The 98,219-nt window shown below is 73.1% G+C and carries 89 protein-coding genes, 1 pseudogene and 1 riboswitch; of the genes and pseudogenes, 39 read left to right on the plus strand and 51 right to left on the minus strand.

The window, feature by feature from the left end; genetic code table 11:
- Positions 1–105: 105 nt before the first annotated feature.
- From ACIQNG_RS34710 to ACIQNG_RS34730, 5 genes are all read right to left on the minus strand, one after another.
- Positions 106–1,095 carry a zinc-dependent alcohol dehydrogenase family protein gene (locus ACIQNG_RS34710; RefSeq protein ID WP_401490687.1) on the minus strand — a complete coding sequence of 330 codons (990 nt, stop codon included), beginning with the start codon at positions 1,093–1,095 and terminating at the stop codon, positions 106–108.
- The gene (locus ACIQNG_RS34715) at positions 1,092–1,937 is read right to left on the minus strand and encodes a carbohydrate ABC transporter permease (protein ID WP_401490689.1); all 846 of its coding nucleotides are present in this window, start codon (positions 1,935–1,937) and stop codon (positions 1,092–1,094) included. Before ACIQNG_RS34715 ends, ACIQNG_RS34710 begins: the two co-directional genes overlap by 4 nt.
- Complete coding sequence (locus ACIQNG_RS34720) at positions 1,934–2,875, minus strand: carbohydrate ABC transporter permease (RefSeq protein WP_401427547.1); 942 nt, start codon at positions 2,873–2,875, stop codon at positions 1,934–1,936. The genes ACIQNG_RS34715 and ACIQNG_RS34720 overlap by 4 nt, the downstream gene beginning before the upstream one ends.
- Complete coding sequence (locus tag ACIQNG_RS34725; RefSeq protein ID WP_401490691.1) at positions 2,872–4,239, minus strand: ABC transporter substrate-binding protein; 1,368 nt, start codon at positions 4,237–4,239, stop codon at positions 2,872–2,874. The genes ACIQNG_RS34720 and ACIQNG_RS34725 overlap by 4 nt, the downstream gene beginning before the upstream one ends.
- Positions 4,240–4,478: 239 nt before the next feature.
- Positions 4,479–5,249, minus strand: a complete 771-nt coding sequence (locus ACIQNG_RS34730; protein WP_401427551.1) for a DeoR/GlpR family DNA-binding transcription regulator — start codon at positions 5,247–5,249, stop codon at positions 4,479–4,481.
- 316 nt (positions 5,250–5,565) lie between these two features.
- On the opposite strand from ACIQNG_RS34730, the pseudogene ACIQNG_RS34735 reads away from it, so the two are divergent.
- Positions 5,566–6,204 (plus strand): annotated as a pseudogene (locus ACIQNG_RS34735) (hypothetical protein); the annotation flags it as partial.
- On the opposite strand, the gene ACIQNG_RS34740 reads toward ACIQNG_RS34735, so the two are convergent.
- The gene (locus ACIQNG_RS34740) at positions 6,153–7,364 is read right to left on the minus strand and encodes an MFS transporter (protein ID WP_401490694.1); all 1,212 of its coding nucleotides are present in this window, start codon (positions 7,362–7,364) and stop codon (positions 6,153–6,155) included. The pseudogene ACIQNG_RS34735 and the gene ACIQNG_RS34740 overlap by 52 nt on opposite strands.
- 330 nt (positions 7,365–7,694) lie before the next feature.
- On the opposite strand from ACIQNG_RS34740, the gene ACIQNG_RS34745 reads away from it, so the two are divergent.
- Positions 7,695–8,285, plus strand: coding sequence for a TIGR03086 family metal-binding protein (locus ACIQNG_RS34745; RefSeq protein ID WP_401490696.1), 591 nt, complete (start codon positions 7,695–7,697; stop codon positions 8,283–8,285).
- A gap of 118 nt (positions 8,286–8,403) precedes the next feature.
- Here the strand turns inward: ACIQNG_RS34745 and ACIQNG_RS34750 are convergent, their stop codons facing one another.
- From ACIQNG_RS34750 to ACIQNG_RS34760, 3 genes are all read right to left on the minus strand, one after another.
- Positions 8,404–9,855, minus strand: a complete 1,452-nt coding sequence (locus ACIQNG_RS34750) for a peptidoglycan D,D-transpeptidase FtsI family protein (protein WP_401490697.1) — start codon at positions 9,853–9,855, stop codon at positions 8,404–8,406.
- Between the two features lie 104 nt (positions 9,856–9,959).
- Positions 9,960–10,487 (minus strand): GNAT family N-acetyltransferase, encoded by a 528-nt coding sequence (locus tag ACIQNG_RS34755; RefSeq protein WP_401490805.1) that lies wholly within the window; start codon positions 10,485–10,487, stop codon positions 9,960–9,962.
- 138 nt (positions 10,488–10,625) lie between these two features.
- Positions 10,626–11,399 carry an IclR family transcriptional regulator gene (locus tag ACIQNG_RS34760; protein ID WP_401427559.1) on the minus strand — a complete coding sequence of 258 codons (774 nt, stop codon included), beginning with the start codon at positions 11,397–11,399 and terminating at the stop codon, positions 10,626–10,628.
- Between the two features lie 108 nt (positions 11,400–11,507).
- Between ACIQNG_RS34760 and ACIQNG_RS34765 the strand changes: the two genes are divergently transcribed.
- The 4 genes from ACIQNG_RS34765 to ACIQNG_RS34780 all read left to right on the plus strand — a co-directional run bounded on the left by ACIQNG_RS34765 (position 11,508) and on the right by ACIQNG_RS34780 (position 15,850).
- Positions 11,508–13,037 (plus strand): aldehyde dehydrogenase (NADP(+)), encoded by a 1,530-nt coding sequence (locus ACIQNG_RS34765; protein WP_401490699.1) that lies wholly within the window; start codon positions 11,508–11,510, stop codon positions 13,035–13,037.
- Between the two features lie 105 nt (positions 13,038–13,142).
- The gene (locus tag ACIQNG_RS34770) at positions 13,143–13,751 is read left to right on the plus strand and encodes a DUF1349 domain-containing protein (protein WP_401427564.1); all 609 of its coding nucleotides are present in this window, start codon (positions 13,143–13,145) and stop codon (positions 13,749–13,751) included.
- 153 nt (positions 13,752–13,904) lie between these two features.
- On the plus strand, positions 13,905–14,621 hold the full coding sequence (locus ACIQNG_RS34775) for a DsbA family oxidoreductase (RefSeq protein WP_401490701.1): 717 nt from the start codon (positions 13,905–13,907) through the stop codon (positions 14,619–14,621).
- Between the two features lie 176 nt (positions 14,622–14,797).
- The gene (locus ACIQNG_RS34780) at positions 14,798–15,850 is read left to right on the plus strand and encodes an aminotransferase class V-fold PLP-dependent enzyme (RefSeq protein ID WP_401490703.1); all 1,053 of its coding nucleotides are present in this window, start codon (positions 14,798–14,800) and stop codon (positions 15,848–15,850) included.
- A 65-nt stretch (positions 15,851–15,915) separates the two neighbouring features.
- Here ACIQNG_RS34780 and thpD read toward each other — a convergent pair whose 3' ends face one another.
- From thpD to ACIQNG_RS34805, 5 genes are all read right to left on the minus strand, one after another.
- Positions 15,916–16,803, minus strand: coding sequence for an ectoine hydroxylase (gene thpD, locus ACIQNG_RS34785; RefSeq protein WP_401427570.1), 888 nt, complete (start codon positions 16,801–16,803; stop codon positions 15,916–15,918).
- Positions 16,804–16,807: 4 nt separating this feature from the next.
- Positions 16,808–17,224: an ectoine synthase gene (locus ACIQNG_RS34790; protein ID WP_401490705.1), complete on the minus strand. Its 417-nt coding sequence runs from the start codon at positions 17,222–17,224 to the stop codon at positions 16,808–16,810.
- 71 nt (positions 17,225–17,295) lie between these two features.
- Positions 17,296–18,567 (minus strand): diaminobutyrate--2-oxoglutarate transaminase, encoded by a 1,272-nt coding sequence (gene ectB / locus ACIQNG_RS34795; protein WP_401427575.1) that lies wholly within the window; start codon positions 18,565–18,567, stop codon positions 17,296–17,298.
- Positions 18,568–18,633: 66 nt separating this feature from the next.
- Entirely contained in the window at positions 18,634–19,149 is a 516-nt protein-coding gene (gene ectA, locus ACIQNG_RS34800; protein ID WP_401427577.1) for a diaminobutyrate acetyltransferase, read from the minus strand.
- Positions 19,150–19,534: 385 nt separating this feature from the next.
- A complete protein-coding gene (locus ACIQNG_RS34805; protein ID WP_401490707.1) occupies positions 19,535–20,647 on the minus strand; it encodes a pyridoxal-phosphate-dependent aminotransferase family protein in 1,113 nt (370 codons plus the stop codon).
- A 602-nt stretch (positions 20,648–21,249) separates the two neighbouring features.
- Between ACIQNG_RS34805 and ACIQNG_RS34810 the strand changes: the two genes are divergently transcribed.
- The 5 genes from ACIQNG_RS34810 (at position 21,250) to ACIQNG_RS34830 (ending at position 26,039) form a co-directional block, all read left to right on the plus strand.
- A complete protein-coding gene (locus ACIQNG_RS34810; protein WP_401490709.1) occupies positions 21,250–22,095 on the plus strand; it encodes a transporter substrate-binding domain-containing protein in 846 nt (281 codons plus the stop codon).
- Positions 22,092–22,916 carry an amino acid ABC transporter permease gene (locus ACIQNG_RS34815; protein ID WP_401427585.1) on the plus strand — a complete coding sequence of 275 codons (825 nt, stop codon included), beginning with the start codon at positions 22,092–22,094 and terminating at the stop codon, positions 22,914–22,916. Before ACIQNG_RS34810 ends, ACIQNG_RS34815 begins: the two co-directional genes overlap by 4 nt.
- Complete coding sequence (locus tag ACIQNG_RS34820; RefSeq protein WP_401427588.1) at positions 22,913–23,722, plus strand: amino acid ABC transporter ATP-binding protein; 810 nt, start codon at positions 22,913–22,915, stop codon at positions 23,720–23,722. Before ACIQNG_RS34815 ends, ACIQNG_RS34820 begins: the two co-directional genes overlap by 4 nt.
- Before the next feature lie 39 nt (positions 23,723–23,761).
- Positions 23,762–24,847 carry an amidohydrolase family protein gene (locus ACIQNG_RS34825; RefSeq protein WP_401490711.1) on the plus strand — a complete coding sequence of 362 codons (1,086 nt, stop codon included), beginning with the start codon at positions 23,762–23,764 and terminating at the stop codon, positions 24,845–24,847.
- 277 nt (positions 24,848–25,124) lie between these two features.
- On the plus strand, positions 25,125–26,039 hold the full coding sequence (locus tag ACIQNG_RS34830) for an SCO1860 family LAETG-anchored protein (protein ID WP_401490713.1): 915 nt from the start codon (positions 25,125–25,127) through the stop codon (positions 26,037–26,039).
- A 21-nt stretch (positions 26,040–26,060) separates the two neighbouring features.
- Here the strand turns inward: ACIQNG_RS34830 and cobC are convergent, their stop codons facing one another.
- From cobC to cobM, 6 genes are all read right to left on the minus strand, one after another.
- Positions 26,061–27,110, minus strand: coding sequence for an Rv2231c family pyridoxal phosphate-dependent protein CobC (cobC, locus tag ACIQNG_RS34835; RefSeq protein WP_401490715.1), 1,050 nt, complete (start codon positions 27,108–27,110; stop codon positions 26,061–26,063).
- Positions 27,100–28,032: a sirohydrochlorin chelatase gene (locus ACIQNG_RS34840; RefSeq protein ID WP_401427597.1), complete on the minus strand. Its 933-nt coding sequence runs from the start codon at positions 28,030–28,032 to the stop codon at positions 27,100–27,102. Before ACIQNG_RS34840 ends, cobC begins: the two co-directional genes overlap by 11 nt.
- 94 nt (positions 28,033–28,126) lie before the next feature.
- Positions 28,127–28,768, minus strand: a complete 642-nt coding sequence (locus ACIQNG_RS34845) for a precorrin-8X methylmutase (RefSeq protein ID WP_401490716.1) — start codon at positions 28,766–28,768, stop codon at positions 28,127–28,129.
- Entirely contained in the window at positions 28,765–30,447 is a 1,683-nt protein-coding gene (cobJ, locus tag ACIQNG_RS34850; RefSeq protein WP_401490718.1) for a precorrin-3B C(17)-methyltransferase, read from the minus strand. The genes ACIQNG_RS34845 and cobJ overlap by 4 nt, the downstream gene beginning before the upstream one ends.
- Positions 30,444–31,922 (minus strand): precorrin-6y C5,15-methyltransferase (decarboxylating) subunit CbiE, encoded by a 1,479-nt coding sequence (cbiE, locus tag ACIQNG_RS34855; RefSeq protein ID WP_401490720.1) that lies wholly within the window; start codon positions 31,920–31,922, stop codon positions 30,444–30,446. Before cbiE ends, cobJ begins: the two co-directional genes overlap by 4 nt.
- Positions 31,919–32,743, minus strand: coding sequence for a precorrin-4 C(11)-methyltransferase (cobM, locus tag ACIQNG_RS34860; RefSeq protein ID WP_401490722.1), 825 nt, complete (start codon positions 32,741–32,743; stop codon positions 31,919–31,921). The genes cbiE and cobM overlap by 4 nt, the downstream gene beginning before the upstream one ends.
- A 132-nt stretch (positions 32,744–32,875) precedes the next feature.
- On the opposite strand from cobM, the gene ACIQNG_RS34865 reads away from it, so the two are divergent.
- Positions 32,876–33,595: a ZIP family metal transporter gene (locus ACIQNG_RS34865; protein WP_401490724.1), complete on the plus strand. Its 720-nt coding sequence runs from the start codon at positions 32,876–32,878 to the stop codon at positions 33,593–33,595.
- A 26-nt stretch (positions 33,596–33,621) separates the two neighbouring features.
- On the opposite strand, the gene cobI is transcribed toward ACIQNG_RS34865, so the two are convergent.
- The 10 genes from cobI to ACIQNG_RS34915 all read right to left on the minus strand — a co-directional run bounded on the left by cobI (position 33,622) and on the right by ACIQNG_RS34915 (position 47,677).
- A complete protein-coding gene (gene cobI, locus ACIQNG_RS34870; RefSeq protein ID WP_401427609.1) occupies positions 33,622–34,353 on the minus strand; it encodes a precorrin-2 C(20)-methyltransferase in 732 nt (243 codons plus the stop codon).
- Complete coding sequence (locus tag ACIQNG_RS34875; RefSeq protein ID WP_401490807.1) at positions 34,350–35,792, minus strand: cobyrinate a,c-diamide synthase; 1,443 nt, start codon at positions 35,790–35,792, stop codon at positions 34,350–34,352. Before ACIQNG_RS34875 ends, cobI begins: the two co-directional genes overlap by 4 nt.
- Positions 35,792–36,400, minus strand: a complete 609-nt coding sequence (gene cobO, locus ACIQNG_RS34880; RefSeq protein ID WP_401490726.1) for a cob(I)yrinic acid a,c-diamide adenosyltransferase — start codon at positions 36,398–36,400, stop codon at positions 35,792–35,794. The genes ACIQNG_RS34875 and cobO overlap by 1 nt, the downstream gene beginning before the upstream one ends.
- Positions 36,400–38,409: a putative cobaltochelatase gene (locus ACIQNG_RS34885; RefSeq protein WP_401490728.1), complete on the minus strand. Its 2,010-nt coding sequence runs from the start codon at positions 38,407–38,409 to the stop codon at positions 36,400–36,402. The genes cobO and ACIQNG_RS34885 overlap by 1 nt, the downstream gene beginning before the upstream one ends.
- Positions 38,406–42,056, minus strand: coding sequence for a cobaltochelatase subunit CobN (gene cobN, locus ACIQNG_RS34890; protein ID WP_401490809.1), 3,651 nt, complete (start codon positions 42,054–42,056; stop codon positions 38,406–38,408). Before cobN ends, ACIQNG_RS34885 begins: the two co-directional genes overlap by 4 nt.
- A 122-nt stretch (positions 42,057–42,178) precedes the next feature.
- Positions 42,179–43,690 (minus strand): cobyric acid synthase, encoded by a 1,512-nt coding sequence (locus ACIQNG_RS34895; protein ID WP_401427621.1) that lies wholly within the window; start codon positions 43,688–43,690, stop codon positions 42,179–42,181.
- The gene (locus tag ACIQNG_RS34900; RefSeq protein ID WP_401490730.1) at positions 43,687–44,718 is read right to left on the minus strand and encodes a cobalamin biosynthesis protein; all 1,032 of its coding nucleotides are present in this window, start codon (positions 44,716–44,718) and stop codon (positions 43,687–43,689) included. Before ACIQNG_RS34900 ends, ACIQNG_RS34895 begins: the two co-directional genes overlap by 4 nt.
- Before the next feature lie 112 nt (positions 44,719–44,830).
- Positions 44,831–44,962, minus strand: a riboswitch (cobalamin riboswitch).
- Positions 44,963–45,139: 177 nt separating this feature from the next.
- Positions 45,140–45,361, minus strand: a complete 222-nt coding sequence (locus ACIQNG_RS34905) for a hypothetical protein (RefSeq protein ID WP_401427625.1) — start codon at positions 45,359–45,361, stop codon at positions 45,140–45,142.
- Between the two features lie 111 nt (positions 45,362–45,472).
- On the minus strand, positions 45,473–46,777 hold the full coding sequence (locus tag ACIQNG_RS34910) for an anion permease (RefSeq protein WP_401427628.1): 1,305 nt from the start codon (positions 46,775–46,777) through the stop codon (positions 45,473–45,475).
- A gap of 114 nt (positions 46,778–46,891) precedes the next feature.
- Positions 46,892–47,677, minus strand: a complete 786-nt coding sequence (locus ACIQNG_RS34915; RefSeq protein ID WP_401490732.1) for a lysozyme — start codon at positions 47,675–47,677, stop codon at positions 46,892–46,894.
- Between the two features lie 188 nt (positions 47,678–47,865).
- On the opposite strand from ACIQNG_RS34915, the gene ACIQNG_RS34920 reads away from it, so the two are divergent.
- From ACIQNG_RS34920 to ACIQNG_RS34930, 3 genes are all read left to right on the plus strand, one after another.
- Positions 47,866–48,687 (plus strand): class II aldolase/adducin family protein, encoded by an 822-nt coding sequence (locus ACIQNG_RS34920; protein WP_401490734.1) that lies wholly within the window; start codon positions 47,866–47,868, stop codon positions 48,685–48,687.
- A 47-nt stretch (positions 48,688–48,734) separates the two neighbouring features.
- Positions 48,735–49,865 (plus strand): alpha/beta hydrolase, encoded by a 1,131-nt coding sequence (locus ACIQNG_RS34925; protein ID WP_401427634.1) that lies wholly within the window; start codon positions 48,735–48,737, stop codon positions 49,863–49,865.
- A 194-nt stretch (positions 49,866–50,059) separates the two neighbouring features.
- Entirely contained in the window at positions 50,060–51,454 is a 1,395-nt protein-coding gene (locus tag ACIQNG_RS34930) for a hypothetical protein (RefSeq protein ID WP_401490736.1), read from the plus strand.
- A gap of 16 nt (positions 51,455–51,470) precedes the next feature.
- Here the strand turns inward: ACIQNG_RS34930 and ACIQNG_RS34935 are convergent, their stop codons facing one another.
- Entirely contained in the window at positions 51,471–51,884 is a 414-nt protein-coding gene (locus tag ACIQNG_RS34935) for a VOC family protein (protein ID WP_401490738.1), read from the minus strand.
- A 438-nt stretch (positions 51,885–52,322) separates the two neighbouring features.
- On the opposite strand from ACIQNG_RS34935, the gene ACIQNG_RS34940 reads away from it, so the two are divergent.
- From ACIQNG_RS34940 to ACIQNG_RS34955, 4 genes are all read left to right on the plus strand, one after another.
- A complete protein-coding gene (locus tag ACIQNG_RS34940) occupies positions 52,323–53,126 on the plus strand; it encodes a PQQ-binding-like beta-propeller repeat protein (protein ID WP_401490740.1) in 804 nt (267 codons plus the stop codon).
- A 93-nt stretch (positions 53,127–53,219) separates the two neighbouring features.
- On the plus strand, positions 53,220–54,818 hold the full coding sequence (locus ACIQNG_RS34945; protein WP_401427644.1) for an ABC-F family ATP-binding cassette domain-containing protein: 1,599 nt from the start codon (positions 53,220–53,222) through the stop codon (positions 54,816–54,818).
- A gap of 335 nt (positions 54,819–55,153) precedes the next feature.
- Positions 55,154–55,369 (plus strand): helix-turn-helix domain-containing protein, encoded by a 216-nt coding sequence (locus ACIQNG_RS34950; RefSeq protein ID WP_401427646.1) that lies wholly within the window; start codon positions 55,154–55,156, stop codon positions 55,367–55,369.
- Positions 55,370–55,507: 138 nt separating this feature from the next.
- Positions 55,508–56,404, plus strand: coding sequence for an enoyl-CoA hydratase/isomerase family protein (locus ACIQNG_RS34955; protein ID WP_401490742.1), 897 nt, complete (start codon positions 55,508–55,510; stop codon positions 56,402–56,404).
- A gap of 8 nt (positions 56,405–56,412) precedes the next feature.
- Here the strand turns inward: ACIQNG_RS34955 and ACIQNG_RS34960 are convergent, their stop codons facing one another.
- The gene (locus tag ACIQNG_RS34960) at positions 56,413–57,231 is read right to left on the minus strand and encodes a nucleopolyhedrovirus P10 family protein (RefSeq protein ID WP_401490744.1); all 819 of its coding nucleotides are present in this window, start codon (positions 57,229–57,231) and stop codon (positions 56,413–56,415) included.
- 104 nt (positions 57,232–57,335) lie between these two features.
- Between ACIQNG_RS34960 and ACIQNG_RS34965 the strand changes: the two genes are divergently transcribed.
- The 5 genes from ACIQNG_RS34965 to amaP are packed head-to-tail and all read left to right on the plus strand — an operon-like array spanning position 57,336 to position 59,781.
- The gene (locus tag ACIQNG_RS34965; protein WP_401427654.1) at positions 57,336–57,821 is read left to right on the plus strand and encodes an Asp23/Gls24 family envelope stress response protein; all 486 of its coding nucleotides are present in this window, start codon (positions 57,336–57,338) and stop codon (positions 57,819–57,821) included.
- A gap of 43 nt (positions 57,822–57,864) precedes the next feature.
- Positions 57,865–58,050: a hypothetical protein gene (locus tag ACIQNG_RS34970; protein ID WP_401427656.1), complete on the plus strand. Its 186-nt coding sequence runs from the start codon at positions 57,865–57,867 to the stop codon at positions 58,048–58,050.
- Positions 58,047–58,505, plus strand: coding sequence for an Asp23/Gls24 family envelope stress response protein (locus tag ACIQNG_RS34975; protein WP_401427658.1), 459 nt, complete (start codon positions 58,047–58,049; stop codon positions 58,503–58,505). The genes ACIQNG_RS34970 and ACIQNG_RS34975 overlap by 4 nt, the downstream gene beginning before the upstream one ends.
- Entirely contained in the window at positions 58,502–59,197 is a 696-nt protein-coding gene (locus ACIQNG_RS34980) for a DUF6286 domain-containing protein (RefSeq protein WP_401490746.1), read from the plus strand. Before ACIQNG_RS34975 ends, ACIQNG_RS34980 begins: the two co-directional genes overlap by 4 nt.
- 5 nt (positions 59,198–59,202) lie before the next feature.
- The gene (amaP, locus tag ACIQNG_RS34985) at positions 59,203–59,781 is read left to right on the plus strand and encodes an alkaline shock response membrane anchor protein AmaP (RefSeq protein WP_401490748.1); all 579 of its coding nucleotides are present in this window, start codon (positions 59,203–59,205) and stop codon (positions 59,779–59,781) included.
- 55 nt (positions 59,782–59,836) lie between these two features.
- On the opposite strand, the gene ACIQNG_RS34990 is transcribed toward amaP, so the two are convergent.
- The 5 genes from ACIQNG_RS34990 to ACIQNG_RS35010 all read right to left on the minus strand — a co-directional run bounded on the left by ACIQNG_RS34990 (position 59,837) and on the right by ACIQNG_RS35010 (position 64,895).
- Entirely contained in the window at positions 59,837–60,592 is a 756-nt protein-coding gene (locus ACIQNG_RS34990) for an SDR family oxidoreductase (RefSeq protein WP_401427666.1), read from the minus strand.
- Positions 60,593–60,597: 5 nt separating this feature from the next.
- The gene (locus tag ACIQNG_RS34995) at positions 60,598–62,439 is read right to left on the minus strand and encodes a glycoside hydrolase family 15 protein (protein ID WP_401490750.1); all 1,842 of its coding nucleotides are present in this window, start codon (positions 62,437–62,439) and stop codon (positions 60,598–60,600) included.
- Between the two features lie 128 nt (positions 62,440–62,567).
- Entirely contained in the window at positions 62,568–63,458 is an 891-nt protein-coding gene (locus tag ACIQNG_RS35000; protein ID WP_401490752.1) for an SURF1 family protein, read from the minus strand.
- A 60-nt stretch (positions 63,459–63,518) separates the two neighbouring features.
- Positions 63,519–63,752 carry a hypothetical protein gene (locus ACIQNG_RS35005; RefSeq protein ID WP_376732898.1) on the minus strand — a complete coding sequence of 78 codons (234 nt, stop codon included), beginning with the start codon at positions 63,750–63,752 and terminating at the stop codon, positions 63,519–63,521.
- Between the two features lie 111 nt (positions 63,753–63,863).
- On the minus strand, positions 63,864–64,895 hold the full coding sequence (locus tag ACIQNG_RS35010; protein ID WP_401490753.1) for a DEDDh family exonuclease: 1,032 nt from the start codon (positions 64,893–64,895) through the stop codon (positions 63,864–63,866).
- A gap of 245 nt (positions 64,896–65,140) precedes the next feature.
- Here ACIQNG_RS35010 and ACIQNG_RS35015 point away from each other — a divergent pair, with 245 nt between their 5' ends.
- The 3 genes from ACIQNG_RS35015 to ACIQNG_RS35025 all read left to right on the plus strand — a co-directional run bounded on the left by ACIQNG_RS35015 (position 65,141) and on the right by ACIQNG_RS35025 (position 67,665).
- Positions 65,141–65,851 (plus strand): VIT family protein, encoded by a 711-nt coding sequence (locus ACIQNG_RS35015; protein ID WP_401490755.1) that lies wholly within the window; start codon positions 65,141–65,143, stop codon positions 65,849–65,851.
- Between the two features lie 123 nt (positions 65,852–65,974).
- Positions 65,975–66,892 carry a sterol desaturase family protein gene (locus ACIQNG_RS35020; protein WP_401490757.1) on the plus strand — a complete coding sequence of 306 codons (918 nt, stop codon included), beginning with the start codon at positions 65,975–65,977 and terminating at the stop codon, positions 66,890–66,892.
- Complete coding sequence (locus tag ACIQNG_RS35025; RefSeq protein WP_401490760.1) at positions 66,889–67,665, plus strand: lysoplasmalogenase; 777 nt, start codon at positions 66,889–66,891, stop codon at positions 67,663–67,665. The genes ACIQNG_RS35020 and ACIQNG_RS35025 overlap by 4 nt, the downstream gene beginning before the upstream one ends.
- A 7-nt stretch (positions 67,666–67,672) precedes the next feature.
- On the opposite strand, the gene ACIQNG_RS35030 is transcribed toward ACIQNG_RS35025, so the two are convergent.
- The 3 genes from ACIQNG_RS35030 to ACIQNG_RS35040 form a co-directional block, all read right to left on the minus strand.
- Positions 67,673–68,692 carry a CopD family protein gene (locus ACIQNG_RS35030; RefSeq protein ID WP_401490761.1) on the minus strand — a complete coding sequence of 340 codons (1,020 nt, stop codon included), beginning with the start codon at positions 68,690–68,692 and terminating at the stop codon, positions 67,673–67,675.
- A gap of 246 nt (positions 68,693–68,938) precedes the next feature.
- A complete protein-coding gene (locus tag ACIQNG_RS35035; protein WP_401490763.1) occupies positions 68,939–70,468 on the minus strand; it encodes a S8 family peptidase in 1,530 nt (509 codons plus the stop codon).
- A 115-nt stretch (positions 70,469–70,583) separates the two neighbouring features.
- On the minus strand, positions 70,584–72,110 hold the full coding sequence (locus tag ACIQNG_RS35040; RefSeq protein WP_401490765.1) for a S8 family peptidase: 1,527 nt from the start codon (positions 72,108–72,110) through the stop codon (positions 70,584–70,586).
- A 367-nt stretch (positions 72,111–72,477) separates the two neighbouring features.
- On the opposite strand from ACIQNG_RS35040, the gene ACIQNG_RS35045 reads away from it, so the two are divergent.
- The 3 genes from ACIQNG_RS35045 to moaA all read left to right on the plus strand — a co-directional run bounded on the left by ACIQNG_RS35045 (position 72,478) and on the right by moaA (position 75,629).
- Complete coding sequence (locus ACIQNG_RS35045; RefSeq protein WP_401427689.1) at positions 72,478–72,834, plus strand: DUF485 domain-containing protein; 357 nt, start codon at positions 72,478–72,480, stop codon at positions 72,832–72,834.
- Positions 72,831–74,450 (plus strand): cation acetate symporter, encoded by a 1,620-nt coding sequence (locus tag ACIQNG_RS35050; RefSeq protein ID WP_401427691.1) that lies wholly within the window; start codon positions 72,831–72,833, stop codon positions 74,448–74,450. Before ACIQNG_RS35045 ends, ACIQNG_RS35050 begins: the two co-directional genes overlap by 4 nt.
- Positions 74,451–74,639: 189 nt before the next feature.
- Positions 74,640–75,629 carry a GTP 3',8-cyclase MoaA gene (moaA, locus tag ACIQNG_RS35055; protein ID WP_401490767.1) on the plus strand — a complete coding sequence of 330 codons (990 nt, stop codon included), beginning with the start codon at positions 74,640–74,642 and terminating at the stop codon, positions 75,627–75,629.
- A 13-nt stretch (positions 75,630–75,642) separates the two neighbouring features.
- Here the strand turns inward: moaA and ACIQNG_RS35060 are convergent, their stop codons facing one another.
- A complete protein-coding gene (locus ACIQNG_RS35060; RefSeq protein ID WP_401427695.1) occupies positions 75,643–75,876 on the minus strand; it encodes a hypothetical protein in 234 nt (77 codons plus the stop codon).
- 273 nt (positions 75,877–76,149) lie between these two features.
- On the minus strand, positions 76,150–76,632 hold the full coding sequence (locus tag ACIQNG_RS35065) for a DUF3099 domain-containing protein (protein ID WP_401490769.1): 483 nt from the start codon (positions 76,630–76,632) through the stop codon (positions 76,150–76,152).
- 247 nt (positions 76,633–76,879) lie between these two features.
- Here ACIQNG_RS35065 and ACIQNG_RS35070 point away from each other — a divergent pair, with 247 nt between their 5' ends.
- Positions 76,880–77,170, plus strand: coding sequence for a GlsB/YeaQ/YmgE family stress response membrane protein (locus tag ACIQNG_RS35070; protein ID WP_401427850.1), 291 nt, complete (start codon positions 76,880–76,882; stop codon positions 77,168–77,170).
- 80 nt (positions 77,171–77,250) lie between these two features.
- Here ACIQNG_RS35070 and tyrS read toward each other — a convergent pair whose 3' ends face one another.
- From tyrS to ACIQNG_RS35085, 3 genes are all read right to left on the minus strand, one after another.
- Positions 77,251–78,522 carry a tyrosine--tRNA ligase gene (tyrS, locus tag ACIQNG_RS35075; protein WP_401427697.1) on the minus strand — a complete coding sequence of 424 codons (1,272 nt, stop codon included), beginning with the start codon at positions 78,520–78,522 and terminating at the stop codon, positions 77,251–77,253.
- A 91-nt stretch (positions 78,523–78,613) separates the two neighbouring features.
- Complete coding sequence (locus ACIQNG_RS35080; protein ID WP_401490772.1) at positions 78,614–80,005, minus strand: metallopeptidase TldD-related protein; 1,392 nt, start codon at positions 80,003–80,005, stop codon at positions 78,614–78,616.
- Positions 80,002–81,525, minus strand: coding sequence for a TldD/PmbA family protein (locus tag ACIQNG_RS35085; protein WP_401490774.1), 1,524 nt, complete (start codon positions 81,523–81,525; stop codon positions 80,002–80,004). Before ACIQNG_RS35085 ends, ACIQNG_RS35080 begins: the two co-directional genes overlap by 4 nt.
- 238 nt (positions 81,526–81,763) lie before the next feature.
- Here ACIQNG_RS35085 and fabG point away from each other — a divergent pair, with 238 nt between their 5' ends.
- The 3 genes from fabG (at position 81,764) to ACIQNG_RS35100 (ending at position 83,823) form a co-directional block, all read left to right on the plus strand.
- Positions 81,764–82,468: a 3-oxoacyl-[acyl-carrier-protein] reductase gene (gene fabG, locus ACIQNG_RS35090; protein WP_401490776.1), complete on the plus strand. Its 705-nt coding sequence runs from the start codon at positions 81,764–81,766 to the stop codon at positions 82,466–82,468.
- Positions 82,469–82,473: 5 nt separating this feature from the next.
- A complete protein-coding gene (gene fabI, locus ACIQNG_RS35095) occupies positions 82,474–83,241 on the plus strand; it encodes an enoyl-ACP reductase FabI (RefSeq protein ID WP_401427708.1) in 768 nt (255 codons plus the stop codon).
- A gap of 231 nt (positions 83,242–83,472) precedes the next feature.
- Positions 83,473–83,823, plus strand: coding sequence for a hypothetical protein (locus ACIQNG_RS35100; RefSeq protein ID WP_401490778.1), 351 nt, complete (start codon positions 83,473–83,475; stop codon positions 83,821–83,823).
- Here ACIQNG_RS35100 and ACIQNG_RS35105 read toward each other — a convergent pair.
- Entirely contained in the window at positions 83,798–84,493 is a 696-nt protein-coding gene (locus tag ACIQNG_RS35105) for a FadR/GntR family transcriptional regulator (RefSeq protein ID WP_401490780.1), read from the minus strand. The two genes, ACIQNG_RS35100 and ACIQNG_RS35105, sit on opposite strands and share 26 nt — an antisense overlap.
- A gap of 116 nt (positions 84,494–84,609) precedes the next feature.
- Between ACIQNG_RS35105 and ACIQNG_RS35110 the strand changes: the two genes are divergently transcribed.
- The 4 genes from ACIQNG_RS35110 (at position 84,610) to ACIQNG_RS35125 (ending at position 88,336) form a co-directional block, all read left to right on the plus strand.
- Entirely contained in the window at positions 84,610–85,920 is a 1,311-nt protein-coding gene (locus ACIQNG_RS35110) for a CynX/NimT family MFS transporter (RefSeq protein ID WP_401490782.1), read from the plus strand.
- A gap of 1,215 nt (positions 85,921–87,135) precedes the next feature.
- Positions 87,136–87,252 carry an SGM_5486 family transporter-associated protein gene (locus ACIQNG_RS35115; protein WP_401427718.1) on the plus strand — a complete coding sequence of 39 codons (117 nt, stop codon included), beginning with the start codon at positions 87,136–87,138 and terminating at the stop codon, positions 87,250–87,252.
- Between the two features lie 243 nt (positions 87,253–87,495).
- Positions 87,496–87,702 carry a hypothetical protein gene (locus ACIQNG_RS35120; RefSeq protein ID WP_401490784.1) on the plus strand — a complete coding sequence of 69 codons (207 nt, stop codon included), beginning with the start codon at positions 87,496–87,498 and terminating at the stop codon, positions 87,700–87,702.
- A 115-nt stretch (positions 87,703–87,817) separates the two neighbouring features.
- A complete protein-coding gene (locus tag ACIQNG_RS35125; RefSeq protein ID WP_401490785.1) occupies positions 87,818–88,336 on the plus strand; it encodes a SixA phosphatase family protein in 519 nt (172 codons plus the stop codon).
- Between the two features lie 167 nt (positions 88,337–88,503).
- On the opposite strand, the gene serB is transcribed toward ACIQNG_RS35125, so the two are convergent.
- Positions 88,504–89,712 (minus strand): phosphoserine phosphatase SerB, encoded by a 1,209-nt coding sequence (serB, locus tag ACIQNG_RS35130; RefSeq protein WP_401490787.1) that lies wholly within the window; start codon positions 89,710–89,712, stop codon positions 88,504–88,506.
- Between the two features lie 476 nt (positions 89,713–90,188).
- On the minus strand, positions 90,189–91,943 hold the full coding sequence (locus ACIQNG_RS35135; RefSeq protein ID WP_401490789.1) for a streptophobe family protein: 1,755 nt from the start codon (positions 91,941–91,943) through the stop codon (positions 90,189–90,191).
- Positions 91,944–92,184: 241 nt separating this feature from the next.
- Here ACIQNG_RS35135 and ACIQNG_RS35140 point away from each other — a divergent pair, with 241 nt between their 5' ends.
- Positions 92,185–94,914 carry an FHA domain-containing protein gene (locus ACIQNG_RS35140; protein WP_401490811.1) on the plus strand — a complete coding sequence of 910 codons (2,730 nt, stop codon included), beginning with the start codon at positions 92,185–92,187 and terminating at the stop codon, positions 94,912–94,914.
- A gap of 140 nt (positions 94,915–95,054) precedes the next feature.
- Here the strand turns inward: ACIQNG_RS35140 and ACIQNG_RS35145 are convergent, their stop codons facing one another.
- From ACIQNG_RS35145 to ACIQNG_RS35155, 3 genes are all read right to left on the minus strand, one after another.
- A complete protein-coding gene (locus ACIQNG_RS35145) occupies positions 95,055–95,855 on the minus strand; it encodes a transglycosylase SLT domain-containing protein (protein WP_401490791.1) in 801 nt (266 codons plus the stop codon).
- 294 nt (positions 95,856–96,149) lie between these two features.
- On the minus strand, positions 96,150–97,316 hold the full coding sequence (locus ACIQNG_RS35150) for an S-adenosylmethionine:tRNA ribosyltransferase-isomerase (RefSeq protein ID WP_401490793.1): 1,167 nt from the start codon (positions 97,314–97,316) through the stop codon (positions 96,150–96,152).
- Entirely contained in the window at positions 97,313–98,011 is a 699-nt protein-coding gene (locus ACIQNG_RS35155) for an SDR family NAD(P)-dependent oxidoreductase (RefSeq protein ID WP_401490795.1), read from the minus strand. The genes ACIQNG_RS35150 and ACIQNG_RS35155 overlap by 4 nt, the downstream gene beginning before the upstream one ends.
- Positions 98,012–98,219: the final 208 nt, after the last annotated feature.

The following is a 98,219-nucleotide window of genomic DNA, read 5'->3' on the forward strand; positions in this document are numbered from 1 at the left end:
CCCGCGGACGTCGAGCTCGCCGCATGACCCCAGCCAGCCCGAATCACCCCAAACCCCACAGAGACGCCTTGACGAAGGACATAGAGGCACCCCCCGCCCACCGGCCTACGGGGTTACCACGATCTTTCGGCCGATTCCGGAGGCGAACTGGTTCAGTGCCTGGGGGTACTGCTCCAGCGGCAGCCGGTCGCTGATGAAGACGTCCGGGTCCAGGACGCCGCTCGCGAACAGTTCGGCCGCCCGCTCGTAGCTGTGCAGGACGGCCATGGAGCCGGTGATGGTGATCTCCTGGTTGTAGATCCGGTACGGGTCGATGGAGACCCGGGTCGCGTAGTCGGCGACCCCGAACTGGAGGAACGTACCGGCCTTGGCCACCCGGTCCAGGCCGTCCTGGATGGCCGCCGCGTTGCCGGTCGCGTCGATGACGACGTCCCAGCCCTGCGGCCGGTCCAGTTCGTCGGCGCCGGCCGCCGCCGCGGAGACCCCCAGTTGCCGGGCGGTCTCCAGCCGGCCGGGGTTGAGGTCCACGACGTCCACGCTCGCCGCGCCCGTGCGCTTGGCCAGCTCCAGCATCATCAGGCCCATGGTGCCGGAGCCGTAGATCAGGACATGGGCGCCGAGGCGGTTCTGGAGGATGTCGTAGCCGCGCACCGCGCAGGACAGCGGTTCCACGAGGGCCGCGTCGGCGGTGCGGACGTGCTCGGGGAGCTTCACACAGTTCGCCACCGGGGCCAGGGCGTACTGGGCGGCGCCGCCGGCCGCGGTCACCCCGATCGCCGCCCAGCGTTCGCACAGGTTGTTGTGGCCGTTGCGGCAGTAGCGGCACTCGTAGCAGTACAGGGAGGGGTCCACGGCGACCTGGTCGCCCGGCGCGACCTCGGTGACCTGGGTGCCGACGGCCACCACCTCGCCCGCGAACTCGTGCCCCGGCACGATCGGCAGCTCGGGCGCGAACTCGCCCTGGAGGATGTGCAGGTCCGTGCCGCACAGACCGCACGCGGCGACCTCCACGACCACCTCGCGCGGTCCCGGCGTCGGGTCCGGGACCTCGGCGACGACGGCCCGGCCCACGGACTCGATGACGGCGGCCTTCATTTCACGGCTCCCAACGACAGGCCCTGGACCAGTTTGTCCTGGGCGGCGAACCCCGCGGCGAGCACCGGCAGGGAGATGACCAGCGACGCGGCGCACACCTTGGCCAGGAACAGTCCCTGGCTGGTGATGAAGCCGGTCAGGAAGACGGGCGCGGTCTCGGCGACGACACCGGTGAGCACCCGTGCGAACAGCAGCTCGTTCCAGCTGAAGATGAAGCAGATCAGGGCGGTCGCGGCGATCCCCGGCAGGGCGATCGGGGCGACCACCCGCGCCAGGATCGTCGGCAGCCGCGCCCCGTCCACCCGCGCGGCCTCGATGATCGCGACCGGCACCTCGGACAGGAAGGAGTGCATCATCCACACCGCGATCGGCAGATTCATCGAGGTGTAGAGGACGACGAGCAGCCAGACGTTGTCCAGCAGATCGGTGTTCCGGGCGAACAGATAGATCGGCAGCAGCCCCGCGACGACCGGCAGCATCTTGGTCGACAGGAAGAAGAACAGCACGTCCGTCCACTTGCGCACCGGCCGGATCGACAGCGCGTACGCGGCCGGAAGGGCCAGCAGCAGCACGAGCAGCGTCGAGGAGAGCGAGGCGACGGTCGAGTTGATCAGCGAGGGCCAGGGGCTCGCGCCGCCTCCCGTGCCGAAGAACTCGCGGTAGCCGTCCAGGGTGAGGGCGGCGCCGAGCGCGGGCGGGTTCTTCGCCGCGTCCTGTTCCGAGTGGAACGAGGTGAGCGCCATCCAGGCGATCGGCAGGAAGAAGACGATGCCGGCCAGCCAGGCCACCAGACCCAGGCCGGCTCCCTTGCGCTTGCGGACGCGTACGGCGGCGGTGCTCATGCGCGGCCCACCTCCTCGCGGAACAGGGACGACACCACGCGCAGGGCGAAGGTCGCGATGATGATCGAACCGATGACGACCAGCACCCCGGCGGCCGAGGCGAGCCCGTTCTCGTGCGCCTGGTAGAAGGTCTGGTAGACGGTGTACGGCAGGTTGGCGGTGCCGAGACCGCCCGAGGTGATGGTGAACACGGCGTCGAAGTTCTGGACGATGTAGATCGAGCCGAGCAGCGCGCCCAGTTCGAGGTAGCGCCGCAGATGCGGCAGCGTGAGATGGCGGAAGATCTGCCAGTCGCTGGCGCCGTCCACCCGCGCGGCCTCGATCTGCTGCTGGTCGCGGCTCTGGAGGCCCGCCAGCAGGATCAGCATCATGAACGGCGTCCACTGCCACACCAGGGCTGCCTCCACGGCCAGCAGCGGGGTGCTGGAGATCCAGTCGGGCTGGGGGCCGCCGACGTAGCTGAGCAGGCCGTTGAGCAGGCCGTACTCCGGGTTGTACAGGACGTGCTTCCACAGCAGCGCCGCCGCCACCGGGACGATCAGGAACGGGGCGATCAGCAGGGTGCGGACGATGCCCCGGCCCTTGAACCTGCGGTCCAGGAGCAGGGCGAGGAGCAGCCCGAGCACCAGACTGGCCAGCACCACCGCGACGGTCAGCAGGATGGTGGTCCACACCGAGCGGCGCAGGTCGGCGTCGGTGAGCACCTCGGAGTAGTTGGCGAACCCGGCGAAGCTGCGGGCGTCCGGGTAGAGGGAGTTCCAGTCGAAGAAGGAGATCACCAGCGTGGCGACGAAGGGGAGCTGGGTCACCGCGATCAGGAAGACCAGGGCGGGCAGCAGCGGGGCGCGGGTGGCCCAGGCCCGGAGCCGGGGCGACGGCTGGGGGCGCTGCCGCGGGGCGGAGGATGTGGCCACGGGGGCCGTGGTGGTGGCGCTCATCGTCCCTCGTACTCCTCGGAGATCTCTTCGGCGAGTTGCTGGGACCGGTCGAGGGCCGCGTCGACGGACTGGCGTCCGGCGATGGCCGCGCTGATCTCCTGGGAGACCTTCGTCCCGAGATCGGTGAACTCGGGGATGCCGACGAACTGGATGCCGGGCGCCGGGCGCGGCTGCACCCCGGGGTCGTCGGGCCGGGCGCCCGCGATGGCCTCCCTGGTCATCTCCTGGAAGGCGGCGGCCTCCGCGCGGTAGTCGGGGTTCTCGTACGTCGAGGCGCGCTTGCCCGCGGGGACGTCCGACCAGCCGACCCGGTCGCCGACGAGCTGTTCGTACTCCTTGCCGGACGCCCAGGACACGAACTGCCATGCCTTGTCGGGGTTGCGGGAGGTGTTCTGGATGCCCCAGGCCCAGGTGTAGAGCCAGCCGGAGGACTCGGTCTTCTCCACGGGCGCGGGCGCGTAGCCGACCTTGCCCTTGACCGGGGAGTCGGCGGACTCCAGGGAGCCGGCCGCGGAGGTGGCGTCATACCACATGGCGACCTTGCCCTGGGTCATGTTGTTGAGGCACTCGGCGAACCCGGACTGGGCGGCGCCGGACTGGCCGTGCTCACGCACCAGGTCGACATAGAACTTCGTCGCCTTCTCCCACTCGGGGGAGTCCAGGCGGGCCGTCCAGTCCTGGTCGAACCAGGTGCCGCCGAAGGTGTTCACGACCGTGGTGAGCGGGGCCATGACCTCGCCCCAGCCGGGCAGTCCGCGCAGGCAGATGCCCTTCATCCCGGCCTCGGCGCCATCGATGCGCGCGGCGAGGTCGGCGATCTGGGTCCAGGTGGGGTCGGCGGGCATCGTCAGGCCCGCCTGCTCGAAGACGTCCTTGCGGTACATCAGGAAGGACGACTCGCCGTAGAAGGGCTGGCCGTAGAGCTTGTCGTCGTCGCCGGTGAGCGACTGGCGCATGGGGGCGAGGACGTCCCGCTCGTCGTAGCCGGGGTCGTCGGCGACGTAGGAGTCCATCTCCTTGAGCCAGCCGTTGCGGGCGTAGATCGGAATCTCGTAGTTGGACAGCGTGGCCACGTCGTACTGGCCTGCCTGGTTGGCGAAGTCCTGGCTGATCTTGTCGCGGACGTCGTTCTCCGGCAGCACGGTGAAGTTCACCTTGATGCCGGTCTCCTCGGTGAAGTGCTCGGCCGTGAGCCGCTGCAACTCGACCATCTGCGGGTTGTTGACCATCAGGACGTTGAGGGCGTCGCCGCCGGAGGACCCGCCCGCACCGACCCAGCAGCCGGAGAGCAGCGGGGCGAGCAGCGTCCCTGCGGCGGCCGTGGCGAGTGCGGCTCGCGGCCTCCGTCGGCTCGGGGTTCGCATGGTTCGCTCCTGAAGATATAGGGATATAAGGGGCACCTTGGGGCACCTTGGGGGAGTGGGGTGCGGGTGCCTCTCGGGGCGGTACTCGGGTCGTGGACCGGGCCCCGGTCCGGGTCCAGGTCCGGGTCCGGGTCCGGGTCCAGGTCCGGGGCCGGGTTCGGGTCCGTGGAGAAAACCAGGGCCGGACCCAGGCTCAGGTCCTGGGATCCTCAGACCTCAGGTCCTGGGATCCTCAGACCTCAGACCCGGATGACCTGGGGGCCGAGCAGTGAGTAGCGGTGGGCCTCCGTCGTCGGGAGCAGGGTGCTGGTGACGATCGCCTCCAGCGCGCCGATCTCCGCGAACCGGCAGAAGCTGACCGCCCCGAACTTGGTGTGCACACCGGCGAAGACGGTACGCCGGGCGGCCCGTACGGCCTGTGCCTTGACCTCGCTGACGGCCGGGTCGGGGGTGGTCAGACCGTGCTCGCGGGAGATGCCGTTCGCGCCGATGAAGGCGAGGTCGAGCACGAACCCGGCGAGCATCTTGGTCGTCCAGTGGTCGACCGTCGCCAGCGTGCCGGAGCGCACCCGGCCGCCGAGCAGCAGCACCGAGAACCCGTCGGCCTCGGCGAGCGCGCCCGCCACCGGCAGGGACGCGGTGACCACGGTCAGCGGCCGGTCCCTCGGCAGGGCCTCCGCGATGAGCTGGGGGGTGAAGCCCTCGTCGATGAAGACGGTCTCGGCGTCCCCGAGGAGTTCGGCCGCCGCGGTGGCGATCCGGCGCTTCTCGGGCACATGGCTGGTGGCACGGAAGGCGAGGGTCGTCTCGAAGCCGGCGCTCTCCACCGGGTAGGCGCCGCCGTGGGTGCGGCGGACCAGCCCGTGGTCCTCCAGGGCGCGCAGATCCCGTCGTACGGTCTCCTTGGCGACGCCCAGTTCCTCGGCGAGCGCGTTGACGTCGACCGAGCCCGTGCGTCGGGCCGCGAGGACGATCTCGCGCTGGCGCTCCTCCGCCGTCCTCGACGTCATCGCCGACACCTGCCTCTGATCGAACCGTGCGATCGGATCGTGTGACCGAACCGTTGGGGTGGACCGTCCGAGTGAACCGTAGGGGTGAACCACATGGGTGAACACTCTGCCCGTTCGGGCCCGGTGGGACCCATGGGGGATGTTCTACAGCCGCCGTGCGGCACTCACCAGGTCTGTCGGTCGCCCGATACTGCCCGGGTCTGACCGATCGCCGCCGCGGGTGCCCGTCGCGGACCAGCGCGGTTGTCCACCGGCGTGTGGGATCGGGCGACGCGCACGCCCGGGTCGGGGGCGGACCGGGCCCGTTCGCCGCCCGTACGGCACCGGACCGGGATCCCTCGGCCGGTACGGGCTCGCCCCTCTCCACGCCCACGACAGGACCGGCGGGACCCCGACCGGCTCGCGGACGCCGTACGCACCGCCCTGGGAACGCCCTGGGAACGCCCTGGGACCGGTCTGGGACCGGTCTGGCGCGGCGCCCCCTCCGGCGGCGGCTGGGCCTGGCGTCGAGCGGCTGCTGGGAGAGACCCGGGCGACAGCAACGCGCGCGGGGCGGGACCGTACGGCCCGCTGCCTCCAGGACGCGGCCGTCACCGCGGTCCGCGCCGCCGCGCCCGACGGCTTCCGGATCCTGCTGCCCGCCCGTCCCGAGTCGTACCACTGCGGCGCCGGCGCCGGCGCCGACGCCGGCGTGGCCCCGCCCCCTCCTCACCGTCGCGGACGGCGTGGTCGTGCCCTGCGCGGCCGGTACGGATCTCGCGGCGCCGTTCGCCCGGCACGCGTGCGAGGGCATCGGGCTCGCCGCCCACCTCACCGTCGTCTCCGGCCTGGGCGGCAGCCCCGCCCCCTCGCCGCCGACACGGCACGCGCGCGGGAACGGGGCGTCACCGAACTGCGCCTACATCACGCCGGGTTGGCGTCCGACGCCGACCTCGCGGCGCCGCGCCCCAGCTGAACCGCGGTCAGCAGCAGCGCCGGACCCACGATCAGCAGCAGCGGCGCGTACGGCACCGAGTCGGCCAGCGCGGCCCCCACCGCCAGCCCGATCACGTTCGGCGTGAACATCAGCGTGCTCGCGGTGGCCGCCGTACGGCCCAGCACCGCGTCCGGCACCGTGCGCTGCACGGCCGTCAGCGCGGCGATCAGCACACAGGGCAGTCCCGCCCCGATCGCCACCCCCGACACCAGCGCCGCCCCGTCGTGCGGCACCGCCCGCAGCGCCACCGCCGCACCGGTCAGCGCGATCCCGGCCGCCGCGAACCACGCCTCCCCGAGCCCGCGCAGCGCCGGACCCGAGACCAGCCCCACCAGCACCGACCCGGCGCCCTGCACGGCCGCCAGCACCCCCGCGTACGCCGGGGGCCGGTCCAGGCCCTCGACCACGGCGTACACCAGCGCCCCGTTCAGCCCCGCGCACAGCATCGTCAGGGCGCCCGCGAACACCAGCGGGCGCAGCACCGGGTGCGCCCTCAGCCCGCGCGCCCCCTCCACGGTCCGCTCCCACCAGCCCGCCGACGTCCGTTCGGGCGCCCGCTCGTCGACCCGTACCCGCGCGATCAGGGCCGCCGCGAGGACGAACGTCACCGCGTCCAGCAGCGCCACGCTCGCCCCGCCGTACGCCGCGTACAGGCCCGCGCCCGCGAGCGGGGCCGTCAGCTTCATGCCCTCGGTGGCGGTCATCCGCAGCCCGTTGAAATCGCCGAGCAGCTTCGGCCCGACCACGCTCGGCATCAGCGCCGCCTCGGCCGCGTCACCGAGGACGCCGACGGCGCCGTACACCAGCAGCACGGCGAGGACGAGCCACACACCGGCCGCCGAGTCGACGGTGACCAGGACCGGCACCAGCAGGGCCATCGCCAGGTTCAGGCCGATCAGCAGCGGTCTGCGGCGCACCCGGTCGGCGACCGTGCCCAGCACCGGTCCCACGAGCGTCGGCGCCCACATCGCCAGCAGACACAGCGCCGCGAGCCCGTCGGAACCGGTCAGCTCCTTCACCCACACCCCGCTCGCCAGCCACAGCGCGTTGGTGCCGAAGCCGTTCACCAGGACCGCGCCGAGATATCTGCGCGCGTTGCCGTCCGCCAGCACCCGCGCGACCGTGAAAGTCGTCGTCATGCCTGGTCATCGTGGTGCTAAGGCGGGGGTGCGGGGATCGGGCGGATGCCCTACGTGGGTGGCGTCGGGGGCGCCGGGAAGCGGTCCGGGGTGAGGGGGTGCGCGAGGGGCGGGCGCGACCGATGAGTTCCGGGGCCCGGAACGGTCTCCCTTCCTGAGCGACCCGCTCAGGTCCGGTCCGACCCCCTGAGCGAACGCTCAAGTCCGACCGTTGAAGTCCGACCCGTTCAAGTACCGACCCGTTCAAGTACCGACCGCCGACCTGGGCCGGCACATCCCTTCCGTGCCCGCGCAGGCGCCGTCAGAGTTGTCACCACAGGAGGAACAGCCATGGCAGAGCCCACCCTCGACCTCGGGCCGCAGACCAGGATCGTGGCGCGACTGGCGGCCGGTGTGCGCGACGACCAACTCGGCGACGCCACCCCCTGCCCCGATCTCGCCGTACGCCATCTGCTCGGCCATCTGCTGGGGCTGTCCATCGCCTTCCGGGACGCCGGACGCAAGGATCTCGGCGTCACCACCGACACCGCCCCCGACTCCAGCACCCCCGACATCGGCCCCGGCTGGCGCGAGGAGCTGCCGGTCGTCCTCGAAGAGCTGGCCGAGACCTGGCGGTCGCCCGCCGCCTGGGACGGGATGACCCGGGCGGGCAACGTCGATCTGCCGGGGGAGATCGCCGGGCTGGTCGCGGTCGACGAGCTGGTGATCCACGCCTGGGACCTGGCGCGCGCCACCGCCCTGCCCTACGAGCCCGACCCGGCCGCGCTCCAGGCGACCCACGCCTTCCTGACCGCGTCCGCCGAGGAGAGCGGGGGCCGGGGCAACGAGATCTTCGGGCCGGTCGTCCCGGTCCCGGACGACGCGCCCCTCCTCGACCGCGCGGTGGGCCTCAGCGGGCGCGACCCGCACTGGAAGCCGTAGCGGAGGCCCGACCGGGGCGCAGGGCCCGACCTGGGGTCACGTCACAGCGCCCCGGCCGGAGGCTGTACCGACCCCCGGCCGGGTCGGGCGCGGCCCCCGGCCGGGTCGGGTGCCCCCCTCAGCCCTTCAGGGCCGCCTCCATCACGGCCTTGGCCACCGGCGCGGCCAGCCCGTTGCCGCTCACCTCGGACCGCTCGGCGTCCGACTGCTCGACCACCACGGCCACCGCGACCGCCTTGCCGTTGGAGTCGGACTTCGCGTAGGAGGTGAACCAGGCGTACGGCGTCTTGCTGTTGTTCTCGCCGTGCTGCGCCGTCCCCGTCTTGCCGCCCACCGTCGCGCCGGGGATCTGGGCGTTGCTGCCAGTGCCGTCGGTGACCACGGTCTGCATCGCGGACTCCAGCTGCTCGGCCGTGGAGGCGCTGACGATCCTCTTGCCGGAGGCGGAGTCGTCGTAGTTCTCCAGCGTGTCCCCGTCACCGTCGGTGATCTTGGAGACCATGTGCGGCGAGACCAGTTCCCCGCCGTTGGCGATCGCCGCCGACACCATGGCCACCTGGAGCGGGGTGGCGGTCACGTCGAACTGGCCGATCCCGCTCAGCGCCGTCTGCGCCTCGTCCATATCCTTCGGATACACGCTCTCGTACGCCCGCACCGGCACGTCCTGCTCGGCGTCGTTGAACCCGAACCGCTCCGCCGTCTCCCGCACCTTCTCCTGGCCCAGGTCGACGGCCATCTTGCCGAAGACGTTGTTGCAGGAGTACTGGAGCGCCACCCGGATCGAGGCGTTCTCACACGGCGCCGACCGGTTCTCGTTGGTGAGCTGGTCGCTGGAGAGCGGCAGGTCGTACGGGTCGGGGCTGTCCGTCTTCTCGTCCACCGACGCGTACAGCCCGTCCTCCAGCGCCGCCGCCGCGACCACCAGCTTGAACGTGGAACCGGGCGGCAGCGGCTGGCGCAGCGCGCGGTTCGTCATCGGCTTGTCCTCGGCCTTCGTGAGCCGCTCCCAGTCGTCCGAGCCGCCCGTGGTGATCCTGTCCGGGTCGTACGACGGGGTCGAGACCACCCCCAGGATCCTGCCGGTGTCCGGGTCGATCGCGACGGCCGCGCCCCGCTTGTCGCCCAGCGCCTCGTAGGCCGCCCGCTGCACGGCCGGGTCGATCGTCGTGACCACATCACCGGGGGCCGCGCGGGTGTTGGTGACGGTGTCCATCATCGTCTTCAGCCGGAGGTCGGAGCCGTCCAGCACGTCCTGGTAGATGCCCTCCAGCTGGGTCGCGCCGTAGACCTGCGAGCTGTAGCCGGTGACCGCCGCGTACAGCGGGCCGTCCTTGTACGTGCGCTTGTACGCGAGGTCGCCGCTGGTGGTCCGCGCGGAGCCGGTGACCGCCTCGCCGCCCACGATGATGTTGCCGAGCGGCGCGCTGTACAGCTCGATCGCGTTCCGCCGGTTGTCCTTGTCGTCCGCGAGGGCCGTTCCGTCGTAGAACTGCACCCAGGTCGCCCTCACCAGCAGAGCGAGCACGAGGAGCAGCGAGAACACGGAGGCTCGCCTGATCGTCTTGTTCATCCCGTTCCTGAGGACGAACACGGTCGAGCGGAACGTTCCCGTCCGCCCGTTTTCTCATGGAACGCTCATGGGTCCGGGCCCGGGCCCGGGCCCGGCTCGAAGGCTCACGCCTCCAGCGTCAGCACCGTCTCGTCGATCTCCTCGCCCCGTGCCCGCGCGAACCCCCGGTCGCGCCCGGTGACCCGGAAGCCGCACTTCCGCAGCACCCGCAGCGAGCCCGCGTTGTCCGAGGCCACGCGCGCGTGCAGCGGGCGTTCCGGTTCCTCGGCCAGCAGCAGCCGCAGCGCGTCCGTCGCGATGCCCTGCCCCCAGTACGCGCGGTCGATCCAGTACGTCACCTCGCGCGCGCCCGGATCCCCGTACACCGCGGCGCTCCCGACCACGTCCCCGTCCGCCAGGACCGTACGGTTGAGGATGCCGTCCGCCGCGCGGATCCGCCGCCAGTGGGCGTCGAAGGCGTCCCGGTCGGCCGGGTCCTCGGGGGTGAAGGCGGCCATGCGCAGCGACTCGGGGTCGTTCATCTGCCGGTAGAACACCGGCAGGTCGCTGTCGTGCACCGGACGCAGCGTGACGGTCACCCGCACCGGCGTCGGCCCGGCCCCCCACCGACCCGCCCGTTCCGCCCGCCCCATCCGCTCCATCCGCCCCATCCGATCCACCCGTTCCGCCTCTTCCATCCGCCCCACCCCTGCCACCCCTGCCGGCCCTTCCACCCCTGTCGGCCCTTCCATCCCTTCCGGCCGTTCGATCCGTGCCCTTCGCTCCCTCGTTCAGAGTCTCCGGGTCGCCAGGGTGAGCCGGTCGCGGGCGTCGAACAGCGCGTCCTTGACCATCTGCTCGTGCGCCGGGGTGAGCCGGGCCACCGGGACGGAGCAGCTGATCGCGTCCCGCGCGGGCGTGCGGTACGGGATCGCCACCCCGAAGCAGCGCAGGCCCAGCGTGTTCTCCTCCCGGTCGACCGCGTACCCCTGCTCCCGCACCTGGTGCAGTTCCTCGATGAGCCGCTCCCGGTCGGTGATGGTGTTCTCGGTGAGCGCGGGCAGTGTCTCCGGCAGCAGCTTGCGCACCTGTTCGTCGGTGCAAGTGCTCAGCAGCGCCTTGCCGAGGGCCGTGGAGTGGGCGGGCAGCCGGCGCCCGACCCGGGTGAACGGGCGCAGGTAGTGCTGCGACTGGCGGGTGGCCAGATAGACCACGTTGGTGCCGTCCAGCCGGGCCAGATGGATGGTCTCGGTGGTGTCGTCGGAGAGCCGGTCGAGGGTCGGCCGGGCCACCGCGACCACCTCGTCGCCGTCGATGTACGAGGTGCCCACGAGCAGCGCGCGCACCCCGATGCCGTACCGCGTGCCGGTGGCGTCCGTCTCCACCCAGCCCAGCTCCACCAGCGTGCGCAGCAGCATGTAGAGGCTGGACTTGGGATAGCCGACGGCTTCCTGGACCGCCGCGAGGGAGTGCATCCCGGGGCGTCCCGCGAAGTACTCCAGCAGTTCCACCGTCCGCACCGCGGACTTGACCTGCGCCCCGCCGCCCGTATCGCCTGCCGACATCGCCCTTGACCCCTTCGTTCGACGGGAAATAGTCTCCGAGCGGGTAGTTCATCATCAGAGACGGCGTTCAGCATATCGAATACGGCATCACGCCTGGAGGGACTCGCGGTGGCAGCAGCACCAGTCTGGAGCGTCGACCCCCGAACCGGGAAGCCGCGGGAGCAGGTCGCCGTGGAGGCGACACCGGCGGAGGTGGACACCGCGGTGCGCGCCGCCCACGCGGCACGGGGAGCCCTCGCCGACCGCGCCGTCCGCGCGGCGCTCCTGCGCACCGCCGCCGACCGGCTGGAGGCCGCGAAGGACGCGTTGGTCGAGGTCGCCGACGCCGAGACCGCGCTCGGCCCGGTCCGGCTCACCGGCGAACTGGCCCGCACCTGCTACCAGTTGCGGGCCTTCGCCGGCATCGTCGACGAGGGCGCCTTCCTGGACGTGGTGATCGACCACCCGGACGCCACCGCGACCCCGCCCGTCCCCGATCTGCGCCGCTACAAAGTGCCCCTGGGCGTCGTCGCCGTCTACGCCGCCTCGAACTTCCCGTTCGCCTTCTCCGTCCCCGGCGGCGACACCGCGAGTGCCCTCGCGGCGGGGTGCCCGGTCGTCGTCAAGGCCCATCCCGATCACCCGGCGCTGTCCGAGCTGGTCGCCAAGGTGCTGCGCACGGCCGCCGCCGCGCACGGTGTCCCGGAGGGCGTGATCGGGCTGGTGCACGGCTTCGACGCCGGTGTGCGGCTGATCGGGCACCCGCTGGTCGCCGCCGCCGGTTTCACCGGGTCGGTCCGTGGTGGACGCGCGCTGTTCGACGCCGCCGTCGCGCGACCGGTGCCGATCCCCTTCCACGGCGAGCTGGGGTCGCTCAACCCGGTCGTGATCACCGAGGAGGCGGCGGCCGAGCGGGCGGAGGAGATCGGGACCGGACTCGCGGGCTCGATGACGCTGGGCGTCGGGCAGTTCTGTGTGAAGCCGGGGCTCGTGCTCGCGCCCGCGGGCGAGGTGGGCGACCGGCTGGTCGGCGCGCTGACGGACGCGGTGAGCAGGGTGGAGGCCGGGGTCCTGCTGGACCACCGGATGCGGGACGACTTCGTCGCCGGGGTCGCCGAGCGGGCGAAGCTGCCCGACGTCGAGTCGCCGGTGACGCCGGGCGCGGGCGGCGAGCACACCGTCGGCGCCGGGTTCCTCACCGTGCCGGCCGCGCGCCTCGCCGTCGAGGGGGAGCACGATCTGCTCCTGGAGGAGTGCTTCGGGCCCGTCACCGTCGTGGCCCGCTACCAGGACGACACCGAGGTCACGGCCGTGCTGTCCCGGCTGCCCGGGAACCTCACGGCCACGGTCCAGCTCTCCGCGCGCGAGGCGGCCGGGGCGGGCGTCGGCGCGTCGATCCTGGCGGAGCTGACTCCGCTGGCCGGGCGGGTGCTGGTGAACGGCTGGCCGACCGGGGTGGCGGTCGCGCCCGCGCAGCACCACGGAGGGCCGTACCCGGCGACGACCTCCACCTCCACCTCCGTCGGCGGTACGGCCGTCGAACGGTGGCTGCGGCCGGTGGTGTACCAGGGGACGCCCGAGGCCCTGCTGCCCGCCGAGCTGAGGGACGACAACCCGCTCGGGCTGCCCCGGCGGTTCAACGGGGGCCTGGAGAACTGACGGCACCGGCCTCGGCGGAAGGGGAACCGGCGGCGCTGGACCGGTACCGCCCCAACCGGCGGCGCCCGGGCGGGGAGCCGACGGCCGCCTGGCACACTCGGGCGCATGGAGATCGAGCTTCCCGAACTGCCCTTCCCGCTGCGCACCTACGGGCCCGACGGCGACTGGACCTACGAGGACGGCGTCCTCACCGGCTGGGCCGGGGCACGGCAGGATCGTTTCGTGCCGCCCACCGGCGAGTCGCTCGACCCGGCCGCGGACGCGCCCCGGCTGCTCGGGGCGCCGACCGGGGACTTCCAGCTGATCGCCCGGGTCACGGTCGGGTTCGCCGCCACCTTCGACGCCGGGGTGCTCTACGCGCACGTGGGCGAGCGGGCCTGGGCGAAGCTGTGTCTGGAGTATTCGCCGGACGTGCCCACCGTCTGCACGGTCGTCACCCGCGGCCACTCCGACGACGCCAACTCCTTCACCGTGGAGGGCAGTTCGGTCTGGCTCCGGCTGAGCCGCACCGGCCGCTCCTTCGCCTTCCACGCCTCCCGCGACGGCGCGCGCTGGACCTTCGTCCGGCTGTTCACCCTGGGTGACACGGAGGAGACCGGGGCGGCCCTGGTCGGCTTCATGGCCCAGTCGCCCATGGGGGAGGGGTGTGTCGTGACCTACGACCACCTGGAGTTCCGGCCGAGCTGGCCGAGCGATCTGCGGGACGGGAGCTGAGCCCGGACCGGCCGGGCGGTCTGCGGGACGGAAGCTGAGCCCGGACCGGCCGAGCGATCTCAGGGACCGAAGCTGAGCCCGGAATGAAAGCGTTCGATTGAACGTTCACCCAACCTGAGGAGTGTCCCCCGCGACCTGGAGAGAGCCGAGAACATGCGCGTCGAGATCTGGAGCGATATCGCCTGCCCCTGGTGCTACGTCGGCAAGGCCCGCTTCGAGAAGGCGCTCGCGGCCTTCCCGCACCGCGACCAGGTCGAGGTGGTCCACCGCTCCTTCGAGTTGGACCCCGGGCGCGCCAAGGACGACATCCAGCCGGTGATCGGCCTGCTCACCGAGAAGTACGGCATGAGCGAGGCACAGGCGCAGGCCGGTGAGGACGACCTCGGCGCGCAGGCCGCCGCCGAGGGCCTCGCCTACCGCACCCGCGGCCGGGACCACGGCAGCACCTTCGACCTGCACCGCCTGCTGCACCTCGCCAAGGAGCACGGCCGCCAGGGCGAGCTGATCCAGCTCTTCTACGAGGCCAACTTCGCCGAGGAGCGGTCCGTCTTCGACGACACCGAGCGGCTGGTCGAGATCGCCGGGTGCGCCGGACTCGACGCGGCCGAGGTGCGCAAGGTGCTGGCCGACCCCACCGCGTACGCCGACGCCGTGCGCGCCGACGAGCGGGAGGCCGCACAGCTCGGCGCGAACGGTGTCCCCTTCTTCGTCATCGACCGCGCCTACGGCGTCTCCGGCGCCCAGCCCGCCGAGGTGTTCACCCAGGCGCTCACCCAGGCGTGGGGCGAGCGCTCGCCGCTGCGCCTGATCGAGGACGGCACCCGGACCTGCGGCCCCGACGGATGCGAGGCGCCCTCCCGGCAGTCCTAGGGCGGGTCGGTCGAGCGCCCCGTGCCCGGCGGGCGGACGACGGGAGGGCGATGGCACGGCCCCGCCCCGAGCGGCTGACGGCACCGCAGGTCACGGCCCACCCATAAGCGCCGCTTGGACGCACCACGTAGACATCCGTGATGGACTTCGTCCCCGCCCGGCCCCACAGTGGAGCCATGGAGACCTTCGAGACTCTCGTCCGCGCCGAGTTCGCCCCGAAGAACACCTTCCTGAACACCGCGGCCATCGGACTGCTCCCGGCCCGTACCGTCGCCGCCGTCGACCACGCCGTACGGATGCGGGCCGAGGGCGTGCCGCTCGGCCCGCTCTACGACGAGGTGGAGACCGTCCGCGTGAGCGTGGCGCGGATCCTCGGGGTGCCCGCCGCGCGGGTCGCGTCCGGGGCGTCGGTCGCCGTGTTCGGCGGACTCGTCGCCGCCGCACTGCCCTCCGGGGCCGAGGTCCTCACCGCGGAGGGCGACTTCTCCTCCCTCGTGAACCCCTTCCACACGCGCGGGGACCTCAAGGTGCGGGCCGTGCCGCTGGAGCGGATCGCCGAGTCCGTCCGCCCGGAGACCGAACTGGTCGCCGTGAGCGTCGTACAGTCCGCCGACGGCCGGCTCGCCGACCTCACCGCGATCCGGGAGGCCACGCGCGCGCACGGGGCCCGTGTCTTCCTCGACGCCTCCCAGTCGGTCGGCTGGCTGCCGGTGGCGCCTGACGCGTACGACTTCCTCGCCGCGGTCGGCTTCAAGTGGCTGCTCGGCCCGCACGGCGTGTCGTTCCTCGTGGTCCCCGAGGACCTCGGCGGGCTGCCCCCGCTCTTCGCGGGCTGGGTCACCGGCGAGGCCCCCTGGGACAGCTGCTACGGCCCGATCGCCGAACTCGCCCACTCCGCACGCCGCTACGACGTCAGCCCCGCCCTGTTCTCCTACGCCGGGCTGCGGGCCTCCCTCGGCCTGATCGAGGAACTCGGCGTCGACGCCGTGCACGCCCACGACACCGCCCTCGCCGACCGGTTCCGGGCGGGCCTGCGCACCCTGGGCCACGAGCCGGTACCGGCGCCCGGATCGGCCGTCGTCTCCGTCCCGGGGCTGGGCGGACGGCAACCCCGGCTCAGCGAGGCGGGCATTGAGGTCTCCGCCCGGGCGGGCAATCTGCGCGCCGCCTTCCACCTCTACAACACGCCCGCCGACGTGGACCGGCTGCTGGCCGCCCTGTCCGACTGACGGGAACGACGACGCGGGGGTGCGCCGCCCCCGTCCGGGACGGCGCACCCCCGCGTCGGCGGGGCTCAGCGCACCGGGGTGAAGTCCCTGGCGCCGATGAACTCCGGGCGCCGGATGGGCGCCGCGAACGGCTCCACGGCCGCGTTCTCCACACTGTTGAACACGATGAACACATTGCTGCGCGGGAACGGCGTGATGTTGTCGCCCGACCCGTGCATGGCGTTGCAGTCGAACCAGGTCGCCGAGCCCGGCCGGCCGGTGAACAGCTTGATGCCGTACTCGCTCGCCATGGTGGTGAGCGCCTCGTTCGAGGGCGTGCCGGCGTCCTGCATCTGGAGCGACTTCTTGTAGTTGTCCTTCGGCGTGGCGCCCGCGCACCCGAGGAACGTGCGGTGCGAGCCGGGCATGATCATCAGCCCGCCGTTGGTGTCGTGGTTCTCGGTCAGCGCGATCGAGACGGACACGGCCCGCATGTTCGGCAGCCCGTCCTCGGCGTGCCAGGTCTCGAAGTCCGAGTGCCAGTAGAAGCCGCTCGCGCCGAAGCCGGGCTTCACATTGATCCGGGACTGGTGGACGTAGACGTCCGAGCCCAGGATCTGCCGGGCCCGGCCGACGACCCGCTCGTCGCGCACCAGCCGGGCGAACACCTCGCTGATCCGGTGCACTTCGAAGACCGAGCGGATCTCCTGGGTGCGCGGCTCGACGATGGAACGCTCGTCGGCGCGGATCGCCGGGTCGGCGATCAGCCGCTCCAGCTCCTGCCGGTAGCCGGTGACCTCGTCATCGGTGATCAGCTGATCGACGGTGAGGAAACCGTCGCGTTCGTAGGACCGCAGTCCGGTCGACTCGATCGGGCCGGGGGCGTCCGGCGAACCCCAGAGCACGGGGTCCTTCCGGGGGACGGTCACCTCGGTGGCGCCGCGGCTGGGGTACAGGTCGGTGAGGGTGGTCATGCGGTCACACCTCCTCGGGGTCGGGTTCGGGTTCGGTGAGCAGGGGATAGACGCCGTTCTCGTCGTGGTCCTCCCGGCCGGTGACCGGCGGGTTGAACACGCACAGGCAGCGGAAGTCCTCCTTGACCTTGAGCGTGTGCCGCTCGTGGCCGTCCAGGAGGTACATGGTCCCGGGCGTGATCGTGTGGGTCAGCCCGGATTCATGGTCGGTCAGCTCGGCCTCGCCCTCCACACAGACGACGGCCTCGATGTGGTTGGCGTACCACATCGACGTCTCCGTGCCGGAGTAGAGGATCGTCTCGTGCAGCGAGAAGCCGACGCGCTCCTTGGCGAGCACGATCCGTTTGCTCTCCCAGGTGCCGGACGCGGCCTTCACATGCCGGTCCGTCCCTTCGATCTCCTTGAACGATCGAACGATCACGGGTGCGCGATGCCTCCTTCAGTAGGGAAACGGGACAATGCGGAAAAGTCCGGGTGCGCCACGGCCGCGGCTCAGGCCGTCTCGCGCACGGCGCGGGCGAGGGTCTTGAGGCCCTCTCCCAGTTCCTCGGGGCTGATGGTGAGGGCCGGCAGCAGCTTGACGACCTCGCCCTCGGGGCCGGACGTCTCGATCAGCAGGCCGAGGTCGAACGCCCGCCGGGCGATCCGCCCGGCGCGCTCCTTGTCATGGAACTCCATCCCCCACACCAGCCCGCGCCCGCGGTACTCCTTGATGGCGTCGGGGTTCTCCTCGCAGATGGAGACCAGTTCGCGCTCGATCTGCTCGCCGCGCTCCCGCGTCTGCTTCTCCATGGCGGAACCGTCGGTCCAGTACGTCTCCAGCGCGGCCGTGGCGGTCACGAACGCGGGGTTGTTGCCGCGGAAGGTGCCGTTGTGCTCGCCCGGCTCCCAGATGTCCAGCTCGGGCTTGAACAGGCACAGCGACATCGGCAGCCCGTAGCCGCTGATCGACTTGGAGACGGTGACGATGTCGGGCGTGATGCCCGCCTCCTCGAAGGAGAAGAACGCGCCGGTGCGACCGCAGCCCATCTGGATGTCGTCGACGATCAGCAGCATGTCGCGCCGCTCGCACAGGTCGGCGAGGGCCCGCAGCCACTCGGGGCGGGCGACGTTGATGCCGCCCTCGCCCTGCACGGTCTCCACGATCACGGCGGCGGGCTGGTTGAGCCCGGAGCCCTGGTCCTCCAGCAGCCGCTCGAACCAGAGGAAGTCCGGCACCTGGCCGTCGAGGTAGTGGTCGAACGGCATCGGCGTGCCGTGCACCAGCGGGATGCCGGCGCCCGCCCGCTTGAACGCGTTGCCGGTGACGGCGAGCGAGCCGAGCGACATGCCGTGGAAGGCGTTGGTGAACGAGACGATCGACTCGCGCCCCTTCACCTTCCGCGCCAGCTTCAGCGCCGACTCCACGGCGTTGGTGCCGGTCGGCCCGGGGAACATCACCTTGTACGGCAGGTCCCGGGGCCGCAGCACCAGATCCTGGAAGGTCCGCAGGAAACTTCGCTTGGCCGTGGTGGACATGTCGAGGCCGTGGGTGACGCCGTCGCGCATCAGGTAGTCGATCAGCGCGCGTTTGAGCACCGGGTTGTTGTGCCCGTAGTTGAGTGAGCCCGCGCCGGCGAAGAAGTCCAGGTAGCGGTGGCCGTCCTCGTCGTACATCAGGCTGCCCTGCGCCCGGTCGAACACGGTGGGCCAGCCGCGGCAGTAGCTGCGGACCTCGGACTCCAGGGTCTCGAAAACGCTCAGATCGGGCTGGGTGATGGTCACGGCGGATCGCTCCTCGATGCGTAGGGAGAGGGGGCGGTGAGCGAGGGGAGGGGGGTGGAGGGCGCTTCAGTCCCGGGTGTGGGTGAGCGGGCCGATGCGGTACAGGATCTCGGGGTCGTGCGGCCCGTCCGGGAAGAGCGCCGCGGCGAACAGGACCTCGCGCTCGACACGGGCGCCGTGGCGTGCGGCGTAGGAGGCGAACAGCCGCTCGGAGGCGGTGTTGCCCGGGGTGATGGTGGTCTCGACATCGGTGAGCGGACGGTCGGCGGCCACGTGGGCGGTCAGCGCGTCCAGCAGGTGCGCGGCGAGGCCGCGCCCCCGGTAGGCGCTGTCCACGGCCACCTGCCACACCAGCAGGGTGCCCGGACGGTCCGGGCGCAGATATCCGGTCACGAAGCCGACGGGCGTCCCGTCCTCGTCCCGGGCCACGACCGAGGTGTCGGCGAAGTCACGACACCACAGCAGATAGGCGTAGGACGAGTTCAGGTCGAGATTCCCGGATTCCTTGGCGAGACGCCATAGCGAGGCTCCGTCGGCCACCGACGGACGGTCGATCTGCAGGTCTGCTTGTGCGGCAGTCATGCGAATTGAATTTAGCGAGGTAAATTTGAAATTTCATGGCCGATAGGGGTTGGGTCAAAGTGGTGGATGTGTTATCACGCGCACGTGTAGGCGGGCGCGAGTCACCTCCGTTTTGCCGCTATATGTCAGATATAAATCGGGGCAAAAGGTGTCGCTTGTGGAACGCATCACAATCATGTAACCCTCGGGGGTGCGCCCGGTTTGCGCCGCTCCGTGTTCGCGCAATCTTAGTGTTTAGCAATGCGGATCTGGGGCAGAAGAATACGGGGAGCTGCTCACATTTAAATCTTATATTTGCCTGTGGAATGATGAGAATCAAGCCCGGCGGGAATACACGAAAGGGCGCCCCGCGTGGGGCGCCCTTTCACATGGGAGGAGTAGGGGTTCACACCGCGGTTGACGCCCGCTCGGCCGCGCCGAGGGCCGCCGCCACCTCCACGTCCAGGCCCGTCTCGGCCAACGCCGTCCCGAGCGCGGTGAGGCAGCCGCGCACGACGCCCGGCGTCGCGTCCCGCCCGTAGTGGTTGACGCGGATCATCTCCTTGGCGAGCGGTCCGCCGCCCGCCGCGAGCGGCAGCGCGGGGTCGACGGCCAGGGCCCGCGCGACCAGGTCGGAGGCGACCGTGCCCGCCGGCGCCCTGAGCGTCGTGGCCACGGGGGCCGCGTCCGCCGCGGCGTGGACGTACGGCTCCAGGCCGCCGCCCAGCGCCAGGGCGCCCGCGCGGGTGCCCGCCGCCGCCGCGCGGTGCCGGGCCATCACCGTGTCCAGGCCCTCCCGTTCGATCCGCTCCACACACGCCTCCAGCGCGAGCATCTCCAACTGGGCCGGGGCGTGCAGCAGGGCCGTGCGGCCGGCGTCGACCCAGCGGGCCTTCCAGTCCAGGAGCGAGAGATACGAACGGCGCGGGGCGTTCGGGTTCGCCTCCATGCGCTTCCACGCGCGCTCGCTCACCGACACCGCCGACACCCCGGCCGGACCGCCCATCGCCTTCTGCGCGCCGATCACACACAGGTCGACCCCCCACGCGTCCGGCAGCACCGGCTCGGCGCCCACGGAGGCCACCGCGTCCAGAGAGAACAGCGCGCCGTGCGCCCGTACGACCTCACCGATCCGGGCGACCGGGTTCGTGTTGCCCGTCGCCGCCTCCGCGTGCACCAGGGAGACGAAGTCGATCTCCGGGTGCTCGGCGAGCGCCTCACCGATCTGCTCCGCGGTGACCGCGCTGTGGAACGGCACCGCGAGATCGTGCACCCGCGCCCCGCAGTCCCGCAGCCAGTCCCCGAACGTCTGGCCGTAGGGCCCCGTGATGACGTTCAGCGCCGTCGTACCCGGCCCCGCCGTCGCACGGATCGCCCCCTCCAGGGGCAGCAGCGCCTCGCCCTGGGTGATCACGACGTCCTGACGGGTGTCGAGCAGCCGGGCCACCCGGTCCTCGATGGCGGCGAACCGCGCGGCACTCAGCGGCGCGAGGTCGAGAAACGGGTGGTGATCGCTCACGGTGGTGCTCTTTCGCTCATGGACGGGGAGGTCGCTACGACGCGTCCGAGACTAACCGGCGGACACCACGCCCTCGCGTGAGGAGCCCTTCCCTGGGCGGGGCCGGTGCGGGGGCCGGGGCCGGGGCGGGGGCCGCGGGGTCGGGGCGGGGAGCCGGTGCGGGCCGGGGCCGCGTGCTGGGCCGGGGCTGAGTGCTGGGCCAGGGCCGAGTGCTGGGCCGGGCTGCGCGTCGGAGGTGACGGGTGAGCGCCGGGCCGGCGGCCGAGTGTCGAGCCGGGGGCCGAGTGCCGGGCCCGGGGCCGAGTGCCGGTGGTACGGCGAGCGTCGCTGGACGGCCGAGCGGCGGGCCGACTCCCGGGATCGGGAGTGAGTCCCGGGATCGGGAGTGAGTCCCGAGGGCCGCGGTGACCCCCGAGTGCCGGGCCGACGGCCGAGCGCCGGGTCGGTCCCGGGCGCCGCGGTGACCTCCCTGGCGTCGGGCCGGGACCGCGCCCAGGGCCGACTCCCGGGAGACCGAGTGGGAAAGGGGTTCCGGGTTTGTTTTGGGCACATCAAACACATCCTTATCAACAGAACTTCCCACACCCCCACAGGAGGTCTCCGTGAACCCGGTCCTCGGGCGTGGCGCCCGCACCCTGGCCGCTCTGACCGCGACGGCGGGGCTGGTGCTCGTGGCCGGCTGTTCGTCCGACGGTGACGGAGGAAGCGGTGGCGCGACCGCCGCCGGAGGGGTCGAACTCGTCCGGGGCGGACAGCTCACGACCTGCACCCATCTGCCGTACCCGCCCTTCCAGTCGGAGGTCGACGGCAAGGTGCAGGGCTTCGATGTCGCGCTGGTCGACCTCGTCGCCGAGAACCTCGGCGTCGAACAAGAGATCCTCGACACGCCGTTCGAGAACTTCAAGACCGGCGCCTTCCTCAACTCCGGCGAGTGCGATCTGGCCGCCGCCGGCATGACCATCACCGACGAGCGCAGGAAGAACGTCGACTTCTCGGACCCGTACTTCGACGCCACCCAGGCCGTGCTCGCCGACAAGGAGAGCGACATCACCTCCTTCGCCGCGCTCAAGGGCGAGAAGGTCGGGGCGCAGGCGCAGACCACCGGCGAGGACTACGCCAAGGGCCAGGGACTCGACCCCGTCTCCTTCGAGTCGTCCGACGCCGTCCTCAACGGACTGCGCACCGGCCAGGTCGACGCCGTCGTGATCGACTACCCGGTCGTCCAGGGCTGGCTGAAGGACCCGGCGAACGCCGACGCCTTCCGCCTCGCCGAGCAGGTCGACACCGGCGAGCAGTACGGGTTCTCCGTCCGCAAGGGCAACACGCGGCTCCTGGAGGCCATCGACAAGGCACTCGCCGACGCCCGCGCCGACGGCACCTACCAGCAGATCTACGAGAAGTGGATCGGCCCCTACGACGAGACCGCGGCCTCCCCGGCGGCCTCGTGAACGACCGGCCCCCCGGAGGCAGACGGCTCAGCCGCCGCCGCAGACAGCGCCTCTCGCGCGGCGCGCAGTACGTCGTGTTCCTCGGCGCCCTCGCCGCCCTGGCGGCCGGCGCCGACTGGGGGCGGCTGAAGAACCAGTTCGCGCAAGGGGACATCGCCGAGCAGATGTTCCCGGAGGTGATCACCCTCGCCCTGAAGAACACCGTGCTCTACACGCTCACCGGCTTCGTCGTCGGACTCGTGCTGGGCATGGTGATCGCCCTCATGCGCCTGTCGTCCGTCGGCCCCTACCGCTGGGTCGCCGGGGTCTACATCGAGATCTTCCGCGGTCTGCCCGCCCTGCTGATCTTCATCTTCATCGGGGTGGCCGTCCCGCTGGCCTTCCCCGGCACCGAGATCCCCGGGGGCACCTACGGAAAGGTCGCGCTCGCGCTCGGCCTGGTCGCCGCCGCGTACATGGCGGAGACGATCCGCGCGGGCATCCAGGCCGTGCCGAAGGGCCAACTGGAGGCCGCCCGTTCGCTCGGCTTCTCGCCCGCCCGCGCCATGGTCTCGATCATCGTCCCGCAGGCGTTCCGGATCATCCTGCCGCCCCTCACGAACGAACTGGTCCTGCTCTTCAAGGACTCCTCGCTCGTGCTGTTCCTCGGTGTCACCCTGGAGGAGCGCGAACTGTCCAAGTTCGGCCGCGACCTGGCCAGCCAGACCGCCAACTCCACCCCCATCCTGGTGGCCGGCCTGTGCTACCTGCTCGTGACGATCCCGCTCGGCCTCGTCGTGCGGCGCATGGAGGCCAAGGCCCAGGAGGCGGCCGGGAGATGAGTGACCCGAACACGGCCGAGATCGCCGTACGAGCCCTGCACAAGTCCTTCGGGGACACCCCCGTGCTCCGCGGCGTCGACCTCGACATCGCGCAGGGCGAGGTCGTCTGTGTGATCGGCCCCTCCGGATCGGGCAAGTCCACGCTGCTGCGCTGTGTGAACCTGCTGGAGGAACCGAGCGCGGGACAGGTGTTCGTCGGCGGTACGGAACTGACCGACCCGGACGTCGACATCGACGCCGTACGCCGCCGGATCGGGATGGTCTTCCAGCAGTTCAACCTCTTCCCGCACCTCACCGTGACCGAGAACCTGACCCTGCCGCAGCGGCGGGTGCTGCGCCGGGACAAGGCGACGGCGGCGCGCGTCGCGGCCGAGAACCTGGCCCGGGTCGGCCTCTCCGAGAAGGCGCGCGCCTACCCCGCCTCCCTCTCCGGCGGTCAGCAGCAGCGGGTGGCGATCGCCCGCGCCCTCGCCATGGGCCCCCGGGTGATGCTCTTCGACGAGCCGACCTCCGCGCTCGACCCGGAACTGGTCGGCGATGTCCTCGCGGTGATGCGCATGCTCGCGCAGGACGGCATGACGATGATGGTCGTCACCCATGAGATGACCTTCGCCCGCGAGGTGGCCGACCGGGTCGTGTTCCTGGACGGCGGGGTGATCGTGGAGGAGGGCACCCCGGACCGGGTGATCACGGACCCGCGGCACGAACGCACCCGCCTGTTCCTGTCCCGGCTGCTCGACCCCGCCCGCGCGGACGTACCGGGGGCGGCGGACGAGCGGGCGCGGCGACGGCCCGAGGGCGGGTGACCCTGAACAGGTGAGCGACCATTCACTAGGGTGCGGTGCATGAGCGAGGTGCTGCACGTGAGAGGGCGGGTCCTGGTCGGCCCGCAGGACGTCCGCGACGAACTGTGGGTGGTCTCGGGGCGGATCACCTACGACCGCCCGGCCGGGGCCCGTGACGTCCGTACGGTCGACGGCTGGGCGCTGCCCGGACTGGTCGACGCGCACTGCCATGTCGGCCTCGACCAGCACGGGCCCGTCCCGGACGACGTCTCCGAGAAGCAGGCCCTCGCCGAACGCGAGGCGGGCGCGCTGCTGCTGCGGGACGCCGGGTCGCCCTCCGACACCCGGTGGATCGACGACCGCGACGACCTGCCGAAGATCGTCCGGGCCGGCCGGCACATCGCCCGCACCCGCCGCTACATCCGCAACTACGCGTGGGAGATCGAACCCGGCGACCTCGTCGCGTACGTCGCCCGGGAGGCCCGGCGCGGCGACGGCTGGGTGAAGCTCGTCGGCGACTGGATCGACCGGGACCTCGGCGATCTCTCGGCGTGCTGGCCGCGCGACGCGGTGGCGGCGGCGATCGCGGAGGCGCACCGGCTGGGGGCGCGGGTGACGGCCCACTGCTTCGCGGAGGACGCGTTGCGGGACCTGGTGGAGTCCGGCATCGACTGCATCGAGCACGCCACCGGGCTCACCGACGAACTGATCCCGCTGTTCGCCGAGCGCGGTGTCGCGATCGTGCCGACGCTGGTCAACATCGCCACCTTCCCACGGCTCGCCGACGGCGGAGCGTCCCGGTTCCCCCGCTGGTCGGCCCATATGCGCCGGCTCCACGAACGCCGCTACGACACCGTCCGCAACGCCTACGACGCCGGGATCCCGGTCTTCGTCGGCACCGACGCGGGCGGCAGCCTGCCGCACGGCCTCGCGGGCGCCGAGGTCGGCGAACTGGTCACCGCCGGGATCCCCGCGCCGGACGCCGTCTCGGCGACGACCTGGGCGGCCCGCGCCTGGCTCGGCCGACCGGGGCTGGACGAGGGCGCCCCGGCCGACCTGGTGGTCTACGCCGAGGATCCGCGCGCGGACGTACGGGTGCTGACCGACCCGCGCCGGGTGGTGCTGAACGGGCGGATCGTCGTATGACCGGTCCACCGTGCGGATCGCGACGGCGGCCTTGACTGAGCGTGACGGACGGGGGCGCGGCTCGTTATACACCTAACGCCCGGACCGGAGTACCGGCACGGGCGGTCGAACCAGATCTGGTGCTCCGGTGAAGTCGGGGAACACCGGTGGCGGAGGAATCGAAACTGTTGGCGGAAACCCCACGATCGGGTGAAGTGACGCTGGATCGCCGCCCGTTCACTCTCCGTGCGTAATTCTTACGGGGTCCCAAGCTTCTCTCAGTGGGGGTCCCACCACCTTGAACGGCACCAACTTCCGCATGCCCGCACGCCGTCTCGCGGTCGCCGCGACGGCCACCCTCCTGGCCGCGGGGCCCGCGGCCCTGGCCGGCGCCGGCTCCGCGCACGCGACCGAGGACGGCAGGGCGAGCGCCGTCGTCCTGCGCACCGGGCTCGATGTGAGCCTGCTCAACAAGACCGTCAATGTCCCGCTCTCCGTCAGCCTCAACGAGGTCCAGGCGCCGCGGAGCGCGGAACAGACCACCCTCACCGCGGAACTCGACGGAGTGGACGGCGGAAAGCCCTTCAGCGTCCTGAGCGCCCAGGTCGCCCAGGCGAAGGCGACCGTCGAGAAGGGCACCGCCGAGGGCAGCACCCGCCTCGCCCACGCCAGGCTCCACGTCCCGGGGCTGCCGCTGCTCTCCCTGATCGAGGTCGAACAGGTCACCTCCAAGGCGACCTGCGCGGCCGGTCGCAAGCCGGTCGCCGAGTCCAATGTGCTCGGCTCGGTCACCGTCCTCGGCAAGCGCGTCACCCTGTCGGCGGGCGGCACGACCCAGGTGAGCGTCCCGGGCGTGGGCGACGTACGGCTCGACCTGTCCAAGCGGGAGACCACCTCCCGCACGGCCGCCGCCACCGCCCTGGAACTCAGCGTGTCCGTCAACCCGCTGAAGCTGAACGTCGCCGAGGTCGACGGCGTGGTCACGCTCGCCCGGGCGACCTGCGAGACCCCGGCCCCCGCCCCGGCCTCCGCCGAGCCGTCCACCCCCGCGGCCACCGAGCCCGAGGTGAAGCCCCAGGGCGCCGCCGCCACCGAGCCCAACCTCGCCGAGACCGGCGGCGACTCCATGACCCCGTACATCGCCGCGGGAGCGGTGGCGCTGCTCGCGGTGGGCGGCGGCGCGGTGGTGATGGCCCGCAGGAAGAACGGCTGAGGCGGACGGGGCGCGGGACGGTCAGCCGTCCTCCAGCGCCTTGCGCAGCGCCACCACGAACGCGTCCGTCGTCACCCGGTCCCGTACCGCCAGCCGGAGCCACTCCTCACCCAGTCCCGGGAAGGTGTCGCCCCGGCGGACCGCGAAACCGAGGTCGCGCAGGCGATGGCGGACCAGCGCCGCGTGCGGAAGGCGGACCAGGACGAAGGAGCCCTCCGCCGGGCCCATGACCCGCAGCCCGGGCACCTCGGAGAGCCCCGCCACCAGATGGGCCCGGTCCGCGGCGACCCGGTCCGCCGCCTCCGCCGCCTCCGCCAGCGCACGGGGCGTCACACACGCCTCGGCGGCGGCCAGCGCGGGGCTGGACACCGGCCACAGCGGCTGGGCGCGTTCGAGGGCGGCGACGGCCTCGGGGGCGGCCAGCACATAGCCGATCCGCAGCCCCGCCAGCCCCCACGTCTTGGTCAGACTGCGCAGCACGACCAGACCCGGGACATCGGTCCGCCCGGCGAGCGACTCCCGCTCGCCGGGCACCGCGTCCATGAACGCCTCGTCCACCACCACCGTCCGCCCCGGCCGCGCCAGCCGGGCCACCTCGGCCGCCGGATGCAGCACCGACGTCGGATTGGTCGGATTGCCGATCACCACCAGGTCGGCGTCCTCCGGTACCGCCGCCGGATCCAGCCGGAAACCGTCGGCCTCGCGCAGCAGCACCCGGCCCACCCGGTGCCCGGCCTCCCACAACGCCGCCTCCGGCTCGGTGAACTGCGGATGCACCACCACCGGCCGCCGTACCGCGAGCGCCCGCGCCAGCAGTACGAACGCCTCCGCCGCGCCCGCCGTCAGCACCACCCGCTCCGCGTCCAGCCCGTGCCGCGCCGCCACCGCCGCCCGCGCCCGCCGGCCGTCCGGATAGGCCGCGAGCCCGTCCAGCGACCCGGCGATCACCTCCCGCAGCCACGCCGGGGGAGTGTCCGCGCGGACGTTCACGGCGAGATCGACCAGCGCCGAACCGTCGTCACGGACCTCGGCGTCCCCGTGATGCCCCAGGTCGTGGACGTCAGTGCGCATGGGAATGCGGATGCGCGTGCCCGTGGTGGTGGCCATGGTGGTGATGACCGTCGTCGTCCGGGTGGAAGTGCGGCTGCTGCGGCAGCCCCACCTTGTCCTCGAACCCCGGCAGCGCGATCCGGTACACACACGAGTCGCAGTTCATCCGCAGGTCGCCCTTGACGGCCTCCTCGTACCGCTCCATCACCAGATCCAGCAACTCCGGCTCAGGACCGATCACGTCGGCCGACCGCACCTCGACCTCCGGATGCGCCGTCGCCCACCCCTCGGTCTGCTGCCGCACCCGCACCGGAAGGATCCCGGTGAACAGGAAGTACGGCAGTACGACGATCCGCCGGGCGCCCAACCGCACACACCGGTCGAGGCCGCTCGGCACGTCCGGCGCCGCCAGCGACACGAACGCCGTCTCCACCCCGGCGTAGCCGCGCCCCTCCCACAGCAGCCGGGCCGCCTTGTGCACCTCGGCGTTGGCGTCCGGGTCGGTCGAGCCGCGCCCGACCAGCAGCACGGTCACATCGGCCCGGTCCTCCGGGGTGCGCACACTGTCGCCGAGGGCCTCGTCCAGCCGCCGCTCCAGCACCGCGAGCAGCGAGGGATGCGGGCCGAGCGGACGGCCGTAGGTGTACGAGATCCCGGGGTGGCGCTCCTTCTCCCGGTTCAGCGCGGCCGGTATGTCGCCCTTGGCGTGCCCGGCGGAGACCAGCATCAGCGGCACCGCGGCGAACCGCCGCACCCCCCGCTCCACCAGTTCGGTGACGGCCTCGCCCAGTGGCGGCGGGGACAACTCGATGAAGCCGCCCGCGACGGGCAGTTCGGGGTGGCGGCGGCCCAGCTCACGGACGAAGGCACGGAACGCCTCGGCTCCGGCGTCGTCGCGGGTGCCATGGCCGGCGATGAGCAGGGCGGGCGGCGGGGTGGTCACGGTTTCTCCTCAACGGGAAGGGTGAAGCGGGTGGTACGGGTGGTACTGGCAGTACGCGTGGAACGGGTGGTGTGCGGGGCGCGGGGGAGTGGGCTCATGTCCGGGGCCCTCTCGGTCCCGCCCCGAGCGGCGGCTCCTGCGGGTCCTGCGTGAACTGCGGATCCTGCGGGTACGCCGTGTACAGCAGCGCGTTGAGCGCCGCCGCAGCCACCGCCGACCCGCCCTTCTCGGACACATTGCTCACCGCGGGCAACCCGCTCTCCCGCAGCGCCGCCTTGGACTCGGCCGCGCCGACGAAACCGACCGGCAGTCCGATGACGAGCGCGGGCCGGGCGTCCAGGGTGAGCAGTTCCTCCAGGGCGGTCGGCGCGCAGCCGATCACCCACAGCGCGCCGGGGCCGACCTGCTCCAGGGCGAGGCGCATCGCGTGCGCCGACCGGGTCAGCCCCGGCCCGGACACACCGTCCCGCAGCCGGCACACCGTGTCCCGCCGGGTGATCCCGGCCGCCACCATCTCCACATCGGTGACGACCGGCGCCCCGGCGTGCAGCGCGGCGTGCGCGGGCACCAGATCGGCCTCGGCCAGGACGAGATCGTCGGCGTACTCCAGATCGGCGGAGGAGTGGATCACCCGCTCCACCACCGCCCGGCTCAGCGGCGCGAACCGTGAGGTGTCGAGCCGGGCGCGCAGCCTGCGGAACGACTCCTCCTCGATCGGATGGACGACCCGGCTCACCGGCCCCCCTCCCCGGTCCCCGCCTGCCAGCGGTAGCCGCGCGGGGTCACCATGCGCCCGGCGACCTCCCGGGACGCCGAGTTGCCGACGACCACCACCGTCATCATGTCCACGGTCGCCGGATCCAGCGCCGCCAGCGTGCTCAGCCGGACCGACTCGTCCGGCCGTGAGGCGTTGCGCACGACACCGACGGGCGTCGTCGGCGCCCGGTGCTCGGCGAGCATCCCGAGGGCCTTGGGCAACTGCCAGTCCCGGCCCCGGCTGCGCGGGTTGTAGAACGTCACGACGAGATCCGCCTCCGCCGCCGCCCGCACCCGGCGCTCGATCACCTCCCACGGGGTGTGCAGATCGGAGAGGCTGATCGACACATGGTCATGGCCGAGCGGCGCCCCGAGCAGCGCCCCCGCCGCCAGCGCGGCGGTCACCCCGGGCACCCCCACGACGTCGATGTCGTCCCCCGCCTCCGCGAGCGCGGGCGAGGCCATCGCGTACACCCCGGCGTCCCCGCTCCCGATCAGCGCCACGGCCCGTCCCCGACGCGCCTCGGCCACCGCCGTGCGGGCCCGCTCCTCCTCGGCCCCGAGCCCGGACTCCAGGACCCGCGTCCCGGGCCGCAGCAGATCCCGGATCTGGTCGACGTACTGATCCAGCCCGACGACGACCGACGCGCGCCGCAACTCCGCCTTCGCGCGCGGCGTCAGCAGATCCCGCGCCCCCGGACCGAGCCCGACGACCGCGAGCCGCCCGCGCGCGGGCAGCCGTACGACCGCACACGTCGCCATCGCCGACTTCCGCTTCGGCACCAGCAGTTCACCCCCGCCGACCAGCGCCGCGGCCTCGGCGACCGAGGGGGTGCCGACGGCGGCGAGGGGCGCGTCCGACGGGTTCGGCACCTCGACCGCCGCCAGCCGCTCGGCGGGGTGGGTGACCAGCGGCACACCCAGCCGCCCGGCGGCCAGGACGATCCCCGGCTCCTCCGCCTTGGCGTCGACCGTGGCGAGCCGCGCGATACTGCGCGGGGAGAGCCCGGCCTCCCGCAACGCGCCCTCGACGAGCGCCAGGACCTCCTCCACGGGCGCGCCCCGGGAGGCACCGACCCCGACGACGAGGGTGGGCGGACGCAGGAACACCTCGCCCGCGCCCGGCGCGCCCGCCCGGTCGGTGACCCGGACGGTGTACGACCCCTGCGCTCCGGCGGGGACGGCCGGCAGCGGCCACGGCGTCTCCGTCCGCAGGGCGACGGGCGCGCCGTCGAGCAGGGCGCGGGACACGGCGGCCACATCGCCCTCGACCGGGACGCCCAGCGTGTCCAGCCCGGCCACCCCGACGGAGTCCGTGGCGGTGGTCACCACCGGCGCCGCGCCGAGCACCTCGCCGACCTCGACGGCGAGGTCGTTCGCCCCGCCGCCGTGCCCGCCCACGAGGGCGACCGCGAACCGTCCGCCCTCGTCCACACAGACCACGCCCGGATCGGACGCCTTGTCCCCGAGCAGCGGCGCGATCAGCCGCACCACGGCGCCGGTCGCCAGGAAACACACCACCCGCTCGCACTCCCCGAACGCGGAGCGCAGCGCGTCCCCCGCCGGGCCGTCGTACACACGCGTACGGCCGGGCCACGCCGCGGCCAGCCGGTCGCGGGCCGCGGCCCCCGCGGCCGTCGCGGAAATCAGGCCGATCACCGGTCAACTCCTCCTACTGCCACTGCTTCACAGTTCTCTCGGACCAGGTCTGGGGCTTCGTCCCGGGCTCGGCCCGGGGCCTCGCCCCACAGCAGAAACACCGGGTTGGTGGCCGCGAGCCGGCTCACGTCCCCCGGCAGCGGTGCGAGCCGCGACGACTGCAACAGCACCCCGTCGCAGTCGAACCCGGCCCCGACGAGCGCGTCGCGCACCGCCGGGACCCGGTCGAGCGCGGCCAGCGCCACCACCACCGTGCGCCGGGCCCGCCGGGCGCACGCGGCGACGATCGCGGGCAGCTCACGGCCCCCGCCCCCGATGAACACGGCGTCCGGATCATCGAGTCCGCTGAGCGCGTCCGCTCCGTCCAGCGCGTCCAGCGCGTCCAGCGCGTCCGGGGCGGCGCCCTCCACGACCCGGACGTCCACGCCGTGCGCCAGCGCGTTCGCGCGGATCCGAGCGACCCCGTCCGGCGTCTTCTCCACGGCGGCGACGGCCGCGCCCAGCCGCGCGCACTCCACGGCCACCGAGCCCGACCCGGCACCCACGTCCCAGACCAGATCGCCGAGGCGCGGGCCGAGCCGGGCGAGCGCGAGGGCCCGCACCTCGAACTTGGTGATCATCGAGTCCCGGTACGCGAACGCGCCCTCGTCCAACGCCCAGCGCGAGGGCCCGACCCCCGCGCCGGCCAGGGTGCCCATCCCTCCGGTGCTCATCCCCCCGATACCCATCCCCCCGATACCCATCCCCCCGGCGCCGCCGCCGGACCCGTCGGACCCGTCGGACCCGTGGGACCCGTGGGACCCGTGGGACCCGTGGGACCCGTCGGCCCCGTCGGCCCCGTCGCCCCTCGCCGTGACGCGCTCCGGATCGACGCAGAGCACCACACTCACCGTCGTCCCCCAGTCCCGTGCCGCCGCCTCGGCCGGGGTGACCTGTTCGACGCGCTCGCGCACCGGATCGCCCAGCGCGGACGCCACCACCAGCGTCCGCCGCGAGGACCAGCGCGCGAGCGCCGCCCCCAGCTCGGCCGGGCCCGCCCCCGGCCCCGTCAGCACGGCCACCTTGGGCCGCGCCCGGCACACCTGCACGGCCGTGCGCGGCGCCCGCCCGTGCGCGCTGACCACCACCGCGTCGTCCCAGGCCAGCCCGGCCCGGGCGAAGGCGGCGGCGACGGAGGACACCCCCGGCCGTACGGCCAGCCGCGCCGCGCCGAACCGCTCGGCGAGCACCCGTACGACGCCGAAGAACCCGGGGTCTCCCGAGGCCAGCACCACCACGGACCGGTCCCGCCCGACGTACTCGGCGATCCGTTCCAGGGCGGGCGCCAGCGGCCCGAGCACGATCCGCTCGGCCCGCCCGGGCAGCCGTACCGCGTCCAGATGCCGTCGCCCGCCCACGACGAGGTCGGCCCCGTCGAGCACCCCGGCGTCCGGCCCGGCCCCGCCGTCGGTCCCCATGCCGATGACCGTGATCATGTGCTGGTGCCCCGGGTCGCCGCGCGCAGCGCCCGACGGGCCTCCGGGTCGGCCCTGCGGTGACCGTGGAAGTGACCGGGGTGGTAGAGGTGCGAGCGGGTGCCGTGGGCGTCGAGGGCGGGGCCGACCAGGAACAGGGTGTGCTTCCAGAGCTTGTGCTCCTTGACGGTCTCCTCCAGCGTGCCGATCGTGCACCGCACGACCAACTCCTCCGGCCAGGTCGCCTGATACGCGACCACGACCGGCGTGCCCGTCGGATAGCCGCCCTCCAGCAGCTCACGCACCAGCTGACCGCTCCGCGCGGCGGACAGGAAGATCGCCATCGTCGTCCCGTGCCGGGCGAACTCGCGCACCTCCTCACCCGGCGGCATCGGCGTCTTGCCGCCGCCCAGCCGGGTCAGGACGACGGACTGCGCGACCTCGGGAACGGTCAGTTCGCGCCCCGCGAGCGCGGCCACGGCGGAGAACGACGACACACCCGGCACGATCTCGACCTCGATCCCGAGGTCCGCGCACCGGTCGACCTGCTCCTGCGTGCCGCCCCAGAGCGCCGGGTCGCCGGAGTGGATCCTGGCCACCCGCAACCCGTCCCGCAGCGCCCGCTCGTACACGGCGACGACGTCCTCCAGGGACAGCACGGCCGAGTCGAGGATCTCCGCGCCCTCACGCGCGTGCTCCAGGACCTCCGCCTGGACCAGGCTCGCCGCCCAGATCACCACGTCCGCCTCGGCGATGGCGCGCGCGGCACGGAAGGTCAGCAGATCGGCGGCGCCGGGTCCGGCGCCGACGATGGTCACTTTGCCGGCGGGGGCTTCGGCCATGGGTTCGGGTTCCTCTCGTACGTGCTGCTGTGCGCGGGGTGTCAGGGGGCGCGGGTGTCAATGTGCGGGCGAGTACGGCCGTCCGGGGCGTCGCAACCGCCCCGGCGCCCCCGCGTCCGATAGCAAGGGCACATGGCGGTCTTCGTCGCGCTCGGCGCGTTCCTGATGACGCTGGCCGGCGGCTGGACGGCCCAGCGGGTGACGGACCGCCGTCATCTGGTGCTGGGTCTGGCCGGCGGCCTGATGCTCGGCGTGGTCGGCCTCGACCTGCTGCCCGAGGCGATGGAGGCGGCGGGCCGCGAGGTGTTCGGGGTACCGGCGGCCCTGCTGCTGTTCGTGGCCGGGTTCCTCCTCGCCCACCTGGTGGAGCGGCTGCTGGCCGCCGCGCACGGCGGCGACCGGCACCACCGCACCCCGGAGGTCGGCCTCACGGCCGCCGCCGCGATGGTCGGCCACAGCGCGATGGACGGGGTGGCGATCGGCGCCGCGTTCCAGGTCGGTGAGGGCATGGGCCTCGCGGTCGCCGTGGCGGTGATCGCCCATGACTTCGCGGACGGCTTCAACACCTTCACCCTCGCCACCCTGTACGGCAACGCCCGCCGCAAGGCCCTGGCCCTGCTGGTCGCGGACGCGCTGGCACCGGTCGTCGGCGCGGCCTCCACGCTGCTGTTCACGATCCCGCCGCCCGTGCTCGGCGGCTATCTCGGCCTGTTCGGCGGCGCGTTGCTCTACCTCGCGGCGGCGGAGATCCTCCCCGAGGCCCACCACGAGCACTCGGCGGGCCCGACCCTGCTGTGCACGGTCGCCGGGGCGGGGTTCATCTGGCTGGTGGTCGGCCTGGCGGGGGAGTGAGCGCAGGCCCGCCGGGTGCGGGGTGTTCACAGTTTCCCGCCCCGTCCGCCGTCGCGCGGCGCGGGCGCGATCAGCGTGGAGAGATACGGCAGCGGAGTCCCGTCCAGTTCACCGGCGGGCCGGATCGACTCCTCCGCGAGCCCCAGCGCGGAGCCCCACACGGCCCCGTCGAGCCGCCCGCTGTCCCGCAGGGCCTCCGCGACCTCGGCCGCCTGCCGCCCGAACTTGTAGGCGACGACCGTGCCGGGCCCGTTGAGCGCGTCCTTGAGCACCCCGGCCCCGGCCGTCACCGGCACCAGCGTCAACGGCTCGGTCCCCTCGGTGAGCACGGCCCCCGACCGGGCGGCGAGATCCTGCATGGCGGTGATCCCCGGCACCGTCTCCACGACGACGTCCGGCATCACCTCACCGATGGTCTGGGCGAGATAGGTGAAGGTGGAGTACACGTTCGGGTCACCGATGGTCGCGAAGGCCACGCACCCGTGCCCGGCGAGCAGTCCGGCGACCCGCCCCCCGGCGGCGTCCCAGGCGGCCTCGCGCCGCGCCCGGTCGGTCCGCTCGTTCAGCGCGAACACGACCCGTACCACCTTCTCCGCGCCGACGTAGTGCAGCACGGTCGCCTCGGCCCGCCCGCGCTCCCCGGTGTCCATCACCGGTACGACGACGACCTCGGCGGCGCGCAGCGCGTTGACCCCCTTGACCGTCACCAACTCCGGGTCCCCGGGACCGACCCCGACCCCGATCAGTCTGCTGCTCATGACGTCCGGCACCTCTCGACGAACCGACGGGCGACACCGGGCGCCGACGCCCAGTGCGTGTGCAGATAACTCGCGTGCACACCGCGCTGTACGAACCCCTCGACCCGGGGCGCGGGAGTCCGCACCCCCCACGCGGGTGCCTGTCCGGCCCCCGGTTCGACGACGGTCCGGTGGAACTCGTGCCCCCGCATCCGGGTGCCGGCGGCGGCCAGCACGCTGTCGCTGACGGCGACGGCGTCCCGGTACCCCAGCGTCAGCCGCTCACCCATCCGCGCGGAAGCGTCCAGCACGCCGCACATCTCCCGCCCGTCCAGCTCCCGGCACAGATACAGCAGCCCCGCACACTCGGCCGCCACCGGAGCCCCGCTCTCCGCGAGCCCGGCCACCGCTTTGCGCAACTCCTCGTTGGCGGCCAGCTCACTCACGTACACCTCGGGGAACCCGCCCCCGATCACCAGCCCGTCCACCCCGTCGGGCAACCGCTCGTCCCGCAGCGGATCGAACACCACGACCTCGGCCCCGGCGGCGACCAGCAACTCGGCGTGCTCCGCGTAGGAGAACGTGAAGGCGGGCCCCCCGGCGACCGCCACGACCGGCACCCGACGCCCCCGACCGGCCCGGCCGCCCTCCGCCCCGTCCGGCGAGGGAGGGCGAGGCGGTCCAGGCGGTCCGGCGGTCCGGCGGGCGGGGCCCTCCGGCAGCTCCGAGGACAGCGCCGCCCCCGCCTCCCAGGCACCGCAGTCCAACGCCCCGCCCCCCGACGCCAGCGCCAGCAACCCCTCCAGGTCGCACCCCCGCTCCACCTGCGCCCGCATCGCCGCCACGGCGGCCACCGCCTCGTCCCGCCGCTCGGCGACCGGCACCAGCCCCAGATGCCGCGACGGCACGGCCACCCGCTCCGCCCGCCGCAGCACCCCCAGCACCGGCACCCCGACCGACTCCAGCGCCTCCCGCAACAGCTCCTCGTGCCGGTCCGAGCCCACCTTGTTCAGGATCACGCCCCCGATCCGCACCTCCGGGTCCCAGGACGCGAACCCGTGCACCAGCGCCGCCACCGACCGCGACTGCGCCGAGGCGTCCACGACCAGTACCACCGGCGCCCGCAGCAGCTTCGCGACCTGCGCCGTGGAGGCCAGTTCCCCCTCGCCCGCCGCCCCGTCGAAGAGCCCCATCACCCCTTCGACCACGGCGAGGTCGCACCCCCGCGCCCCGTGCAGGAACAACGGCCCGATCAGCTCGGGCCCGCACAGGTACGCGTCGAGGTTGCGTCCCGGCCGCCCGGTGGCGAGCGCGTGGTAGCCGGGGTCGATGTAGTCCGGCCCGACCTTGTGCGGGGACACGGCGAGCCCCCGCGCGGCGAACGCGGCCATCAGCCCGGTGGCGACGGTGGTCTTCCCACTCCCGGACGAGGGCGCGGCGATCACCAGCCGGGGCACCATCACCACTCGATGCCCCTCTGCCCCTTCTGCCCCGCGTCCATCGGATGCTTGACCTTGGACATGTCGGTGACGAGATCCGCGCAGTCCACCAGTGCGCCGGGCGCGTTGCGTCCGGTGATCACCACATGCTGGGTGCCCGGCCGCTCCCGCAGCACGGACACCACCTCGTCCACGTCCACCCACCCCCAGTGCATCGGGTACGCGAACTCGTCCAGCACGTACAGCCGGTACGTCTCGGCCGCCAGATCCCGTTTGACCTGCTCCCAGCCCTCCCGCGCCTTCTCCTCGTTGGTGGCGTTGTCGCCCTGGAGGCCGCGCTGCACCCAGGACCAGCCCTCGCCCATCTTGTGCCAGGCGACGGTCCCGCCCTCCCCGGAGTCCCCGAGGACCCGCAGCGCCCGCTCCTCACCGACCTTCCACTTCGCCGACTTGACGAACTGGAACACCCCGACCGGCCACCCCTGGTTCCAGGCGCGCAGCGCCAGCCCGAACGCGGCGGTGGACTTGCCCTTCCCGACGCCGGTGTGCACGACCACCAGCGGACGGTTGCGCCGCTGCCGGGTCGTCAGCCCGTCGTCCGGCACGACACTCGGCTGCCCCTGCGGCACTACGCGGCCCTCCTCTGCACGTCCTTCACCAGACCGGCGATCGAGTCCGCCCGCAGGCCGTCCAGCGTCACCGCCGTACCGCCCAGCTCACCGGCCAACCGCCCGGCGAGCCCCAGCCGCACCGGCCCCGACTCGCAGTCCACGACCACCGACGCGACCCCGTCGGCCGCGAACAGCCGGGCCGCCCGCCCCGCGAGGGCGACCGGCTCGGGGCCACCGGTGGCCCGTCCGTCGGTCACCACGACCACCAGCGCCCGCCGCGCGGGATCGCGCAACCGCTCCACCCGCAGCACCTCGTGGGCCCGCAGCAGCCCCGCCGCCAGCGGCGTACGGCCGCCCGTCGGCAGCGACTCCAGCCGCGCGGCGGCGGCGTCCACCGAGGACGTCGGCGGCAGCGCGACCTCGCCCGAGGACCCCCGGAACGTCACCAGCCCCACCTTGTCCCGCCGCTGGTAGGCGTCGAGAAGCAGCGACAGCACGGCCCCCTTCACCGCGCTCATCCGCTGCCGGGCCGCCATCGAGCCCGACGCGTCGACCACGAACAGCACGAGGTTCCCCTCACGCCCCTCCCGGGCCGCCTGCCGCAGATCGTCCCGCCGGACCACCAGCCCGGGGCCGGACCGCCCGCGCGCCCGCTGATGCGGGGCGGCGGCCTGCACGGTCGCCGCCAGATGCAGCTTGGTCAGCGCGCCCCGGGGCCGCCGCGCACCCGTCGTACGCCCGTGCTCGGTCCGCGCCCGGGACCGCCGGCCGGCGGCGCCCTCACCGATCCCCGGCACGCTCAGCACCTTGGTGCGGAACGGCTCGGCGGCCCGTGCCGGGGCCCGTTCCGAGGAGCCGCCGGAGCCCTGCGGCTCACCGCCCTCCCCGGCCTCCGGCCGTGCCTCCGTGTCCCCGCCCCGCGGCCCGGAGTCCGGCTCCGGCTGCCCGCCGTCCCCGCCCCCGCCCCCGGGGCCGTCGGGGCCGTCAGGATCCGGATCGTCCCCGTCGTCGGGGTCGCCGGAGAACTCCTCCAGCGTCTCGTCCAGCCTGTCCTCGTCCAGCCCCGGCGCGTCGAACGGATTGCGCCGCCGCCGGTGCGGCAGCGCCAGCAGCGCCGCCTGCCGCACGTCCTCGGCGAGCACCTCGGTGCGCCCCGCCCAGGCCGCCAGCGCGGTCGCCGTACGGGCCATCACGATGTCGGCGCGCATCCCGTCCACCTCGAAGGCCGCGCAGGTCGCCGCGATCTGCCGCAGCGCCCCGTCGCCCAGGCGCACCGACGGCAGCAGCTTCCGCGCCGCCACGATCCGCGCCCGTACGGCCGCCTCCTCGTCCGCCCAGCGTCCGGCGAACGCGTCGGGCCCGTCGTCGTAGGCGAGCCGGCGCCGGACGACCTCCACCCGCTCGTCCGGCTCGCGGGAGGCAGCGACCTCCACGGTGAGCCCGAACCGGTCGAGGAGCTGGGGCCGCAGTTCGCCCTCCTCGGGGTTCATCGTGCCGACCAGCAGGAACCGCGCGGCGTGCCGCACGGAGACCCCCTCACGCTCGACGTACGAGGCGCCCATCGCCGCCGCGTCCAGCAGCAGGTCGACCAGATGGTCGTGGAGCAGGTTGACCTCGTCGACGTAGAGGATCCCCCGGTGCGCCCGCGCCAGCAGGCCCGGCTCGAAGCTCTTCACGCCCTCGGCGAGCGCCCGCTCGATGTCGAGCGAGCCGACCAGCCGGTCCTCGGAGGCGCCGACGGGCAGTTCGACCATCCGCGAGGGCCGCTCCAGAGTGTCGCCGGACCCGTGCGGCCCGTCCGGGCACCCCGGGTCGGGCGCCTCCGGGTCGCACGAGAAGCGGCAGCCGTCCACCACCCGCACCCCGGGCAGCAGCGCCGACAGCGCCCGCACGGCCGTCGACTTGGCGGTGCCCTTCTCCCCGCGCACCAGCACTCCGCCGACCGCCGGGGACACGGCGTTCAGCAGCAGCGCGAGCCGCAGATCGTCCTGGCCGACCACGGCCGTGAACGGAAACGGGGTGCTCACTTGTCCTCGCCCTCCAGGTCGCCTTCCAGCTCCAGATACGTGGCGCGCAGCCGCTCCAGCGTCTCCGCGTCCGGCTCCGCCCACAGCCCCCGCTCGGCCGCCTCCAGCAGCCGCTCGGTGACCCCGCGCAGCGCCCACGGGTTGGACTTCTTCATGAAGTCCCGGTTCTCCGGGTCGAAGACGTACTCCGCGCTCAACTTCTCGTACATCCAGTCGTCCACGACCCCGGCGGTGGCGTCATAGCCGAACAGGTAGTCCACGGTGGCGGCCATCTCGAAGGCGCCCTTGTAGCCGTGCCGCCGCATCGCCGCCATCCAGCGCGGGTTGACCACCCGCGCCCGGAACACCCGGTGCGTCTCCTCGCCCAGCGTGCGCGTCCTGACCTGGTCCGGGACGGCCGAGTCACCGACGTACGCCTCCGGGTTGGCGCCGGTCAGATGGCGGACCATGGCGACCATGCCGCCGTGGTACTGGAAGTAGTCGTCGGCGTCGACCAGGTCGTGCTCGCGGGTGTCGACGTTCTTCGCCGCCACCGCGATCCGCCGGAACGCCGTCTCCATGTCCCCGCGCGCCGCCCGGCCGTCGAGCCCGCGCCCGTACGCGTAGCCGCCCCACACCGCGTACACCTCGGCGAGATCCGCGTCGGAGCGCCAGTTGCGGGCGTCGATCAGCGGCAGCAGACCGGCCCCGTACGCGCCCGGCTTGGAGCCGAAGATCCGGGCCGTCGCGCGCCGCCGGTCCCCGTGCGCGGCGGTGTCCTCGTCGGCGTGCGCCCGTACGTAGTTGACGTCGGCGCCCTCGTCCAGCTCGGCCACCGTCCGTACCGCGTCGTCGATCAGCCCGACGACATGCGGGAACGCGTCCCGGAAGAAGCCGGAGATCCGGACCGTGACATCGATGCGCGGGCGCCCCAGCTCGGCCGGGTCGACCACCTCGAACCCGGTCACCCGGCGCGAGGCGTCGTCCCACACCGGACGGCAGCCCAGCAGCGCCAGGATCTCGGCGATGTCGTCGCCCTGGGTGCGCATCGCGGACGTCCCCCACACGGTCAGGCCGACCGACCGCGGGTACTGCCCGTTGTCGTCCAGGTACCGCTGCACCAGCGAGTCCGCGAGGGACTGGCCGACCTCCCAGCTCAGCCGGGACGGAATCGCCTTGGGGTCGACCGAGTAGAAGTTGCGGCCGGTCGGCAGCACGTTGACCAGCCCCCGGGTGGGGGAGCCGGACGGTCCCGCCGGGACGTAGCCGCCGTCCAGGGCGCGCAGGATGTGCCCGATCTCGTCCGTCGTCCGGGCCAGCCGGGGCACGACCTCCTCGCACGCGAACCGCAGCACGGCGACGGCGTCGGGCAGTTCGGCGCCCCCGAGGACCTCCCGCACCAGCCCGGCACCGGCGGCCGGCGCCCAGTCCCGCTCCTCCATGCCCTCCGCGATCCGCCGGCACAGCTGCTCCAGCAGGTCGACCGCGTCGGACGCGGTCCGCGCGGGCCCGTCCACCAGGTCGGTCAGCTCCACCGGCACCTTCACCGGGGCGCCCGGCTCGGCCAGCAACTCCTTCTCCACCAGCCCGAAGTGCCCGGCCAGCGCCGCCCGCAGCCCCGGCAGGGCGTTCGCCTTGCCGCCCCACACCTGGGAGGCCCGCAGCACGGCCAGCACCAGGTTCACCCGGGCCTCACCGACCGGGCCGCCGCCGAGGATGTGCAGCCCGTCGCGGATCTGCACATCCTTGATCTCGCAGAGGTAGCCGTCGATGTGCATGACGAACTCGTCGAAGTCGTCGTCGCCCGGCTGCTGCTCCACGTGCAGGTCGTGGTGGAGTTCGGCGGCCTTGACGAGGGTCCAGATCTGGGCGCGCACGGCGGGCGCCTTCACCGGGTCCAGATCGGAGACCAGCGCGTACTCGTCCAGCAACTGCTCCAGCTTGGCCAGATCGCCGTAGGTGTCGGCACGGGCCATCGGCGGCACCAGATGGTCGACCACGGTGGCGTGCCCGCGCCGCTTGGCCTGGGTGCCCTCACCGGGGTCGTTGACGATGAACGGGTAGATCAGCGGCAGATCGCCCAGCACCGCGTCCGGCGCACAGCCCCCGGAGAGCCCGAGCCCCTTGCCCGGCAGCCACTCCATCGTGCCGTGCTTGCCCATGTGCACCAGCGCGTCGGCGCCGAAGCTGTTCTCCAGCCAGCGGTAGGCCGCCAGATAGTGGTGGGACGGCGGCATGTCCGGGTCGTGGTAGATCGCGATGGGGTTCTCCCCGAAGCCGCGCGGCGGCTGGATCATCACGACCACGTTCCCGAACCGGAGCGAGGCCAGCACGATGTCGTCCCCGTCGACGTACAGCGAGCCCGGCGGCTCGCCCCACGCCTCGGTCATGGCCGCCCTCAGCTCCGGGTCGAGCCGCTCGAACCACGCCTGATAGTCGGCGAGCGGCACCCGTGCGGGCGCGGCGGCCAACTGCTCCTCCGTCAGCCACTCCACGTCGTGCCCCCCGGCCGCGATCAGCCGGTGGATCAGCTCATCGCCCTCGGCCGGATACGCGCTCACCCCGTACCCGGCGTCCTTCAGCGCGTCCAGCACCCGCACCGCCGAGGCGGGCGTGTCCAGGCCGACCGCGTTGCCGACCCGCGAGTGCTTGGTCGGATAGGCGGTGAACACCAGACCGACCCGCTTCTCGGCGTTCGGCTTGTGCCGCAGCCGCGCGTGCCGTACGGCGATCCCCGCCACCCGCGCCGCCCGCTCCGGGTCGGCCACGTACACCGGCACCTCGTCCGGCCCCTGCTCCTTGAAGGAGAACGGCACGGTGATCAGCCGCCCGTCGAACTCCGGGATGGCGACCTGCATCGCCGCGTCCATGGGGGAGAGGGCGGCGTCGGACGCGTCCCAGGCGGCCCGCGAGGAGGTCAGACAGAGCCCCTGCAGCACCGGGACGTCCAGCTCGGCCAGCGCGCCGATGTCCCACGCCTCCTCGTCGCCGCCCGCCGACGCCTCCGACGCGTGGGTGCCCCCGGCCGCGAGCACCGTCGCGATCAGCGTGTCCGCCCGCCCCAGCAGCTCGTACAGCCCGGCGTCCGCGCCGCGCAGCGAACCGCAGTACACGGGCAGGGCGTCGGCGCCCTGTGCCTCGATCGCGTCGCACAGGGTGTCCACGAAGGCGGTGTTGCCGCTCAGCTCATGGGCCCGGTAGAAGAGCACGCCGACGGTGGGCCGGCCCTCCTGCCGCGGCCGATCGCCCCTGTCGCCCCGGACCCCGTACTCCGGCATCCGGCGCGGCTCCTCGAACCCCTCGCCGGTCAGCAGCACGGTGTCCGACAGGAACCGGGCCAGCTCGGCGAAGTTGTCCGGGCCGCCCTCGACCAGATAGCGCAGGGCCTCCGCGACCACCCCGGCGGGCACCGAGGACTCCGCCATCAGCTCGGCGTCCGGCACGGCCTCGCCGCCCAGCAGCACGGTCGGGATCCCGGACGCCTTCAGCCGGGCCAGCCCGTCCTCCCAGGCCCGTTTGCCGCCCAGCAGCCGTACGACCGCGAGGTCGGCGCCCTCGATCAGCGCCGGGAGGTCCGCGGCGGCGTCCACCCGGGTGGGGTTGCCGATCCGGTAGGAGACGCCGGGGGCGGCGCGGGCCGCCAGCAGATCGGTGTCGGCGGTCGACAGCAGCAGCACGGTCCCGGTGGGGCCGGAGGCTCCCGAGGTGCCGGTGGTGCCGGTGGTGCCGGTGGTGCCGGTGGGGCCGGAGGCTTCCGAGGTGCCGGTGGTGCCGGTGGTGGTGCCAGAGGTCATGCGGGCGCTCCCGGGGGGATGAAGGGCAGTCCTTGCGGCGCACCGGACTCGATGAGCCGCCACAACGCGTCCGTGTCCGCGTGCTGTTCGATCAGATCGCCGAGCAGGTCGAGCTGCTCCTCGCGCAGCGCGGCGAAGCTCGTGCCGGGCGCCGGCACGAAACGGCGCCCCGAGGCGGCGGCCACCTCACGGAGGAACGCCCGCCGGAACCCGTCCGACTCCAGCGAGCCGTGCCAGTGGGTGCCCCAGGTCCGGCCGACCCGGCACCCGTCGAGAAAGGGCTCGCCCGCCCTGACCTCGGCGACCCCGTGGTGGATCTCGTACCCCTCGACCGGCTCCCCGAGGGCCTCGCCCACGGGCCGCGCGAGGGTCTTCTCCGGCGCGAACCGCACCCGCACGGGCAGCAGTCCGAGCCCGTCGACGGCGCCGCGCCGGCTCTCGACGTCGTCGTGGATGTGCTCGGCGAGGATCTGGAACCCGCCGCAGATCCCGAGGACCGGCAGCCCGTCGGCGGCCCGCCGGGCGAGCGCGTCGGCCAGCCCGCGCTCGCGCAGCCAGTCGAGGGCCTTCACGGTCCCCCGGGTCCCCGGTACGACGACGAGGTCCGCGTCGGCCAGTTCCTCCGGCCGGTCCACGAACCGCACCACGACCCCGGGTTCGGCGGCCAGCGCGTCCACGTCCGTGAAGTTGGACATCAACGGCAGCGCGCACACCGCGACCCGCAGCACGTCGGGGCCGGCCGGCGGTGCCACCACCGACTCCCGCACGGTCCCGCGCAACGACACCCGCAGCCCGTCCTCCTCGTCGATCCCCAGCCCGTGGCGGTAGGGCAGCACCCCGTAGGAGGGCCGCCCGGTCAGCCCCTTGAGCATGTCGAGGCCGGGCTCCAGCAGGGACACATCGCCGCGGAACTTGTTGACGAGGAACCCGGCCACCAGCGCCTGGTCCTGGGGCGACAGCAGGGCCACCGTCCCGAAGAACGAGGCGAACACCCCGCCCCGGTCGATGTCCCCGACCACCAGCACCGGGATCCGCGCGGTGCGGGCGATCCCCATGTTCACGATGTCGGTCCGCCGCAGATTGATCTCGGCGGGACTCCCGGCCCCCTCGCAGACGACGACGTCGTACGACCGCCGCAGTTCGGCCAGACAGTCCAGCACGGTCCCCAGCAGCCGCTCCTGCCGCCCGCCGTGATAGCCCCGGGCGCTCATCTCGCCCACGGGCCTGCCCATGAGCACGACCTGACTGCTCCGGTCGCCGCCCGGCTTGAGCAGCACCGGGTTCATCAGCGCGGTCGGCTCCACCCGGCAGGCCGCCGCCTGCATGGCCTGGGCCCGCCCGATCTCCGCGCCCTCCCGGGTCACGAAGGAGTTCAGCGACATGTTCTGCGCCTTGAACGGCGCGACCGCGACGCCCTGCCGCGCCAGCCACCGGCAGATCCCGGCGGTGACGACGCTCTTGCCGGCGTCGGAGGTCGTCCCGGCGACCAGCAGCCCGTGCCCGGTCATCCGGCACCCCCCGCCCGCCCCGGGCGGTCGCCACGCCGGGCGGCACGCCGGGCGCCACGGCCGGGCACCGCCCGCGACGCCGCGCGCCCACGCAGCCGCAGCAGCGCCCCACCCGCACTCGCACCGAGCGCCAGCCACTGCACGCGCCGCGACAGCCGCACCGCGCGCTCGACGTCCGCGATCCCCACCGCCCGGCCCTCCCCGTTCAGCACCGGCCGCCGCTCGACCCGTCCCGCATACGACAACGTCCCCCCGAGCCGTACCCCCAACGCCCCCGCGAACGCCGCCTCCACGACCCCCGCGTTGGGGCTCGGATGCCGCGCGGCATCGGCCCGCCAGGCCCGCACCGCCCCCCGGGCACCGGCGGCGTCCCCGCTGCCGGCCACCGCGAGCAGCGCCGTCAGCCGGGCCCCCGGCCACCCCGCCACATCGTCCAGCCGCGCCGCGGCCCACCCGAACCGCCGGTACGTCACCGACCGGTGCCCGACCATCGCGTCCAGCGTGTTCACCGCCCGGAACCCGAGCAGCCCGGGCACTCCTGCCACGGCCCCCCACACCAACGCGCCCACCACGGCGTCCGAGGTGTTCTCGGCGACCGACTCGACCACGGCCCGCGCGATCCCGTCGGCGTCCAGCGCCTGCGGATCCCGCCCGCACAGATGCGGCAGCCGCGCCCGCGCCGCCTCGACGTCCCCGGCTTCGAGGGCCCGCCCGACGGCCCGCGCCTCGCGGCCGAGGGTGGTGCCGCCGACCACCGCCCAGGTCGCGGCGGCGGTCAGGGCCACGGAGGCGGCGCGGGAGGGTCGTACGAGACGCGTGGCGGCGGCGCCCAGGCCGGCGGCGGCGCCCACGCACACAGCGGTGTGCAGCGCGCCCCACCCCCGGTGGTCGCGCCACAGCAGTCGTTCCACGGCGCCGGAAGCCCGTCCGAACGCGGCGACCGGGTGCCCGCGGCGGGGATCGCCGAGGAACAGGTCACCGAGGAGTCCGGCGGCGGCGCCGTACGCGAAGTCGCGCTCGGCACCCATCGGCTCAGCCGGCCGCGGGATCAGTGAACGTCGTGAGGAACGTCGGGGGGCTGAGCCTCGATCGGCAGCCGGGCATGGCGATAGGTCCTCACTCAGGGTGTCCGCGCCCTGGTTCGACGTGACCGGCGGCGAGAGTTCCTGGCTCCCGGGGTTCTCTCCCCGGTGACAGTGGCGGGACCGCGCCGGATTCGCACCGGCTTCCTCTTCTGCCGCCGTAGCTGGCCCCGGAAGTCCACCATGGGGTCCGAACGGCCGTCAACCTGCCGCTGACCTGCGACGGGAGAGTGTGCTGAGCCCCACATCGAGCCCTGCGCCCAGCGGGGACGCGTCCGTCGCACACGCCGAGAGGGCGGATACGGAACCAGCGTTCCGCACCCGCCCCGCATCCCGGTGGGTCCCGGGCCGTTGCCCAGGGGGTTGTCTAAGCGACGATCAGATAGATCCCGTACGCCACCGCCGCCACGCAGGCCGCGAAGCAGGCGTACGCGCCGGTGACCGCGAGGGCCGCGCCGCCGCCCTGCTCCACCGCGCGCTCGTGGCGCGCGAGGCCGGAGATGCCGAGGGTGAACAGGGCCACGAGGGCCACGGTGACCACGAGACTGACGCCGAAGACGGAGCTGAGTGCCGCCCAGTCGATGTCCATGCTGCTGTGTCCTTGGGGATCAGGGGATCAGGGGATCAGGGTGTCGGGGGGATCAAGGGGTCCGGGGGTCCGGGGAGCCGGAGAGCCGGGGGTCCGGGGGTCCGGGCCCGCTCAGACCGTGGCCTTGGGGGCCGTCGGGTCGGCGGGGGTCGCGGGGTCGCCCGGGCCGGTGCCCTGGGCCGGGACGGCCGCGGCGGCGGCCTCGGCCGCCTCGGTGGGCGGCGGGCTGACGGCGGCGACGGCCGCGGTCACCACGCCGGGACCCTCGGCGGACTCGTCGGCCGTGCGCTCGACGGTCCTGGTGCCGGTCTCGTCGGTGTCGTTGACGTTGGTGTGGTCGACGACCTCGCGGCGGGACAGCTTCCAGATCCAGGCGCTGGAGCCGACCAGGAAGACGGCGACGGCGGCGGTTCCCCAGGAGCCGAAGCCGCAGATCCACTCGGCGATCGCGCCGACCAGCGCGGCGGCGGGCAGGGTCAGCCCCCAGGCGACGAACATCCGGGTGGCCGTGGACCAGCGGACCACACCGCCCTTGCGGCCGAGGCCCGCGCCCATGACGGCGCCGGAGACGGAGTGGGTGGTGGAGAGCGAGAAGCCGAGGTGCGAGGAGGCCAGGATGACCGTCGCGGCGCTGGTCTGGGCGGCGAAGCCCTGCTGCGGCTGGAGGTCGGTCAGGCCCTTGCCCATGGTGCGGATGATGCGCCAGCCGCCGAGGTAGGTGCCCAGGGCGATGGCCACACCCGCGGAGACGATGACCCACATGGGCGGGTCGGAGTCGGGGGCGAGGGCGCCGCCGGCGACCAGGGCGAGGGTGATGATGCCCATCGTCTTCTGGGCGTCGTTGGTGCCGTGCGCCAGCGAGACCAGGCCCGCGGAGGCGATCTGGCCGGCCCGGTAGCCCTTGGCGGACGACGTGCTGCCGTCGGACTTCTTCCCGAGTTTGTACGTGAGGCGGGCGGCCAGCATCGCGGCGATCCCGGCCACCAGCGGGGCGGCGATCGCGGGGATCAGCACCTTGGTGATCAGCGCGTCACCGTGCACGGCACCCATGCCGGCGGAGGCGATGGTCGCACCGATCAGACCGCCCATCAGGGCGTGCGAGGAGGAGGACGGCAGGCCCACGAGCCAGGTCAGCAGATTCCACAGAATCGCTCCGACCAGGGCGGCGAAGATGACTTCGGGCCGGATGCCGGACTCGTCGACGAGTCCCTTGGAGATCGTGTTGGCGACCTCCACGGAGAGGAAGGCACCCACAAGGTTGAGCACGGCGGACATGGCCACCGCGACCTTGGGTCTCATGGCACCGGTCGAGATGGTGGTGGCCATCGCGTTGGCGGTGTCGTGGAAACCGTTCGTGAAATCGAACGCGAGAGCGGTGATCACCACGATCGCGAGGATCAGCGAGAAGCTTTCCATTTACCCAGGCATTCGTTCGAGGTCATCGGCCGGATGAACGTAGGTAACCCAGGTGAACGAAGGGTGAACTGAAGGGGGCTTCGGGATGTATGTGACAGGGGGCCGGCATTCCGCTCAGCGTCGGGGGCCCGCAGCGAACGCCTTCAGGCGGTCCATCGACCCGTTGAAGAGATTCTGGTCACCCGGCAGCCGACCGCGGTCCGCGTACTGCCAGATCGTCCAGTACGACCACCCCGCCGGCAGCGTCCCCGCGCTCGCGGAGCCGTACCGGGCCACCCACAGCGGATGATCCGCGGCGAAGGCGGTGCTGCCGCCGGTGCAGGTGTTCCACCAGTGGGCGGTGGTGTAGATCACCGGGCGGCGGCCGGTGAGCCGCGCGACCTCGTCGCTGAACGACCGGATCCAGCCGGTCGTCCGGGCCGGGCTCAGCCCGTAGCACGGGCGCTTCCTGTCGTACGGGTTGTGCTCGATGTCGAGCGCGGGCGGCAGCGTCCGGCCGTCCGCCCGCCAGCCGCCGCCGTTGCGCACGAAGTGCGCCGCCTGCTCCCTGCCCGGGGACCGGTCCGGCCGGGCGAAGTGGTAGGCGCCCCGGATCAGTCCGGCCTCGCGCGCGCCGCGGTACTGCCGGCCGAAGTGGGGGTTGCGGTAGCCCGTGGCCTCGGTCGCCTTCACATAGACGAACCGGGCCCCCTTCGCCCGTGAGGCCCGCCAGTCCACGTCCTTCTGGTACGACGAGACATCGTGCCCCTGCGGCCCCCTCGCACCGGCGCCGCCACCGGCCGCCCGGGCCGGTGCCTCCAGCAACCCGACCGCACCGAGCGTGAGGGCCATCACGGACAGGGCGAGCCTCGAAGGACGGCGGCGGGCCGGGACGGTGGCGGGGCCAGGGGAGTGGATCATCGGTCCTCCGGACGGGGTGGTGGCAGGCGGGGCGCGAGGGCGTCGCCCCCGGCCCGGAACGAAGATCACCCATAACCGGTTGGTTCCCGGCCCAATCCCCTCACGCGCCACAGTGGTCACTTTCCGTGACGGCGAGACGGGCTATCGGCCCCGTGTTCCCCCGCGCCCGCGGATGGCAGGATCACGACATGGCTGATGAGCGGAAGGACCCTCAGGGAACGGAAGGGACGGACGGGGGGAAGGGGGCGAAAGGGGCGAACGAGGTGGACCGGGCGGACGGGGCGGACGGGGAAGACAGGACCCCGCGAGGTCCGCGTGCGGCGCGCCCGGCGCGGGAGGCGCGGGAGGCGCTGGCCTGGGAGGAACTGGTCGCCACCGCGCGCCGGACCGTGACCGAGGGCCTGGTGGTCGGCACCTCGGGCAATGTCTCCGTCCGGGTCGGTGACACCGTCCTGGTCACCCCGTCGGGCGTGCCCTACGACCGCCTCGGCCCCGACGACATCACCGGCGTGGACCTGACCGGCCGGCAGACCGTCGGCGGCCTCACCCCGACCAGCGAACTCCCCATGCATCTGGCCGTCTACCGGGCCACCGACGCCCGGGCCGTCGTCCACACCCACGCCGTCCACGCCACGGCGGTCTCCACCCTCGTCCGGGAACTCCCCGCCGTGCACTACATGACCGGGGCCCTCGGCGGCCCCGTCCGCGTCGCCCCCTACGCCACCTACGGCACCCCGGAACTGGCCGACCACGTGCTCCACGCCCTCACCGACCGCAGCGCCTGCCTCCTCCAGAACCACGGCACCCTCACCCACGGCGCCACCCTCGCCCAGGCGTACGACCGCTCCGCCCAACTGGAGTGGATGTGCCGCCTCTGGCTGACCGCGTCATCGGTCCCGGGGCTGACCCCGACCCTCCTCACCCCCTCCCAGCTCACCGCGGCGACCGAGAAACTCCGGGGCTACGGCCAGCCAGGCCCCCAGCCAGGCCCCCAGCCGGACCCCCGGTGACCCGCACTCCACTGGCCGGGAACGGGCCCGCCCAGGACACTGGAGCCGTGCGTACCGTCAGAGCGACCGCCGCAGCCGTCACCGTGGCACTGGCGGCCGGCGCCGCCACCGTGGCCGCCGGACGCCTCGCCGGCGACGCCGCCCTCAAGGCGCCGCCGGGCCGCCCGCTGCCGACCGAGCCCCGGCTCACCGTGCACGGCACGGCCGCCGGCCAGATCACCCTCACCCGGCAGCTGGCCTCCCTGCGCCCCGGCGTCCACGGCCTCACCGGCGACGGCGTCCACGCGGTTGTCGGCCCCGTCCTGCCCGCCGCCGCCCCCACCGCCGACACCGTCGTACGACGGCTGGAACGCGTCACCCACGGCACCCTCGCCCCCGGCGACCACGTCCGCATGACCCCGCAACTCCACACCGGCGACCCCGGCACGGCCCTCGGCCTCGACCACACCGATGTCTTCGTCCCCGGCGAACTCGGCGCCCTGCCCGCCTGGTTCGTGCCCGGCGCCCGCGACACCTGGGTGATCGCCGCGCACGGCCTGGGCGCCACCCGGGAACACACCCTGAACCTCATCGGCTTCCTGCACGCCCAGCGCCTCCCCGTGCTCGCCCTCGCGTACCGCGGCGACCCCGACGCGCCCCGCCCGCCGGACGGCCTGAACCACCTCGGCCAGACCGAGTGGCACGACCTCGACGCGGCCCTCCACCACGCCGTGCGCAACGGCGCCCGGCAGGTCGTCCTGCTCGGCTGGTCCACCGGCGCCACCATGGCCCTGCGCACCGCCACCCTCTCGGCCCTGCGGGACCGTGTCTCCGGTCTGGTCCTGGACTCCCCGGTGCTCAACTGGCAGACCACCCTCAGAGCCCTCGCCACCGCCCGCCGCACCCCGGGCGCGCTCCTGCCGCTCGCGGTCCGCGCCGCCGAGGGCCGCACCGGACTCCACCCCGGCCCGGACCTCACCGAACCCGCCGTCCCCGAGGGGCTCGCCGCCCCGGCCCTGATCGTCCACGGCCCCGGCGACGAGGTGGCGCCCTGGGCCCTCTCGCGCCGCCTCACCGCCCGCCACCCCGGCCTCATCACCCTCCACGAGGTACCGAACGCACCCCACGCCGCCATGTGGAACGCCGACCCCCACACCTACGAAGAGGCCCTGCGCCGCTTCCTCACGCCCCTGATGTGAGCCGGGACGCCCCCTCGCGCCCCACCTCGCGCCCGCCCCCTCCCGCACCGGCCGGATCCGTTCCGCTTACCCCTCTCCCCCTGGCCGGATCCCGCCCGCTCACCCCCGCCCCGAAGCGCGCCGCCCGGCCCGCCCCAAGGCCGTTCATGGCATTCCGTTTGGGATTTCCGACCGTCAACCGGAAGACTGCTCCCGTGACGTCCCGTATCCCGCGCGACTCCAGGCTTCGACTTGTCCGCCCGCGACCCCTGGCCGCCGCCCCCCGAGCGATGAACCAGCGGCGTTCGCGCCGCCCCGCACCCCGCCCGCCGGAGGGCACCCCCGCCCCCTCGGAGCTGGCCGGAATGGCGCGCACCCGGCTCGCCGCCGCCGCCCGCGTGGCCCGCTGGGCGGAGACCGCGCCCCAGCAGGACGAGCGCGGCACCGCCGGTGCCGGCAGGGCCACCATGTCCTCCCTCACCGCCGAACTGGCCGCCGCCGAGCTGGGCCTGACCCCCGCTCAGGTCCGCGCCGACTGGGACACCGCGCGCCTCTCCGGCCTCGTCGAGGTGCACGGCGGCGTCGCGCGCCCCGGCTGGCGGCTGCGCGCCTGGCACCGCGACGACAGCGCCGTGCTGCGCGGCTGGGTCGCCCTCTTCGACGCCTGGTCGCTCGCCCATCCGGAACCCGAGGGCCAGCAGCCCGCCGCGGTCGCCGAGGTCGTCTCGGCCATGCCCCAGGTGCTCTCCTTCCTCCAGCTCTCCGCGGGACCCGTCCCCGTCGCCCAGCTCCTCGACCTCCTCCAGCAGCGCGTGCGCGAACTGCGCACCGAGCGCTGCGAGATCCCCTACGGCCCCCGGACCGAGCCCGTCCCGCCCTGCGACGACACCACGCTCGCCCCGCTCCTCGACTGGGCCCTGCACGCCCTCGCCGCCGTCGGCGCCCTCACCTACGACGCCGCCCAGGCCACCCTCACCCCGCTCGGGAGCTGGGCCGTGTGGGTCAAGCTGGAGCAGATCTGCGTCGCCGCGCAGAGCCCGGCCGGGAACATCGAGGCCGCCGCCGAGGACATGCTCCGCGGCTGCTCCCAGCTGCGCCCCAACGCCGCCCGCGCCGAGTACCGGGCCTGGCTCGCGGCCCGCCCCGTCGGCAGCGCCGTCACCGAACTCCTCGCCGCCGCCCGTGGTGAGGACGCCCTGCTGCGCAGCCTCGCCTTCGAGGCGCTGCGGGTGGTCGGCGCCCCCGCCGAACCCGACGTCCGCGCCGTCCTGGACGAGCCGACCCTGCGGCCCTACGCCCTGCTCTGGCTCGCCGAGCACGACGGGGCCGACGCCGAGGACGCCCACGAGGTGCTCACCCGTGAGGAGGCCACCTGGCTGTGGGTCGACACGGCCGCCGCCGTCGCCGACCACGGCGAGGCCCCGCTGCTGGTACGGCATCTGGAGTCCGCCGTGCAGCCGACGGTGCCCGCGCTGCTGGACGAGGTCCGCGCCGTCGGCCACCCCCGCACCGTGCAGGTCCTGGTGGCGCTCGCCGCCGCGCACCCCGACCCGGCGCTGGCCAAGGCCGTCCGCCGCGCGGCCTTCCAGGTGCACACCGGGGGCCGCTGAGCCAGGGTCGGCGGGCTCAGTCGGATATCACCGGCGCGTAGGTGCCGAAGCTCCACAGATTGCCCTCGATGTCCCGGGCCATGTAGTCCCGGGAGCCGTAGTCCTGGTCCGTCGGGGGCATCAGGATCTCCACGCCGTGCTCCGCGGCCCACCGGTGGTGCGCGTCCACGTCGTCCACCACGACATAGACGCCGGCCGTGCCCGCGTCCTTCATCGCCGTGTCGAACACCCCGCCCCGGCCCTTCGAGCCGATCATCACCGCGCCGTTGCCCTGGGCCAGTTCGGCGTGCAGCACGGCGCCGTCCTCACCCTCGTACAGCGCCAGTTCGAGGAAGCCCAACGCGTCGGTGAGCTGCTGGATCGCGGCCTTCGCGTCCGTGTACAGCAGCGTCGGGTAGATGCTGGGCCGCCCACCACTCGTGCCTGCCATGCCGACCACTCCTTCGTGAGCCAGGCGTGTGAAGCCGTACCGCTTCAAGTCGATTCCGCTTCAAGTCGATTCCACCGGAAAAGAACCGTCGTGCCGGATCCGACCTGCTTCTCAGTCTGGCACCCCCCACTGACAACGGCCCTGCCGAGCACCACGGCCCCCGGCCGAACGGCCGAGACGACCACGACGTCCGGAACAGGTGCCCCCCGGCCCCGCCCGAGCCGGTGCCCCCCCGGCCCCCGCCCGAGGCGCCCGAGGCGCCCGAGCCGGCCGAGGCGGCCGAACGAGCGACACCCCACCCCCCGCCCGTCGTGTCGTACGGCCCCACCCACTCCCGTGGCTACGCTCTGCGCCTGATCCGGACCCCGGCCGACCGCACGGGGCGAAGCACCCCCCGGGGACCCGTCCCCGGGCCGCATTCCCGAGGAGGGCGCGCCAGTGGCCGTACGCCAGCCCGGCCCCACCGGAACAGGCCCCCGCACCCCCCGCACCCCCCGCCCCTCCCGGACCCCCCGCCCCTCCGCGGCCCCCGCCCCTCCGCGGCCCCTTCGCCCCGCCCACCGCCTCCTCCCCCTCGCGCTCGCCCTGCTTCTCGCCGGCGCCGTCCTCGCCGCCGCCCATCACGCGCGTCCCCTGCCCTACGGCGACCGGCTCACCGTGCTCACGCGCGCGGACGCCCGCACGGCCGAGGGCGCGGCGGCGATCCGCGGCACCGGCGTCGAGGCGTACGACCCGGCCACGGGCGCCGTGCGCTGGCGGCACGCGCGCGAGGGACGGCGCCCGCTGGAGGTGCTCCCCGCGCGCGGGGAGGCGATCACCCTGTGGGACGACGGGATGATCACCGCCGCCGACGGCCGCACCGTGCGCTGGCACCGCGCCCTGCCCGCCGCCACCGGTTGGCTCCCCGCGTACGGCGGCACCGGCGTGCTGCGCCCGCTCCCGCGCGGGATGCTCGCCGTGATCACCCCGGACCGGATCGCCGCCTACCGGATCAAGGACGGGGATCTGCGCTGGGCGCTGCCCGCGGGCGAGGGCTGCGCGTTCGAACCCGGACGTGCGGTACGTCACGAGGCGGCGCTCCTGGTCGCCCAGCCCTGCCCCGCGGGCGCCTGGACCGCGCAGCTCATCGCGGTGGACGACCTCGGCCGGATCGCGCCGGACCGCACCCCGCTCGGCAACGATGTCCCGGGCCGGACGTCCGAACCCGCCAAGTCGGAAAAACTGGTTGCAGAGCCCCGTTAGACTGGCTCCATGGCCATTCTCCTCGTGCACTAGACGACGGGTGCGTCCTCGAATTCCGTCCGTCCCGCCACCCACCCGCCCTGGAGTCTGTCCGTGATCTCCGCTTCCGGTATCGAGCTGCGCGCCGGTGCCCGCGTCCTCATCGAGAGCGCCACCTTCCGGGTCGCCAAGGGCGACCGCATCGGCCTGGTCGGCCGCAACGGCGCAGGGAAGACCACGCTCACCAAGGTCCTGGCCGGCGAGGGCGTCCCCGCCGGAGGCACCGTCACCCGCTCCGGCGAGGTCGGCTACCTCCCGCAGGACCCGCGCACCGGCGACCTCGACATGCTCGCCCGCGACCGGGTCCTGTCCGCCCGCGGTCTGGACGTACTGATCCGCAAGATGCGCGAGAACGAGCAGCGCATCGCCGTCGGACAGGGCGCCACGCGCGAGAAGGCGCTGCGGCAGTACGAGCGCCAGGAGACCGAGTTCCTCACCAAGGGCGGGTACGCCGCCGAGGCCGAGGCCGCCACCATCGCCGCCGCGCTGAACCTGCCCGACCGGGTGCTCGGCCAGCCGCTGCACACCCTCTCCGGCGGTCAGCGGCGCCGTATCGAACTGGCCCGGATCCTGTTCTCGGACGCCGACACGCTGCTCCTCGACGAGCCGACCAACCACCTCGACGCCGACTCGATCATCTGGCTGCGGGACTACCTGAAGACCTACCGGGGCGGCTTCATCGTCATCTCCCACGACGTCGACCTGGTCGAGACGGTCGTGAACAAGGTCTTCTACCTGGACGCCAACCGCTCCGCGATCGACGTCTACAACATGGGCTGGAAGCTCTACCAGCAGCAGCGCGAGGCCGACGAGAAGCGCCGCAGGCGTGAGCGGCAGAACGCCGAGAAGAAGGCCGCCGCGCTCAACGCGCAGGCCGACAAGATGCGCGCCAAGGCCACCAAGACGGTCGCCGCGCAGAACATGGCCCGCCGGGCCGAGAAGCTGCTCGCCGGTCTGGAGGACGTCCGCCAGTCCGACAAGGTGGCCAAGCTCCGCTTCCCCGACCCCTCGCCCTGCGGCAAGACCCCGCTGATGGCCGAGGGCCTGTCGAAGTCGTACGGCTCGCTGGAGATCTTCACCGACGTCGACCTGGCCATCGACAAGGGCTCGCGGGTGGTCATCCTCGGGCTCAACGGCGCCGGCAAGACCACCCTGCTGCGGCTGCTCGCGGGCGTGGAGCAGCCCGACACCGGCGCGGTCGTCCCCGGCCACGGCCTCCAGCTCGGCTACTACGCGCAGGAGCACGAGACCCTCGACGCCGACCGCACGGTCCTGGAGAACATGCGCTCGGCCGCGCCCGACCTGGACCTGGTCGAGGTCCGCAAGGTGCTCGGTTCGTTCCTGTTCTCCGGCGACGACGTCGACAAGCCCGCGCGGGTGCTGTCCGGCGGCGAGAAGACCCGGCTGGCCCTCGCCACCCTGGTCGTCTCCGCGGCGAACGTGCTGCTCCTGGACGAGCCCACCAACAACCTCGACCCGGCCAGCCGCGAGGAGATCCTCGGCGCGCTGCGCACCTACAAGGGCGCGGTCGTCCTGGTCACCCACGACGAGGGCGCCGTCGAGGCGCTCCAGCCGGAGCGGATCATCCTGCTGCCCGACGGGGTCGAGGACCTGTGGGGCGCCGACTACGCGGATCTCGTCGCCCTGGCTTGATCGAATGGATGATCCACTGGGTATGGATCATTCGGCCCATCGGTGATCCACCATCTGTGTGAGATCTCCTCGTACCGAGGTGTGTCGTACATGCATCTGACGGGGCGGTCCCCGGCCACCGGGGGTTGCCCCGTGCCCCACTGCTGACCTGGAACTTCGCCGAAGAACCAGGTCGGCGGGGTCGACACCCGTCCCTGGAATTCCGCGTTCCGCTTGTGGGGATGCACTCCTGTCGTCACAACCCTGTCGCACGGACCTTGCCGAATGGGTGGCCATGAAGCCGTGGAGGGGTGATCATGAGGAGACCAGAGCGCACTTCCCATGAGGAGGCACGGGTGGCCGAGACTCTGAAGAAGGGCAGCCGGGTGACCGGCGCCGCGCGCGACAAGCTCGCGGCAGACCTGAAGAAGAAGTACGACGCAGGTGCGAGCATCCGGGCGTTGGCCGAGGAGACCGGCCGCTCGTATGGCTTTGTGCACCGGATGCTCAGCGAGTCGGGCGTCACGCTCCGTGGGCGTGGCGGTGCGACGCGGGGCAAGAAGGCCGTCTAGGCCCCACCCCGGGCGGCCCCATCGGCTTCGGTGGTGACCACCCGGTCGGTCGGCCGATCGGCCGGGTGGTTACTGTGCAGTCACTTACGCGTGCCTCGCCAGGGCACGCACGCTGACCGCACCCATCGGAGGCGCCGTATGGCTTCGCCCGACCCCACCACCGACACCGGACCCGAAGTATCCGACGTACCCGAAGCGGGCGTCGCGATCGGCGCGACCGACGCGACGGCTGCGGCGGCTGTACCTGACACCGCCGACCCGGTGCTCGACCGGGACGGCGTACGGCTCACCGTGGACGACGCCATCGCCACGGTGACGCTCAGCAACCCGGCCAAGCGCAACGCGCAGAGCCCCGCTCTGTGGCGGGCGCTGACCGAGGCCGGGCGGGCGCTGCCGGGCTCCGTCCGGGTGGTCGTGCTGCGCGCCGAGGGCATGTCGTTCTCGGCCGGGCTCGACCGGCAGGGATTCACGCCCGAGGGCTTCGACGGCGAGCCGTCGTTCCTCGATCTCGCGCGCGGCACCGACGCCGAACTGGACGACGCCATCGCCGCGTACCAGTCCGCGTTCACCTGGTGGCGGCGCAGTGACCTCGTGTCCGTCGCCGCCGTCCAGGGACACGCCATCGGCGCGGGCTTCCAACTGGCCCTCGCCTGCGACCTGCGGGTTGTCGCCGACGATGTGCGGTTCGCCATGCGCGAGACCAGCCTCGGCCTCGTCCCCGACCTCACCGGCACCCATCCGCTGGTGGGCCTCGTCGGCTACGCCCGCGCGCTGGAGATCTGTGTGACCGGACGGTTCGTCCAGGCACCCGAGGCCGAGCGCATCGGCCTCGCCAACCTCACCGTCCCCGCCGACCAGCTCGACGCCGCCGTGCACGACCTCACGGCCGCCCTGCTGGCCGCCCCCCGTGACGCCGTCATCGAGACCAAGGCGCTCCTCCAGGGGGCGCACGGGCGGACGTACGAGGAGCAGCGCGTCGCCGAGCGCCAGGCACAGGCCCGCCGCCTGCGCGCTCTCGCCGGACTCGGCGAGTAGCCGCGCGGTCAGTCCACGGCCGTCACCAGCACCGCCACCGACGGACGGTCGGACAGCGCCGTGCCCACGGCCGCCCGGACCTCCCGGGCCACCTCCACGGTCCGGCGGTCCGCGTCCACCGCGACCTCCACCCGCACATGACGCCGGGGCACCGCCCCGGCGCCGTCGTCCTCACGCCGCTCGATGTGCACCGCGCGGCCCACCCCGCCCAGCGCGCCGGTCAGCCGGGTGACACCCGGGACCGCGAGGGCGGCGGCGGCGACCCGGTCCTCCTCGGAGCCGGGTTCCTCCGGATCGGCGCCGGCCGTCCCCGCCCCCCGTGACCCGGACGGCGGCACCCCGCCGCCGGGCGGTCGCTCCGATGGCCGTACGGACCCGGGGGACCGCGCCGGCTCGGGGGAGTCCTCCTCCAGGGCCGTCACCCGCAGGTCCACGTCCGTGACGGTCAGCCCGAGCCGCCCGGTCGCGATACGGGCCAGGGCCTCGCGCAGCCGTGCGGCGGTCGCGGGGAGCGGCCCGGCGGTGGCCCTCGCCGTGAAGTCGGCCGTCAGCAGCAGCGGGCCCGGCGGCAGGGCGCTCGGCGGGGGCGGGACCGCCGGTTCCCCGTCCGACCTGCCGGAAGTGTCCGCGTCGTGGGGCGTGGTGGGGGCGGGGCCGATCCTGAGCGGGCCGATCCGTACGCCGGGCACCTCGTCCGCCGCGCGCCGCACCAGTGCCGCCGCCGCGTGCTCGGTGATCCACGCCCCGTCCCGCGCGCCGCCCAGCGGCAGCAGTCTGCCGAGCCCCAGTTGCCGTCGTACCGCCCGCGTCCATTGGTCAGCCGTCATTGCCCCAGCCTGCCGCATTCCCGGCGCGGGACCGAGCAACCGCGCTTACGGTGGTCGAAGGGGCGACGATCGACGCTGAGAACGATCGAAAGGGATGTACGGCCATGACGGACACGACGGACCGGAACCGGGCGCAGGGCGCCGAGAGCGACGCCGAGAACCCCGCGGGCACCCGCAGGACCACCAAGCGCGGCGGTGGCGCCCCCGCGACCCGAGGGCGGACGACCATCGCCGACGGGGTCGTGGAGAAGATCGCCGGCCTCGCCGCGCGTGACGTCGTCGGCGTGCACGCGATGGGCAGCGGGCTCAGCCGGACGTTCGGCGCGGTTCGCGACCGGGTGCCCGGCGGCACCAAGTCGGTGACCCGCGGCGTCAAGGCCGAGGTCGGCGAGGTGCAGACCGCGCTGGACCTGGAGATCGTGGTCGACTACGGCGTGTCGATCTCCGATGTCGCCAGGGCGGTGCGCGAGAACGTGGTGGCCGCGGTCGAGCGCATGACCGGCCTGGAGGTCGTGGAGGTCAACATCGCGGTGAGCGATGTGAAGCTGCCCGACGAAGAGGACGACGAGCCGGAACCCCGGATCCAGTGACACACCGGCGAGGCGACGAACGCACCGCTGAGGGGAGCGCAGCATGAACATGGCCGTGGTCGGACTGATCGCGGGAATGGCACTGGGATTCGCCGGGTACTTCGGCGGCTTCGGGGCCTTTCTGCTGGTGGCCGCGCTGGGCGCCGTGGGGTTCGTGGTCGGCCGGTTCCTGGAGGGCGATCTGGAACTCGGCGACTTCTTCCGCGCGCGTGACGACCGCCGGCGGTGACGCCGGTGAACGACGGCGCCGAGCACGCCGAGGCCACGGGCGGGAGCGGGCCCGGCACCCTCACGCCCCACGACGACCCGGACGCCGTCCCCGTCGTGCCGCCCGCCGAGCGCGGGGCCACCCGGATCGCGGACCGGGTCGTCGCGAAGATCGCCGCGCAGGCCGCGCGCGAGGCCGTCGGCCGGCTGCCCGAGGCCGCGGGGAGCCCGCACGCCACGGTCGTCGTCCGGCCGCACGCGCGCGGCGCGGACGACGCTCCGGCCGAGGCCGCCCACATCCGCCTCCACCTCGAACTCGACTACCCCACCGACATCGGGGCCCGCTGCCGCGCGGTGCGTCACCATGTCGCCGAGCGGGTAGGCGGGTTGGTGGGCATGGAGGTCCCGGAGGTCGCCGTGGAGGTGGAGCGGCTGCACCTCCCTACGGCGTACGGCGCACAGGGGAGGACCCGATGAGCGAGTCCCACGGCCCCGACCCCGAGGGCACCACACGACGGCTGCCGGTCCTGGAGAAGGACACCGCCGACCCCGCGGGGAACGGACTCGACCAGTCCGCCTCGGCCGCCGCCTACGACCCGCCGCCCGTCCTCGACGGCGACGCGGGCGGCCGGCACAGGTTCTGGTCCGCGCGGCGCGTGCCCGCGGCCCTTGTCGCCCTGGTGGGCCTGGGCGCCGCGGGCCTCGTGCTCTACGACGTCGCCGCCGTGCGGGCCGGACGCCCGGCCATGGCGTGGCGGCGCGACCTCGCCCGGCAACTCGCCGAGCGGCCCCTGGACGACACCTGGGTGCTCACCGGCGCGGCCGTCGCCGCCGCGCTCGGCCTCTGGCTGCTCGTGCTGGCCCTGACGCCGGGACTGCGGGCCGTGCTGCCGATGCGGCGCCCCCACCCGGACGTCCGGGCCGGACTGCGCCGCGACGCCGCCGCGCTGGTGCTGCGCGACCGCGCGATGGAGGTGTCCGGCGTGCAGTCGGCACGGGTGCGGATGGGCCGCAAGCGGGCCGACGTCCGCGCGGTGTCGCACTTCCGGCCGCTGGACGACGTACGGAGCGATCTCGACACGGCGCTCGGCGACGCGATCGGGGGTCTGGGCCTGTCCCGGCCGCCCTCGCTGTCGGTGCGGGTGCGCCGGCCCGGCCGGAAGGGGTGAGGACGGTGCTCAGGACCGTCAACCGTGTACTGATCGGCGTCATCGGGCTGGTGCTGCTGGTGTTCGGCGGCGCCGCGCTCGCCGTCGGCCTCGGAGTGCGGCCGCCGTCCTGGTGGATCTACGACGGCCCCCGCGACGTCCTGCTCAGCGAGGCCGACCGCACCCGCTGGCGGGACTCCGGCTGGTGGTGGCCGACGATCATCGCGGCACTGGCCGTGCTGGTGCTGCTGGCCCTGTGGTGGCTGACCGCGATCCTGCGGCGCCGCCGCCTCTCCGAGGTGCTGGTCGACACCGGCGACGGCGAGGGCGCGCTGCTGCGGGGACGCGCGCTGGAGCACGTCCTCGCGACCGAGGCCGCGGCCCTCGACGGTGTGGAAGCGGCCCAGGTCCACCTCAAGGGCCGCCGCTCCACGCCCCGGGCCCGCGTCCGGCTCCTCCTCGAACCCCACGTGGACCCGGGAACCACCCTGACCCGCCTCACCGCCCAGGCCCTGACCCACGCCCGCGACTCCACGGGCCTGGCGTCCCTCCCGGCCGAGGTGCGTCTCAAGGGCGTCAAACACCACGCGGAACGCGTGAACTGACCCCGCGACCGTCCCCCCGCCCCGGCCCGGCAGCCGCCCCCGGCGGAGCCCCGCCTCAGAACCCGCGGCGCGAACCGCCGTCCACGGAGAGCATGATTCCGGTGAGGTAGGACGCCGCGGGGGACAGCAGGAACGCGCCCGTACGGCCGAACTCCTCCGGGGAGCCGTACCGGCGCAGCGGGATCCGTGACTCGTTGGCGACCCGGGTCGCCCGCGGATCCGCCGACAGCCCGTCCAGCTCGCGCAGCCGGTCCGTGTCGATCCGGCCCGGCAGCAGCCCGACCACCCGCACACCGCGCGGCCCCAGCTCGTCGGCCAGCCCCTTGGCGAAACCGGCCAGCCCCGGCCGCAGCCCGTTGGAGACGGTCAGCCCCGGGATCGGCTCGTACACCGAGCCCGACAGCACGAACCCGATGACACCCCCGGCCCCCAGCTCACCGGCGGCGGCGCGGGCCAGCCGCACCGCGCCCAGGAACACCGACTCGAACGCCGACTGCCACTGCTCGTCGGTGTTGTCGGCGACGAACCCGGCCGGCGGGCCCCCGACGCTGACGAGGATGCCGTCGAAGCGGCCGAACCGCTCGCGGGCGGTGGCGATCAGCCGCTCCGCCGCGTCCGGGTCGGCGTTGCCGACGGCGACCCCTGCCGCGTCCGGGCCCAGTGCCCGCGCGGCCTCGTCGGCGCGGTCCTGGTCGCGGCCCGTGATCACCACCTTCGCGCCGTCGGCGACCAGCTCACGGGCGACCGCGTTGCCCAGTCCGCGCGTGGCGCCGGTGAGGACGTACACCCGGTCCTTCAGTCCAAGATCCATGGCCCCTATCCTGCCCCGCCGCCCCCGAAGAGCGCGAGAGCGGTGCTGACGAGGCCGAGGTGGCTGAACGCCTGGGGGAAGTTGCCCAGATGCCGGCCGGAGTCGGGGTCGTACTCCTCGGACAGCAGGCCCACGTCGTTGGCGAGCGCCACCAGCCGCTCGAACAGGGCGCGCGCCTCGCGCGTACGGCCCGTCATGTGCAGGGCGTCCGCCAGCCAGAACGAGCAGACCAGGAACGCCCCCTCACCGCCCGGCAGCCCGTCCACGGCCGTCTCCCGGGCGGTGTAGCGGCGCAGCAGCCCACCGTGGTCCAGCTCCGCGCGGATCGCGTCGACCGTGCCGATCACCCGCGGGTCGTCCGGCGGCAGAAAACCCACGCGCGGGATGAGCAGCAGCGAGGCGTCCAGCTCGCGGGAGCCGTAGTACTGCGTGAAGGTGTTCCGCCCGGGGTCGAAGCCGCGTTCGCACACATCGCGGTGGACCCGTTCACGCATCGCCCGCCAGCCATCCAGGTCGCCCCCCAGCTCCGGATGGGCCTCCAGGTCGCGCACCGCGCGGTCGGCGGCCACCCACACCATCACCTTGGAGTGCACGAAGTGCCGCCGCCCGCCCCGCACCTCCCAGAGCCCCTCGTCGGGCTGCTCCCAGCGGTCGCTCAGCCAGTCCATGAGCGCGCATTGCAACGCCCACATGTCGGGCCGGTCCGCCAGCCCCGAGCGCCGCGCCAGATCGAGCGAGTCCATCACCTCGCCGTACACGTCGAGCTGGAGCTGTCGCACCGCGTCGTTGCCGATCCGCACCGGCACCGAGTCGGCGAAGCCCGACAGCCACGGCACCTCCATCTCCGGCAGCCGCCGCTCACCCGCGAGGCCGTACATGATCTGGAGGTCGGCCGGGTCGCCCGCCACCGCCCGCAGCAGCCAGTCGCGCCACGCCTCGGCCTCCTCCTGGTAGCCCACGGCGAGCAGCGCGCCGAGCGTGAGGGTGGAGTCGCGCAGCCAGCAGTAGCGGTAGTCCCAGTTGCGTACGCCGCCCAGCTCCTCCGGCAGCGAGGTGGTGGGGGCGGCCACCACACCCCCGGTCGGCTTGTACGTGAGCGCCTTGAGCGTGATCAGCGACCGCAGGACGGCTTCCCGGTGCTCACCCTGATAGGTGCACCGCGCGCTCCACGCCCGCCAGTCGTCCACGCTCGCGCGCAACGCCTCGAAGGGGTTGTTCTGCGGTGGGCGCGGCTCGTGCGAGGGGTGCCAGGTCAGGACGAACGCGACCCGCTCGCCCGGCCCGACCGTGAACTCCGAGTGGGTGCCGAAGTCCTCGCCCCAGGTGTGCACCGGCGGCTCGCTGCGCAGCCACACCGAGTCCGGTCCCGCGGTGGCCACCCGGTGGCCGCCGGATCTGCGCATCCAGGGCACGATCGACCCGTAGTCGAACCGGATCCGCAGGGTGCTGCGCACGGTGACCCGGCCGCGCAGCCCCTCCACCACCCGGACGAGGTCGGGGGCCCGGTCGCGCTGCGGCATCAGGTCCGTGACCCGGATCGCGCCCTCGTCGCTCTCCCACTCGGTGTCGAGGACGAGCGTGCCGGGGCGGTAGGCGCGCCGCGCGCACCGGCCGGTCGCGTGCTTCGGGGCGATGCGCCAGTGGCCGTTCTCCTCCTCCCCGAGCAGCTTGGCGAAGCAGGCGGCCGAGTCGAAGCGGGGCAGGCACAGCCAGTCGACCGAGCCGTCCGTCCCGACCAGCGCGGCGGTCTGCTCGTCGCCGATCAGGGCGTAGTCCTCGATGCGGGCGGCGCGGCCCGTGCCCTGCGCGGCCGGCCTCCGCGCGTCGTCGTCGTTGGTCGGGTGCACGGCTTCCGGGTTCCCGGCACGGCGGAACGGCAATCGGGGGGTACGGCCGGGCGGGTGACGGGGGAGCGGGGAGCGGGGGAGGAGGAGAGGAGAGGAGAGGAGAGGGGGCAGGGCTGGGGGGAGCAGGGTCAGGGCGCGGCCCGGACCGCCGCCGGGGCCTGGTCCTGCTCGCGTGTCCCACCGGACTCCGACTCAGACCCGGACTCGGACCCGGACTCCGACTCCGCCCCGGCCCCGGACTCCGCCCCGGAATCGGACTCCGACCCGGACGCCTCCGCCCGGTCGCGGGCCTCGCGGCGGACCAGGATGACCCAGCCGACCGGGACGGCGGCGGTGAACAGCCACCACTGGACGGCGTACGCCATGTGGTTGCCGATGCCGTCGTGGTCGGGTGCGGGGATCGCCTCGGGCAGGTCGCCCCCGGATTCGGGCGCGGTCATCTCGATGTAGCCGCCGAGCACCGGCCTGCCGAGCCGCTCGGCCTCCTGCTCGCTGCTGATCAGCATGATCTGACGGTCGGGCAGCCCGGCCACGTTCTTGATGCCGCTCTCGGCGGTCGTCTGGTCGGGCATCAGCCGCCCGGTGACCGTGATCTCGCCCGCCGGGGGCGCCGGGACCTTCGGGAACTCCGTCTGGCTCGGACCGTCCGCCGGGATCCAGCCCCGGTTGACCAGCAGCACCTTGCCGTCGCGCAGCACGAACGGTGTCAGCACATGGAAGCCGACCTTCTCGTCCTGGTTGGTACGGCGGCGTACGACGACCTCGTCCTCGGCGTCGAAGCGCCCCGTCGCCGTCACCCGGCGGTACAGGTACTCCTTGTCGACCTCGGCACCGGGCGAGGTGAGGGACTCGGCGGCCACCGGTTCGGCGGCCAGCGAGTCGGCGATCACGGTGTTCAGCTCGACCCTGCGCTCATGCCGGTGGAGCTGCCAGAAGCCCAGCTCGATCATCGTCGGGACGAGCGCGACGGCGAGCAGGGTCAACAGCACCCACTGCCGCGACAAGAGGAAGCGGTACACGCCACGACGGTACCTCCCGGGCTGTGGGGCCCTGTGTCCGGGGTGCTCGGGCCGGACGGCTCACACCCGGTCGACGATGCCCGCCCGTCCCTCCGCGCGGGCGCAGTGGGCGCCGCAGTACCAGTGGCCCTCGACCTCGACGCCCTGGCCGATGATCTGCACCCGGCAGTGTTCGCAGATCGGTGCCATGCGGTGGATCGCACAGGAGAAGCAGTCGAAGACATGCACCGCGCCCTGCGCGTGCACCTCGAAGGTCATTCCGTAGTTGTTGCCGCACACCTCGCATGTCGCCATGGGGCACAGCGTGAGCGGTCCTCGCGGCGCGGGCGAGCGGCCGTCGGGCGAGTCGCCCACATTCACTCTTCCGTACGGTCCCCCCTCCCCACCGGCGCCCCGGGCCCGCGGTCACCCCTCCGAGGCAGGTTCCACGTCCAGCAGGAGCTGTCCGAAGGCCGCCTCGTCCACCACCGGCGTACCGAACTGCCGCGCCTTGACCACCTTCGAGGTGCCCGAGTCCGGGTCGTTGGTCACGAGCAGGCTGGTCAGCCGGGACAGGCTCGTCGCCACATGCAGCCCCGCCTCGACCGCCCGGTCCTCCAGCAGCTCCCGCTCCACCGAGGTGTCCCCCGAGAAGGCGATCCGCATGCCCTGCTTGAGGCGCCCGCCGTCCTCGTACCGCCCCGGGTTCGGGTACGGGCACGCGGGCCGTTTGCGGGACGGCCGCCAGGTGCCCGGCCGGTAGCTCCCGTACCCGCCCCCGCCGTACCCGCCGCCCCCGGGAGCGCCCGGGGCGCCCGCCTGCCGGCCGATCACCGGCGCCGGACGGTCCGACCACTCGGTGAGCGGCCGGCACTCCTGCAACGGCAGCCGGACGCCGCCCTCGGCCGCGTGGCGCAGACTCGGCCGGAACGCCTCCGCGAGCACCCGCGCGTCGTCCAGCGCGTGGTGGGCCCGGCGCTGCACGACACCGAAGTGCGCCGCGAGCGTCTCCAGCTTGTGGTTGGGCAGCGGCAGCGCCAGTGCCTTGGACAGCGCGATCGTGCACAGCCGCTGACGGACCGGCGCCTCGCGCTCCGCGCGCGCGTACTCCCGGGAGATCATCTGCCAGTCGAAGACCGCGTTGTGCGCGACGAGCACCCGCCCGTCCAGCCGCTGCGCGAACTCCTCGGCGATGTCCTGGAACAGCGGGGCGCTCCCCAACTGCTCGGTCGTCAGACCGTGGATCCACACCGGCCCCGGATCCCGCTCCGGGTTGACCAGCGTGTACCAGTGGTCCTCGACCTCCCCGCGCGCGTCCAGCCGGTAGACCGCCGCCGAGATGATCCGGTCGTCACGGGCCAGTCCGGTGGTCTCCACGTCAACGACCGCGTATCCCTGCGGATATGCGGCCGGCCACGGCACGGGCGGGGACCCTGCGGTCCTGCGGTCTTCGAGCATGGTCCATGAGGATACGGGCCGGGACTGACAGTGTGTCGCCTCGCCCCGTGTCCGCACCGCACAGGCGGCCGAAGCCCGCCCACGCGCGCGTGGCACCCGGTCAAGAGCAGCGGCACGCACGGCAGTTCGGACGGCGGGCCGCGCCGCAGCTCACGGCGGGCCGTCCGGCCGCCCGCCCGCGCCCGCCCGCCGCGATCACGAGTCGGTACGCCGACGGACCCGCCCCGGGTGCCATCCTCGCGGGTGTGACGCAACCAACCCACGACGAGGCCCACGGCGGTGCGCTCGGCGCGCGGCTCAACTGGCTGCGGGCGGCGGTGCTCGGCGCCAACGACGGGATCGTGTCGACCGCCGGCATCGTCGTCGGTGTGGCCGGCGCCACCGACGTACGCGCGGCCCTGCTCACCGCCGGCCTGGCCGGACTGCTCGCCGGGTCGATGTCCATGGCGGCGGGGGAGTATGTGTCGGTGTCGACCCAGCGCGACTCCGAGCGGGCCGCGATCGCCCTGGAGCGGCGCGAACTGCGCGAGCAGCCCGAGGCCGAACTGGACGAGCTGACCGAGATGCTCCGTTCCCGTGGGCTCTCCCGGGAGGTGGCCCGCGAGGCCGCCGTCCAGCTCACCCGGCGCGACGCGCTCAGGGCGCACGCGAGCGTGGAACTGGGCATCGACCCCGACCGGCTCACCGACCCGTGGCACGCCGCCTGGGCGAGCTTCCTCTCCTTCACCGCCGGGGCGCTGCTGCCGCTGCTGGCGATCGTGCTGCCGCCGGCCGGGCTGCGGCTGCCGGTCACCGTGGCCTGTGTGCTGGCCGCGCTGGTCCTCACCGGCTGGAGCAGCGCCCGCCTGGGCGCGGCCCGGCCCGGCCGGGCGGTGCTGCGAAATGTTGCGGGAGGGGTGCTGGCGATGGCCGTCACCTATGCGGCGGGCACGCTGCTGGGGGCGGCCGGGGTGTGAGCCCGCACCGATGCCGGGGCCGGTCCATTGGCGGGGCCCACCAACAAACCACCCCCTACCGCCGGTAATACTTGTCGGTAACAACCCCTAGCCGTCGACGACCTGCCGCTTTACGGTGCCAGCATGCCGAACCTGCCCGATGTCGTGCTGTGGTCGATCCCCGCCTTCGTGCTGCTCACCGTGGTCGAGATGATCAGCGTCCGGATCCATCCCGACGAGGACGCGGCGGGCTACGAGGCGAAGGACGCCGCCACGAGCGTCACCATGGGTCTCGGCAGCCTCGGCTTCGACCTGCTGTGGAAGATCCCGATCGTCGGGCTCTACACCGCGCTGTACGAACTGACGCCGCTGCGGGTACCCGTGCTGTGGTGGACGATCCCGCTGATGCTGCTCGCCCAGGACTTCTTCTACTACTGGTCCCACCGCGGCCACCACGTCGTCCGGGTGCTGTGGGCCTGCCACGTGGTCCACCATTCGAGCCGGAAGTTCAACCTCACCACCGCCCTGCGCCAGCCGTGGACCTCCCTGACCGTATGGCCGTTCTACGTCCCGCTGATCCTCCTCGGTGTCCACCCGGCCGCGCTGGCGTTCTGCACCTCGGCGAACCTCGTCTACCAGTTCTGGATCCACACCGAGCGGATCGACAGGATGCCCCGGTGGTTCGAGTCCGTGTTCAACACGCCGTCCCACCACCGCGTCCACCACGCCTCCCAGGGCGGCTACCTCGACCGCAACTTCGGCGGCATCCTCATCGTCTGGGACCGGCTCTTCGGCTCGTTCGTCGCCGAGACCGAACGGCCCGTCTACGGACTGACCAAGAACATCGACACCTACAACCCGGTCAAGGTGGCCACGCACGAGTACGTCGCCCTCGCCCGGGACCTGAGGGCGGCCCACGGCTGGCGCGAGCGGGCCGGCCGGATCTTCAGGGGGCCCGGCTGGCAACCCCCGAGGCCGACGGCCGGCCCCACCGGGCCGACGGCCGCGCAGGCGACGGCCGAGCGGACGCCCGCGGGCGCCGAAGGGAGCGTGCGGGCATGACAGCGCACGGCACCGACCGGACCGACGGCACCGACCGGACCGACGGCACCGACCGGACCGCACGCACTGACCGGACCGCAGGCACTGACGGGACTGTCGGCACCGACCGGTCCGCCGCCCGGCGGATCGTCCCCGCGCTGTTCGCCCTCGCGGTCGCCGTCGACCTGGGCTCACTGGCGGCCGGATCCGACCTCGGGCACCTGGTCGCCAAGCCGTTCCTCATGCCGCTGCTCGCCGCCTGGGCCGCCCTGCTCGGCGCGCCCCGGCTGCTGGTCGTGGCCGTGCTGTTCGGCTGGGGCGGGGACGTCTTCCTGCTGTTCGACGCCGAGGCCGCGTTCCTCGCGGGCATGCTGTCCTTCGCCGTCGGCCACCTCTGCTACCTCGCCCTGTTCCGCCGCGGCGGCCCCGCGCACCCGCGCGCCGCGCGACTGGCCCCGGCCTACGCGATCGCCCTCGTCGGCACCGTCGCCCTGCTCTGGCCCGACCTGCCCGCCGATCTCCGGATCCCGGTCGCCGGCTACAGCGCCCTGCTGACGGCGATGGCGTACGTCGCCGCCACCCGCGTCGGTCTCATCGCCGGGATCGGCGGCGGGCTCTTCCTGCTGTCGGACACCCTCATCGCGACCGGCATCGCCGAGTGGCCGCAGGCGCCCCGCCCGGACCTGTGGGTGATGCTCACCTACCTCGCCGCGCAGTTCCTGATCGTGCGCGGCGTGCTCGACCGCCCGACCGCGCCTCGGCCCGCGCCGGACGTCCGACCGGCCCGCGCGTGAGCGCCCGTCACCACCGGATCGGCACCGGCAGCGCCGTCAGCAGTCCCGACACCGCGACGACCACCCCGAGCGCCACGACCTCCGCCCGCGCGGGCACGTACGCGCTCAGTGGATCGGCCGCGCGCCGCAGCCGGTGACGGGCCGACAGCGCGAGCGCCGCGACCGCCCCGACAAGCAGCACCTTGGCGAGCAGCACCCGCCCGTACGCGGTCTCCGTGAGCTGTTCCAGCACCGTCTCCGGCGGCATCCGCCGCAGGGTGCTCCAGAGCCCGGTCGCCGTGATCGCGGCGAGCAGAGCGACCGCCACGCGCGCGTAGAGCCCCAGCAGCGCGGCGCCCGGCCCGGGATGGCCGCGGCGGCTCCACAGCCGCAGGGTGCGCAGCGCGTACACCAGACCGCCGACCCACAGCGCCGAGCACGCGACATGAACCAGCGTCAGCGCCGATCCGACCATGGGGCTGTGCTCGACCGTGGGGTGCGCGCGCAGCGCCTCGGCGACGGCGACCGCGGCCATCGGCCACCACAGCGCGCGCCCGCCGCCCGACAGCGCGAGCAGCCCCGCCAGGGCGAACGCGTTGACCTCCAGCAGGGCGAGCTTCCCGTCCCGGGACTCGTAGAGGCCGCCGACATCGATCTCGGCGGGGCTGCCCGGCACCAGGTTGCCGGTGGCCACCATCGACGCAAGGCCCAGCGCGGCGAGGAAACCCGCTCCCGCCGCGTACGGCGCCCAACTGCGCGGCCGTGCGGCGGGGGCGCCCGGCAGCCGCCCGGCGAGCCGCTGGACGAACAGTTCGCCGACCGGCACGCACAGCGCCGCGAACAGCACCGTGCGCAGCAGCGCGATGCCGGCGGTGCCGGGCGGGGGGTCCTCCCCGGTGCCGGACAGCGCGGCGGGCGGACCGAGCAGCGGTATCAGCGCGCCCAGCGTCACCAGGACAAGCACGGCGACGGCTCCGCCCGTGCCGGGGCGCGGCTCGGCGGGGCCACCTGCCCCGGCGGGCTCGGCGGTGGGTCGTATCAAGGTCACCTCAAGAGCTTCACCAGCCGTCCGGGCCCGGACCGGGCAAGAACGGACCGGACCGGACCGGGCTGGGGGGACGATCGGCAGGACCGTGTCCCGGACTTCGGCATTTCAGTCATACGTACGATTCCGCCGGGCATCGTACTCAGGCCCCCCGGGCGCGCCGGACCCCCCTACGGTACGAGGCGCGTCCCCGGCGCATGACGGAGGCCGGACGGTGAACCACCGTCCGGCCCCGGTCGTGCCGCGGTGCTACCTCGTCACCGCGTCCAGCGCGTCCGTCATGCCCCAGCCGTAGAAGCCGTTGTAGTTCTTCGGGCCCTCGCACACCGCGTCGACCTTGCCGTCACCGTCGATGTCGTACGGGTCCGTGCAGGGGACGGCGTCGGCCTGCGCGTAGAGCAGGGCCTTGACCACGGCGGGCGGCGCCCACGGGTGGGTCGACTTGATGAGCGCGGCGACACCCGCGACATGCGGCGACGCCATCGACGTACCCGCCATGTAGCCCCACCGGCCGCCGGGCAGCGTGCCCAGGATCAGCCCGCTGGTGGCGGGCGGGGCGGGGGTCTGGTAGCGGGTCGAGTCGCCGCCGGGCGCGGCGATGTCGACGACCCCGCGGCCGTGGTTGGAGAAGGACGACTTGATGCCCTTGGCGCCGGTCGAGGCGACCGTCACGATACCGGGCAGCTGGGTCGGTATGTCGTAGCACTCCGACGGGTCCACCACCCGGTCGCCGGGCGTGGAGTCGTTGGGCGAGCTGGGGTCGGTGATCTCGTCGGCGGCGAGGTCGTAGTTCTCGTTGCCGGCCGCGGCGACATTGACCGCGCCCTTCTTCTCCGCGTACTTCGACGCCCGGGTGATGGCCTCCACGAGGGCCTTCTGGTCCGGGTCGTTCTTGCAGTTGAAGTACCACGGGTCGGTGTAATAGCTGTTGTTCGTCACATCGACGCCGTGCTCGGCCGCCCACACGAAGCCGCAGACCACGGCCTCCGTGTAGAAGAACCCGGCGGTCGTGGACACCTTGATGCCCGAGACCTTCACCCCGGGCGCCACCCCGGTCATGCCGACGCCGTTCTTGGCGGCGGCGATCTCGCCGGCCACATGCGTGCCGTGCGGGCTCTCGGCGGCGCTCGGCCGCCAGGCACCGTCGCTGGTGTCCGGCTTGCCCGTCACACAGTTGACGGACGCCTGCCGGTCGAAGTTCGGGGCGATGTCGGGGTGGGTGTCGTCCACCCCCGTGTCGATCACGGCGACCGTGACCTTGCTGCTGCCCAGCGACTTCTCGTGCGCCCGGTCCGCCTTGATGGCGGGCAGGTCCCACTGGAGCGGCTGGAGCGGGTCCTGCCCGGCCTTGGCCTCGACGTCCGCGACGTCCTCCGCCGTCAGCACCTTGGGCGTGCCCACGTCGGTGGTCGACTGGGCGGGCAGCGGCGCGGTACGGGTGGCGCCCGCGGACCGCACGCCCGGCGCCTTCCTGATGGTCTCGGCGAACCCGGTGTTCGCCGAGTGCACGACGATCACCCCGATCTGGTCGTACGCCTGGACGATCGTGCCGCCGGCCTTGGCGATCGCCTTCTTCACCTGCGCCGAAGCGCCCTTCCCGGAGCTGACGTTCACGACATAGCTGAGCGGGGGGCCGTCGGCGGCCGGCGCCGCGGCGGGGGCGGCGACGGGCTCCGCCGCGCTGGCGGTGACGTTCGGCAGGAACGCGACGGTGGTCGCCAGGGCCATCCCGACCGGGATCGCCAGCGCACGGCGGTGGCGCGAGTGAGACACAGTCATGATGAGAGTCTCTCCAGTTCGTTCACGAGAGGAGCGGAGCGTACGGGCTGCGGTGCGGCGCGGCCCCGAGCGGTGGGGCCGCGCCGCGGACAGGCGGTCGGTGGCGCCGCGCGCGCTACTTCACCGCGCGGAGCGCGTTGACGATGCCGGCCCCGTAGAAGCCGTTCGCACGCTTGCCGCCCTCGCAGACCGCGTCCTGCGTGCCGTCACCGTCCTGGTCGTACGACTCGGGGCAGGCCGTGTCGTCGGCCTGCGCCTTGAGCAGCCACTGGAGCTGCGCCGGGGACGCCTTCGGGTGCTCGGACTTCAGCAGCGCGGCGACGCCGGCGGCGTGCGGCGCGGCCATCGAGGTGCCCTGGAGGAAGCCGTACTGGTTGTTCGGCATGGTCGACAGGATGCGGCCGTTCTTCGACGGCGTGTCCGGGATCTGGTAGAGCCGGTCGCCGCCCGGCGCCGCCACGTCCACCACCCGCTCGCCGTACGAGGAGTAGTACGACTTCAGGTTCTGCACCCCGGTCGCGCTGACCGTGACCACACCCGGCAGCTGGGTCGGCACGTCGAAGCACTCGGACGGGTCGATCACCCGCTCCACCGGCGTGCTGTCGTCGGGGCTGGAGTCGTCGAGGATCTCGTCGGCGGCCAGGTCGTGGTTGGAGTTGCCGGCCGACGCCAGGTGCAGCGTGCCCTTCTTCTGGGCGTACAGCTGGGCCCGGTTCACCGCGTCGACGATCGCCTTCTGGTCCGGGTCGTTCAGGCAGTTGTACAGCCACGGGTCGACGTAGTAGCTGTTGTTCGTTATCTCGACGCCGTTGTCGGCGGCGAACACGAACGCGCAGACGACGTTCTCCGGGTAGAAGAGACCGTTGTCCGGGTCGCTCACCTTGATGCTGGACACCTTGACGCCGGGCGCGACCCCGGCGACGCCTATGTTGTTGCGGGCCGCGGCTATCTCACCGGCGACATGCGTGCCGTGGTAGTCCGCGGCGGTGTACGGCCGCCAGGCGCCCTCACTGGTGTCGGCCACACCGCCCACGCAGTTGGCGGACTGCGACGGGGAGAAGTTCGGTGCGAGGTCCGGGTGGGTGTCGTCCACGCCGGTGTCGATGACCGCGACCGTCACCTTCGAACTGCCCGGGTTGATCTTCGCGGCCTTGTCCGCGCCGATCGCGCGCAGGTCCCACTGGTCGGCCTCCAGCGGCTCCGCGCCCGGTGTGGCCGCGGCCGTGGTCCGTGCCGCCTCGGCCGCCGACAGATAGTCCGCCGAGCCCTGGTCGGTGGTGCCCGCGGCGACCAGCGGCGCGGTGCGCGTGGCACCCGCCGTCTGCACCCCGCGCGCCTTGCGGATCTGCGGGCCGAAGTCCGGGTTCGCCGAATGGACGACGATCACACCGATCTTGGCGTACGTGGTCACGACCGATCCGCCGGCCGCGGCGATCGCCTTCTTCACCGACTCGATGGTGCGCCGGTCCGCCTTGGTGTTGACCACGTACGCCAGGCTCGGCGCCTCCTGCGCCGTCAGCGCGGCGGGCTCGGCGACGGGCGCGGCCGTCGCGGTGGCGGGCAGGAAGCCGAGGGAGGCGGTCAGCGACAACGCGACGGGCACGACAAGCGCGAGCCGACGTCTGGAAGGCAGATGAGCCATGGGGTCTCCACATCATCCGGAAACGAGACCGGCCCGAGACAGGTGCTGCTCGGGCAGGTACATGACGGGTGGTGCAGGGTGAAGCTATCTCCCGAAGTCGCTGGTCAGCAATGACCTGAAGAGACGACTTGAAAAGAACTGACCGCGGTTGAACCGGGCCTCGCGTGGCGCCGTGACGTTGAGCAGGGAGCCCTAGCACGATCGAGCCCCCCGTGTGACCACCCGCCCGGCCAACTCCCCCCGGCCCGGCCCGGGTGATCCACCCTCACCAAGAGGTCAGAACGCCATGTCCGTACCGCAACCGTCCCCGAACCCCGACCGTGCCCCGACACCCGTCGGCGCCGCACCCGCATCGCGAGGAGACTCCGTGGCCACCGATCCATCGCCACCTTCCGAACCTGAGCACCGGCTCCCCTCCACCGAGGAGTTCGTCCAGGTGCAGCAGAGCGCGGAGTTCGGGGAACTGCGCCGCTCCTACCGTTCCTTCGCCTTCCCGCTGACCGTCGCCTTCATCGCCTGGTACCTGCTGTACGTCCTGCTCTCCAACTACGCGGGCGACTTCATGGGCACCAAGGTCTTCGGCAACATCAACGTGGCCCTGATCCTCGGCCTCGCCCAGTTCGTCACCACCTTCCTCATCGCCTGGTGGTACGCACGCGTCGCCGCGACCCGCTTCGACCCCAAGGCACAGGCCATCAAGACCCGGATGGAGGGCGGCGAATGAGCCCCGTCATCACCCTCGCGGCCGGCGAGGCGAGCGAACACCGCCCGCTGATCATCAGCCTCTTCGCGACGTTCGTCGTCGCGACCCTGGTCATCACCGTCTGGGCGGGCCGGCAGACCAAGGACGCCGCCGACTTCTACGCCGGCGGCCGGCAGTTCACCGGCTTCCAGAACGGCCTCGCCGTCGCCGGTGACTACATGTCCGCCGCGTCCTTCCTCGGCATCGCGGGCGCCATCGCCCTCTCCGGCTACGACGGCTTCCTCTACTCCATCGGCTTCCTCGTCGCCTGGCTGGTCGCCCTGCTGCTGGTCGCCGAACCCCTGCGCAACTCCGGCCGCTACACCATGGGCGACGTACTCGCCTACCGGATGCGCCAGCGCCCGGTACGCACCGCGGCCGGCACCTCCACCATCGTCGTCTCGATCTTCTACCTGCTGGCCCAGATGGCCGGCGCGGGCGTCCTCGTCTCCCTGCTGCTCGGCATCACCAGCGACGCCGGGAAGATCGGCATCGTCGCCCTGGTCGGCCTGCTGATGATCGTGTACGTCACGATCGGCGGCATGAAGGGCACCACCTGGGTCCAGATGGTCAAGGCCGTCCTCCTCATGACCGGTGCCCTGCTGCTCACCTTCCTCGTGCTGCTGAAGTTCGACTTCAACATCTCCGACCTGCTCGGCACCGCCGCCGACAACAGCGGCAAGGGCGCCGCCTTCCTCGAACCCGGCCTGAAGTACGGCATCAACGACACCACCAAGCTCGACTTCATCTCCCTCGGCATCGCCCTGGTGCTCGGCACCGCCGGGCTGCCGCACATCCTGATCCGCTTCTACACCGTCCCCACCGCCCAGGCCGCCCGCAAGTCCGTCCTCTGGGCGATCGGCCTCATCGGCGCCTTCTACCTGATGACCCTCGCGCTCGGCTTCGGCGCGGCGGCCCTGATCAGCCCCGAGGAGATCACCGAGTCCAACAAGGCGGGGAACACCGCGGCGCCACTCCTCGCCCTCCATCTCGGCGGCGTCGACTCCAACTGGGGCGCGATCCTGCTGGCCACCATCTCCGCGGTCGCCTTCGCCACCATCCTCGCCGTGGTCGCCGGACTGACCCTGGCCTCGTCGTCCTCGTTCGCGCACGACATCTACGCCAATGTGATCAAGCGCGGCCAGGCCACCGAGCAGCAGGAGGTCCGCGCCGCCCGGCTCGCCACCGTCGGCATCGGCGCCGTCTCGATCCTGCTCGGCGCGCTCGCCCGCGACCTCAACGTCGCCGGACTGGTCGCCCTCGCCTTCGCCGTCGCCGCCTCGGCCAACCTGCCGACCATCCTCTACAGCCTCTTCTGGAAGCGGTTCACCACCCAGGGCGCCCTCTGGTCGATCTACGGCGGTCTGGTCACCGCCGTCGGCCTGGTGCTGTTCTCCCCGGTGGTCTCCGGCAAGGCCACCTCGATGTTCCCCGACGTCGACTTCCACTGGTTCCCGCTGGAGAACCCGGGCATCGTCTCCATCCCGGTCGGCTTCCTGCTCGGCGTCATCGGCACCCTCCTGTCCAAGGAGGAGCCGGACAAGGACAAGTACGCCGAACTGGAGGTCCGCTCCCTCACCGGCACCGGAGCGCACTGACCCCCGACCCGGCCGGGTCGTAGCTCCCTACGCCCCGGCCGGTCGTAGGGAGCTACGACCCGGCCGCGCTCCACCTCGTCGGATCATGCCTGTCCCGTTGTCAGCGGGGTCGCGTAGGCTCGCAAGTGTCGGAGAAAAGGCGTTCGACCGACCCAGGACGACCGATCCAGGACGAGGGAGGGGGTTCCCGTGCTCATCGACACCTATGGACGCGTCGCCACCGACCTGCGGGTCTCACTGACCGACCGCTGCAATCTGCGCTGCACCTACTGCATGCCCGAAGAGGGACTGCAATGGCTGGCCAAGCCCGACCTGCTCACCGACGACGAGATCGTCCGCCTCATCGACATCGCGGTCACCTCCCTCGGCATCGAGGAGGTCCGCTTCACCGGCGGCGAGCCCCTGCTGCGCCCCGGACTGCCCGGCATCGTCGAGCGCGTCGCCGCCCTCGCCCCGCGCCCCCGGATGTCCCTCACCACCAACGGCATCGGCCTGGCGCGCACGGCCGCCGCCCTGAAGGCCGCGGGACTGGACCGGGTCAATGTCTCCCTCGACACCCTGAGGCCCGACGTCTTCAAGACCCTCACCCGCCGCGACCGCCACCACGACGTCCTCGCCGGCCTCACCGCCGCCCGGGAAGCCGGCCTGACCCCGGTCAAGGTCAACTCCGTGCTGATGCCGGGGCTCAATGACGACGAGGCCCCCGACCTGCTCGCCTGGGCGGTCGAGCGGGGCTACGAACTGCGCTTCATCGAGCAGATGCCCCTGGACGCCCAGCACGGCTGGAAGCGCGACGGCATGGTCACGGCCGGTGACATCCTGGCCTCGCTGCGCACCCGGTTCGCGCTCGTGCCCGAGGGCGCCGAGGCCCGCGGTGCGGCTCCGGCCGAGCGCTGGCTGGTCGACGGCGGCCCCCAGCGCGTCGGCGTCATAGCCTCCGTGACCCGCCCCTTCTGCTCCGCCTGCGACCGCACCCGGCTCACCGCCGACGGCCAGGTCCGCACCTGTCTCTTCGCCCGCGAGGAGACGGATCTGCGCGGGGCCCTGCGCTCCGGCGCCCCCGACGAGGAGATCGCCCGGATCTGGCGGCTGGCGATGTGGGGCAAGAAGGCGGGCGCGGGCCTCGACAACCCGGCGTTCGTCCAGCCGGACCGCCCCATGTCGGCGATCGGCGGGTGAAAGCGGCGCGCGCTCAGGACTGCGCCGGGTCCCACTCCTCGAAGCGGACCACGTCCTTCAGGAACCCGCGCACCCCGAGGAACTGCGACAGATGCTCGCGGTGCTCCTCGCAGGCCAGCCAGGTCTTGCGCCGCTCCGGAGTGTGCACCTTCGGGTTGTTCCAGGCCAGCACCCACTCGGCGGCGGCACGGCAGCCCTTCGCGGAGCAGACGGGGGACTCGGGACCGGGAGTCGGAAGGACGTTCACGCCCCGACCCTAACGTGGCCGCACAAGGCGACGCCGGGCAGCCACGGGGGGAGCTGCCCGGCGTCGGTCTGTCGCTCCGACGGGGGATGCGGAGCGCGTACGCAGTATGTCACGGGTAACCACCCGACCGGCACCGGAACAACATGATTGATCTGATGCTTTTACCGGCACCCGACCATCCCGCGACCGGCACCCGACCATCCCGCGACCGGCACCCGACGTTCCGCCACCGGCAGCCGACGTTCCGCGACCGGCAGCCGATCGTCCCCGGGCTCAGGCCGACCGCTCGCCGGCACCCCCCGCACCGGCAGCCCCGCCAGAACTACCCGCACCACCCGCACCACCCGGACCACTCGGACCGTCGTCCTTCCCGGTCCCCGCGAAGCCCCCGCTCCCGCTCGCGTCCCCGCTCCCGCTCCCGCTCCCGCTTCCGTCCCCGCTCCCGGACCGCGGCGGCGCGATCATCGGCCTGGGCTGCGCGGTCACGAACGTCGTCGGCAGCGACGGAGCGTTCTCCCGCCCCGCGTTGGCGATCACCACCGCGACATAGGGCAGCAGCACACCGAGCACCAACGCCACGATCGCGACATGCCGCTCCACGTTCCACAGCACCGCCGCGAGCACCACCGACACCGTCCGCACCGACATCGAGATGACATACCGGCGCTGCCGCTTGCGCACATCGTCCTGGAGCCCCTGCCGGGCCCCGGTGATCCGGAACACCTCGGCCGCACCGCCCTCGCGCTGCTTCCGCATCACTCTCCACCACCCGCCGCAGGGGGGACTCGCCCCGTCCGATCCCGTCCCGCACCAAGTCGCAGCGACCGGGCCCGGACGCCTTCAACGGTACGCCGGGCCTGCGTCGTGTTCGAGACCGGGTCACCCGCCTGCCCGCGTGAACACCCTGCGTCCGCACGCGTACGGCGGAACCCGACATGCGTCGTACGGGGTACGGGCCGACACTGGCCGTAATGCTCACGTCGAGCGGTACGAGGAGGCAGCCATGGGCTGGTTGTGGGCCATCATCGTGGGATTCGTCCTCGGGCTGATCGCCAAGGCGATCATTCCGGGCAAGCAGCACAGCCCGCTCTGGCTGACCACCATCTTCGGCATGCTCGGCGCCCTCGCCGGCAACGCCATCGCCCGCGGCCTGGGAGTGGCCTCCACCCCGGGCATCGACTGGAGCCGCCATCTGTTCCAGCTGGTCGCCGCCATCATCATCGTCTTCCTGGGCGACATGCTGTACATGGCGACCCTGGGCAAGCGCAAGCAGCAGAGGCAGCGGATGACCTAGAGAGCACGCGGTAAGGGTGCGGTGCGGGGGTGCGGCGGCCGGTGTGTCCCGGCCGCCGCACCCCCGCACCGCTCTGCCGGTCAGACCCCGGTGCTCAGCTCGACCGCGGCGAGGTTCTTCTTCCCCCGCCGCAGCACCAGCCACTTCCCGTGCAGCAGGTCGTCCGTCCCGGGCACGGCGTCCTCGGCGGCGACCTTGACGTTGTTCACGTAGGCCCCGCCCTCCTTCACGGTCCGCCGCGCCGCGGACTTGCTGGCGACCAGCCCGACCTCCGCGAAGAGATCCACCACGGGCCCCAGCTCGGCGACCTTGATGTGCGGCACCTCGGACAGCGCCGCGTCCAGCGTCCGCGCGTCCAGGGAGTCCAGCTCACCCTGGCCGAACAGCGCCCGGCTGGCCCCGATCACGGCCGCCGTCTGCTCCGCGCCGTGTACCAGCGTCGTCAGCTCCTCGGCCAGCGCGCGCTGCGCCGCCCGCGCCTGCGGACGCTCCCGGGTCTGCTCCTCCAGCTCCTCCAGCTCCGCCGGGGACCTGAAGGACAGGATCCGCGAGTACGTGGAGATGTCCCGGTCGTCCACATTCAGCCAGAACTGGTAGAACGCGTACGGCGTGGTCATCTCCGGGTCGAGCCAGACGGCGCCGCCCTCGGTCTTGCCGAACTTGGTGCCGTCGGCCTTGGTCATCAGCGGGGTCGCCAGCGCGTGCACCTGCGCCTGCGGCTCCAGCCGATGGATCAGGTCGAGCCCGGCGGTGAGATTGCCCCACTGGTCGCTGCCGCCCTGCTGGAGCGTGCAGCCGTGGCGCCGGTACAGCTCCAGGAAGTCCATGCCCTGGAGGAGCTGGTAGCTGAACTCGGTGTAGCTGATGCCCTCCTCGGACTGGAGGCGGCGGGCCACCGAGTCCTTGGTGAGCATCTTGTTGACCCGGAAGTGCTTGCCGATGTCCCGCAGGAACTCGATCGCGGACAGCCCGGCAGTCCAGTCCAGGTTGTTCACCATCACCGCGGCGTTCTCGCCCTCGAAGGACAGGAACGGCTCGATCTGCGAACGCAGCCGGGAGACCCAGGCGGCGACCGTCTCCGGGTCGTTCAGCGTGCGCTCGGCGGTGGGGCGGGGGTCGCCGATCTGGCCGGTGGCGCCGCCGACCAGGGCCAGCGGACGCAGGCCCGCCCGCTGGAGCCGGCGCATGGTGAGCACCTGCACCAGATGGCCGACGTGCAGACTGGCCGCGGTCGGGTCGAAGCCGCAATAGAACGTGACGGGGCCGTCCGCGAGCGCCTTGCGCAAAGCGTCCTCATCAGTGGACTGGGCGAACAGCCCGCGCCACTTCAGCTCGTCGACGATGTCCGTCACGGTTCTCGTGTCTCCTCGAATGATCTTCTGACGATCCCGGGCGCCCTCCGGACGATGATCCGGCGCGGCCCGACTGCGAACGCCTACGAGGTTATACGCCAGGACTGACGGAGCTCATATTGAAATCCGGCACCCGCAGCGCGGGCATCGCGGCCCGGGTGAACCAGTCGCTCCACTCCCTGGGCAGCGTCCTCTCCGTCCGCCCGGCCTCGGCGGCCCGGCCCAGCAGCCCCACCGGCGACTCGTTGAACCGGAAGTTGTTCACCTCGCCGACGACCTCGCCGTCCTCCACCAGATACACCCCGTCCCGGGTCAGCCCGGTCAGCAGCAGCGTCGCCGGATCGACCTCGCGGATGTACCACAGGCAGGTCAGCAGCAGCCCGCGCCCGGTGGCGGCCACCATCTCCTCCAGGGAGCGGTCCGCGCCCCCGTCCAGGATCAGATTGCCGATGCCGGGAGCCACCGGCAGCCCGGTCAGCCCGGCGCTGTGCCGGGAGGTGGTCAGCCGCCGCAGCTCACCCTCGCGCACCCAGTCGGTCGCGGTCAGCGGCAGCCCGTTGTCGAACACCGACTGATCACCGCCGGAGGAGTGCGCGATCACGAACGGCGCGGACTCCAGGCCCGGCTCGTGCGGATCGCTGCGCAGGGTCAGCGGCAGCTCACTCAGCCGGTCCCCGACCCGGGTGCCGCCCGGCCTGGAGAACACCGTCCGGCCCTCGGCCGCGTCCCGGCCCGACGCCGACCACAGCTGGTAGATCAGCAGATCGGCGACCGCGGACGGCGGCAGCAGCGTCTCGTACCGCCCGGCGGGCAGCTCCACCCGCCGCTCCGCCCAGCCCAGCCGTACGGCGAGTTCCGCGTCCAGCGCCGCCGGGTCCACGTCCTTGAAGTCCCGGGTGGCCCGTCCCGCCCACGCCGAGCGGGTGCGGTCGGGCGACTTGGCGTTCAGCTCCAGCGTGCCGGTGGGCTGGTCGTGCCGCAGCCGCAGCCCGGTCGACGTACCGACATAGGCCGACACCAGCTCGTGATTGGCGAAACCGTACAGCTCACGCCCCCCGGCACGGGCACGCGCGAACGCCTCGCCGAGCGCGGGCGCGAAGTCCGCGAACACCGCCGACGACGTCTCGGCCGGCGCGTCCAGGAAGTCCGGACTCGCCGGTACGTCCGTCACCAGCGGCTGCGCGTCCTCGGCGGGACCGGCGCCCCGCGCGGCGGCCTCGGCGGCCCGCACCAGCGGCTCCAGCTCGTCCAGGGTCACCGCGGACCGCGACACCACCCCGGAGGCGGTGCCCTCCGTACCGTCGACGGTCGCGACCACTGTGAGGGTACGCCCACGGGTCACGCCGTTGGTGGTCAGCGCGTTGCCCGCCCAGCGCAGGTTGGCGGTCGAGTGCTCATCGGCGATCACGACACAGCCGTCGGCCCGCGACAGCTCCAGGGCGCGCTCGACGATCTCGTGCGGCTTGCTCACGGCGGCGCTCATCGCCCGGCCTCCTGCGTGGTGTTGAGGATGGTGACGCCCTTGAAGAGCGCGGACGGGCAGCCGTGCGAGACTGCCGCGACCTGGCCCGGCTGGGCCTTGCCGCAGTTGAACGCCCCGCCCAGGACATAGGTGTTCGGCCCGCCGACGGCGGCCATGGACCCCCAGAAGTCGGTCGTGGTGGCCTGGTAGGCGACATCCTTGAGCTGACCGGTGATCCGCCCGTTCTCGATCCGGAAGAACCGCTGACCGGTGAACTGGAAATTGTATCGCTGCATGTCGATCGACCACGAACGGTCACCGACGACGTAGATGCCCCGGTCCACGCTCCCGATCAGATCCTCCGTGGACAGCCCGGCCGGGTCCGGCCGCAGCGACACATTGGCCATCCGCTGCACCGGGACATGCCCGGGGGAGTCGGCGAACGCGCACCCGTTGGACCGCTCGAACCCGGTCAGCCGCGCGATCCGCCGGTCCAGCTGGTATCCCACCAGCGTGCCGTCCTTCACCAGGTCCCAGGACTGCGCCGCCACCCCCTCGTCGTCGTAGCCCACCGTCGCCAGACCGTGCTCGGCGGTGCGGTCACCGGTGACGTTCATCAGCTCCGAGCCGTACCTGAGCTTGCCGAGCTGGTCGAACGTGGCGAACGAGGTGCCCGCGTAGGCCGCCTCGTAGCCGAGCGCACGGTCCAGCTCGGTGGCGTGCCCGATCGACTCGTGGATCGTCAGCCACAGGTTGGAGGGGTCCACCACCAGGTCGTACGAGCCCGGCTCGACACTCGGCGCGCGCATCTTCTCGGCGAGCAGCCCGGGGATCCGGTCCAGCTCCTCGTCCCAGTCCCAGCCGGTGCCGGTCAGATACTCCCAGCCCCGCCCGGCCGGCGGCGCGATCGTCCGCATGGAGTCGAACTCACCGCTGGAGTCGTCCACCGACACCGCGGTGAGCTGCGGATGCAGCCGCACCCGCTGCTGGGTCGTCACCGACCCCGCCGTATCGGCGTAGAACTTGTTCTCGTGCACGGTGAGCAGCGAGGCGTCGACATGATCGACCCCGTCCGCCCGCAGCAGCCGCCCGCTCCACTGCGCGAGCAGCCCCGCCTTCTCCTCGTCGGGCACCGCGAACGGATCGATCTCGTACGAGGAGATCCACGTCTTGTCGGCGTGCACCGGCTCGTCGGCCAGTTCCACCCGCTCGTCCGAGCCCGCCGCCCTGATCACCTGGGCGGAGAGCTTCGCCATGGCCACCGCCTGGGCGGCGACCTTCGCGGCGGCGTCCATGGTCAGATCCACCCCGGACGCGAACCCCCAGGTCCCGCCGTGCACCACCCGCACCGCGTACCCCAGGTCGGTGGTGTCCGACGACCCGGACGGCTTGCCGTCCCGCAGCCGCCAGGAAGCGCTGCGCACCCGCTCCAGCCGGAAGTCGGCATGCTCCGCCCCCAGCGCACGCGCGCGCGCCAGCGCGGCGTCCGCCAGGGCGCGTAGGGGAAGCGCTGTGAAGGCTTCGTCGATGGAATGAGGCACCGAGGTCTCCCTGCTGTCGTCGCCTGTCGGCTCCGATCATGTCGTGTGCCCGCCGCCCCGACCACACCTTTGCGGTCCCGCCCCACGACGATCTGTAGGGATCCGACAGTGCGCTCCGTGAGCCACTGTCGGTGCCCGAATGCCCGTACCCGCAGGGGGACCGATAGGTTTCAGATGAAACCGCCTGTCATCCCGTGCTCGGGCGGATGTGTCAGACCCCTATCGAAAGGGTGATCCGTTGAGCCGCTCGGTTCTCGTCACCGGAGGCAACCGGGGCATCGGCCTCGCCATCGCCCGCGCGTTCGCCGACGCCGGCGACAAGGTCGCCATCACATACCGCTCGGGTGAGCCGCCGGCCGGCTTCCTCGCCGTCAAGTGCGACATCACCGACACCGAGCAGGTGGAGCAGGCGTACAAGGAGATCGAGGAGGCGCACGGCCCCGTCGAGGTGCTCGTCGCCAACGCCGGCATCACCAAGGACCAGCTGCTGATGCGGATGTCCGAGTCCGACTTCACCTCGGTCATCGACACCAACCTCACCGGCACCTTCCGGGTCGTCAAGCGCGCCAACCGCGGCATGCTGCGGGCCAGGAAGGGCCGCGTGGTGCTCATCTCCTCGGTCGTCGGCCTCCTCGGCGGCGCCGGTCAGTCCAACTACGCCGCCTCCAAGGCCGCGCTCGTCGGCTTCGCGCGGGCGCTCAGCCGTGAGCTGGGCTCGCGCAACATCACCTTCAACGTCGTCGCGCCCGGCTTCGTCGACACCGACATGACCAAGGCGCTCACCGAGGAGCAGCGCACCAACATCGTGAAGCAGGTGCCGCTCGGCCGCTACGCGCGGCCGGAGGAGGTCGCCGCGACGGTGCGGTTCCTCGCGTCGGACGACGCCTCGTACATCACTGGAGCCGTCATCCCCGTTGACGGCGGACTGGGAATGGGTCACTGAACACCATGAGCGGAATCCTTGAGGGCAAGCGCGTCCTGATCACCGGTGTGCTGATGGAGTCCTCCATCGCCTTCCACACCGCGAAGCTGGCCCAGGAGCAGGGCGCGGAGATCATCCTGACCGCGTTCCCGCGTCCCACGCTGACCGAGCGCATCGCCAGGAAGCTGCCGAAGCCGGTCAAGGTCATCGAGCTGGACGTCAGCAACGACGAACACCTGGCCCGGCTGGCCGACCTGGTCGGCGAGGAGCTGGGCGGCCTCGACGGCGTCGTGCACTCCATCGGCTTCGCACCCCAGGACGCGCTCGGCGGCAACTTCCTCAACACGCCGTTCGAGTCCGTCGCGACCGCCATGCATGTCTCGGCGTTCTCCCTGAAGTCGCTCACCATGGCCTGTCTGCCGCTGATGCAGAACGGCGGCTCGGTCGTCGGCCTCACCTTCGACGCCCAGTTCGCCTGGCCGCAGTACGACTGGATGGGCCCGGCCAAGGCCGCCCTGGAGGCCACCAGCCGCTACATGGCCCGCGACCTCGGCAAGCAGAACATCCGCTGCAACCTGATCTCGGCCGGCCCGATCGGCTCGATGGCCGCCAAGTCCATCCCGGGCTTCGGTGAACTCGCCTCCGTGTGGGACTCCCGCTCCCCGCTGGAGTGGGATCTGAAGGACCCGGAGCCGGCCGGCCGCGGGATCGTGGCACTGCTCAGCGACTGGTTCCCGAAGACCACCGGCGAGATCATCCACGTGGACGGCGGTCTGCACGCGATCGGCGCCTGACCGCTCGACCGCCTGACCGCCTGACCGACTGCCCCCCCCGTCCCGCGGGCGACCGTGTACCCCGTTCGGCCTATCCGGCCGGGCGGGGAGCGGCCACAACTGGGCATCCTGGATCACGGGTTCACTGCACGCGTCCTGCTTCCCCGCTCGCCCCGCCGCTGGCCCCCCGTTCCTCCCCAGCGCGACCCAGCGCGCCCGGCACGACCCGGCACGGCCGAGGAGGTACCCCTTGTGCGGATATCACGCGGCATGGCCTCAGCGACCCTCGCCGTCGCACTCGTGCTGTCCACGCCGCTCCCGACGACGGCCCACGCGCGCGTGACGGGGGAACCGAAGGACACCCCTCCGTCCGGGGCCGAGTGCCGCATCGGCGTCGACGGCTCCCGGGTGACGGCCCGCTGCCACAACCCCTACCCGCAGACCGACCGCGTCCGGCTGCACATCGAGTGCGAGCGCTGGTGGGACCTGGACACCGACGGCGCGCACACCGACGTACGACCGGCGACGACCGTACGGCTCACCGGCCGCTGCTGGAAAGAGGTCGACTCGGTGTGGATCACCCACGAGAGCCGGGGGAGCTGAGCCGGGCCAGCCGGCACAGGAACGGATAGCTCGCCGCCTCCGCGCCGGCCGTCTCGGCGTCTCCCGCGCGGATCGCGTCCAGCAGCCGGGTGTGGTCCATGTGCGTCTCCGGGGTCAGCTCCTCGCCGACGCCCTCACGCAGCCAGTCCCGCAGCACCTCGCCGAGGTCGGCGTACATCTCCGTCATCACGTCGTTGTGCGAGGCCGCCACCACCGCCAGATGGAAGGTGGCGTCGGCCGTCACGAACGCCTCCGCGTCCCCCGACCGCCACGCCTCCTCGCGCCGCGCCAGCAGGGCGTCCAACTGCCCCAGGTCCTTCTCGGTACGCCGCTCGGCGGCCAGCCGCGCCGCGGACGACTCCAGCGTGGAACGCAGCTCGGCCACATGCCGCGGGTCCGCGCCCGCGAACCGGCGCTGCATCACGCCCGCCAGCTCACTGGTGGCGACGACGTACGTGCCCGAGCCCTGCCGGATGTCGAGCAGCCCGTTGTGCGCGAGCGCCCGCACCGCCTCACGGACCGTGTTGCGCGCCACCCCGAGCTGTTCGACCAGCTCGGGCTCGGTCGGGATGCGTGAGCCCACCGGCCACTCGCCGGACGTGATCTGGTTGCGCAGTTCCGCGATGACCTGCTCGGACAGCGCCGAGCGGCGGGGGTGACTCAAGGGCATGGCACATCTTCGCTCACAGAGGACGACACCGGGGCACCGGAGACCGGAGACGATCCCGATCACCGGCGACCGGAAAACGGTCACAACCAATCATCCCATGATTCTATGATGGACGCATGGCACGCGAGGAAACCCGGACGACACCGCCCCCCACCGTCAACGTCACCGGCCCGGACCGGTCCGCCCCGGACACGGCGAGAACGGCCGGCCCGCGCACGTGGGCGACGCGGCTGCTCGTCGTCGGCATCGTGCTCGCCGCCGTCAATCTCCGCCCCGCCATCACCAGCCTCGGCGCGCTCCTGGAAGAGGTCCGCGACGGGCTCGGCATGAGCGGCAGCGTCGCCGGACTGCTCACCGCCGTACCGCCGCTGTGCTTCGCCGTCTTCGGCGTCACCGCCCCCCGCCTGGCCCGCCGCTTCGGCCCCGGCGCGGTGGTCTGCGCCGGCATGGCCGCCATCACCGCCGGACTCCTCATACGTCCTTACGCGGGCGGTACGGCGGGCTTCCTGGCCGCCAGCGCGCTGGCGCTCATGGGCATCGCCGTCAGCAACGTCCTGATGCCGGTCATCGTCAAGCGCTGGTTCCCGGACCGGGTCGGCTCCATGACCGGCCTCTACTCCATGGCCCTGGCCTTCGGCACCGCCATCGCGGCGGCCGTCACCGTCCCGCTCACCGGCGCCCTGGGCGGCGGCTGGCAGCCCGGCCTCGCGGTGTGGGCCGCTCTGGCGGCGACGGCCGTAGTGCCCTGGATCCTGTTCGCGCGGACGTCGGCACCGACGCCCGTGAACGCTCCGGACACCGCCGCGGGGGAGCAGCCCGCGCGCGAGGAACCGGCCGGGCGGCTGCGCATCACACGCAGCCCCACTGCCTGGGCGCTCGCCGTGTTCTTCGGGCTCCAGGCCACCGCCGCGTACATCACCATGGGCTGGATGGCACAGATCTTCCGCGACGCGGGGGTGGCCGCCGACACCGCCGGTCTGCTGCTCGCCGTCACGATGGTCATGGGGGTGCCCCTCGCCTTCGTCATCCCCCGCCTGGCCACCCGGCTCCCGCACCAGGGCCCGATCGTGCTCGTCCTCGGCGCGTGCGGCCTCGCCGGATACGCCGGCCTGTACCTCGCGCCCGCCGCCGGCGCCTGGGCCTGGGCCCTGCTCCTCGGCATCGCGAACTGCGCCTTCCCGCTGGCGCTGACGATGGTCGGCATGCGTGCCCGCACCGGCCCGGGCGTGGCCCAGCTCTCCGCCTTCGCGCAGAGCACCGGCTACCTGATCTCCATCCCCGGCCCGCTCCTGGTCGGCGTCCTCTACCAGCACAGCGGCGGCTGGGGTCTGCCCATCGCCCTCATGGCGGCCCTGCTGATCCCGCAGATCCTCGTAGGCTTCCTGGCCGGCCGCAACCGAACGGTCGAAGACGAGGCGACCCGCTGACCCGCCCCGGGCCTGGTGGCCGACTCGGGCCTGATGACTGACTCGGGCTTGTGGTGGTCGACTCGGGCCTGATGACTGACTCGGGCTTGGTGGTCGACTCGGGCCTGGCGACCCGACTCGGACCTGGTGACCCCGATCCGGAGCCGCTGGCCCGGACTCGCCGGCCCCGATCCGGAGCCGCCGGCCCAGAGTCGGAACGGGGGATCCCGACGCGGACCCGGGAACCCGCCCCGGCCCCGCTGGCCCGGACGCGGACCCCGACCCGGAGCCGCTGGCCCGACGGAGTGCCCGCCCCGGGGCCGTTGACCCCGGAGGGGCTCCCGTCGACCCGGACCGGGGAACCGGCCCAGATCCGCTGAGGCCGATCTGGAGCCAGGGTCGGACGCGGGGCTTGAGCCGGAGCCGCTGATTCCGACCGGGGATCCCGACGCGGACCCCGGGAACCCGTCCCGGAGCCGGCCCGGGCGCGGACCCGACGCGGAGCCGGACTGGGCGCGGACCCGACGCGGAGCCGCTGGCGACCCCGACGGGGGTGCCCGTCCCGGAGCGTTGGTCCCGGCGCGGACCCGTTGCCCCCGCCCCGGGGACCCGCCCCGGACTCGCTGACCCCGACCGGGACCCCGGCCCGGAGCCCCCGGAGTTGCTGACCTTGGACGTGGACCCGTTGCCCCCACCCCGGGGAATCGGCCCCAGACCCGCTGCCGCCGACCTGGAGCCAGAGCCGGACGCGGGGCCAGCACGGGAGCCGCTGACCTCGGCGCGGACCCGATGCGGAGCCGCTGGCCCCGACGGGCGTGCCCGTCCCGGACCTGGGGAGCCCGTCCCGAAGCTGCTGACCCCGGACGCAGGACCCGTTGACCCGGACCCGGCCCCGGGCCCGGAGCCGGACCCGGAGCCGCTGGCCCGGATGTGGACCCCGGCTCGGACCCGCCGACCCGGACGTGGACCCCGGCCCGGACCCGCGGCCCGGACGCGGACCCGCTGGCCTGGACGGGGAGGCCCGTCCCGGACCCGGGAGGCCCGTCCCGGCCCCGCTGCCCCCGACCGGGCAACCCGCCCCCGACCGGGGAACCTGCCCCCGACCGGGGAACCTGCCCCCGACCGGGCAACCCGCCCCCGGCCGGGGAACCCGCCCCCGACCCCGAGCGGCCCGCCCCGGATCATCACCCCGACCCCGGGGTGAGCCGTACCCGCGCCGAATGCGAGACTGGCGGCATGCCAGTGCTCGACCCGAACCCCAAGAACGGCCAGAAGAAGATGCTGCTTGTCTTCGGCACGTTCTTCGCCATCTTCGTGATCATCGGCATCATCGCCACGATCGCGGCCCCCTGACCGGCCGTCCGGCCGCCCACCCGCCCCGAACGACCGATCGCCCGATCGCCCGATCGCCCGATCGCCCGATCGCCCCGGCCCCGTACGAGGTCCGACGGTGGGGGTAACCCCCCATCCCCTAGGGGGTCAGGGTCAGGGTCAAGTGGGTGGATCACCGGATGGGCCGAAGGCCCCGGGATCCGTACCTTCGAAGTGTGACCGCGAGCGGCGGACACCCCTTACTCGAAGACCGCGGAGGCACCCATGTCGGCCCCTACGTACTCCCGGACCCACCCGGCGACCACGGGCCGTACCGTCACCCGCCTGCCCTGGTGGGCGCTGGCCCTGCCGACCCTCGCCTTCGCCACCCTGCTGACCCTCATACTCAACCCCTCCGACGCCCACGCGGCCTCCGGCGACCCCGCGATCGCGCAGGTCCTGGAGCGGCTGCGGGAGCTGATCACCCGCTGACGGCCCACCGCCGCGCGGGCCGCCCCCGCCGCCCCGCCGCGACCCCCTCCGCCATGGATGAATCCGCATGTCAACTCCCTGCGCCCCATGGTCTGTTTCATGCGAAGCTGGGGCCATGAGCGTCGCAGAACCCCGCAGGATTGTCCTCTTCCGGCATGCGAAAGCTGACTGGCCCCAGGTGAACGACCATGAGCGTCCGCTCGCCGAACGGGGCCGCCTGGACGCGGCCGAGGCCGGGCGCAGACTCGCCGACACGGGCGTCCCCATCGACCTGGCCCTGTGCTCCACGGCGACCCGCACCCGTGAGACCTGGAAGCTCGCCGTCCATGAGTTTCCGCACCGGCCGAAAACCGTCTACGAGGAGCGGATCTACGAGGCGGCTCCCGGCGAGCTGATCGCCCTCCTCAACGAGACCCCGGAGGACATCCGCAACGTCCTGCTGATCGGCCACAACCCCGGAGTCCAGGGCCTCACCGAGATCCTCGCCGGCTCGGCCGAGGAGGAGCCCCGCGAGCGGCTGAGCAGCCGTGGTTTCCCGGCCGCCGCCTTCGCCGTGCTGACCTGCGACGGCCCCTGGAAGAACGTGGAGCCCGGCACGGCCACGCTGGTCGACTACTGGGCCCCGTCCGACTGACCGGACGTTCCCCCCTGTCGGACGCGTGTACGACGCCGAGGGCCCGGCCTCCGAGGAAGCCGGGCCCTCCACACGCCGACGCCGTGGACACCCGGCCCCCCGCGAGCCCGCCCGCCCCCGCGAGCGCGCCGGCCGCCCCGCCCGTACCGCCGTTCGCCGTACCGCCGTCACCCCTCGTCGTGGGTGTCCGCCGCCTCGACCTCTTCACGGGTCACCCCGAGCAGATACAGGACGGTGTCCAGGAACGGGACGTTCACCGCCGTGTGCGCGGCCTCCCGGACCACCGGCTTGGCGTTGAAGGCCACCCCGAGCCCGGCCGCGTTCAGCATGTCCAGATCGTTGGCGCCGTCCCCGATGGCGACGGTCTGCGACAGCGGCACCCCCGCCTCCGCCGCGAACCGGCGCAGCAGCCGCGCCTTGCCCGCGCGGTCCACGATCTCCCCGGTGACCCGCCCGGTGAGCTTGCCGTCCACGATCTCCAACGTGTTGGCCTGGGCGAAATCCAGCCCCAGCCGCTCCCGGAGATCATCGGTGACCTGGGTGAACCCGCCGGAGACCACCCCGACTTGGTAGCCGAGCCGCTTCAGCGTCCGGATCAGCGTCCGCGCGCCCGGCGTCAGCCGCACCTCGCTGCGCACCTTCTCCACGACCGAGGCGTCCAGCCCCTTCAGCAGCGCCACGCGCGCGTGCAGCGACTGCTCGAAGTCCAGCTCCCCGCGCATCGCCGCCGCCGTCACCTCGGCGACCTTGTCGTCGCACCCGGCGTGCGCGGCGAACAGCTCGATCACCTCGTCCTGGATGAGCGTGGAGTCTACGTCCATCACCACCAGGCGCTGAGCCCGCCGGTGCAGCCCGGCCGCGACCACGGCGATGTCCACCCCGAGCGCGGCGGCGTCGGTGACCAGGGCGGTGCGCAGCGGCTCGGTCTCCACCCCGGACACCGCGAACTCGACGGCGGTGACCGGGTACTTGGCGAGCCGGAAGATACGGTCGATGTTGCCGCCGGCCTTGGTGATCTTCGCGGCGATGGCGGCGGTGGCCTCGGCGGTGAGCGGATGGCCGAGCACCGTGACCAGGGAGCGTCCCAGCCCACGGGGCCGGTTGTCACCGGTACCGGAGATGATCTCCGCCTGGAGCTTCATCGACTCCGCCCAGCTGTGGACGGTGGCCCGCAGCCCGCCTTCGAGCCCCTGCGGCGGCTCGGTCACCAGCGCGCACAGCACGATCCGGCCACGGGTGACGACCTGCTCGATGTCGACGACGTCCACCGAGTAGGCGGCGAGGGTGTCGAAGAGTCCGGCCGTGATGCCCGGCCGGTCCCTGCCGAAGATCTTGACCAGGAGGGTGGGGAAGTCTGAGGTCTGCGAAGGGCTCATGGTGCCTCCACCGTATCCGGCACCCAGTGCCTCCCGCCTCCGTGGTCCGGCTGGCGGACAGGGAACACTGGATGTCCCGTCCGTTCCGCACGGCTGGAGGATCCTGCCTGCCGCGCGAGGAGGCGGAAGCGTTTCTTCGGACCTGTGCCCGTGCCCGTGCCGTGCGTGCCCGTGCCGTGCGTGCCCGTGCCTGTGCCGTGCCCGTGCCGCGCCCGCGTCCGTGCCCGCGTCCGCGTCCGTGCCCGCGTCCGTGCCCGTGCCCGCGTCCGCGTCCGTGCCCGCGTCCGCGTCCGCGTCCGCGTCCGCGTCCGTGCCCGCGTCCGTGCCCGTGCCCGCGTCCGTGCCCGTGCCCGCGTCCGCGTCCGTGCCCGCGCCGCGTCCGTGCCCTGCCCGTGCCCGTGCCGTGTCCGCGCCGAATCCCACGGCCTCCCGGCGAGCGGGGTCGCGGCCCACTCCCGCCGGAGGCTCCCGCTCCCTCAGCCCGACCCCTTCGGCGGGCTCGACGGCCGCGGCGGGCTCGGCCGACCCGGTGGGCCCGGCGGCCTCGGTGGGCTTGAGGGCCTCGGTGGGTGCGGTGGGTGCGGTGGCCCCGGCGGCGCAGGCGGCCCTTCCCCGGGCGAGGCCGGCGGACGCCGAGGCCGCGCCGGCGGTGTCGCCGGCCCGGCCCCGACCGGCGACCCGGCCCGGTCCGACCCGACCGGCGACCCGGCGAGGTCGGCCCGCGGCGGCGTCCTCGGCTGGGGCGGCGTCCTCGGCCGGGGCGGCGCAGACACCCCCGCCCCCTGCCCCGACGCACCCGCCGCCCCCGAGTCACCCAGTGCCAACCCCGCCACACCTCGCCCGGCCGCCCCCGTCGCGCAGGCCAGCAACGCCCCGGCGGCCCCGGCCCCGGCGCCCCACACCGCGCCCAGCAGTACGGCGGCCCCCGTCCGCCCGTGCAGTTCGATCCCGGCGCCGAAGGCTTCGAAGCCCAGCACCGACAGCGAGGTGTTCACGGAGACGTCCGTGAGCCGGCCGAGCAACGGCAGGGCCAGCGCGGTCACACACCCCAGCCGCACCGCACAGCGGCCGACAAACCCACCGACCCCCGGCCCCCGTAGCCCACGCGCCTCCTGACTTCCCCCTCCGCCGACCGGCGTCCGTACCGCCGCCACCACCCCCGCCAGCAGCATCAAGGTCACCGCCGCCACCCCGAGCAGCCACACCCGCCCGTCCAAGTCGGCCAGCCGGCCCAGCGTCACCGGACCGTCGGAGTCGGCCAGCAGGTCGTCCAGCGGGTCGGGCAGGAAGCCGGTCAGCGGACCCGTCGCGTCGCCCTCGTACGGGACGAACAGCCCGACCGGCAGTCCCAGCCACACCCCGTTGGGCGCCCCGAGCAGCGCGGCGCCGACGACCCGCCGCGGATGGTCGTCTCCGATCGCGGCATGTCCCGCCGCCGCGCACCCCGCCGCGACCGCCACCAGCGCCACCGTGACCAGCGCCGACACGGTGGGCCGGACCACCCGGTGGACGAACGCGAGCCCGCGCGGCAGCGGCGTACGGCGTGCGGCCAGCAGCGCGATCAGCAGGACCCCCGCCGACCAGCCCAGACCACCGAGCAAGGTGGGCACGATGTCGACGGTGAGGTCCACCGCCACCCGCGCGCCGATCAGATCGCCCACCCCGTCCGGCAGCAGCCCGCCGATGTCCCCGAGTCCGTCCGGTCCCGGGAGGTCGAGCCGGTCACCCCCCGGCAGTTCGCCGGAGCCGGGAGCGTCGTCCGGCCCCAGGGTGTCCCCGTCGATCGTGATGACATCGTGTCCCGCCCACGCCAGCCCGCCCAGCCCCGCCGTGAACAGCACGACCACCGCCCCCACCCGCGCCAGGAGTTCGGCCGCGGACACCTCGACTCCGGCCGCGCGCAGGGACCGTAGGAAGATCCAGGACAGCAGCAGCGCGCCGACGAGGCTGACGCCGAGTGGCGTGATCTCGACGGCGGTCGCCGCCTCCGCACCCGTCAGCCCGAACACCGACACCTCGCCGGACGGACTGACCGAACCACCCGCCCCGAGCGCCACCACCGCCGCGGCCATCGGCCCCGCCGAGCCCGCCGCGTCGGCGTCCAGGAGGCGCAGCCCGAGCGCGGCCGTGGCGATCATTCCGATCAATGCCCAGCTCACGGCGGCGATCGCGGACAGCAGGACGTCGACCCACGGCACCCGTGCCCCGTACCGCCCGGCTCCGACCCTCATGACAGGCCCCCCGATCCGCTGCACGGCACCCCGCACCCCGCCCTTCCGCGCACGGGGACACCACTGTCGGGCGCGGCCTCCACCCCGTCAACGACAACGCTCCGATGCGCCCCCCGCCCGGTTCCACAAGGCCCGGCTTTCGGTCAGGGGGCCGCTCCTGAAATAGTTCCCCCCGATGTTCGACATCCCTAGACTCCCTGCGATGGGGGAAATCTCGGGGGACAACTCAGTGGGGCATGGAGTGCCGGAACTCGTACTGGAATCAAACGGACGGACCTGGACGCTCGATCCGTCCAGGCAATACACCCTCGGACGCGATCCGCAAGGAGAGGTCGTGTTCGAGGACGCCAGGGTCTCCTGGCGGCACGCCACGGTCAGCTTCAACGGCCGCGGTTGGGTCATCGAGGACCACGGCAGCACCAACGGCACCTTCGTGCAGGGACAGCGGATCCACCAGGTGGAGATCGGCCCCGGCGCGCAGGTGCACCTCGGCAACGCGACCGACGGCCCGCGCGTCAGCCTCTCGGGCGAGGCACCCGCCGCACAGGCACAAGCCCCGGCGCAGGCGCAGCCGTACGCGGCCCAGAGCGCCCCTGGCGGACACGGCGTACCCGGCGCGCACGGCGCGCACGGCGCACAAGGCGTACCCGGCGGACCGGGTGCCCAGGCCGCCGACCAGGGCTGGTCCCAGCAGACACCGCAGCAGACCGGCTGGCAGCAGCCGCAGCCGCAGCCGCAGCCGCAGCCGCAGCACCCGCACCCACAACACCCACAACACGCGCACCCGCACCCGCACGCAGCCCAGGTCCCGCATCAGGCCGCCGCAGCCCAGGTCCCGCACCAGGCCGCCGCGGCCCAGGTCCCGCACCAGCAGCAGGCGCACCCCTCGCCGCAGGGTCACGCGCCGCAGGCGACCGGTGGTGGCGCGGGGGCGCCGCCGGTCTACGGCGACCGCAGCCCGACCACGTTCCACCAGTTCGCGCTCGGCCGCGTGATGCGTATCGGCCGCTCGCTGGAGAGCGACCTGGTCGTCTCGGACCTCCAGGTCTCGCGCCACCACGCCGAGTTCCACTCCACGCCCGACGGCCGGATGGAGATCCGTGACCTCGGCTCGCACAACGGCACGTACGTCAACGGTCTGCCGATAGCCAAGGGCGGTTCGCAGCTCCTCGGCCCGACCGACATCGTCGGTGTCGGTCACTCGACGTTCCGGATCGTCGGCGACCGGCTGGAGGAGTTCGTCGACACCGGTGAGGTGTCGTTCTCCGCCCGCCATCTCACCGTCACGGTCGACGGCGGCAAGCAGATCCTCAAGGACGTCTCCTTCGGCGTCCCGGAGAAGTCGCTGATCGCGGTCATCGGCCCGTCCGGCTCCGGCAAGTCCACCCTGCTCAAGGCGCTCACCGGCTACCGCCCCGCCAACCAGGGCGAGGTGCTCTACGACAACCGGAACCTCTACAAGCAGTTCGCCGAGCTGCGTCAGCGCATCGGTCTGGTCCCGCAGGACGACATCCTGCACAAGGAACTGACCGTCAAGAAGGCCCTCAAGTACGCGGCCAAGCTGCGCTTCCCCGCCGACACCACGGCCCAGGAGCGCGAGGCCCGGATCGACGAGGTGCTGCGCGAGCTGAAGCTCGACATCCACCGGGACAAGAAGGTCACCTCCCTCTCCGGCGGTCAGCGCAAGCGGGTCTCGGTCGCCCTGGAACTGCTGACCAAGCCGTCGCTGATCTTCCTGGACGAGCCGACCTCGGGGCTCGACCCGGGCATGGACCGCGACGTGATGCAGCTGCTGCGCGGCCTCGCCGACGACGGCCGTACCGTCCTGGTCGTCACCCACTCGGTGGCCGAGCTGGCACTGTGCGACAAGCTCCTGGTGATGGCGCCGGGCGGCTCGGTCGCCTACTTCGGCCCGCCCGAGGAGGCGCTGAACTTCTTCGGCTACGACACCTGGGCCGATGTCTTCTCCGCCTTCGAGAACTACCGCGACTACGACTGGGCGGGCCGCTGGAAGGGCTCGCAGCACTACCAGATGTACGCGGCGGACATCGACGCCGTCGCCCCGCAGGCGGTACAGGTCCCGGCGATGCAGTCGCTCAGACCGCCCAAGCCGCAGGGCTGGATGTCGCAGTGGGTCACCCTGGTGCGCCGCTATGTCTCGGTGATCGCCTCCGACAAGGGCTTCCTCGCCCTGATGGTGATCCTGCCGGCCGTGCTGGGCGCGGTGAGCCTGCTGATCGACCCGGAGAAGGGGCTGCTGCCCAACGCGGCCGACCCGGAGACCGGCCGGATCGTCGGGAACGGCACGGCGACCACGGTCCTGCTGATCCTCGCGGTCGGCGCCTGTTTCGCGGGCGCCGCGAACTCCGTCCGTGAACTGATCAAGGAACGGGTGATCTACGAGCGGGAGCGGGCGACCGGGCTGTCCCGGTCGGCGTACCTGATGTCCAAGGTGTTCGTGCTCGGCATGATCACCGCGCTCCAGGGCCTGCTGGTCGGTGTGATCGGGTTCGCCAGCCGGGAGATCCCGGAGGAGGGCCTGGTCCTGGGCGGGCTGACGCTCGTGGAGCTGTCCCTGCCGATCATGGGGCTCGGCTTCAGCTCGATGATGTTCGGTCTGATCATCTCGTCGCTGGTGAAGACGGCCGAGAAGACCATGCCGCTGCTGGTGATGTTCGCGATCATCCAGGTGGTCTTCACGGGCTGTCTGTTCGCCCTGCACGGCACGGTCGGCGTCAACGAGTTCTCGTATCTGATGCCCTCGCGCTGGGCGGTGGCGGCGGCCGGCGCCACCCTGGACCTGAACCGGGTGACCCCGCCGGAGGCCGGCGCGGAGGCCGACCCGCTGTGGGACCACACCTTCGGCACCTGGGGCCTGGACATGGCGGCCCTGATCGCCCTCGGTGTGATCTGCGGCTTCTTCGTGGCCCGCTTCCTGCGCCGCCACGAGCCGGAGGTCATGCGCGACTAGCGCCGGACGCCCGACACACGATCGGCGCCGGACGTCCGACACACGATCGGCGCCGGATGACCGATGCCGTACGACGCCGAAGGGCGGCACCCTGACCGGGTGCCGCCCTTCGCTGTACGCGTGCGAGGTCCGCGCCTGCCTCAGTACGCGCCGAAGACGTTGTCGATCGAGCCGTATCGGTCGGCCGCGTAGTTGGCGGCGGCGACGATGTTGGAGACCGGGTGCCAGATGTTCTTCGGGGTGCCGGAGACGTGGTACGCGTCGAAGGTCGGCGGGATGACCTGGAGCAGGCCCTTGGACGGGACGCCGTTGATGGCGTTGATGTCCCAGTTGTTGATGGCGTTCGGGTTGCCGGAGGATTCCCGCAAAATGTTGCGGTGCAGTCCGTTGTAGCTGCCGGGTATGCCCTTGTTCTTCATGATGTCGAGCGACTCGCGGATCCAGCCGTCGAGGTTGTTCGCGTAGTTCTTCGCGGCGACCGGCGTCGTCTGCGCGCGCGGCGCGGAGCGGTTCGCGGACTGCTCGGCCTGGCGCTCGGCGACGGCCTGCTTCTTGGCCTCGGCCGCGCTCTGCTTCTTCGCGGCGGCGGCCTTCTGCTTGGCCTCGATGGCCTCGACCTTCAGGCTGGCGCCCGCGAGCTGGTCGGTGACGCTGGTCTTGACGTCCTTGATCTGCTCGCTGCTGTACGTGAGCGGCGCGGCGGTGGAGGACGCGTCGGTGACGGTCGTCGTACCGCCCGAGGGCACCAGGGTGAAGGCGAGCGTGGCGGCGCTGAGCGCGCCCACACCGGCGAGCGCGGCCCGCTTGTGGGCCCGGGTCACCGGCCGGCCGCGGCCGGGCAGGGCGTCCCGCACGGCGTCACGGGCACGGGCGGCACGCTCGGACAGCTCGGCACGATCGGGAAACTTGGGCAGCCGGGGCGGCTGAAAGTGCTTCGGCATGGCGATGGACCTCTTCGAATAGCGCGGAGGCCGTCCAACGTCCGCCGGGACAGGGGACTGTCTGCGGAGGGGCACGGGACGAACCCGTGGCGCTGAACGACGGCAGCCATTCTTAGCGGTCGCAAAATTCTCTGGCAAAGGTGTGACGTACGAAGCCAGATAGTGGATCGCGGAAGTGCAAAACGGGACAGACTGGGCTGTCTGTCCCGTTCACATGGGAAGTCTTGATCTCCTACTTACGTTCGTACGTGATGTGCGCCCTATGTGCGGGCTCACACGGACGCCGGGGTGGTCTCACCAACAGTTGCCGGAGCAACGCTCACCGTGAGGGCCCTCCTCCGGGAGGAGGAGATGGACGTCCCCGAACTCGTGCCAGAGGTAGCGGCCCCGCAGCGCCTCCTCGTAGCCACGGCCGACCGCCGCCCGCCCCGCGACCGCCTCCAGCATCAGCAGATGCGACGCCTGCGGCTCGTGCAGCCCGGTCAGCAGCCCGTCCACCACCCGCACCCCGCGCTCGGGCGTCACCACGAGGTCCGTCCACCCCTCAGCCGCCCGCACCGCCCCCTGAGGCCCCTGAGCCTCCTGAGCCCCCCGGCGCCCCTGTGCCCCCTGGGGCCCCCGAGCCCCCTGACGCCCGCCGGGCCCCTCCGGCCCCACCGCGGACTCCACGGCCCGCACCGCGGTCGTCCCCACCGCGATCACCCGCCCGTCACCCGCCCGCACCGCGTTGATCAGCCGCGCCGACGCCTCCGGCACCGCGAACCACTCCGGATACGGCGGCTCGTGCGCCTCCGCCGACGCCACCCCCGTGTGCAGCGTCACCGGCGCGAACTGCACCCCCCGGCTCACCAGCCCCGCCACCATCCCCGCCGTGAACGGCCGCGCCGCACTCGGCATCTCCGCGCTCCCCGCCCCGTCCGCCGACGGCAGCGCGAACACCGTCTGGTACACCGACAGCGGCTGATCCCGCTCCGTGTAGGAGTAACGGATCGGCCGCCCGTACTCCCGCAGCAGCCCCGGCACGTCCGGATCCGACACCCGCGCCCACCACAGCCGCCGCCCGTCCGCGCTCTGCGGCGCCTCCAGCACCAGCCGCACACCCCCCGCCAGCGACACCTCCGTCCCCGCGGGTCCGCCCGCCCGCGCGCGCGTGGTGCCCCCGGCGTCCGGCTCCCGCAGCTCCACCGCCCAGCGCCCGTCGTCACCGCGCGTCGAGAAATGCACCACCACGCGCGCGTCCCCGAGCCTGCCGTCCACGGCCGCCGCCAGCGTCGGCGAGGTGTTCACCACCAGCAGATCCCCCGCCCGCAGCAGCCCCGGCAGCTCCCCGAACCGGTGGTGCGACACCGCCGTCCCCCGCGACACCAGCAGCCGTACGGCGTCCCGGCCCAGGCCCGTGCCGCGCTGCTCGGCCGGCACCCGCGCCGACAGCTCCTCCGGCACCCGCAGGGCGAGGGTCACCGCACCCCCTCCAGCAGCGACGGCGCACAGTAGCGCCCGCTGGCCGGCCGCTCGTCCAGCAGCCGCAGGAACCCCGGCACCACCCCGGCCGGCTCCGGCCGCGGCTCCGCGTCGTCCGGTACGGCCGCCGCGTACAGGTCCGTCGCCATGTCCCCGGGATCCACCGCCCAGACCCGCAGATCGGGCTCCTCGGCCGCCAGCACCGCCGCCAGATGGTCCAGCGCCGCCTTCGAGGCCCCGTACCCGCCCCAGGTCTCGTACGCCTCGGCCGCCGCGTCCGAGCTGACCACGATCACCGCCCCCGCGCGCGAGACCCGCAGCAGCGGCAGCGCCTCCTGCACCAGCCCCAGCGCCGCCACCGCGTTGACCTCCAGCGCGTGCCGCAGCCCCGCCAGCGGCAGCTCGTCCAGCCGCACCAGCGGCTCCGCGCCCAGCGCGCTCGCGTTGCTCACCAGCAGATCCACCCCGCCCAGCCGCCAGGCCGCCGCCACCAGCGCCGACCGGTGCTGCTCGTCGGTGACGTCCCCCGCCAGCGCCTCCACCCGCGTACCGTGCGCCGCCACCGCCTCCGCCGTCCGCTCCAGCACCTCGGCGGTGCGCGCGTTCAGCACCAGATCCCAGCCCCGTACCGCCAGCGCCTCCGCCAGCGCCCGCCCCAGCCCCTTCGACGCCCCCGTGATGACCGCTACCGGCATGACATCCCCTCATCCTCGAAACCGCCTCTGCACAAGCCCTCAAGCCCTCAAGCCCTCAGGCACTCAGCCCTAAAGCCCTCAGCGCTCAAGCCCTCAAGCACTGAGGCCCTCAGGCCCTCAGGCCCTCAGGCCCTCAGGCCCTCAGGCCCTCAGGCCCTCAGGCCCTCAGGCCCTCAGGCCCTCAGGCCCTCAGGCCCTCAGGCCCTCA

The sequence above is a fragment of the Streptomyces sp. NPDC091377 genome (assembly GCF_044757045.1).
In the GTDB taxonomy this organism is placed as follows: domain Bacteria; phylum Actinomycetota; class Actinomycetes; order Streptomycetales; family Streptomycetaceae; genus Streptomyces.

Excerpts from the sequence above, each read along its gene's own strand:
- ACIQNG_RS34710 (WP_401490687.1), bottom strand. The coding sequence starts at position 1,095 with ATGAAGGCCGCCGTCATCGAGTCCGTGGGCCGGGCCGTCGTCGCCGAG.
- ACIQNG_RS34715 (WP_401490689.1), bottom strand. The coding sequence starts at position 1,937 with ATGAGCACCGCCGCCGTACGCGTCCGCAAGCGCAAGGGAGCCGGCCTG.
- ACIQNG_RS34720 (WP_401427547.1), bottom strand. The coding sequence starts at position 2,875 with ATGAGCGCCACCACCACGGCCCCCGTGGCCACATCCTCCGCCCCGCGG.
- ACIQNG_RS34725 (WP_401490691.1), bottom strand. The coding sequence starts at position 4,239 with ATGCGAACCCCGAGCCGACGGAGGCCGCGAGCCGCACTCGCCACGGCC.
- ACIQNG_RS34730 (WP_401427551.1), bottom strand. The coding sequence starts at position 5,249 with ATGACGTCGAGGACGGCGGAGGAGCGCCAGCGCGAGATCGTCCTCGCG.
- ACIQNG_RS34740 (WP_401490694.1), bottom strand. The coding sequence starts at position 7,364 with ATGACGACGACTTTCACGGTCGCGCGGGTGCTGGCGGACGGCAACGCG.
- ACIQNG_RS34745 (WP_401490696.1), top strand. The coding sequence starts at position 7,695 with ATGGCAGAGCCCACCCTCGACCTCGGGCCGCAGACCAGGATCGTGGCG.
- ACIQNG_RS34750 (WP_401490697.1), bottom strand. The coding sequence starts at position 9,855 with ATGAACAAGACGATCAGGCGAGCCTCCGTGTTCTCGCTGCTCCTCGTG.
- ACIQNG_RS34755 (WP_401490805.1), bottom strand. The coding sequence starts at position 10,487 with ATGGGGCGGGCGGAACGGGCGGGTCGGTGGGGGGCCGGGCCGACGCCG.
- ACIQNG_RS34760 (WP_401427559.1), bottom strand. The coding sequence starts at position 11,399 with ATGTCGGCAGGCGATACGGGCGGCGGGGCGCAGGTCAAGTCCGCGGTG.
- ACIQNG_RS34770 (WP_401427564.1), top strand. The coding sequence starts at position 13,143 with ATGGAGATCGAGCTTCCCGAACTGCCCTTCCCGCTGCGCACCTACGGG.
- ACIQNG_RS34775 (WP_401490701.1), top strand. The coding sequence starts at position 13,905 with ATGCGCGTCGAGATCTGGAGCGATATCGCCTGCCCCTGGTGCTACGTC.
- ACIQNG_RS34780 (WP_401490703.1), top strand. The coding sequence starts at position 14,798 with ATGGAGACCTTCGAGACTCTCGTCCGCGCCGAGTTCGCCCCGAAGAAC.
- thpD (WP_401427570.1), bottom strand. The coding sequence starts at position 16,803 with ATGACCACCCTCACCGACCTGTACCCCAGCCGCGGCGCCACCGAGGTG.
- ectA (WP_401427577.1), bottom strand. The coding sequence starts at position 19,149 with ATGACTGCCGCACAAGCAGACCTGCAGATCGACCGTCCGTCGGTGGCC.
- ACIQNG_RS34820 (WP_401427588.1), top strand. The coding sequence starts at position 22,913 with ATGAGTGACCCGAACACGGCCGAGATCGCCGTACGAGCCCTGCACAAG.
- ACIQNG_RS34825 (WP_401490711.1), top strand. The coding sequence starts at position 23,762 with ATGAGCGAGGTGCTGCACGTGAGAGGGCGGGTCCTGGTCGGCCCGCAG.
- cobC (WP_401490715.1), bottom strand. The coding sequence starts at position 27,110 with ATGCGCACTGACGTCCACGACCTGGGGCATCACGGGGACGCCGAGGTC.
- cbiE (WP_401490720.1), bottom strand. The coding sequence starts at position 31,922 with ATGATCACGGTCATCGGCATGGGGACCGACGGCGGGGCCGGGCCGGAC.
- cobM (WP_401490722.1), bottom strand. The coding sequence starts at position 32,743 with ATGGCCGAAGCCCCCGCCGGCAAAGTGACCATCGTCGGCGCCGGACCC.
- ACIQNG_RS34865 (WP_401490724.1), top strand. The coding sequence starts at position 32,876 with ATGGCGGTCTTCGTCGCGCTCGGCGCGTTCCTGATGACGCTGGCCGGC.
- cobI (WP_401427609.1), bottom strand. The coding sequence starts at position 34,353 with ATGAGCAGCAGACTGATCGGGGTCGGGGTCGGTCCCGGGGACCCGGAG.
- ACIQNG_RS34875 (WP_401490807.1), bottom strand. The coding sequence starts at position 35,792 with ATGGTGCCCCGGCTGGTGATCGCCGCGCCCTCGTCCGGGAGTGGGAAG.
- ACIQNG_RS34895 (WP_401427621.1), bottom strand. The coding sequence starts at position 43,690 with ATGACCGGGCACGGGCTGCTGGTCGCCGGGACGACCTCCGACGCCGGC.
- ACIQNG_RS34900 (WP_401490730.1), bottom strand. The coding sequence starts at position 44,718 with ATGGGTGCCGAGCGCGACTTCGCGTACGGCGCCGCCGCCGGACTCCTC.
- ACIQNG_RS34905 (WP_401427625.1), bottom strand. The coding sequence starts at position 45,361 with ATGGACATCGACTGGGCGGCACTCAGCTCCGTCTTCGGCGTCAGTCTC.
- ACIQNG_RS34910 (WP_401427628.1), bottom strand. The coding sequence starts at position 46,777 with ATGGAAAGCTTCTCGCTGATCCTCGCGATCGTGGTGATCACCGCTCTC.
- ACIQNG_RS34915 (WP_401490732.1), bottom strand. The coding sequence starts at position 47,677 with ATGATCCACTCCCCTGGCCCCGCCACCGTCCCGGCCCGCCGCCGTCCT.
- ACIQNG_RS34920 (WP_401490734.1), top strand. The coding sequence starts at position 47,866 with ATGGCTGATGAGCGGAAGGACCCTCAGGGAACGGAAGGGACGGACGGG.
- ACIQNG_RS34935 (WP_401490738.1), bottom strand. The coding sequence starts at position 51,884 with ATGGCAGGCACGAGTGGTGGGCGGCCCAGCATCTACCCGACGCTGCTG.
- ACIQNG_RS34955 (WP_401490742.1), top strand. The coding sequence starts at position 55,508 with ATGGCTTCGCCCGACCCCACCACCGACACCGGACCCGAAGTATCCGAC.
- ACIQNG_RS34960 (WP_401490744.1), bottom strand. The coding sequence starts at position 57,231 with ATGACGGCTGACCAATGGACGCGGGCGGTACGACGGCAACTGGGGCTC.
- ACIQNG_RS34965 (WP_401427654.1), top strand. The coding sequence starts at position 57,336 with ATGACGGACACGACGGACCGGAACCGGGCGCAGGGCGCCGAGAGCGAC.
- ACIQNG_RS34970 (WP_401427656.1), top strand. The coding sequence starts at position 57,865 with ATGAACATGGCCGTGGTCGGACTGATCGCGGGAATGGCACTGGGATTC.
- ACIQNG_RS34980 (WP_401490746.1), top strand. The coding sequence starts at position 58,502 with ATGAGCGAGTCCCACGGCCCCGACCCCGAGGGCACCACACGACGGCTG.
- ACIQNG_RS34990 (WP_401427666.1), bottom strand. The coding sequence starts at position 60,592 with ATGGATCTTGGACTGAAGGACCGGGTGTACGTCCTCACCGGCGCCACG.
- ACIQNG_RS35005 (WP_376732898.1), bottom strand. The coding sequence starts at position 63,752 with ATGGCGACATGCGAGGTGTGCGGCAACAACTACGGAATGACCTTCGAG.
- ACIQNG_RS35010 (WP_401490753.1), bottom strand. The coding sequence starts at position 64,895 with ATGCTCGAAGACCGCAGGACCGCAGGGTCCCCGCCCGTGCCGTGGCCG.
- ACIQNG_RS35020 (WP_401490757.1), top strand. The coding sequence starts at position 65,975 with ATGCCGAACCTGCCCGATGTCGTGCTGTGGTCGATCCCCGCCTTCGTG.
- ACIQNG_RS35025 (WP_401490760.1), top strand. The coding sequence starts at position 66,889 with ATGACAGCGCACGGCACCGACCGGACCGACGGCACCGACCGGACCGAC.
- ACIQNG_RS35035 (WP_401490763.1), bottom strand. The coding sequence starts at position 70,468 with ATGACTGTGTCTCACTCGCGCCACCGCCGTGCGCTGGCGATCCCGGTC.
- ACIQNG_RS35040 (WP_401490765.1), bottom strand. The coding sequence starts at position 72,110 with ATGGCTCATCTGCCTTCCAGACGTCGGCTCGCGCTTGTCGTGCCCGTC.
- ACIQNG_RS35050 (WP_401427691.1), top strand. The coding sequence starts at position 72,831 with ATGAGCCCCGTCATCACCCTCGCGGCCGGCGAGGCGAGCGAACACCGC.
- ACIQNG_RS35065 (WP_401490769.1), bottom strand. The coding sequence starts at position 76,632 with ATGCGGAAGCAGCGCGAGGGCGGTGCGGCCGAGGTGTTCCGGATCACC.
- ACIQNG_RS35070 (WP_401427850.1), top strand. The coding sequence starts at position 76,880 with ATGGGCTGGTTGTGGGCCATCATCGTGGGATTCGTCCTCGGGCTGATC.
- ACIQNG_RS35080 (WP_401490772.1), bottom strand. The coding sequence starts at position 80,005 with ATGAGCGCCGCCGTGAGCAAGCCGCACGAGATCGTCGAGCGCGCCCTG.
- fabI (WP_401427708.1), top strand. The coding sequence starts at position 82,474 with ATGAGCGGAATCCTTGAGGGCAAGCGCGTCCTGATCACCGGTGTGCTG.
- ACIQNG_RS35105 (WP_401490780.1), bottom strand. The coding sequence starts at position 84,493 with ATGCCCTTGAGTCACCCCCGCCGCTCGGCGCTGTCCGAGCAGGTCATC.
- ACIQNG_RS35110 (WP_401490782.1), top strand. The coding sequence starts at position 84,610 with ATGGCACGCGAGGAAACCCGGACGACACCGCCCCCCACCGTCAACGTC.
- ACIQNG_RS35115 (WP_401427718.1), top strand. The coding sequence starts at position 87,136 with ATGCCAGTGCTCGACCCGAACCCCAAGAACGGCCAGAAGAAGATGCTG.
- ACIQNG_RS35120 (WP_401490784.1), top strand. The coding sequence starts at position 87,496 with ATGTCGGCCCCTACGTACTCCCGGACCCACCCGGCGACCACGGGCCGT.
- ACIQNG_RS35125 (WP_401490785.1), top strand. The coding sequence starts at position 87,818 with ATGAGCGTCGCAGAACCCCGCAGGATTGTCCTCTTCCGGCATGCGAAA.
- serB (WP_401490787.1), bottom strand. The coding sequence starts at position 89,712 with ATGAGCCCTTCGCAGACCTCAGACTTCCCCACCCTCCTGGTCAAGATC.
- ACIQNG_RS35135 (WP_401490789.1), bottom strand. The coding sequence starts at position 91,943 with ATGAGGGTCGGAGCCGGGCGGTACGGGGCACGGGTGCCGTGGGTCGAC.
- ACIQNG_RS35145 (WP_401490791.1), bottom strand. The coding sequence starts at position 95,855 with ATGCCGAAGCACTTTCAGCCGCCCCGGCTGCCCAAGTTTCCCGATCGT.
- ACIQNG_RS35155 (WP_401490795.1), bottom strand. The coding sequence starts at position 98,011 with ATGCCGGTAGCGGTCATCACGGGGGCGTCGAAGGGGCTGGGGCGGGCG.